Origin of the sequence: Leucobacter sp. 7(1) (assembly GCF_900163635.1) — a bacterium.
In the GTDB taxonomy this organism is placed as follows: Bacteria; Actinomycetota; Actinomycetes; order Actinomycetales; family Microbacteriaceae; genus Leucobacter.
On record NZ_FUID01000026.1, the window covers coordinates 57,672 to 173,014 of the forward strand.

Here is a 115,343-nt window from a genome sequence, read left to right on the forward strand (position 1 = left end):
TGGTCGTACATGTTTGATTCAAGCTGCGGCTCACTGATGCCCCCAGATTACTTGAGGGGCTCATCGCAAATGAGGGTGTAAAGATAGGCGGCGGAGTTCCCTGCGCCCCCCCCAACTAGGCCCACAGCCACGAGCTGCCCATCCCGCATCGAAACTCGAAACCCTTCGAGAGGTTCAGATCGTTCCTTACTGGAACGGCGCTACCCAACACAGGCGATCCGGAATCGCGAGTGTGGCCAGGAGCCAGAACCTCGAGAGAGAAGCTCGAAGACGGGCCACTTTGGTTGCGTGTTGCGCGGCAACACGCAACCAAAACGGCCCTTCACGAATTCATCTCGGATCACGGATCGCCGCTGGCGGCCACAACCAAGTGACCAGGCGCGCTGGCAAGAACCCACAGGCCCCCTGAGCGGCCTTCCTTGAGCTCCCGTGCAGCTCTACACCCTCAAATGCGAAGAGCCCGATTAACTCATCGCCGACCGCCACCTCCTGCCGAGGAGGAGCACCGCGGCACCGAGGAGGAGGACACCCACCCCGAGGACACCAATGCCAGAGCTCTCGGCACCCGTACGCGCGAGCTTGCCGCTGGTACCGGAACCACTCTGCTGCGTGGCGGGGCTGTTCCCGGCGCCCTCTTCCTCACCAGTGCCGATACCTGCAGAAGCCATTACGATTTCGACAGTGGTGGAGCTGGGCAGCAGGTCAAGCCTCTCGGGGGCGAAGACGAGTTCGATCTGGTGTGACCCGACGGAAAGCGCAGGAAGAGTGACCGAACCAGCACCGGCTTCAACGCCAAAGGGCAAGTCGAGGGGCTTACCATCTTCGAAGGCCTGCACGGAACCATCGACTCCTACCGACTCAAGGGCCGCGAACACTGGAACTTCGGCCACCTCGCCCGCTGCCACTGAGTAGCGGGTCTGACTGGCCCGCACGCTCGTTTCAAAGCCTCGTACCTCGAAGGTGACAGGTTCGCTCTCGGAAGGCGCGAAACCGGGTCCTGGCACAAACCGAGCCGTGATGGTGTGCCGGCCCACTGGCAACTCGCCGACCTCGAGCGAGAACGCCGACATGGCATTGTTCAGCCCCTCTTCCGCTGTCTCGCAGTCGAGATCGACCCCCTCAGTGTCACAATCCAGCCCGGCAGGGATCGTGAAAAGTTGCTCTTCCGGCTCGCCCTCGCTTGCGACAACCTCGATCGCGCCGCGCGGATCGGTTGTGTCGGTGTCGTCTGCGTTGGTGACGGTGCCCGCGAAGAGGATCGTACCGTCAGCGCTGATATCGAGGTTCGAGAGATTCAGGACCGTACCCGTGGCGATAGTCGCGACGCTGATGGGCAGCGGCACAGAATCTGACGGCAAGAAGTACGCGTCATCATCCCCGAGATACGAGACCGTCAAGGTTTGTGCCTCAGGCGGAATTACCGCGTCTGCGAATACCGCGAGTCCGCTGTCGTTGAGCTCGGTAAAAGCGACTGGCTGCCCATCAGATTCGAGCTCGGCAAAGCCGCCGACTGTGGCGCTTGAGGAAGTGACCTGCGCGGTGATCCTCGCCGGAGTGAACGCCTTCAGCGAATCGGGAACCGAGACAAATTCGGTCGCGGTCGCGGTCGGGGTGGGAAGCTCCGGGGGAGTCAGATCATCATCAGTGCTGAGATCATTTCCGGTGTCGACGCTATCGGTAGCACCGACGCCATTGGTGTCATCGGCACTATCGAGCTCATTGGTGACTTCGCCATCTTCGAACATGGCAGTGGGGCCGGGGAAGGTAACTCGCAGTGTGGAGGTCGAGCTCGTGAGCCCCGGCTGCTCTGGAGCAAATTTGATACGGAATTCGTGTTCGCCCGGGCTGAATCGCCCACTGGGATGCCGCAAAAAGAGGTTCGCGTGCCCGTTGGTCGCACCGGTGACGTTGTCGTTCGTGTTGCCCTCGGCGAGCTTCTGATCTCCCTCAGTGACGACGAAAGTGCCTCGTGTTCCGACATAGGAGGTGCGGGCCGTGCTGGCGAACACCTTCACCCCAATGCCGACGTCGCTCAGTGGGGTGCCCTCTGCGGTGAACGCGACGAGAGACTTGCCAGGCACCACGACGTATGAGGCGGTCGTCGATTCAAAAAAGTTGGAATTCATGCGCACGAGCCAGGTGGCAGTCTTATCGTAGGTAGAAGCGCGACCTTTTGCGTCACGCACGCCTGCCGCGGTCCAGGTCATGCCGGCGCCGCCGCCGCCGCCGCCGCTCGAACCCCAGAACTTCTGACCGCCGCCGCCGCCCAGACCACTCGCTGGCCAACCGCCACCGCCTGCGCCACCGCCACCGCCGTCGGTGTTGAGGCCCGCGGAGCTGCCCGCCTGACCCACCGATTTGTACCCCTTTGCCTGAGCGTTGTCAATGCCAGCGAGCCCACCGGCGCCGGGGTGCGCTCCGCCGCCGGACCTGCCGTTACCGGAAGTGGGTTCTGAGGGGGCGTAGGAAGTGCCGCCCATACCGCCGAGATTTGTGACGCTCACACTCTCGCAACGCCCGTCCCCAAAGGTTGAGCATTGCTTCTTGTTCTCGCTGTGTGTGGCACTGCCGCCCGCACCGCCTCCACCACCGGCCACCGCGACGAGTGTGCCGTTGAGCTTCACGGCTGCGGCTCCGCCTCCTCCTCCTGCGTGTTTGCCGGTGATGCTGCCCTTGCCGCCGGTGCCGCCGCTCACAAAACCCTTACCGCCGTCTCGTTCATCCTTCTTGCCGGTGGCGCTCGTCGAGGCGTAGACCGTGAGCACGTCGCCGGGCGCAACATCAAGCTCGACCGAGAAATCGGCACCCAGACCACCGGAAGACCCTTTTCCGGCCCCCTGGCCACCGGTGCCACCGCGCAGCGCGACCACGACAGTGCTGACTCCGTTCGGCACGCGCCAATCGGTGCCTGAAGGATCGGTGAAGCCGTAGATGGCATCGGTCGGATTGATGACGGCCTGTGCCGGGGCGGGCGCAACCAGAGTTACAACACTGATGGCGAGTGCCGCTGCGGTAGACAGTGCGGCCAGCACGCGCGAAGTGCGGCGAGGCGTGCGGTGAATGGAGGTGTCGGCGTCGTCACCGAAAAGGTTGGTCATCGTCCAAGTATAGACGCATGTAGGCATTCGGGGGCATAGTGGGAGTGCGGAGTTTGGTCAAGATCTCCCCAAGATGATGCTTCCTACACATCTATCCAAAAGACCTGGGTCTGGTGCACGACGGTCCTATACGGGGTGTGCTGAAGCTTTGGTTGAGTCCAGGGTCTCCGCCGCCAGTGCGACGACATCCTTCATTAGGGTCTCGAACTCGATGGGGGTCAGTTTCCCGAGTCTGCGTTGCCGCCTCTCGCGATGGTAGATCCCTTCAATCCACTGGACGATCGCGAGACGCAGCTCGAGCCTGGTGGCCCACCGGCGCTCGGGCAAGAACATAGCCGAGGTCGGCGATGTCGTCTGAGAGGACCCGGTACCCACCCTCGGGGTCGTCCTCGTGCAGTTCCCGGAGCACCCCGATCAGATGCGCCTCCTCCGCACCGCCGCGGCCATCTCGCGGCGCTCATCAGGATCGGTCGATGGGGTCATCCCATGCGAGCGGAACCGGTCGTCTCTCACCCACGTCTGCAGCGCGGTCTTCGAGATCCCCAGGTCCCTGCACGCCGTCTTCTGCGACGACCCCGCAGTGACCATCGCCACGGCGTCTCGTGTGAACTCATCGGAATTGATCTTCGGCACGACTGCCATACTTCCAGCGCACTCCATACCCAGGAAGTATGCGGTCATGGACTCAACCGAAACCTCAGCAGACCCCAATGCCTGGTGACCTTCGTCTGTCACCCCGCGAACGAGTCACCCCAAGAACTGATCTTTCCCTGCCCCTGAAGCGAACAAGATCAGGCTCGCGCGTTGGGGATCGTTCGTGTGCTTGCACAACGTTGGCTCTTCCATTCGGCCAAGTCAACTGTGGGCAAGGAAGGGTCAACTTTTCGTGCTGAAAGTGGCGAATTGGCTTGGGTGAATCGGAATCGTGAGGTCGCGGGATCGAGCCCCGCCTCAGCTACAGAGAGTCACGAAAATACCCACGGTCTTGGTCGGGGGTATTTTCGTTTGTCAGCGATGTGCCTGCTACCAGCTGCGCAGCCCACTCATGTTGCCGGAGAGCCATTCCTGTGACCAGCTCTCGCCGTTTCCGGGTGTGACGACCAGGCTGCTCGGTGTGACGCTATACAGCGTGTCGCCGTTTGTGGCGAAGGCGTATCGGCCGTCGCTTCCCTGCCGCCGCTCGGCGGGGAGCAGCATGTACCCGAGTGCGTCATTACCTCCGAGGTAGAAGTAGTCCCCGGCCTGCGCGCAGATCCGTACCACGAACTCTTTGGTGGTCCCGTAGAACACCTCGGAAGCGGGCGAAGGGCACAGGCCGTTGACCTCGGGTGCCACGACCGGAGCTTGGGTTGTTGGTCGCGGGGCCGCTGTGGTGGGCTTGGGCGCGGGGGCCTGAGGCGTCGCGGGAGCCTCCTGGGCGACCGGCGCGGGATCGGCCGCGGCGGGTGCCTCGGGGGCGACCGGTGCGGCAACCTCAGCTGGCTGAGTGGCTGCGGAGTTGTTCCCGTTCATGATCGCGTAGGTGATGCCGGCGCCGGCGCCGATCGCCAGGAGTCCGCCGAGCACCAGTATCGTGATTCTCTCCGCGGGCCGGGCGAAGAGTCCGGGCTGTGCGGGAGCGGGGCTCGCCGGGGGCGCGGTCGGGGTCGGGTCAGGGAGTTCCGTGCTCATGGCGTCCTTTCGAGGCTCACGCGGGCCGGGGAGATCGGGGGAGGCGTGTGGGTTGCGAGTCGTGAATGACGGCTGCCACGGCGACACACCTCTAAGTATGTGCGTTTTCTATCTGTTATCCATTCTAACTCAGTGCACTATCGCTGTGAGGAGAGCCGGGTATGAGGAAACAAATGCGCTCTGCGCTGAGGCCGAGGGGTCGCTCCAAGTGCGGGAGCCTGGGAGGACCGTGAGTGTGAGGCGGTTCTTTCCCACTGGAAGACACCCAACCCGTACTCAGGCAGGCCCGGTTACACTGGGGGACGCAGTTCGGGTTCGCTCCGATCGCTGCGTCCACGGGGCTCGGGGGACCGAACCTGGAGGTTCTCTTGCGCAAGGTTTCCTATCAGTCGCGCCCGCACTTAGTGCAGGTCCTGCGCCGGTATTTGCTGGCTGGGTACGACGTCGAATTGTTGTCGCCGAGAGGGAACGGCGGATCCCGGTTTCTCCGTGAGTTCCTCGCCGAGATCAGAGAGCACGGTCAGGCGGCCGTATTGCTTCCCGACGTGGGCGACGAACGCCCGGTGCCGAGCGTTTTGCTCGCTGCGCTGGCTGACCAGGGGCGTACGATTCCGAACACCACGGTGAGTTCGCCAACCGAACTCGCCGCGCACATGGAACGAGCCTTCGGGAGTCGTCCCCTGACGCTCGTTGTCGACGGTCCGCAAGCGCTCACTCCGCTGCTGCAAGCGGCAATCGCGCTGTATCGGGCCTCGGCGCAATTGCAGATCGTGCTGCTGTGCGATCGCGAAAATACGGCCCCGGAGCGAGCCCCGCAGGCGGTCACCGTGCCGCTGCCGACGCTCACCTTGGAAGAGCTCGGCGCTGTGCTCAATGGCGTGTGCGGCGCACCACTCGACGCGGGCACTTTGAGTCGGGTGTACGCGAAATCCGCGGGGCTTGTGAAGCTCGCGGTCGCCATCGCCGAAGTGGGAGTGATCGAGGGGAATCTGAAGCTTGTGGACGGGCTGTGGGTGGCAGCACGGGATCTCTGGAGTCCCCGTCTGCTCCCGATGGTGCGGAGTTACGCCCAGGGAGCGGGGCCGGAGGACGCGGATGCGCTTGAGGCGATTGCCGTCGCGGGGCTCGTGTCCGCCGCGGACGCGGTGTCTCTGATCGGGGCGGACCGTGTGGAACGCCTAGAGCGCCAACAGCTCATCGCCGTTGAGGCCACCGGGACCCGCCACTGGGTGACCGTGAACCCGCCGATCCTCGGCGAGATGTTTCGACACGGTCGGTCCCCCATGCGGCTGGCGCGGGTCGGCGCCCAGATCGAAGAGGTGACCGCGAAACCGGTTGAGGCGCTGACTCCCATTGACACGAGGGTTCGGATCGGGCGGATCGATCCGATGATGATCCGGCGAGTCTCTGAACAGAGGGCCGTCACGCTCAGGACCGCGCACCGCGCGTGGGAGGAGCACGGGAGCGCGGACGCGGGCCTCCGCTATATAGATGCGCTCGTGGCCAGCAGCGCACCGGCCGCGGAGGCACTTGCCGTCGTCGCACTGGTGTCGGGACTGCCACTCAGCTCGGAACAGCTTGCCCGTCTCCGAGTCTGGGAAGCGCGGGTGCTTGGATATCAGAAGGGAGACGTCCGGGCGGCGCTCGCGCTCCTCGACGATGCGGGGGACCGGGGGCGTGCGCTCGGCGAGTACCGCGGTCTTGTTGTCGCGGCGCGAATGCGGCTCGCCGCGGACCTCGACGTGATCCCGGTGGATGCGGAGACGCAACTCGCAGACGCGGTCGACTTGCCGCTGCTTGTGCGGCAGGAACTTCGCACCGAGTTGGTCGCGGTCCACTACGCTCGAGGCCATCTCGCGGCAGCAAGCGCTGGGATCGCAGAGCTGCGCCAGTGGAGCCAAGACCGGGTCGGGCACCGCGCACGCGTGTACGACGCGCTGGTGGATCTGGGGGCGGGCCGCGCGGAGGCCGCCACCCGCACCGTGAGTCAGGGTTTCGAAGACGCGAAGGATGAGCTCGACGGGACCATGATGCGGGCCTACACTTACGTGTTGTTCCTGCTTGTCTTGTCACGCGGGCAGAGCCTTGGCATTGCGCGGGTGAACGAGCTGTTTACGGCGCTCGGTACCGTGCCGGTCTTTCCTCAGAATGCTCACCTGGGCGTGCGGGTCTGTGGCCTCGTCAGCGTCAACGGATCAGTTGAAGAGATTCAGGGTCTCGTGCGCGAGTTGGGTTCGGTTCCGCTCTCAGCTGGCACGCTACCGGGAACCAGTCGTGCCTGGGCGGAAGCGAAGCTCGCCGCAACCACGGGGGAGGTCTCAGTCGCTGCCAAACTGTGCTGGGAGGACGCCCTCGACCTGCGCAGGCGCGGAGGTGCACTTGCGGCTGCACACAGCGCCGTGCGGTCACTGGAGTACCGCTATGACGAGACTCGGGCAGAGCAACTCTCGGGGTGGCTGGAGGGCATCGATAGTGAGCCGTTCAGGGCAATCTTGGACTACCTCCGTGCCCGGTCGCGCGGGCATGCGGCGGGGGTGCGCGAGGTGATCCAGCTGCTCGCAGCGGTGGGGCAGATCGGACACGCAATGCAGGCCTATCGTGATCTCAGCCGGCTGCAGGACGTCCGGAACGATCACCAGCTTGCTGCTGACATCTCAGCGGAGCGTGACGCGTTTAGCAGTGCGCTTGAAAGCAGCGGAATGGATCTTCTGCAGATGGTGGCCACAGAAGCGAAATTGACTCGAAGGGAAGAGGAGGTTGCGCGACTCATTGCGGCCGGACTGACGAACCGACAGATCCAGGAAGAGCTCGTGCTCAGTATTCGCACAGTCGAGAATCACGTGCACAGGCTCATGCGGAAGCTTCGGGTGTCCTCTCGGCAGGAAGTGGTTGATGCCGTGCGGGGCTGGGTAGGGGAAGCTGCAGGAGAGCCTGCGTAGGTGGCCGGACTGAGTACTCAGAACACCCACCTACCTCACTCGACTCGGGCTCTGGGGTACTCAGGTGCCGAGTAAACGCGGAAATCCAACCTATTGTCGTTTCTGAGAGGTACACAACGCACCACATACGCCCGGTTTCCGGGTGGCGGAGCGGAAAGGGAGGGGCAAGGCTTTGGTCATGTCTCTGTGTATGTCTCACCGCTGGTGGATTCTTCGCAACGACGGAGTTGATGAAGCTAGCACTTCGCTGTGGTCGACCGATACCCCCATCCCCCATCCCCTCGGTCGGCCACAGCGCCAGTCTTCTCGGCTTGACGGCCGAGCCCGTGTCGCCTCACGCGGAACTCGTGGGAAGCCGCTTTCGCGTCTCTGGCACTCGGAGCAGTTGCCACAGCCCGGTGCACAGACCTGCATTTCCTTGACAGAACCCAAGTTCAGACGTACTTTGCAGAGTGCAGGGCCTTGTCTCGGAAGCGCGCCATAATCCCCATCCAACCCCCGGCGCGATCCGGTCCCGGGCAGGGTCGGGTCTCCACGGAAGTCCACGCCGACTCCGGGAGGCCCTTGCACGTGTACCCGCCCCGCAAGGGGTGTATTACGCGCGAAGCCCGGCCCAGGGGGCACCGTGTGCTGGGGTCCGAGGCGGGGACCGAAACGCGCGTAGCTCGCGCTGAAAGTGACCGCAGAGCGCTGAGGCCTCAAACTCTGAGTCCGCGGTGCAGCGAATCATGTCGAGGACTTCAATGATCTGATCGCAACTGAGGCACCACGGTGGCGAAACTGTCTCGAGTGGGTGTTCGCAGAGTCCCCGGTACGCGCGGATCAGGGCACCGGCGACAGTGTTCAATCGCGCTCGCGGCTCCTCGTCCGCAGTCGCCTCGCTCACACGCCCTCCTCGATGAGGTCACAGCCCGTCCAGATGCTCACCACAGTCAAGTTGCCGGGGTCGCCCGTGTCAAGTGCTCGACGAAAACACTTGACGGATCCCGCGATTCGAACGAGAGTTGCTGTCAAGAGACGCGATTCTCGAATTCGTGGTGTTCACCGACGAACCCCACGGGCAGGTTTCCAGCCGGACTGTGTGGTGAAGGAGGCGTAAGCATGGGGCGATTCACTGACTCGGTGAAGTCACTGTTTGCGCGGCGAGAAAATCGGGTCTTCACGCCCGAGGACGCCGCCGAAATCGACGACTGGGTGGACGAGGGCGGAGCCGCGCACCCGTACGGACCGCCTCGCGTGAAGGACGATCCGGACGAAACGCCACCGGGGCGGTAGCCGGAATACCGAAACGGGCTCGGGGGAGTCCGGTGCGCAAGCACGAGGGGAACAGACATGGGTAACCGAACACGCAGTGCCTGGTGCGCCACGGGAGTCAGCGCGGTGCTGCTCGCCGCGATGCTGGGCCCGGTCTCGCCGGCGCTCGCCGCAGAGACCACCGTCGCAAATGTCGCGGAACTCCAATCCGCGGTGGAGGCGCTTCCAGCTGGAGCCGCGACTGTCACTCTGGCGAGTGGCTTTGCCCCGGTCGGTGCGCCGCCGGTCATTGTGCTTCCGGCGGGCGTGCAGCTCACCCTTGCGGGTGACGGCACCACGGTCACGAAGGTCGAGGGCACAACCGGGCGGCACCTTGATTTCCGTGGGGACGGAAGCCAGACTGTCACCGTAACGGGGATCGACTTCACGGGGTTCAACGACCCGGACCCCACGGGACAGGCGGGCGGTGTTCCCGGAGGCGGACTTGGCATCCAGAATGTCCCGGAGGTCGCGGTTACGCAGTCCACTTTTGCGGGCATCGATGGCTCCGCTGGTCTCGCTCTGGGTGGCGTGAAGACTCTGAACGTCTCCGACTCGAGCTTCCTCGGCAACCGGGCGGCTGCCGGTGCCGCGGTGGAGCTTCCGGTAGGCATCAACGCGACGTTCACGCGCGCCACCATGCACAAGAACTGGGGCACGCAGTCCGGCTACTCCGGGGGAGCGCTGCGCGCCGTTGGGAAAAGCACCCTGACGATTGAGAACTCGGTGTTCACCGGCAACGTCTCCTTGACCCGTGGCGGCGCGATCTCCTTCCACCAGATGGATGGTGCACTGACGGTGCGCGACAGCGTGTTCACGGGGAACAAGGTCCCGCTCGCTGCGAACAACACCACAGTGAACGACGGCGGTGCGATCGCGGTCAACGAGCGGCCGATCGCGGAGCCACAGACCGGCAAGACCCTCATCACCGGCAGCACATTCAGTGAGAACGTCGCAGCAGACGAGGGCGGTGCGCTGCTCATCCAGTCCGGGAACGGCTCCTCCGCGGTGATCCAGAACAGCACCTTCTATGCGAACCGTGCCGAGGGGAAACAAACTCCGCTTGACGATACGAGCGGCGGGGGCGCGATCGAGGCGTTCGGGACGCCACTGACGCTCGAACACAACACCTTCGTGAATAACCTCGTAATGCGTGGGACATCCTTCGCTTTTCAGCGGGGCGGGGCAGTTTCGGCCACGGGCGACAACGCGTATCTGAAAGCGCAGCCGCTGAAGCTCTCCCACAACCTGTTTGTCGGCAACGACTCGGTCAATAACGACGGGGCTTCTGCCGGGACGAGCAGCTACCGGCAAGTCTCGGCGCGGGGCGGAATCGAAGCGGTTGTGGGGGTCCCGGACACCGAAGCGGCAATCGACGAATCACCTGACGCCCCCAAGCTCGACCGTGACGGACTCGAGCTGAAGTACCCGGATTTGACTGAGGAAGAATCCAAGGCTGAGGGCGAGCCGCTCGCTCTTGACCTTGGGGGCACGACAAACATCGGGGTCGACAACGGGACGGCGATTGATCTCGCGGAGATCAACCGCATCGCCGTGCTCGGTGACGACGCTGCGGCGCCCGCGCCCAATGGCAGCACGATTGTCGCGGGTGATGCCCGGACGTCGAGCACGCAGACGCCCGGAACGATCCGGTTTCATCCCGGAGACGGGGATCTCCTGAAAGGAGTGGCCGACGGTGTTGGCCCCGCAGCTGCGGGCATCGTGACCGACCAGCGCGGGTTCCCCGTAGATGAGCCTGCGGACGCGGGCGCGCTGCAGCAGGCCTTCATCCGTTACGATCCGAACGGTGGCGATTGGGAAGCGTTGACGGAGCACGCGTTCGACGGGGCCCGGATCGTGCAACGCGATGGCACCGCGCTCGTGTGGTCAGTGGGGCCGGTAGGGTCCGAAGTGACAACGGAGCAAGCGCCCACGACGGCACCCACGGAGAAGACGTTCGCGGGGTGGAACACGGCAGCTGATGGATCGGGCGAGGCCTACCCGGCGGGGTCCATCACCATTCCTCCGGGGAACCTGCGACTCTACGCCCAGTGGCAGGAGGAGGAACCGCCCGTTGAGGACGGCACGGTCACCGTCGAGTACGTCGATGCCGACGGCGCTCCGCTCCGCGACCCGATCGTGCTCACCGGAAAAGTGGGAGATCCGTACACAACGGAGAAAGTTGTGTTTGAGGGCTACGATTTGCTTCGGATCGAGGGTGTGCCCAACGGCACCTTCGGGGCCGAAGCGGTGACCGTGCGCTACCACTACCGTGCGCAGGACATTACTCCGCCCACCGGGACGGGAACGGTCGTGTCTGCCTACGTCGACGATGCCGGTAAAGCGTTGCGCAGCCCCATTACGCAGACCGGGAAGGTCGGGGAGAAGTATCAGACCAAGCGGCTGAGTTTCTCGGGATACACCTTTGTACGCGTCGACGGCAAAGCGACAGGCAACTACGCGCAGACTCCGATTGCGGTGACCTACGTCTATCAGAAGGACGGTTCAGTGACGCCGCCGCCGGTTGTGGATCCGCCGGAGGGGAAGACGCCCCCCGCAGCCACAACCGGGCCCCTCGCGACCACAGGTCTGAACCTCGGGTGGCCGCTTGTTGCCGCAACGGGCGTCGCCATTCTCATCGCGGCTGGCGTGTTCCTCCTGGGCCGGCGCCGGCTCGGGGACGGCAACGCGCAGTAGGCGCGGATCCGGTGTCGGCCGCAGTACCGCTACGCGGCCGACACCGTGAAGCGTACTGACGCGAGCTGCTCTTCGCGGGTTGGCGCAGCGTGCACCGTGACGAGCTCGTCGACGTCGGCAAACTTTGCGAACGCTGCGAGCTCAGCCCGCACCCGCTCAGGACCGCCGATCGCGGTGTGCGTCAGCATGTTCCGGATCTCGATGCCCGCGGGTGTATCCAGCAGCGGTGCCGCCTCGTCTGCAGTGAGTTCCTGATCGCGACCACGGGAGAGGAACCGCCGCACCCGGTCCAACTCGGCACGGGCGAAGAGCCGCTCTGCCGCCTCATCGGTTTCCGCTGCCACCACATTGACGCCCGCGCTCACGTAGGGCGTCGGGTGCGCCGCGCTCGGCACGTAGTTTGCGCGGTAGTGCTGTACTGCTGTGGTGAGGAGCTGCGGGGCAAAGTGTGACGCGAAAGAATAGGGCAGCCCAAGCTGGGCGGCGAGCTGCGCGCCAAACAGCGAAGATCCGAGGATCGTGAGCGGGACACGGGTGCCCCGGCCGGGGTACGCGTTCACTGCAGCCCGCGGCAGGTCCTCCGAGAGATACTGCTGGAGTTCGAGCACATCGGAGGGGAAGCGCTCGGCAGCCTCGTGGGTGCGCCGGAGTGCGCGGAACGTGGCCCCGTCAGTGCCGGGTGCGCGTCCCAGGCCGAGGTGAATGCGTCCGGGATGCAACTCGGCGAGCGTGCCGAACTGCTCGGCAACGAGGAGCGGTGCGTGGTTCGGGAGCATCACGCCGCCCGCGCCGAGCCCAATGCGCTGTGTCTGCGACGCGATGTGGGCGATCAGCACTGCCGTCGCGCTTGAAGCGATCGACGGCATATTGTGATGCTCGGCGTACCAGATCCGCGTGTAGCAGTGCTGCTCCGCTGTCTGGGCAAGCGCAACAGAGTGCGCCAGGGCGTCTGCGATCGTGCCATCCGCCTCCACCGTCGCGAGATCCAGGACAGAGAGGGGCGGCAGCACAGTCATATGGAGTGTAACGCGCGAGCCGGGCCGACTATTCCGGGGCGCTGGAGATGCACATGGCGGCCGCCCCCAAGGGAACGGCCGCCATTCACGTCACGACGAGCTACTTGCCCGCGGGCGTCCAGTTCTGCCACTGGCCGCTGCGTTCGAAGTCGAGATCGAGTGGGATGTTGCTGCGATCCCGCAGCAGGATCGTCGCGAGCATACCGAGGGCGGTCATGAAGAGGAGGTACACGACGATTGCCCAGGTACTGCCGAAGGACTGCAGCAGGATCTGCGCGATTGTCGGGGCGAACGCGCCGCCGATCACGCCACCGAGGGCGTAACTGATCGAGATGCCCGAGTACCGCACGGAGGCGGGGAAGCTCTCCGCAAACCAGACTGCCGCGGGGCCATAGGTCAGGCCCAGGCCGATGGCGAGCAGGCAGGTGCCCAGGAGTACGCCCAGTACGCCGCCGTTGAACACAAACTGGAACAGCGGGATCACGCCAGCGGCCTGGACCACCCAGCCGATCGCCATGATTGGCTTGCGGCCGTAGCGGTCGGAGAGCGGGCCGGACAGGTACGTGAAGATCGCCCAGACGATTGCTGCGGTGAGGACCGCAAGCTGGACCTGCACAGGATCGTAGCCGAGACCGCCGTCAGCCTCAGGACGCGAGGCGAGGCCCTGAACGTAGCCTCCGGTCAGCATGTAGCCGACCGCGTTGTTCCCGGCGAACAGGAGAGCGCTCAGGATCACGAGGGGGAGGTGCTGCTTGAAGATCTGCACGATGGGCGCGGATTCCTGCTGCTTTGCCTCCGCGATCTCGCTGAACACAGGGGACTCGTTGACGGTGCGGCGGATCACGAAACCGACGATGATGAGCACCACGGAGAACAGGAACGGCACGCGCCAGCCCCACTCCTCGAAGGCGTCGCCGGGCGCGACAACGCGCATGAGTGCGAGCATGGCGGACGCGAGCAGCATGCCGAAGGGCACACCCAGCTGCGGGAAGATGCCAAACAGGCCGCGCTTCCCCTTGGGGGCGTGCTCGACCGACATGAGGACGGCACCGCCCCATTCGCCGCCGGCCGAGAGGCCCTGCAGGATGCGGAGTGCGATCAATAGGATCGGGGCGATGATCCCGATCGACTGGTATGTCGGGAGAATGCCGATGCCCACGGTGGCGACGCCCATGAGGAGCAGCGTGATGACAAGCATGGGCTGACGGCCGAGCTTGTCGCCGAAGTGCCCGGCGAGGAACGCGCCCAGCGGGCGGAAGAGGAAGGAGAGTCCGATCGTGACGAGCGAGAGGATCTGCATCATGCCCGGACCCGCGGGCTCGAAGAAGAGCTTCGCGAGTACGAGGTTCGCGGCGAACGCGTAGATGAAGAAGTCGTACCACTCGATGGTGGTGCCGATGATGGAGGCCGCGACAACTTTGCGGCGCTCCTGTGGCGTGCTCGCCACGGCAGGTGTGGTCTGTGTCATTATTTGACGCCCTTGTCCAACTATTGAAAACTTCGATGTCCGAGAGATATTTTACGCGTCAGCCCAAGCCGCGTCGAATCCGGTCGGAAATCTGGCTGGATTGTCCATCCCTGTGTGGGAATTCTCCGCAATACTGGGGGAATGCTTCCCGACGGCACGACTCTTGTCCCCCTCGACTCACCGGACCGACTCGAGGAGGTGCTGCGCTTCGACGCCTGGGCCTTCCCGGCGGAGGTCCCGCTGGCTGATCTGCTGCAGCTCCACAGTCCGATCCCGTGGGGACGCACCTGGGGAGTCGAAGATACCGACGGCGCGCTCGCCGCAATGTATGGCGCATATGCGCTCCCGAGCTTTCCGGTGCCCGGGGCGCAGGTCTCCGGTGCCTGGCTCACCTGGGTGGGGGTACACCCCGGGTTCCGCCGACGCGGGATCCTGCGCCACCTCATCACCCACCATTTTGCGGACGCACTCGCGCGCGGCGAGGCAATCTCGGGGCTCAACGCAGCGGAGGCGGCAATCTACGGGCGCTTCGGGTACGGTCTGGCCGCACCACAGGTGTCCTTGACGATTCCACGCGGCGCCCCACTGCGGCCGGTCCCCGGTGCGGACGAGCTGCGAATCGAGCTGCGTGAGTGGGATGCGGAACGTCACGGGCCTGAGATCGCGCGCCTGCATGCCGACTATGCGGCGCAGCCCGAAGGCGTCGGTCGGCCCGGCTGGGTGACTTGGGAGACCCCAGAGCTCCGCGCTGCCGCTGACGAAGACGCCCCGGCGTTGCGGCACGGACTCGAGGCGTTGCGTCTCCTGCTCGTCCGCGATGCGCAGGGGGCGGCGCTTGGTTACGCGCGTTTCCGGCGCAAACCCGGCTGGAACCGCAACATCGCGGACGGTACTGTGCAGGTGCGCGACATCGTGGCGCACACCGCTGCCGCGGCCCACCGTCTCTGGAGCGTGCTGCTCGATCTCGATCTCATGGCGCGCGTGGAAGTGGGGCCGTTGCCCGTCGACGACCCGATCCTCACGCTACTCGAGAGCGCGCGCTCCGCGATGCCCGTCACGGACGACCTGCAGTGGGTGCGCATCCTTGACCTGCCGCGTGCGCTCGCAGAGCGACGCTACGCCGCGCCCGTGGACGTCGTGATCGAGGTGACTGACGCGCTACTCCCCGCGAACGCCGGGCGGTGGCGGGTGGCTGCCGAGGCTTTCGGGCATGCGACGGTAACGCACAGCGAGGCGACGCCGGATCTGCGTCTCGATATCCGGGAACTCGGTGCCGCGCACCTGGGCACAACCTCGCTCTCCGCACTCGCGCAGGCGGGGCTCGTGCGGGGCGACGCCAGTACCGTTGCCCGCGCGGCGACCGCCTGGTCGTGGCCGGTCGCCGCGGGAGCGAGCTGGGTGTTCTAGCGGATCAGGCTACTCAGCGTCGGTGATCGACAGCAGCAGGTGTCCGCTCGGGACTGTCTGCCCGACCGGCGCGTCAATGCCGGTGACGACACCGGCGCGGTGCGCGTAGATCGACTGTTCCATCTTCATCGCCTCGAGGACCACCACCAGATCGCCCTCGGCGACGGTCTCGCCCTCGGCCGTGGCAAGCTTCACCACGGTGGCCTGCATCGGAGCGGTGATTCCGTTGCCGGCGGCCCCGGTGACGCCTGCGCCCTTCGCGCGGCGCGGCGCGGGACCACGGGTGACGTCCTGATCAACGAGCGGTACGAGTGTGGCTGGCATGGACACCTCGACGCGACGGCCATCGACCTCCACAACAACGGCGCGGCGCTTGGGATCCAGCGCCAGAGCCGGGACCTCGCCCTCCCACGGCTCGATGTCGTTGTTGAACTCCGTCTCGATCCACAGCGTGTAGATCCCGAAGGTGCCGTTCTCCGCGGTGAACGCGGGATCCCGCACGATCTTCCGGTGGAACGGGAGCACTGTCGGCAGGCCCTGCACCTCGAACTCGTCGAGAGCGCGGCGCGCGCGCTGCAGCGCTTCCTCGCGGGTTGCGCCAGTCACAATGAGCTTTCCGAGCATCGAATCGAACGCGCCGGAAACGACGTCTCCCGATGCGACGCCCGTGTCGACTCGCACGCCGGGTCCCGAGGCCGCCTTGAACAGTGTGACGGGGCCTGGGGCGGGGAGGAAGCCATTGCCCGGGTCTTCACCGTTCAGGCGGAATTCGAAGGAGTGTCCGTGCGGGACAGGGTCGGCGTAGTCGATGACGCCGCCCTCGGCGATCCGGAACTGCTCGCGAACGAGGTCGATGCCCGTGACCTCCTCGGTGACGGGGTGCTCGACCTGCAGGCGCGTGTTGACCTCGAGGAAGGACACGGTGCCGTCTTTTGCGACGAGGAACTCGCAGGTGCCGGCACCCACGTAGCCGACCTCTTTCAGGATCGCCTTCGAGGACGATACGAGCTGGGCGTTCTGCGCGTCCGTAAGGAACGGTGCGGGTGCCTCTTCAACAAGCTTCTGATGACGACGCTGCAACGAGCAGTCACGGGTCGACACAACCACCACGTTGCCGTGGCTATCGGCGAGGCACTGCGTTTCTACGTGACGGGGCTTTTCAAGGTACTTCTCCACGAAGCACTCGCCGCGGCCGAACGCGGCGACAGCCTCGCGGGTTGCCGAGTCGAAGAGCTCCGGGATTTCGTCGCGCTCGTACGCGACCTTGAGGCCGCGGCCACCGCCGCCGAAAGCTGCCTTGATGGCGATCGGGAGACCCACCTCGTCGGCGAAAGCGACGACCTCGGATGCGTCGGCGACCGGGTCGCTTGTGCCCGCGGCGAGGGGCGCGCCGACCTTCTCGGCGACGTGGCGGGCCGAGACCTTGTCTCCGAGGCGCTCGATCGCGTCAGGGCCCGGGCCGATCCATGTCAGTCCCGCGGCGATAACGGCGCGCGCGAAATCAGCGTTCTCCGCGAGGAAGCCGTACCCGGGGTGCACCGCGTCCGCACCGGATCGCCGGGCGATGCCCAAGATCTTGTCGATGACCAAGTAGGTGTCCGCGCTCGTGGTGCCGTTCAGCGCGTACGCCTCGTCCGCCAGCTGAGCGTGCAGGGCATCGCGATCCTGGTCGGCGAAGACGGCGACGGAGGCAATGCCGCTGTCTGCGGCGGCACGGATGATGCGGACGGCGATCTCACCGCGGTTGGCGATGAGGACTTTACGAATGCGCGACATGCGTCCCAGCCTATTGGAGGGGACCCGCCCAGCCTTGGATATACACAACAAACCTTTTCGGGAATCGTTGCGGAAATAGACAGGACGCGGCGTGTCTCGGAGTGGGGCCGGATCCTGGCGGAGCGACGGCGGTTGGCGTACACAGGTATTTCGCACAGAAGACGCAGCGAGTACGCTGAGACTGGGCGGCCGCGGGCCGATCCTCACCCCTCCCGACCGCACAGATGGAGCACACCATGGCACAGAACACTGATCTTGATTCCCTGCTGCAGAACATCCCTCTCGGAGAGCTTGCCGCGAAGTTTGGCGTCGACGAAGACACAATCGGTGCGGCCGTGCAGCAGGCGCTGCCGGGCCTGATCGGCGGCATGGCCGTCAACGCGAGCGACGCCGACGGTGCCTCGAAGCTCGAAAGCGCCGTGCAGAAGCACCAGCCCGCCAGCGGTGCCGTTTCGCTTGACAACATCGACACCGCCGACGGCGAGAAGATCGTGAAGCATGTTCTCGGCGACAAGAAGGACCAGGTTGCACAGGCGCTCGGCGAGCAGGCTGGCAACAACGCCATCGCGACGCTCGTACCGCAGCTGCTCCCGATGCTGGCGCCGCTTGTCATGCAGTTCCTCGCGGGCAAGATGGGTGGTGGCCAGGGCACCGTCGCCGCGTCGAACGATCAGGGTGGCCTCGGCGGCGTGCTCGGAAACCTGCTCGGCGGCCTCGTCGGCGGCGGCAAGCAGACGCAGCAGGCGTCAGCAGGCGGCGGTCTGGGCGATCTGCTGGGCGGCCTGCTCGGCGGTGGCGGCCAGCAGCAGTCCGCGGGTGGGGGCCTGGGCGATCTGCTCGGCGGCCTGCTCGGTGGCAAGAAGTAGCACCGCTTCCGGATCCCACCCCGCCGGGCCGCACAGTGACTCTGTACACTGGCGGGGTGGTGAATCCTGAAATCCAAGGCCGGGTCTACCCGCCGACCGCCCCCTATTTGGTGGGCCGTGAAAAGATCCGCGAGTTCGCTCGCGCCGTGCTGGCCGAGTCTGCGCTCCATATCGATTCGGAGGCCGCGCGCCAGGCCGGCTACGCCGATGTCGTTGCGCCGCCCACCTTCGCCGTTGTGGTGCAGGAGGCGACTCTCGCCCAGCTGCTCGCCGATCCCGAAGCCGGGGTCGACTTCTCCCGCGTGGTCCACGGCGACCAACGCTTCAGCTACACCCGCCCCATCGTGGCCGGTGATGAGCTGACGGCAACGCTGACGATTGCCGCCGTGAAGCAGCTCGGCGGACACTCAATGGTGACCGCCTCGAGCAGCATGACCGACGCGGCCGGGGAGCACGTCGTGACCGCGATCTCCACACTTGTGGTGCGCGCCCCTGAACCCGAGCAGGAAGAGGGGGTCACCGCATGAGCGCCGCACCCGTATTCGCCGATCTCGCTGTGGGCGACACGGTCGCTGAGCGCGAACTGACGCTCACTCGCGATCGGCTCGTTCGGTACGCCGGGGCGTCGGGCGACTTCAACCCGATCCACTACCGCGACGACATCGCACAGTCAGTGGGTCTCCCGGGGGTACTCGCACACGGCATGCTCACGATGGGGGCTGCGGGCGCGGTCGGTGCGGACTGGCTTGGCGTCTCCGGCTGGGTGCGCGACTTCCAGTCTCGCTTCACCCGCCCGGTACCCGTGGATGCGGCAGCGGGTGCTGTCGTCACGGTGACCGCGGTGATCGGTGCGATCGACGCCGAAGCCCGTACCGTTCGGCTTGATCTGAAGGTCGTGTTCGACGGCTCGACTGTGCTCGGCAAGGCCCAACTGCTGGCGGCATTCGCGTGACCCAGGCCGGCACCGCCGGGGAATTCCCGATCACGGATGACACGCCGCTGTCGCAGCTCACCACCATGCGGGTGGGAGGCCCGGGCAGCTGCGTGCGCTCGGCCCAATCTCGTGAGGAGCTGATCGCGCTCGCGACAGAACTGTGGCGCGACGGGGAGCCCTGGCTGCTCCTCGGCGGCGGATCCAACACCGTGGTGCACGACGACGGATACCCGGGGCCGGTGCTGCTTGTGCGAACCTCGGGCATCGACGAAATCGCAGACCCTGAGCTGCCGGCTGGGCAGGTGCGCGTGCGCGTCGCCGCAGGCGAGGACTGGGACGGGCTCGTCGCCACCGCGGTGTCGCGCGGCTGGGCCGGGATCGAAGCACTGTCGGGGATTCCCGGCCGTGTGGGAGCGGCGCCGGTGCAGAACATTGGAGCTTACGGGCAGGAACTCTCCGACGTGCTGCACTCGGTGGAATTCCTGGACGCCTACGCCGATTCTCCTCGCCGGCTGAGCGCCGCGGAGCTCGAGCTCGGGTACCGCGACTCCGTCATCAAGCAGGGGCGAGAAGGCGTTGTTCTCTCGGTTGATCTCGTGCTCGCAACCGCGACTGGTGCCGCTGTGCGTCGCGGACGACACGGGGCGAGCCCCGAGTCTGATGCGGATGCGCCCGTAGCTGCGCCGGTCGCCCCCGTACGCTATGGCCAACTCGCCACCGCGCTCGGGGTAGAGCCGGGCACCGAGATCCCCATCCAGGTCATGCGTGATGCCGTGCTACGGCTGCGCGCGGCCAAGGGAATGGTGCTCGATGCCGCTGACCACGACACTTGGAGCTGCGGTTCCTTCTTTACGAACCCGATCGTGACAGAGCGGTTCGCGAGCAGCCTCCCTGAAGACGCGCCCCGTTTCCCCGTGGCCAGCGTCGACCTCCCCGACACGGTTATCCCGCTCGACGAGCTTGCATTCGGAGCCGAAATTGCGGCCCCCCGCCCCGCCCCCGAGCGTATGGTCAAGCTCTCCGCCGCATGGCTCATTGATCACGCCGGGATCAGCACGGGCTTCCGTCTGCCCGGATCAGGTGCCGCGGTGTCCTCGAAGCACACCCTCGCGATCACCAACCGCGGCGGTGCCACCGCGGCGCAGGTCGCTGAGCTCGCACGCCTCATTGTGCAGCGGGTGCAACAGGAGTTCGGCGTCATCCTCGTCCCAGAGCCCAATCTGTACGGGCTCGAGCTCTAACGCCCGCGATGCGGATCCAGATTGTCGGCGGAGGCCGCATGGGGACGGCACTTCACGCGGCCCTGCGTGCCGCAGGATCCGACGTGCTGCCGCTCGCGGGGCGGGGCGCAGACGGCCGTGATCGCTCCGGATCCGCCGCCGATCTGGTACTCCTCGCCGTCCCCGACGCCGCGATCCCGGCAGCCGCGGCCGCGATCCTGCCGGGCCCGCTCGTCGGGCATCTCTCGGGCATGACCGGGCTCGGGGCGCTCGCGCCGCACGAAGCCTTCAGCATGCACCCGCTCCTGAGCGTGACCGGCGCGGGCACCCCTTTCGCCGGGGCGCACGCAGCCGTGGCCGGCAGCACCGACCGGGCGCACGCGGCAGCCGCGGAGCTCGCTACGCGCCTCGGGCTCACGACGTTCACCGTGGCCGATCCTGACCGTGCCGCCTACCACGCCGCCGCCAGTCTCGCCGCGAACGCGCTCGTGACCCTTGAAGATCTCGCGGAGCGCCTCGCCGCTACCGCCGGAGTGCCCCGCGCCGCGCTTGTCCCCCTCGCGCGCATGGCGCTCGAGAACTGGGCCGTGGACGGCCCCGCCGCTCTCACCGGGCCGATTGCTCGCGGTGACGAGGCGACAGTGACCCGACAGCGCGAAGCCGTGGCTGATCGACTGCCGGGGGAGCTCGCCCTGTTCGACGCCCTCGCTGACGCGACTCGCGCCCTTGCCGCGCGACGCTCAGTCCCCACCCCCGACTCGACCGAGGAATCGTTGTGAAGATTATCCGCACAATCGCCGAGCTGCATGCGGCGCGCTCAGAGGCCCGCGCCGCGGGTGCCACCCGGGTCGGGTTTGTGCCGACGATGGGGGCGCTCCACGAGGGGCACCTCTCCCTGCTGCGGACGGCCCGCGCCGAGAACGATCTCGTGGTGCTGTCCATCTTCGTGAACCCGACGCAGTTCACGGAGCCGAGCGATCTCGACGCCTACCCGCGGACGGAGGAGGCCGATGCGGCGCTCGCTGCCACGGCCGGGGTCGATCTCATCTTCGCGCCCGACGCAGCAGAACTGTATCCGTCGGGCCACGCGACAACAGTGCACGTTGCCGGGCGCCTGACCGAGACCCTTGAGGGCGCGGGGCGGGGCGAGGCGCACTTCGATGGCATGGCCACGATCGTCACGAAGCTGCTGCTCGCCGTCCTGCCCAGCACGGCCTACTTTGGCCAGAAGGACGCGCAGCAGTTGCTTGTCGTGCAACGCATGGTTGCAGACCTGGGGATCCCGACCCGGATCGCCGCGTGCCCCACCGCCCGCGCCGCAGACGGGCTCGCTCTGTCGAGCCGCAACGTTCGGCTGAACGCCGCCGAGCGATCCCGCGCGATTGCGATCCCGCGCGCCCTGGCCGCCGCCGACGCGCTCGTGACTGAGGGCGTGCGGGATGTCGGCGCACTGCGTGCTGCAGCGAGCGAGATCCTCGCCGCCGCAGACATCACCCCGGAGTACCTCGCGTTTGTGATCCCCGAGTCGCTTGCCCCAATCGACTCTGTGGACGGCCCAGTCCTCTGCGCCATCGCCGCGCGAGTGGGCGAGGTGCGGCTCATCGATAATGTGGTGTTGACCCCGACCCCCGAATCCACACAGGAGTGACCGGCATGGCACGAATCACGATTCCCCAGTTGCGCGACCGACGGACGGCGGGTGAGCCCATCGTGATGGTGACCGCCTACGACTACCCGGGGGCACGCGCCGCTGAGCGTGCGGGCGTTGACATGGTGCTCGTGGGCGACTCCGGCGCGCAGGTTGTACTCGGGCACGACTCCACGGTGGCGATCACCACCGACGAGTTGCTCGTGCTGGCGCAGGCCGTGCGGCGCGGCACCGAGACCGCGTTTGTAGTGTGCGACGTTGCGTTTGGCACCACCGAAACATCCGACGCGCAGGCCGTGGACACCGCGGTGCGATTCGTGAAGGAGGCCGGGGCCGATGCGGTCAAGCTCGAGGGCGGGGGCGAGGCGCGACTGAGCCGCATCCGCGCAATCGTCGCGGCAGGGATCCCCGTGGTGGGCCACATCGGCCTGACGCCGCAGACCGCGACCGCGCTGGGCGGATTGCGCGCGCAAGGGCGCACCGTGGAAAGCGCGACCCGGCTCGTCACGGAAGCGCTCGGCGTGCAGGCCGCCGGGGCGTTCTGCCTGGTCATCGAGGCCGTGCCGAGCGAGATCACCGAGGTGCTCCGTGACGTGCTCGACATCCCGATCATCGGAATCGGTGCCGGCCCGGCCGACGGGCAGGTGCTTGTACTGCACGATTTGCTCGGGATCACCGAGGGGCACACGGCGAAGTTCGTGAAGTCGTACGGCACGATTGGAGCGGACATGACCGCGGCGATCGCCGCCTACGCCGCCGAGGTGCGCACCGCGGCGTTCCCCGCTCCGGAGCACGGTTATGCGGCCACCCCGGAAGCGGTCGCCGCGGCCCGAGCTGCGCTCCCGAACGCCTAGCCGCAGCGCGCGTGCCGCGTGCCTGACGCGCCGCCCCGCCGCCCGATCCCTCGCCCAAACATAGGCAATTTATCCAACACGATGAATACTTGCCCCAAAAAGCATCGGGCTAGCGAAAATGCCTGGGTGTGGATGCCGGCGCTGGCCTGATCCTGTCAGACCTGGGCGGGGCGGACTCGAGCTGCCCAGGGCGGACTCGAGCCGACTCCGTCCGAGCCGACTCCGTCAGAGCCGAGCCCGCCCGAGCCGACCCCGTCCGAGCCGACCCGGGTCAGACGCGGTCGAGCGCGGCGCGCAGGTCCCGGATCAGGTCCTCCGCCGACTCCAGGCCGACGGAGAGTCGCAGCAGGCCGGGCGTGATGCCGAGCCGCTCGGTGATCTCCGGGGCAAAGGTCGCGTGCGTTGAGCTGAGCGGGTGGATCACCATCGAGCGGGTGTCGCCGATCCCGGTCATCCGCGAGAATACGCGCAGCCCGTCGACGAATGCCCGGGCACCGTCGATGCCGCCGCGCACGGTCACACCGAATACCGAGCCTGTGCGCCCGGCGTAGTCGCGTTCCGCGATCTCGAACAGCGGGTTCGACGGTAGTCCGGCGTAATCCACCAATTCGACCTCGGGCTGTTCTTCGAGCCACGCCGCGATCCGCTGCGACGACGCCACGTGACGGTCCATGCGCAGCGACAGCGTCTCCATCCCCTGGTGCAACAGGAAGCCCGTGAACGGGGAGAGCGCGGGGCCGATGTCGTTCACCACAGCTTCGCGCACAGCCCGTGAGTAGGCGACCGCTCCGAAACGATCCAGCAGCGAGCCGAGCCCGGGACGCGGGGCCGCGGTGATGAGCGGGAAGGACCGGCCGGCGCGCTCTGCAGCCTCCCAATCAAAGGTGCCGCCGTCGACGATGGCCCCGCCCACGGCCGCGCCGTGCCCGGTGAGGAACTTCGTGGTCGAGTGCACCACGATGTTCGCGCCGTGCTCGAACGGGCGGATCAGCGCGGGTGTGCCGACTGTGTTGTCGACAACGAGCGGCAGGTTGTGGCGGGCGGCGACCGCCGCGATCCGGCGCAGATCGGTGACGTCGTTGCGGGGGTTCGGGATCGTCTCGGTGTAGATCGCTTTTGTCGTGGGACGGATCGCCCGATCCCACGCAGCATCGTCGTCTGCGTCCCAAACGTAGTCGACCTCGATCCCGAAGCGCTTGAAGCTGCGGCCAAACAAGATCCGAGTGCCGCCGTAGATGGAAGCCGTGGAGACGATGTGATCGCCCTGGCCCGCGAGGGCAAACAGGGCCGAGGAGATTGCGGCCTGCCCGCTGGAGACCGCAACCGCGGCGGTGCCGCCCTCAAGCGAGGCGAGCCGGTCCTCGGCCACCGCGTTGGTGGGGTTGCCCTGGCGTGAATAGATCGGGGCCGGCTCACCCGGCGCGAGCTCGTCGACAACTCCTGGGACCGCGTCATCGCCGCGGGTGAGACCCACGCCCCCGCGCCACAGAGCCCGACCTGCAAAGCGGGCGACCTGATCGTCGAAGCTGTCGAACACATAGCCCGCGGAGAGCGCGATGGGGGGGATGCGCAGGCCCGCATTGCGGTCAACGTATTCTCCCGCGTGAACCTGACGGGTGTCGAAGTCGTAGCCGTCCCAGTCGGAGACGGGGGTCGCGGGACTCGGGGTGGCGGTCATCGGGAAACCTCCGCGGTTGTCGGGGAAGCGGTGGGAAGGATCGCGGCGATCCGCTCGACCGCCTCGTGGATTGTCTCGGGGGCGCAGGCGAGGTTGAGTCGCACGTGCCCGGCTCCGCCGAGCCCGAAATCGGCACCGTTGTTGAGCGCAACACGGGCTTCCGTGAGGATCCGGGCATGGGGGTCGGGGCCGAGTCCGGCACCACGGAAATCGAGCCAGGCCAGGTACCCGGACTGCGCGGGCGCGAGTCGCACGCCCGGCAGCCGCGTCGCCACAAGCTCAGTCAGGAGCGCAGTGTTCTTCTCGATCTGTGAGATTGCGCGGTCGAGCCAGTCGCGCCCATTGGTGAACGCGGCGACCCCGGCATGCAGGCCCAGGATGCTCGCTCGCGTGGTGGTCTCAGGTGGCAGCAACGCGAGTGCGGCGTTCGCGCGGGCATCGGCGGCGACGATGACGGAGCACTTCGCGCCGGCAATGTTCCACCCCTTGCTGGGGGATGTGGTGGTCACCGAGATCGCCCCCGCATCGGCGGCGAGGGGCGCGAAGGGTACGAATCGGGTCCCCGCGTGGGTGAGCGGCGCGTGGATCTCGTCCGCGACCACGAAGACATCGTGCTGGGCAGAGAGACGCGCCAGCTCTGTGAGTTCGTCCGCCGTGTGGACGGTGCCGTGCGGGTTGTGCGGACTGCAGAGCAGGAACGCCTCGGCACCGTGCTCGAATGCGCGGGCGATGGCGTCCAGATCGAGGCGAAACTCCTGCCCGGTGGGGGTTTCCCTCGTCGCCCGAAGCGGCACCTCCACGATGTCGTACGGGAGTTCCTCGAGCATTTCGAAGAAGCCGGGGTAGACCGGTGTGGGGAGGACAATCCGCTGCGGCCTCGCGAGCTCGGGGCCGGCCTGACGACGCAGCTCCCAGGCGACACGGAGCGACTCGACCACGCCGGTGGCGACGTCAGTGGCGAGGTGGACATTGTCGTGTGGCACGTCCCATCCCCACGCGGCCGCGGCGTAGTCAGCGAACGCGGGGGCGAGCGGACCTGCCGCATCGAGGTAGCCGATGTCAGAGGCGGTGACCCGATCGAGAATCGCCTGCTGCACTTCGGCAGCCACGGCGAAGTCCATTTCTGCAACGAACAGCGGCAGCACGTCCGCGGGGTACCGTGTCCACTTTAGGCTCGTACGCTGCGTGCGCAGGAGTGCGGGATCCAGAGCGGAAAATGGCACTCCTGACGGATCCGCGTCAGGGGCATTGCGACAGTCGGGCTCGGTCATGCCTCCATGCTCGCGGCTCGCGCCGAATCGCGCGAGCCGGGGAGTAAAACGGCGTCACACGGGAGAGCAGCGTGCGGCCGAGAGCTACGGTCGCACGGCGAGACGCACGACCCCAGAGACTGCGGCCTCGAGTGGTCCACGCTTCCCGGTCGCAGCGAGAATTGCCCCGATCACGAGCGCTCCGGCGAGCTGCAGCGCGTACGCTCCGACACCCGCCACCCACCAGGGGAATCCGGTGTCCCAGATCGCGGGATCCTGCAGCGCAGGCTCCAGGATGACTCCGGTCGCCACGATGTGGAGCGCGTAGATCGTGAGCGGCGCGGCCCCCGCTGCACGGACTGTCGCGAGCACGGGACCCAGTGGGCGATCAGGTGTGTGACCAGGTCCGTCCCCGCGCGCCACGTCGCAGACGAGAACGAGCAGCCCGATCACGGCGACCGCGATCCCCGCGGTCCGGATGATGTCGATGGGTGAGCCAGAATGGGGTGTTGCGATGAGCTGAGCCCACAGCTCCGGCGCAAGCGGTGCCCCCGACGCAGAGTGCGCAACGACCTCACGAATCGCTGCCGGATCGGTGCCGGGTGGCCACGGTCCGCCGAACGCGGCGAGGTTCGCGATCACCGCGGAGGAGAGGAACTGCGCGGCTGCGGCAGCGATCGCGCCGGCCCCGAAACACGCGAGCGACGCTCGGCCAAGCGTGCCCCGTGCGGTGGCCGCAACGAGTGCCCGGCCCACGAGGATGCCGAGCATGAGGTACACGGTCCAGGTCAGGGCCGGATACTCGCCAGTGATGAGGAGCGCCCGGAGTGCGCCTCCCCAGTCGATCCCGAAGTCCTCGAAGGTCACCGATGCTGTGGGGTCGCTGATCCCGAGATCCGACAGGGCCTCGCGCAATGCAGCGTTCACGGTTCCACCGACAAGCCCAAGCGCGCCGGCCAGCACCCCGAGAATCCACCCGCGCACCGCGATGAGCGGGGCCACAAGGATCATGGCAGTGCCGTAATACGCCAGGACGATCGCGACAGGAGTCTCGATGAGACCGAGCAATAGGCCGATCAGGATCAGCAGGGTGCCGCGGATCAGGGTGCCCCCGATCGCTGCACCCACGCGCCCTTCCCGGAGCGGCCGGCGAGTCGCGAATACCACGCTGACCCCGCCGAGCACCGCGAATAAGGGGGCGGCGATGCCTTCGGTCAGCATGTCGGTGAGCGCGCCGGCGGACTCCGCAAAAGACCCAGGTTCGGCGAGCAGCGCCCCGATGGTGACAAGGTGCGCCGCCATCATGCCGGCGATGGCGAGAAACCGGGCGACGTCGATGCCGAGATAACGTGCGGTCATGGGGTGGGTGCTCCAGGCGGAACCGCACGCTCGGCCTCGCCGCGGCGGATGTGGTCGCGGGCGTGCGCGAGTGCGGGTTCGAGCTCATCGAACAAGTGATGGGGGTGTCGAAGCGCGGTGATGACGCCGAGCTGTTCCAGGATGGGGCGGTGTTCGGGGCGGACACCTTTCAGCAGTACGGTGGCACCACGGCGTTCGAGTGCGGCGATCAGCTCGGAGAGGGCGTTGGCCCCGGTCGCATCGATGATCTGCACGTCGGAGAGACGCAGCACCACAACCTCGATGTCCGGGGTTTCCGAGATCTGATCGATGAGGCGGTCAGCTGCGCCAAAGAAGAGTGAGCCGCGCACCGTGAACAGTGCGATCCGCTCATCACCCGGTGCCGGGTGGCCGGGCAACTCGGCCCGCTCAGCATCGCTCATGTTGCTCAGCGCGCGCAGTGCGAAGAATGCGGCGGCAGCGAGGCCGATGCCCACCGCGATCACCAGGTCGAACGCCACGGTGACAACGAGGGTGACCGCGAAGATGGCTGCGCTGGATCGGCCCGAGCGCAGTACGCGCCCGATTGTCGCTGGCGCGACCATGCGCGCCGCCGTCATCATCAGGACCCCGGAAAGCGCTGCGAGTGGGATCGCGCCGACCACGGGTGCCGCGACGAGCACGACCAACAGCAGCGCGAGCGCGTGGATGACCGCCGCGAGCCGGGTGCGGGCCCCGCTCCGAACATTCACCGCGGTCCGGGCGATCGCGCCGGTTGCGGGCATCCCGCCGAAGAAACCCGAGGCGATTGACGCGAGCCCCTGGCCGAACAGCTCACGGTCGGCGTTGACCGGGCCGGTGTCGACGATCGTGGCGGCGACCCGGGCGGAGAGCAGCGACTCGATCGCTGCGAGCGCGGCGACCGCAACTGCGGGCCCCGCGAGCGCCGTCAGCGTCGCCGGATCGAAGGCAGGCAGCGCTGGCGCGGGGAGCGTGCTGGGGAGCTCGCCGATGACGGGAAGCGGAGATCCCGCGAGCGCGGTAACGATGGATACGGCGAGGATCGCGACGAAGGAGCCGGGGATGGCAGGGGCGAAACGGCCGAGCAAGAGCATGATCGCTGCGACGGCGAGCACGGCAGCGAGTGGCAGGAGCGCCTGCGGCCAGCTCGCCTTGGTGATAACCTGCCAGGCTGCAACCACGGCGTTGGAGGAGTGGCCCCCCGCAGAAACCCCGAGCGCAGCGGGAACCTGCTGCAGGAAAATGATGATGCCGATCCCCGCGGTGAAGCCCTCGATGACGGGCCAGGGGATGTAACTCACGGCGCGGCCGAGGCGCAGGACGCCCGCGGCAAGTACGAGAAGCCCCGCCATCAGGCTCACCACGGCGACCGCGCCGACGCCGTGCACGACAACGATGGGAGCGAGCACGACAACCATCGCGCCAGTTGGGCCCGACACCTGCACGTTTGAGCCGCCGAAGACCGCGGCGATAAGCCCCGCGACGATTGCGGTGACCAGGCCCGCTTCGGCTCCCACGCCGGAGCTCACCCCGAACGCAAGCGCGAGCGGTAGCGCCACGATACCCACGGTGAGCCCGGCGACGAGGTCCGCCCGCCAGCTTTCGCGCACACCGCGGTAGTCGTCTCGGGTGGGGAGCAACGCGCGGAGCCCCCGCAGGACTGCAGCCATGTTTTGCCTCCCTGGTTCCCACCCCATCTTGCCGTACTCTGACCGCACGGGAGAAGGAAGGCGACACGGCGTCCATATTGGTGCTGTGCGCGAGACGTTCCACGGGCTAATCTGTGACACAGAAGACTCAAGGGGGATCCTATGGACGTGTTGCTCTTTATCACGCAGTTGTTGGTGGTGCTCGGCTGTATCGTCATGGGCACGCGCTCGAGCGGCGTCGGTCTCGGCCTCTGGGGCGGTGCGGGCGTCGCGATCCTCGTGTTCGTGTTCGGCCTTGTCCCGGGTTCACCGCCCGTCGATGCACTGCTTATTGTGCTTGCCGTGGTGCTCGCGTCCTCCATGATGCAGTCCGCGGGTGGCATCGACTGGATGGTCTCGATCGCGGCAAAGCTGATCGCCCGCAGCCCGAAGCAGATCACGCTCGTTGCCCCGCTTGTGTCGTTCCTGTTTGCCGTCGGTGCCGGCACGTCAAACATTCTCTACCCGCTGCTCCCCGTGATCCAGGATCTGTCATACCGCAACGGCGTGCGCCCCTCGCGCCCCCTGTCGCTCTCAGTGGTTGCGACCGGCGTGGCCCTTGCCTGTAGCCCGGTGTCAGCGGCAATGGCGGCGATGGTGACGCTCACGGACACCGCCCCTTGGGACTTCGAACTCGTCGATATTCTGAAGGTCACGATTCCCGCGGCTGTCGTGGGCATCATCATCTCGGGCATCATCGTGAACAAGCTCGGCAAGGAAATTGCTGACGACCCTGAGATTCAGGAGCGCATTGCCTCCGGCAAGATCCCGGCCCCCTCCGCAAACGCCGCGGAGGTGCGCGCAGAGGTTTCCGTGACATCGGCCGGCCGCAACGCCGCCATCATCTTCCTGCTCGGCGTCGCCGCGATCGTCGCGTTTGGTCTGTTCAAGGGCATGCGCCCGCTCGATGCTGCGGGCGACCCCGTTGCCATGACTCCGATCATTGAGATCGTGATGTTCGTGGTTGGCACCCTGATCCTCGTGGTGTCCCGTCCGAAGGTCGCGGAGATCCCGACGATGACCGTGTTTAAGGCCGGTATGGTCTCGGCCATCGCACTCTTCGGCCTCGCCTGGCTCACGGACACCTTCCTGGGTGCTCATACGACGCTGATCGCTGAGGGCGTGGGCGGGCTCGTGACGGCCGCTCCGTGGATTTTTGCGCTCGGTATCTTCCTTGTCTGTGTGCTTACCACAAGCCAGTCGACGGCCACCCGAACGATCGTGCCAATCGGCCTTGCGGCGGGGATCCCGCTTGGGCTGCTCTCCGGCATGTGGGCGGGCGCATTTGCCGGCATCTACCTGCTGCCGACAAACGGCTCGCAGATCGCTGCGGCGAACTTCGATACCTCGGGCTCCACGAAGCTCGGCACGAAGCTCGTGGACCACTCCTTCTTCCTGCCGACGCTGATCCTCGCGGTCACCACGATCGCCGCCGGTGCCCTGTTCGGGGTGCTCTGGGGCGGCTAAGCGCACGCAGCACGACGAACGACGCCCCCGACGAGCAGAGCTCGTTGGGGGCGTCGTTCGTGAGGTCGAAGAGTTAGCCGCCGGCTGGACGCAGATAGCTCTGCACGACCGGCGAGCCCGGGATGTGAATCTGCTGCGCTGGTCGGTAGCCGAGCCGCTCGTAGCGCGCATCGTTTGCCGGGTTCGAAGATTCCAAGTACGTCTGGAGACCCGCAGCATCGGTACGCTCAAGCGCCGCTTGAACGAGCCGCATGCCGACCCCGAGGCCGCGCGCCTCGCGTGCCACCGCGAGCAGGGAGAGGTATGCGTGCGGCTCGCTCGGCCGCGCCGCCGCGAACAGCTCACCCTCCGCGAGAAGGGCCTCAGCCGCGGCGTCACCGATCGTGCCGCGCAGCATGGTCTCGTATGCGGGAACGTCGGACTCGTGGACCTCGTCCTGGCCGGGCGGGAACCAGGTGGAGACCGCTGCGACGGTGCCGTCCGGCAATTCCGCCACGAGAGGTTCGCCGTAGCGCACGGCCTGATCCGCCATGAACCGCCAGTGCGCGAGTGCGTGCGCCATGCGCTCCGGATGCGACGGGAACGCGGGCCCCCACACTGGATCGTGCCAGAACCCTTCCGCGAGCACGCGGGCGGTCACATCGAGGTCGGCAACGGTCAGTGGGCGGACGGTGAAATCGGTGGGGGTCATTGTGTTCCTCGGCGCGCTGGGCACCAATCGTCGTGTGGTGGATCGGGTGGAGCAGCGTGGCGGTGCCGCTACTGAGCGTCGCGGTACGCGTCCCAGGCGCGCTTGCACGCGTGCGCGATCGCGTCGATGTGCGCCGGATCCTCTGCCACCCAGTCGGTACCAGGTTCCTGCAGCTCGGCGGCTGCGTCCGGACCCAGGAGGTACTCGCGCAGGAATTCCGCCTGCACGGCCCCGAGTCGCAACCCCGCTGTGCCGGCCTCCGCTCGCATCGCCCCGAACCGGGCCCCCGCCGCGCGGATTTCTTCGCTTCCGAGGTACGGCTGGTTCAGGAGCACGGCCTCCGGGTGGGAGACCTCAAAGCCCTCGCGGTGCGCTTCGGCGAGTGCTCGGAGCGCAGCAGCGTCCATCGTGGGCCGGTCCGCCGGGTCGCGTTCTTCGCCCTGGTGGTCGCCACGGTTCGAGAGGGCGACAACATCGGGCAGCCTGTCGGCCTCGGCACGCGCCACGTTGACCGCGCCGTCGCGTGTGGTCGTGGTGTTCATTGTGTCGTGGAACGAGAGCCGCGTGAACGCGCCGCCGTGAGTGAGGCCGTGTTCGAGGAACATGTCGGTGAGTACCTCGCGGGTGCGCTCGTACACGCCGAGGCCCTGCTCCGCCGTGTCCGCGAACGCGTCGACGAGCCGCTGCAGTCCGGCTTCTGTTTCGGGGATCTCAAGGATCGGGAAGAAGGAGAACGTGACGGGGCGGATCGCGTCGACACCGGTGAGGTCGACCTTCTGCCACGCGCCGGCAGCTCGAACGCGCTCGATGGCAGCGGCGAGATCGGCGCGCACATCATCGGGCTTGCGGCGATTAGGATCGCGGATCAGGCGAGGGTGCGGGTTGATCACCGCGACGATGCGGGGATCGATCTCCGCCCAGCGGCGCACGATTGACGCGGTGGCAACATCGCTGAAGTCGTACTGCAGTCGGCGGGTGAGCTCGGGGGAGAGGAACTCGGCGACTTCCTCGGGGATCGCGGCCCCCGAGTGCGGGGTCGCGACAAGCAGGTCGGCGTCGGCGATGGCCTGCTCCAGCGTGCGGGTGTCCGAGTCGGCGTAGTGCGTGATCTGTTCGGGAGTGAACACGGTGCCGGTGGGAATGAGGTCGAGTGAGGTGCCCATGTGATCAGACTAGCCATCCGGTGAGCGGCTGACCAGAGCCTGCTATGACGTACTCGCCGGCCCGCTGCGACCGCGGTTGCGGCGGCGGATCGGCCGCGGAGGTTTCCCCCCGAGAAAGGACCCGGCCGCGTCGACAACGAAGCCCTGGCGCAGGGCCTCGCGCCCGATCAGCATGCGGAACAGCATCTCTTCGCGGTCCGTGAGGGTGAACTCTGCGGAGATCCGACGGCCCACCAAATCGACCTCAACAAGCACCACTGGGCGCTCCTGCGCGTGTCCAGAAGAGCTGCGCACCGTGCGTCGATCGTGCACCGGGAGCTCCACCTCTACGGCGTCCTCGTCGCTCAGCTGCCAAGGGTGCGCGGTGAACCGCACCCACGGCACGCCGTCGCGCTCAAACTCCGTGATCCCCGTCGCGTGCAGCGCTGAGGTCTGCGCTCCCGTGTCGATCTTGGCTTTGACCCACGGCAGTTCAATACTGGGGAGGGATACCCATTCGCGCCACCCGCAGAGAGTGCTTGAATAGTGGTGTCCGCTCACGGTTCTATCTTGGCAGGAAATACGGTGAAACTCGCGATCCTTTCGCGCGCCCCCCAGGCGTACTCGACACAGCGCCTGATGGCGGCGAGCGAGCAGCGTGGGCACCAGGCGCGTGTCCTCAACACCCTGCGCTTCGGAATTGATCTCGCTGGCGAGCAACCTGATCTGCTGTATCGGGGCAAACAGCTCAGCGACTACGATGCGATCCTGCCTCGGATCGGGAACTCAATCACCTACTTCGGCACCGCCGTGGTGCGCCAGTTCGAACAGATGGACGTGTACACGCCCAACACGGCAAACGGCATCTCAAACGCACGCGACAAGCTGCGCGCAATCCAGATCCTCTCGCGGCACAGCATCGATATGCCGGCGACCGCGTTTGTGCGCAATCGCGCGGATGTGCGCGCCGCGATCGAGAGCGTCGGCGGAGCGCCCGTCGTGATCAAGCTGCTCGAGGGAACCCAGGGGATCGGCGTGATCCTGGCCCCGCAGGTGAAGGTCGCCGAGGCGATCATCGAGACCCTGCACTCCACCCGGCAGAACGTGCTGATCCAACGCTTTATCGCGGAGAGCCGCGGCCGTGACATCCGCGCACTTGTGGTGGGTGACCGTGTGGTGGCGGCGATGCGGCGGATCGCGAGCGGAGACGAGTTCCGCTCGAACGTACACCGCGGCGGCACTGTCGAAGCCGTGGAGCTCGACGCCGCGTCCGAGCAGATTGCCGTGCGGGCCGCACAGATCATGGGCCTTCGCGTCGCCGGCGTCGACATGCTCGAGGGCGAGAATGGTCCGCTGGTGATGGAGGTGAACTCATCGCCGGGGTTGCAGGGGATCGAGGCCGCGACCGGGCTTGACGTCGCCGGCGCGATCATCGACTACATCGCCAACCAGGTGAACTTCCCCGAGATCGACGTTCGGCAGCGACTCAGCGTATCCACGGGGTACGGCGTGGCCGAGATCTCGATGCACGCGGGCTCTGAGCACCTGGGCAAACAGTTGGGCGACCTGGGGTTGTGGGACCGTGACATCACCGTGCTGACGCTGCACAGGGGTGTCCAGGTGATCCCGAACCCGCGCAAGCACGTGGTGCTGGAGGCCGAGGACCGGCTGCTCTGCTTTGGCAAGCTCGAGGAGATGCGCTCGATGATTCCCGAACGCCGCCGGCGCCGTGCCCGGGTGCGCAAGCTCCCGCAGGAGGCAAAGGACCTCGCCGAGGGATAGCGCGGCTCCCGCCCCCGCGGGACTCGTGCGCCAAAACCGACGCATTTTCTGCTGCCCGACCGTTTTTCCCGCGAAAACGACTACGACAGGAGAAAATGCCTCAGGTTGGGCGGGCACACCGGGTAGGCGGGTTCGGGGCGGGCCAGACTGGGCCCCTACGCCCCGTCGCGCTCCGCGACGAGCTGGAACTCGACGAGGCCCTCTGGCTCGACGGTGACGAAGCCGAGACTCGGGGCGGTGACCCCGTAATCGGCAAAGGTGACGGGGATCGAACCGACGATCTCGGCGCTGGATCCATCGCTGCGCAGCTGCACCTCAGCCGTCACGGTCTGGGGCACGCCAGCGAGCGTGAGTTCTCCAACGGCGCTTGTCCGCACGGTTTCTCCCGCGGCGGGAACGCTCTCGAGCGTGACAGGCTCGGAGAGCACAAACGTGGCCTCCGGATGCTCGGCGGTGCGAAGCGCCTGATCTCGGAAGTATGCGTCGCGCTGGTCACTGTCGGTACTGATCGAGGCAACATCAACGGTGAGGCTCGCCGCTTCGAGCGTGAGCCCGTCGGCGCTGATCTGGAACGTCCCCGCAACCTCGGGAGTACGTCCGGTGACGGTGACGTCGGTGCCGCTCAGCACCTCGTCGACCCGATACCCGGCCTCGGATTCCGCCGCCACCTCCCAGGTTCCCGCGAGTGCGGCGGGGTCGAGCGGTTCGTTCGAACCCTCGCCCATGATCTGCTCGCTTCCGCTGAGCGCGGGGGCCTCTGCAGCCGGCGGCGTCAGAAACTCGCGGTAGATAATAGGTCCCGCCACCGCGGCACCCGCGGCAAGCACCAGGACGCTCACCCCCGCACCCACCAGAACCTTCTGCGATTTCTTCACCGTACTGCCTCCCCGCCTGCTGCGTATGAGTTCCACTCTCGCAGTTGCGCCAATGAGGCGGCTCCACGGAACTCGGGAAAACCCTGTGCGCGCGGGAAAAAGATGACTACAGTGCCGCGAGCAGTCCCTTCCAGTGCGCGCGCCACGCTTCGATCTGCTCGCCATCCGCGAGCCCGTCCTGACTGACAGTCAGCACCGCGCGATCCGGATCCTTCGACGTTGCGGCCACCTCCACCTTGCCGGCGCCCTCCAGCGAAAACCGCCAGAACGTGCGCTTCTCCGTGCGGGACGGGCGCGGGACCCCCGGTTCGTGGCCCAAGTGCTCGGGCCGATCGCCATGCGCGGTCACCCACGCCTCAATGGCGGCGTCCCGATCCAGCGGCAGGGTGCGACTCGCGCTGACACGGAAATCTCCCGTGGACGACTGACCGGGCACACGCAGTCCCACGTGCTGCTCGAAGGCGATCGCGATGCCCTGCGCCCACCAGTCCGGGTTTTGGAGATCCTCGGGGACGTGTGTGCGCGCCACACGCGCGATCTCCGGGTGGCTCAGTGTGCGCGCCTGCGCCGCCTCGAAGATGCCGAGCCAGTCGTCCCAGCTCCGGCCGGTCGCACGTTCGATCGCGGGCACGCGCTCGCCGCGGGTCAGGTTTCCAGTCGGTGCTGCTTCGCTCACAAGATCCTCCTGCACGGGTGTGCGCTTAGTGTACCGAGGACGTGCGACATGCGCTGCCCGGAGGCGACCGAGCTGGGCGTGGGCTGCTTGAATGGGGGCATGAACGCGAGCGCCCCGGGAACACTGAGCGAATCTCGTCTGCACAGGCGGCACGTCGAACATGAATCCTCGCAGCACCGATCCGCCGGCACCGACGACGCGGACGTGCCCGCAGCACACATCCCCGCCGCGCAGGAGTTCCGGATCGACCTGGAGCGCATTCGCTTCTCTTCATACTTCGCCCGGCTCTCCGACGTCACCCAGGTCGTCCCGCAGTCCGGGGTGGGGCCGGTGATGCACAACCGCCTCACGCACTCGCTGAAGGTCAGCGCGGTCGCCCGCGTGATCGCGGCACAGCTTGCCGGGCAGGTGGCTGCACACAGCGCTTTCACTCGTGGGGAGAGCGACACCGATGACGCAGTGGGGGCGATCGTGACCCGGCTGGGCGGCTGCGACACCGTCGTCGCGCAATCCGCGGCGCACGCCCACGATCTCGGCCATCCGCCTTTCGGCCACCTGGGGGAGCGGGTGCTCGACCGGGTGGCGCGCGAGCAGCTCGGCCTCGCCGAGGGCTTCGAAGGGAACGCGCAGAGCTTCCGGATCCTGACCCAGCTCGACACACTCGGCCGTGACTTCCCGGGCCTGAATCTCACCGCCGCGACGCGCGCGGCCACCCTGAAGTATCCGTGGACGCGCGCCGCCTGGATCGGCGTCTCCACGGATGAGCAGCCCGTGGCCGAGCGGCCGCGCGGGGTGGGCGCAGACATGCGCGACGGTGCCGAGAAGTTTTCCGCCTACGCCCTCGACATCGCCGAGATGGAAACGGCGCTCGCCGCCTTCCCCGGTATCGCGCCGGGCGCGCAGACTGTGGAGTGCGCGGTGATGGACCTCGCCGACGACATCGCGTATGCCGTACACGATCTCGACGACTTCGCCCGTGCGGGGGTCCTGCAGCAATCGGCGGTCGCCGGGGAACTGCGGGCCTGGCTCGCTGGGGCAGACACCTTCGCGGTGCTCGAGTGGCCGGTTCTCGAGGCCAGCTGGCGGGCCCCGGGGCACTCGCTTGAGCTGCTCTGGCGGCGGATCCAACTGAAAGACGCGTGGATCGCGGATCGCGCCGCGTTCCGCGCAGCGGTGGCGCGAGTCGCGGAGGAGGTTGCCGAGTCGCTCCTCGCCACGCCCTACGACGGCGGGATCGATAGTGAGCGCGCAGTGTCGGGCTTTACCCGCCGCTGGATCGACCACCTCCGGACCTCGATCGTTGTCGAGGAGCGGCCGCACGTCCGCAGCGGACACGTGCGGCTCGATCAGCGCGCCTGGCACGAGGTGATGGTCCTCAAGTTTGTGCACGCCCACTTCGTGCTTGAGCGACCTGAACTCGGCCAGACGCAACGCGGACAGGCGCGAATCGTGGCCGATCTCGCGCTCGGTTTTGAAGCCTGGCTTACCGACGACGTCGATGCGGGCCGCGCCCCGCGCCGACTGCTCGAGTGGGTCGATGAGGCCACCGCCGCCACCTTCGCGTTGCGCCGCGACCGGCCCGAACTCGTGATCGGTGCTGCCGACGATGCGGCGCTGCGACGCCAGGGTCGGGCGCGCGCGATCCTCGACTACGTGGCCGCGCTGAGCGACCAGCAGGCGATCACGACCCATCGGGATCTGATGGGGCGGTAGCATCCGCAGACTTGCCCCCGCACGGGGCGCCTGAACAGCCGGGCGGCGGCGGGGTAGGGTTCCGCGGTCATCGGGGTAGGGTTTTCGCTTCCGCCCGCCGTGAGCGCACATCCGCTGTTAGCGTGTGAAGCAGGTGGAAACACCGGAGTTGCTGTGCTTGCGTGAGCGAGAACGGCACTCGTGACAGGGCGCGTCGCGCCGGATCCGTGGGGACGGATTCGGGGTTATCCGACGCACCTGCACTCGTGCGCGTCAGAACGAACTCGACTCGCAGCGAGCATTGACGCGCCCGTGGGGGTGCGTCTCTCAGACGTGCCCGCACGCCCGATTTGGCGTGCGCGCACGGGTAGGAGTGTGGCCGGGGACGCCCCGGCGCGCAACACGGGGGAAGGCCGCGGGAAGCCGCGGTTGGGGGAAGCATGCAGAACCGTTCAACGCTGCGCCGCGCGCTGCGCACACCGCGCCGCCGTCTCGCGAGCATGTGTGTCGCTGCTGCGGTGCTCGCCGGTGCGATCATGCCGTTGACGGTGCTGACGCCCGCGTTTGCCGAGGACGTCGCCGCGGAAGTTGCGCCTGAGCCGGGTCCCGCGGTGCCCGAGGATCGCGCTGATGAAGCGATCGCCCCAGAGCATTCCGGTGACGCCGAAAGCGTTGTGCCGGCAGAAGAACCCGTCGACGCCGCGGACTCTGACGCCTTGCCAGCCGCCCCTACCAACCCTGACGCTCCTGCAGCCGAGACACCGGCGGATCAGGCGGCAGCCGCTCCGCTCGCCGCGGCTCCGTTCGCTGCCGCGCCCGTGTGCGTGCCGAACAGCGGCGTCGGCACCGTGCACCCCGCGAACCCCAGCAAGCCCATGCCGGCTGACGGCAACGCCAGCGTGTATGTGGGCGGCAACTACACCCGCACCGCGGGTGCGGAGCTCGAGGGCCAGCTCGTGGTGCGCGGCAATGCAACGTTTGCGCCGGGGTCGAAGTACAACATCGGCTGGGTCGGTGCCGGATCAGGTCTGATCCCCGCCGAGGGCGGCACCGCGCTGCGCGTGGGCGGAAACGTCTCCATCGGTTCCGGTGCCGAGCTCATCACGGGCACTGTGGACGCGGCGACCGGTGCTCCGAAGCCTGTCCACGTGCGTGTCGGCGGCGCCGTCTCGGGCTCGGGCAGTATCGCTCTGCAGCACACCGGCAGCACCACGCAGACCGCGCTCGGCCGGGACGCCGCCCTCGGACGCCCCGCCTTCAGCAACTGGGCGGACGGCGGTCACGCCGCGCTGCGCCAGTCGGTCGAGCGTAACCAGAACACCGGTGTGCAGGGAACCGTCACCACGGAGGCCGGCGGCTACCTGACGCTTACGGGCGCTCCGGGTGCCACGCGGCACCAGTTCGTGATCGATGCGAGCCTGCTGAGTCTGCAGGGCACACAGGGTTGGGCGCTGAACCTGGGCGCAAACATCGCGCCGAACCACCCCATCGTGATCACCGTCACTGGTGCCAGCCCCACGGTCAACATCTCGGGCGTCTGGGCGAACAAACAGCAGCTCAGTATGGGCGACGTCCGGTTCGGGCAGGCAGCCTCGCAGATCCTGTGGACGTTTCCGGCCGCCACAAAGGTCACCGTCGCTGGCGCGCAGTTCCCCGGCTCGGTGATCGTGCCGACACCCGGATCCGCCACCACCGTCACGGCAGCGGGCGCAAACGGTCGCTACTGGGTCGCGGGCGACCTCACCCACAACGGTGCGGGATCCGAGTTCCACGCGTTCCCCTTCATCGGCGACCCGGAGACAGGCTGCGAGAATCCGGTCGACCCAGAGCCGCCCGTCGTGGTCGAGCCGGAGGCTCCCGCAACGTGCGATGCGAACACGTTCTACGCCCTCGATCAGGGCCAGGGAACGAACATCAAGCTGCACCGGTACACCGTCAACAATGGCACCAATCGGATCACTCGGCATGACGCTGACGTATTGCTCGGACAGTCCAGCCTGTTGCAGGGCTGGAACACTAACGCCCTGGGAATGAGCTCGCCTGATGACTTCATGTTCACCGGGCAGAAATCCAAGGATTCAGAGGTACGGGTATTCCGTGCGACGCAAGTGCAGAACGGAAAACTGAACGTTAGTCGTGTCGGAACGAAGAAGCTGACGATTGACAGTGGAAAGACAGTAGTCGCCGGTGCAGTTGAACCAAAGTCCGGTGACTTCTACTTCGGCTACTACAGCGTTGCAACGGGTCAGAAGCAGGCCACCCTGCACGTCTACCGCACTCCGGGATCGGGAACGACAGAAACCACCAAACTGCTGACGGCGACGATTGAGACTTCCGTTGCGATGACCGACTATTGGGGGAACGGCGACTTCGCGTTTGATACGAACGGCAACCTGCACTTTGTGCTGAGCAGCAGCACAAAGGGCGCAAGTGGGTGGCAGCCCGCGGTCCCCGGTCAAGCGGTTGTGGGTAGCCTCACGGCGAAACAGCTGGAGACCGGCAAAAGCGTTCGAGTCTCGAGCAGCACCCCGCAGCGCAACCCCCTGAATGAAACGGGCGGGTTCAACGGCCTTGCGTACCTCGGCAGCGGCAAGATGGTCGCGGAACAAGGGAGCTCGCAGACCATTGCCGAGCCGGGCACGCTGAAGCCCATCGGAACACCTCAGCAAAACTCTGACTTCGCACTCGTCGACCTCGCCTCCTGCGCCTCCCCGCCCACGCTGACCCTGCAAAAGAACGTGATCGACCGCGTCGAGAACGCCGATCAGTTCCAGCTCGAGTTACTCCGCGGCGGCACTGTGCTGAACGAGGCCCTAACAGCCGGGACGAAGGCCGGCATCCAGGCCGAGAAGATCGAGAACGTGCCCGTCGAGGCGGGCGCAAAGTACCGCATCCGCGAGTCCTTCCCGGCCGCGGACTCCGCCAAGATGTACCAGAGCGCGCTCGTGTGCGTGCAGGATCCTGCCGGCTCGAAAAAGCCGCTCACGGTCACACCGGCGCAGAACCACGAGTGGGACGTCACGATCCCGACGTCGGCCGGCGCGAGCGGTGCCGAGGTGCTGTGCACGATTACGAATGACCCGCTGCACCCCAACCTCGCGATCACCAAGACTGCGAACCCTGCATCCGGCACCGCGGTGCAGGCGGGGCAGCAGGTCACGTACACGGTGACGTTCGAGAACACCGGCCGCGGTGAGGCGCGCGTCAAGCACGTCGACCACCTCGCGGACGTGCTCGACGACGCGACGCTGGATGTGAAGAGCCTGCGCTACGGCGACGGTGCCCGCGTCACCGGCCAAACCGCCCCGCTCAGCCCCGTGGGGATCACGGGGAAACTCACTCCGGAGAACAGCCAGCTCGCGATCACGGGTGCCGTGCCGCCCGGGGCGAAGCGCACGATCTCGTACACCGTGACGGTGCTCGCGGCTGATGCCAATACGAAGTCGCGTCAGGCGCAGGCGAACGACGGCGAGCCGCACGGCTACCTGCTGCGCAACTTCGTGACCCCCGCGGGCAAGACCCCGCCGGCCGAGTGCGCGCCGAAGCCCGGCGAGAACGTGCTGTGCACTGAACACCCGATCCCAGCCTGGGACATCGTGAAATCGGCGCAGCCACCGAACGATGCCTCGCTGCACACCGGCGGCAACGTGTACTACACCGTCGCGATCCGGAATTTCTCGGGTTCCCCACTTGCGGGCGTGCACCTCTCTGACGACATCACCGAGGTGATGCGCGTCGCCACGTGGGCCCCCGAAGCACCGCGAGTGGTCCCCAAGGTGCAGGGCGTGCGGTTCCTGAACGCCGCCGGCGAACAAGTGGATCAAGACGGCAATGTCATGCCACTTGCCGGTCGCCCGGGTTTCGCAGGCCAGGACGGCCCCGACTCGCTGCCGTACGAGGTGGTGACCACACCGGTGCACCAGAATCCAAGTGGCCGCGTTGCTACAGAGGATCCGCGACGCGGTTCGTGGACCCTTGACACCGAGGCGTTTGACATCCCGCAGGGCGTCGTGCGCGCCGAGGTCAGCTACGCCGTGCAGGTGGGCTACCCGGCCGATCCGGTCGATCCGACGCAGCCGTGGCAGCGTGACGGGGCAAAGGTCCCCGCTGCCCCGATGGCGCTGTTTGATAACTTCGTCGCGGGAACCTCGACTTCGCTGCCGCCGCTGAGCTGCGAGCTCGGCACGGACGTGACGCAAGACGAGCGGTGTCAGACCCGCCACCAGCTGGGCGATGGGTACTTCCACATCCAGAAGAACTCGACCGCGGCCGACCCGAACAAGCCCGGCTCGGTGCAGTGGAACCTGCAGGGTGTCGAATTCGAGATCCGGGACACCCCGAACGGTGGCCCGACGCAGGCGATCTGCGATGTGGCTCAGAACGCAGAGTGCGCGGAGTTCTTCAAGCACACCGACGCTTCCGACGGGCAGGCTGCTGGGTCCTGGCACGCAAGCAACCTGCCCGAGGGTGACTACTACCTCGTGGAGACGAAAGCGGCGGAGGGGCACCAGCTGCTCGCCGAGCCGATCCGGTTCCACGTCGGGCCCGTCCCAGCGGGGCAGCCGCTCGGCCAAGGGCAGCTCGGGATCTATCAACCAGGCATCCCCGCAGACCGCTCGTTCAACGGTGCGGCGGGGGACCGGGTCGACGACTTCTTCCTGCCCCGTTGCGACGCGCCCACGAAGCTGCCGAGTGGCGGCGGGCCGGCGTGTGTCATGCCGACGGGCTGGCTTATGCAGGTGTACGACCCGAAGCTCCTGCCGCTCCCGATGGCCGGCGGGGTCCCCCCGCTGACGCTGCTCGCGGGTGGCGCGCTCCTGGCGCTCGGTGCGGGGCTCTGGATCCGGCGCTCACTGCGCACCCGGGCCGCGGCCTAACACCGCCTCACAGATTTTCGACGTTTCACCGTTCACGAAAGGAACACCCATGAATCGACAGCGAGGCATTCTCGCCAGCATCGGTGCGGCTACGGCCGCCATCGTGCTCGCACTGGGCGGCGCATCCGCCGCTCAGGCAGCGCCCAACAGCCTTCCGGACGCCGGGGCCACGGGCAGCATCAACATCCACAAGTTTGAGCAGCCCGCGACCGCGGGTGACGAGTCCACCGGTGCGGCGCGAGACACGACCGGGCTTACGGCGATCAAGGATGTGACCTTCACGGTCACCCCGATCGCGGGCCTTGATCTCACGAAGAACACCGGCTGGCAGGCCGCGAGCCAGCTGGCGCTGGATCCGGCGACCGGACTCGTCTCCGGGAAGGACGCCGCGGGCAACCCCGTCGCGCTTGGCACGCCGCTCCCGCCGCAGACCACGAATGCAACGGGCGACGCGACGTTCGCGAACCTGCCGCTCGGTATGTACCTCGTGCAGGAGACCCAGGCGCCCGCGGGCGTGACGAAGGCCGCGCCGTTCCTCGTGACGGTTCCGCTGACGGATCCGGACACGCGTGACGCGTGGATCTATGACGTGCACGTGTACCCGAAGAACTCGACAGTGAAGGCCCAGAAGTCGGTCCAGGACGAGGGTGCGACGAAGGTCGGCGACGCGATCAGCTGGACCATCACCGGCGATCTGCCGCGCACGGCGAACGTCGACGGGAGCTTCGCGGCACCGACCGGGTACCGCGTGGTTGACGAGCTGGATGCGCGCCTGGCGCTCACGAAGACCGAGGTCTCGCTCACCGCGGGCCCCGCGCTCGTCGAGGGCGAGGACTACTTTGTCGACACCGTCGGCAACACCGTCACGATCGACTTCCAGGCCCCGGGCCTCGCGAAGCTCGGCACCGCCGCCGCGGATCCCCAGGCAAAGGTGCGCGTGGTCCTGACCACGACGGTCGTCTCGCTTGCGGACGGCACCATCGGCGACGGCAAGATCACGAATACCGCCGTCGTGTTCCCCAACAAGGACTCGTTCGACGTGAAGCCCGGCGAGCCGGGCGGCCCGGTCGTTACTCCCGAGGTTGAGAGCCGTTGGGGCGACGTGCTGATCAGCAAGGTCTCCACGAAGGACGCCGCCGCGAAGCTTGCCGGAGCAAAGTTCCAGGTGTTCACCTCCGAGGCCGACGCGAAGCAGGCCGGTACTGCTGCGGCGAAGCCGATTGTGATCAATGGCGAGAACACCTTCGAGACTGCTGCCGATGGCACGGTTCGGATCTCCGGCCTGCACGTTAGCGACTTCGTGAACGGTGCGGAGATCGCCGAAAAGGACAACTACCGGTACTACTGGATCGTCGAGGTCGAGGCACCGAAGGGCTACGAGCTGCTCGCCGAGCCGATCCGCACGACTGTCACCGCAGGTGGCACCGCTGTCGAGGCATTGACCGTCGAGAACGCCCCGAAGAACGCCGGATTTGAGCTGCCGCTCACCGGTGCTGCTGGCACCTGGATGTTCACCATCGCCGGTCTGCTTGTCATCGGTGGTGGCATCGCGATGATGCTGCGTCGCCGGAAGGCGGATCGCGCCGCGTAAGCGCGATCCTCGGTTCCTTTCGTGACGACGTCGACCGCGCCCGCGCCTCCTGCCGCTCCAGTGAGCGGTCGGAAGCGTGGGCGCGGCGACGCCGTGATCGTGGTCCTGGTGATCACGATCGGTATCGCGATCCTGCTCTACCCGGTTGCCGCGGACTGGTTTTCGTCCCGCAACCACAACTCGGAGATCACCGGCTACCGCCAGGATGTCACCGAGATCGACCCGGCCATCCGGGCAGAGGAACTCCAGTTGGCCGATGCGTATAACGCACACATGCCCCAGGGTCTCCTCCGCGACCCGTACTCCAGCGCTCCGGTCGCGCCCGAGGAAGAAGACGAGGCGTATTCTGCCTACGAGCAGATTCTCCGAGTCAGCGACCGCGGTGTGATCGGTGCGGTCAGCTACCCGTCGCTTGGCATTACCCTGCCGCTCTCGCACGGGACGTCGGATGAGGTGATCTCAAAGGGTGCTGGCCATCTGTACGGGTCTTCGCTGCCCGTGGGCGGGCCCTCCACACACTCGGTGCTCACAGCGCACTCGGGGCTCGCCAACGCACGACTGTTCACCCCGCTGGTGGCTGGCGCGCGGGTGGGGGATAGCTTCTCCGTCGAAGTGCTCGGGGAGAAGCACTACTACGAGGTGCGTTCGGTGCGCAACGTGCTTCCCGACAACACCGAGTCTCTCCGCATTGAAGCGGGGAAGGACGTCGTGACGCTGATCACTTGCTCGCCGATCGGTGTGAATAGCCACCGCCTCCTCGTTCGGGGTGAACGGGTTCCAGGGCCTGATGCTGACTCGGGTGCTCTGCACAGCGACGAACTGAGCGCCGGTTTCCCCTGGTGGATCCTGGTGCTGATTGGCGGTGCCGGGGCGACCGCCGGGGCGCTCACGCTCCAGCACCGAGCTCGGCAGCGGCGCCGAATTGCGGCACGTGCGGTAACGCCTGTAGCCGATGCCGCTCAGCGAGGGTTCGTCTCCGAATAACGCTGTGGGTTATCCTGAAGGCCGAGACTTCGGGGGATGGTCTATGGCAAGCGAACACACAGGGGAAACATTGCTACCGGCTGGGGCGGCGGCGATAAGTCTCGTGCCCCCGCAACCCGGCACCGCGATCCCGCAACAGCGTTTCACTGCGATTGAGCGTGAGCGATTGTTTCCTCACGGGATCGCCCCGATCACGCTGTTTTCCGGGCCCGCGGGGATGGGGAAGACCGTGCTCGCGAGCCAGTGGGTCAGAAGCGCTGATCTTGCGCACATGCGCGTGTGCTGGGTGCGAGTGTCCGAAGCCGGCAGTGGGCCGGGGGATCTCTGGCGAGCAGTGCGCGAGGCGCTCACCGGCGAAGAAGTGTGCGAGGAGCGCGGCTCAGCGCTGGGTAGCGCGGCTCGGATCGTTGTCGCGCAAGAACGCACCGCGGCGCACCGCGCCGTGACGCGCCTCACCGGGCCAACGATGCTTGTCATCGACGATTATCAGCGCCTCACGCGGTCGGCGCTCGACCTGGAGCTTGCTGAGCTCCCGGAATTGAGCGCCCAGCTGCACCTCACCGTGCTTTCTCGCCGATTCGCCGCGCTTGATGGCCCGCTGGTTGCCGCGCGCAGCATCGTTCAGGTGCTGCGCGGCGATCACTTCGCGTTCACCGCCGACGATTCGCGGGACCTCGGACGCCGGCTCGGGATTGCGAGTGCAGCGGTAGCGGATCGCATCCACGTGGGTGCGGGAGGGTGGCCCTATGCGGTGCGCCTCTTGCTAAAGGCGATTTCCGACGGCGCGACTGTGGACGATCTCGATGCGATCAGCGAACGATTCGTGACCGACTATACCGAGCGCTCGCTGTCTGCGCTCGGGCAGCGAGCGCTCTACGTCACTGCCGTGTGCGATCGCGCCAGTATCGAACTGCTGAGCGAAACGATCGGGCTGGCCTACGCCGAAACGGCGTCGATCGTGGACCGCATCTGCGAACTCGGACTGGGGACACTGCACTGGTATCCGGGCGGCGCTCGGCTCCGCTGCCACCCGGGCTTCGCCACCGCGCTGCGACGTCGTGCCCGGCGCGAGCTCGGCGCAACCGAGACCCGGCAGCTCCAGCACCAGCACGCGATTGAGCTCAGCCACGACGAGCCCGAGCAGGGCATCCGAGCGCTCCTCGCACTGCGGGAGTACACGGACGCGAGCCGGGCCCTGTCGACAGTCTTCCCGGAACGCATCGGGGCAACTGGGCAGGTCTTCGAGCCACTGCACGGTGTTCCGCTCGAAGACCTGGCGGAGCACCCATTTCTCCTCGGCGCATTCCTGCTCTCCGAAATCTGGAGCGCAAACTGCACAGTGGACGAGGCCGCAGAAATGCGTGCGGCGCTTCGCCTGGCCGTCGCCCAGTACGCGGACCCGGCGGAGCCGGAACGGTACTTCCCGATGCGCGCCATACTCGTGGCCGTGGAACGGCTCGATGATGACGTGTGCGCGCTCGAACTTGCCCGAGAACTCGAGCGTGAACTCGTTGCCGGCTACGCAGCGAACGCATCGGGGGTGAGCTTCACCCCGCTGCACCTTGCCACCCCGTTCATCTTCTCGACAATTGCGGAGACCGGGCAGACTTCCGGAGACCTCCGGCTCGCGGCCCGATGCTTCCAACGCGCCGCCGAGTGGGCCGAGCTGCTCGATGCAGAGGCGAAGCAGTACCGGGCCTACACCGGGATCGCTGTGGTCGCAGCGATCAACGGCGAAATCACCCGAGCCCGCAGCGTGCTTGCCGCGGCGGACGAGCTCACGGAATTGCTGCCCGAGGGGCACAGCGCGCGAGGCAGTCTCAACGTCACGGTCGCCCAGTTACTCATCGCGGCGGAGGTCGGGGACCGCGTCGCACTGCCTGAGATCCTTGCCACCGTGACGCATCCGCACGCGACACTGATCGAGTGGCCGTACCTTGCGCTCGGCGAAGCGGAGGTCGCACGCGGCCGGGATGGCAACCTCGCCGCAATTGCGGGGCTGGACGCCCGGATCCGGAGTGCTGAGCGCTTCTACCCGCATCGGAACGATCCGCAGCACGTCCTGGAAGCTTACGCCGCACAGGTACTGGCGACCCACGGAAACTACCGCGAATCCGAAAGCCGCCTGGCGGCACTCCCCGAGCGGCTTCCCGACGGTGTCCTTGGCCGCGCGCGGCTCGCATTGCTCCACGGGGACACCGAGACGGCACTCACCCTCAGTTCAGCGCTGCTCAGTGGTCGGGTCAGCACGTGGCTGCGGATCGCGGCGCGGCTGGTGCGCGCGTCCGCTCACTGGGCGCTGGGGGATTCGCGGGCCGCCTTGACTGACTTCGAAGCGGCGGCCGAGGCGATGGCGAAACACGGCAGCTACAGCGGACTGGAACTTGTTCCGTTCGACAGTCTGCGCGAGCTCGCCATACATTCCCAGCACCCGCAGGCCGCCGCACTTCTCACCGTGGTCGAGGCGTTGCCCCTATCGAACAGATGCACCCCCTATCCCGCCCTCACCGATGCCGAACTCCGGATCCTCGAGGCTGTCGCGGAGTCCTCAGCCTCGCTCCCCGCGATTGCGGAAACGCTGTTCGTCACCCCTCACACAGTGAAGTTCCACCTCCGAAGCGTGTACCGCAAACTGCGCGTGCAGGGGCGTGAAGCGGCAGCGACGCGTGCCCGCGAGATCGGGCTCGTCGATCCGGCGCCCGTGTCCTGAACTCCGCGGGTTTCGGGTTTCGGGTCGCGGGCCTGCGACGCGAGCGGTTACGGGATGACCGGAAATTCGCGATTCGCGTTCCACGGCTCGGCCCAGCCGAGTTCGTCAAAGATCGTGGCGAGCAGGATTCCCGTGAAGCCCCACACTGTGTGTGCGCCGAACTGAGGGCCGAGCTTGAACGCGGCACCGCGGTGGCTGAAACCCGACCGTGTGAGCACTGACGTGCCGCGGGCCAGGGGGCTCAGGAGCTCGGCGACCGGAGTGCGGAACACCTCCACAGATTCGGAATGATCCGCCGCTACGGCGCTCGGGAGCCGCCACCAACCGACAACCGGGGTCACCAGGTTGTTGCTCACCGGGATGTGGATTTCGGGCAATGACCCGAGCACCTCGACACCCGCGGGGTCCAGTCCGGTCTCCTCGTGAGCCTCACGGAGTGCGGTCGCCGCGGCATCAGCGTCGCCGTCCTCGACACCGCCACCGGGGAACGCGATCTGGCCGGCATGGTGCCGCATCCGATCCGCGCGCCGTGTGAGCAGAACATCGAGCTCCGGTGGCACACTCGTGGCCCCGCCGACCGCGGGCATCCGATCCAGCGCTCCAAATAGGATGAGCACCGCGGATCGGCGCAGCGGGGTGTCTGCCAGCGCACCCTGAGGCGGGAACTGCAGTCGCAGGTCGCCCCCCATGAGCGCACGCAGCTCGCGCTGTGCCTCCGCGACTGACCGGTCCATAGGCGCCAGCCTAGCGGGCGCCGGGTAGGTTAGCACCACACTGCAAGACAGGGCGACCGACGGCTCAAAGGAGAGTTCATGTCTACGAAACCGCACGCGTTCACGCTTGTGCAGATTCAATATTTTCTCGCGGTCGCCAAAGTCGAGAGCATGACGCTCGCCGCCGAGATCCTGAGCGTCACGCAGCCCACCCTCTCATCAGCGATGAAGCAGTTGGAACGTGCGCTGGGTGCGAAACTCTTTGTTCGGACCGAACAGAACCGGCTGCGACTCACCGGTGTGGGCCGAGCCCTCATGGGCGACGCAGAACAGCTCACCCGTGCGGCAGAGCTGGTGGCGGAGAACGTTGAGAGTACGCAGCGAGATCTCACCGGAGAGCTTGTGGTGGGGGTCTTTTCTCCTATGGCCCCGTTTCGGATTCCCCGCATCCTGCAGGAGTTTGGACAGCTGCACCCCCGGGTAACCCTCAGCTTCGTCGATGGGAACCAATCAACGCTCCAGCGGATGCTGTTGGACGGGCGGTGCGACGTGGTTATTATGTACAGGCTCGACCTGGACCGTCGGATACAGACCACGGTTCTCGACCGGATCAGTCCCTACGCGTTGCTGCCAGCCAACCATCGGCTCGCTGTTGAGCGGGGAGAGATTCACATGCGGGAACTCCAGGATGAGCCATACGTCATGCTCGATCTGCCGCACACCCGCGAATACTACCTCGGGCTGTTCGAGTGGGCCGGCATTGCGCCGAACATCCGATACCGACTCGACAGCTTCGAGTCCGTTCGGTCCTTTGTCGGCGCTGAACACGGATACACGATCTTGCATCAGGGCTTTGGGCTGACGCACACCTACTCCGGGGGCACAGTAGAGGCGCGGAGAATTCAGGGTGGACCCCCGCGGCTTGAGATCGTTCTCGGGGCGATGGAAGGGACGCTACAGACTCGCCGGGCGCGGGCCTTTTCCCGTATCGCCCGCTCAGTCTTTGCTGCAAACCCCAATTGATCAACTGTTATCGAGGCGCTCTATAGGGGTGAGTTGAAACCGTAATTGGAAGAGTCCGAACCGTCCGAGCACTATAGGTCCCACACCGGAACACAGGAGTTCTCGAAGGCGGGTACACGGTTGGACAATGACGTTTGCTTCATGAGTGCAACAGCGCTCATCCCAGAGTTTCGCGCAGGCACTCTGTCGCCAGTTGAGGTGCTTGAATCCCAGATTGCTCGGGACTTGGCACATGGCGCGGTGATCAACGCATTCACCGAACGACTGCACGATGAAGCACGAGAACATGCCCGTGCGGCAGAGCTCCGGTACCGCCGTGCGGAACCGGGCGAACCGCTTCCTCAGTTGCTCGGAGTTACCGTTGCGACCAAAGAGAAACACCAGATTGCGGGGCACCGAATCGAGCTGGGTCTCCTCGGGCATTCACGGGTCATCGCGGAGCATAATCACCCGGTCGTGGATCGGCTCCGAAACGCTGGTGCGATCATACATGCACGCACCACAACGCCGGAGTACAGTTGCGCGACCGTCACCCACAGCCTGCTTTGGGGGACAACCCGGAATCCTTGGAACTTGGAGTTTTCCCCCGGGGGGTCTTCGGGCGGGGCCGGAGCTGCACTGGCGGCGGGGTTCACTACACTCGCTACAGCATCCGATATCGCGGGGTCGACGAGACTGCCTGCGGCTTTCACCGGGACGGTGGGGTACAAAGCGCCAGCTGGCCGGATCCCAGGAGATGGCCCGCTGGCGGCAGACTGGTATCGAGGAGACGGTCCCATGGGGCGGACGGTGGCCGATGTCGCTCTACTGACGAACGTATTGAGTGGCCTCCACGCAGGTGATGCGGCTTCGATCCCGGGCGGTCCGCACATCCGAACAGACTCCGAGGCGACGCCCAGACTTCGTGTGGCACTTAGCGTGGATCTTGGCGGGTACGCTGTGGACGCGGACGTTGCTCGGCATACCCGTCGCATTGCGGAGCTACTGGCCGCGGCGGGGCACACCGTTGAAGAAGTCAACCTGCAGATTCGGCACGATGACGTCCACCGAACAGCGTTTACTCACTTCGGAAACATCCTCGGCCCTGCCATGCAGGAGCCGGTATCGAGAGCCGGAGATGTGTCCGCCTATACACGGCGATTCCTCGAAGATGCAGCGACGCAGGCGCGGCGGAATACGTTGTATGACTCGATAGAGGGGGAGCACCGTATCCAGCAGCTGCTGGCAGACGTCTTTACCCGTTTCGACCTTCTGATCTGCCCAACATCCGCGGTGGCCGCTCTCGATGCCGCGGGCGATTACCTAGATGGCGTCTCCGTCGATGGCACGCATCTCGAACACTATTGGCAGGCGCATATGACCCTGCCCTTCAATATCGCGAATCGGCTTCCCGTCCTTGCGGTACCCAGTGGCATATCGCGTTTCGGTATCCCCACGGGGGTGCAACTCATCGGGTCACCGTTCGCTGAACAGCTCGTCTTCTCTGTCGGGTTGGAGATCGAGCGTGCCGAGCGATGGGACCTCAAACACCCCGGCACTGAACTCGGCAACACCTCACAACCGGAATCGTCAGAAGGAGTTACAAAATGAAGCAGTTCAAAGCGCTCATGTTCGAAGGTGGCACCAGCGAACCATACATCGGAGACGCAGTGGTTCGAGAGCCCAAGGGCACCGAGGTTCTGGTGCGTCTTCTGGCAGCTGGGATCTGCCATTCTGACTTGCACGTGTTGCATGGCGACAATCCGGCAACCGAGAGGATCGTCCTTGGGCATGAGGGGGCTGGGATCGTTGAAGCGATCGGCCCTGACGTCACAGCAGTGGGTCTCGGCGACCAAGTTGTCATGTCGTGGTGGGCCCCGTGTGGGATCTGCGCCAACTGCAAGAATGCGCGGGAATGGTTGTGCCAGGACACGAAGGCGCTGCAGAACACGCTTCCCGACGGGACTTCTCCTCTGGTTGGGGCTGATGGTGAGTCCCTCAAGCCCTTCCTGGGCGTAGGAGCGTACGCGGAATACACGCTTGTGCCCCAGGCTGCAGTTGTGAAAGTGCCGCACAGCGTACCCTCCAGCGTTGCAGCACTGATCGGATGCTCAGTGACCACCGGGATCGGTGCGGTGCTCAACACGGCTGAATTCCGCGCGGGCCAGACTGCAGTGGTAGTTGGCTGCGGTGGCGTGGGGCAGTCGGTGATTATGGGCCTCAAACTCGCGGGAGCCGCGGAGATCATTGCGGTCGATCTATCCGAAGATCGCCTGGACCAAGCTCGCTTAGTGGGTGCTACGCACGTGGTGAATCCAGGGGCAGTCGACTCAGTAGAGGCGGTGCTTGCCCGAGTTCCCAATGGTGTCGATTTCGCATTTGACGCGATCGGTCGGCCCCAGACGATTCCGACACTTCTTCCGATGGTCAGATCTGGTGGTGCAGGAGTTGTTGTAGGACTGCCTCCGCGGGAGGAAGAGATCGGGATCAAAGTGTGGGAAATGGTGGTCACCGGGAAACGGCTGCTCGGGTGCTACTACGGGAGCTCACGACCCCAAGTCGATTTCCCGAAGATGATCGACCTCTACCTCGCGGGAATGCTTGATATTGAGTCGCTGATTGGCGAGGAAGTCCCGCTTGAGCAGGCGGCTGCGGGCGTGAAAGGCCTCGAACGCGCCATTGGGAAGCGGAAAATCGTCCGCTTTGGAATCTAGGAGGACCCGGAAATGACACGATACGTATCTCTGAATCCTGCGACCGGCCAAGAGCGGGCCCGGTTCCCTGAAGCAACCCAGGCTCAGATCGATGAGACGCTTGTCCGGTCCGCAGCCTCACGCACCGCTCTCTTGGACATGGGAGTCGCCGGACGCGCGGCAGCACTTATGCGGGTGGCGGCTATGTACCGCGACCGTAGCCAGGAACTTGGCGAACTCATCGCTTTGGAGATGGGGAAACCTATTGGCCAAGCAGTCTGGGAGGCGGAGCATTGCGCTGATATCTACAGCTACTACGCATCCGAGGGGCCATCGTACATCGCCGATGAACCGATGCAGCGACCATACGGAGGAGGGAGTGGTGTCATTCGCACCGAGGCGATCGGCCCGCTGCTGGGGATCATGCCGTGGAATTTCCCGTACTACCAGGTCGCTCGGTTTGCTGGCCCCAATCTGCTCATCGGAAACCCGATCTTGCTGAAGCACTCGCTCATCTGCGGAGGCTCGGCGGCGGTGATGGAAGAGATTTTTCAGGCTGCAGGATTTCCCGAGTTTGCGTATCAAAATCTGTACGCAACACATGACCAAGTAGGACAGATGATTCACGATGAGCGCGTACGAGGAATCTCGCTCACAGGGTCGGAGCGTGCTGGTGCTCGCGTCGCGGCGCAGGCGGGGCAGGCCCTCAAGAAGGTAGTGCTTGAACTGGGTGGCTCGGACGCATTTGTCGTGCTGGAAGACGCGGATGTCACCGCCGCGGCAGCTGCCGCGGCTCGTGGAAGGTTTGGGAACGCCGGCCAATCGTGTACCTCGTCAAAGCGCATCATCGTTGTCGACGAGATTTACGATGCATTTGTCGCTGCACTCGAGGGCGAGATTCGGGAGCTCCAAGTTGGAGACCCACTGGATCCGGCCAACGGGGTGGGGCCGCTTTCCTCGGCAAGCGCTCGCGCTGAAATCGCAGAACAGGTTTCTGACGCTCGGGAGCGCGGGGCTCACGTGCGTATCGGGGGAGAAGAGCTGCCGGGCGGAGGATTCTTCTACGCACCGACACTGATTACGGATGTCCCGGAAGACGCCCGCATCTTTCGTGAAGAAGTCTTCGGTCCGGTTGCCGTTGTGTACCGAGCTCAGTCCGAGGCGGACGCCATCCGCCGTGCAAATGACAGTGACTTTGGGCTCGGCGGATCCGTGTTTTCCACCGACGCTGTGCGTGCGCATCGGGTCGCCGAGCAGCTCGAAACCGGAATGGTATGGATCAACTCCGAACCCGCGTCGGCAATCGATGGCCCGTTCGGCGGGGTGAAGCGGTCCGGGACTGGCCGCGAGCTTGGCCGCTTCGGCCTAGCGGAGTTTTCTGTCAAGAAGCTCATCCGGAACCTCTCCGATTTCTCGCCAGCCTGAATTGGCTCTCAGACAGAATCCATCGATAGGAAAACTATGACCGGGCAACATCCGATCCTTGAGATCAAGCACATGCACAAAGCGTTTCTCGTTCACGGGGAACCGAGTGTGGTGCTGCGTGACGTCACGCTGAACGTTCATGAGGGCGAGTTTGTGTCGCTGATCGGCCCAAGCGGGTGCGGGAAGACCACGGTCCTCCGAACAGTCGCCGGGTTTGCACCTGAGAGCAGCGGAGAAGTTCGTTTGAATGGCGAACCGATTCACAAGAATCGCGGGAACGTGGGAGTCGTATTCCAAGCTCCCAACCTACTCCCGTGGCTCACCGCCTCACAGAACGTGGAGCTGGCGCTGAGGCAATTTGGCATCAGGAGCAAGGCCGAACGCCGCGAGCGTGCAGCAAGCGCGCTCGCGGAAGTGGGGCTGGGCCAAGCGCTCGGAAAGTACCCAGCTGAGTTGTCTGGAGGAATGCAACAGCGCGTGGGGATCGCCCGCGCCCTCGCGCATGATCCAGAGGTGCTCCTGATGGATGAGCCATTTGGGGCACTCGATGCCATCACCCGAGAACAATTGGACTTTCAGCTCCTGGACTTCTGGGAAGCGCAACGCAGGACCGTGTTGTTCGTGACCCACTCGATTGAAGAAGCAGTCCTGCTTTCCGACAGGGTGATCTGCATGAAGCCGAATCCGGGCGAGATTGTCGCGGATCACCGGGTTTCGTTTTCCCGACCGCGCACCCTGGCGCAGTTGGGCGATCCCGCTTTCATCGATGAGGTTCGTGAGGTTCGCAGTCACATCGAGCAGTACTACGAGCAAAGGAACGAGAAGTGAACGCGCAACAGCTCACCGCCGAGCGGGAGACCCGCTATGAGGAAGCGATCGCAAGCGTCCAAGCTGAGTCGCGGAAAACGAGAGCCTCTCGACGTCGAGGGACACTCCTTGCCGCGATCATCTTCGTGGGCGTCGTCGGGCTCATTGAGGTTGTCTTGGCCGTCGCACGGGTCCCCGAATGGACAATCCCTCGACCCACGAGAATCGCGGAAGCTTGGTGGCAGAATCTCGGGAACGTCATCTTGCCGAACGCCGGAATTACTCTGCTCGAGGTCTTGATCGGGTTTGTCTGCGGTGCCGTGATCGGCGTGGTCCTCGGGGGAGTAATCGGTGAGTACCAGATCCTCGATAAGATCCTTTCGCCGTTCATCTTGATCCTCATCACGACTCCGGTTGTCGCGCTGGTGCCATTGCTCATGCTTTGGTTCGGGTACGGGCTTGAGACAAAGATCATTGCCGCGGCTATCGCGTCATTTCCTCCCATCATGATGAACACGGTGGCGGGGCTGACGAAGACGCCAGCTATGCACCTAGACCTGATGAAGTACCTGGGGGCGAGCCGCTGGGAAGTGTTCACTCGAGTGAAATTCCTGAACGCGCTGCCGTCAATTTTTACCGGCCTCACGATCGGCTCGATCTTCGCACTGATCACAACGGTCGCGGCAGAATTTGTGGGTGGCTCGACAGGGCTGGGAAATCGCCTTATCTACTACGCGAGCACGGTTCAAACTCCGCTCATGTTCGCGATCATTCTCTCGCTGGCGGTCATCGGGATCATTATCTACGTCTCGGTCGCGGCCCTGGCGCGCCGAGTCGTCACTTGGCAGAACTAGTTCACCCGGGACTTTGCTGCATCAGTTGTGAAACGGAAAGGAAATGACAATGAGGTCAATCAGAATGAAACGAACTCTCTTCGGTCTGGGGAGCGTTGTTGCCGCTGGAGCACTGTTGCTCGGGTGCGCCGCAGCTCCAAGTGGAGGCACGTCACCTGGCGGAGAGGACGCCGCATCGGATGGTGTGCGCGATGTCAGAGTCGTGCTCGCGGTGAACAAAGAACTCGCTGGTGAGAACGCCAATCTTCATGTGGCAAATGAACTTGGCTACGCAGAAGAGAACGGGATCCGATTTGTCTTGGAAAGCGCGCTCGGAAGCACCGACGGAACGAAACTTGTCTCAACTGGGCAGGCAGAAGTGGCATACCCCTCACCGTTTGTCGCATTGACCGCCCGGGCCTCCGGAGTCCCAATCGTTTCGGTATTCGATAATCTCCAGACCAACATCTTCGGATTCGCGGTGAAACCGAACAGCCCGATTGCTTCCATCGCCGATCTGAAAGGAAAGAAGGTGGCATTGGGAGACGGAGGATGGACAGTGATTGCGGCACCACTGCTCGCGAGTGCCGGCCTCACTATTGACGACGTGGAGTGGGTGGTGGCCGGAGAACGTCGGCAGCTCGCAGTGGAGCAGGGCGACGTCGACGCGGTCCTCACCTGGGAAATGGAGTACCAGAATTGGGCGGACCAAGGACTTGAGTTCCGGGTGTTTGGCCAGGACTCGGTCCCCTATCAGTCCAATACGCTCGTGATGAGCGAGGAGCTGGTGAAATCGGATCCGGATCTTGTCAAGGCGATCGCCCGGGCGTCGGCCATGGGTGCGGAGTTTATCCAGCACAACCCCGAAGCAGGGGCGCAGATTGCTACGCAAACCTATGAGGGGACAACTCCGCAGTCGCTGGAAGGTATGACAGCGGTGGTCACCAAGCTGGCCGAGTTGATGGCCGGAGGCGAAGGCGGAACTGATCGGTACGGTGCGCATCGGGCCGACGACTGGCAAGGTCTTGCGGACTCGCTCTTTGCAGATGGCGTCATCGGCGCCGAGGTAGACGTTTCCACGATGCTCTCCGACGATTTCATCGACTATGCGAATGATTTTGATCGAGATCGTGTTCGTCAGGACGCTGAGGGCTACAAGCCGTAGCGCAGGGAACGCGCGAGGGCTGGCTGACTCTGTGCAGACCAGCCCTCGCGTACGTGGAGATTACCCCTCTGCGAGCAGGTCCGAGATGCCCTCGGGCACGCGCTGCGACCGGGCCCAGGGCTCACGGTCGCGGCGCGCCACACGTTTCATCTGCTGAGATTCTTCGGAGCGTACCTGCGTCAGCACGGCAATCACGGCGGCGCGCTCCTCCGCGCTCACCTGACGCGTCACGAAGTGAATGTCCTCGCCGTGGATCGCGTCATCCTGCGGGCCCAGCTCTTCGCGCTTGGCCGCGTCGCGGGCGGCCGCGTCGGGCGGCAGTTGGCCGTCGGTGAGGTCGTCACTGTTGGGATCGCCGCGGAGCTCGGCGGCGATCCCCTCAGCGCTTGTTGGGGTCTGCACGGCGCTCACAGGGGGATGTTGCCGTGCTTCTTGGCGGGCTGCTCGGTGCGCTTGCCGCGCAGGCCGCGCAGCGACTTGATTACGGCGAGGCGCGTGCCCGCTGGCTCGAGCACGTTGTCGAGCTCGCCGCGCTCGGCAGCGAGGAATGGGCTCGTCACATCGGCCGTGTACTTCGCGGTCAGCTCGGCGCGCAGCGCCTCAACGTCCTCGCCGCGCTCGGCGGCGGCCGCGAGCTCCTTGCGGTACAGGATGTTGACGGCACCGGAACCACCCATGACGGCGATTTCGGCCGTGGGCCAGGCGATGTTGAAATCGGCACCCATCTGCTTCGAGCCCATGACGATGTACGCCCCACCGTAGGCCTTGCGCGTGATGATCGTGACGAGCGGCACAGTTGCCTCAGCGTAGGCGTAGAGCAGCTTCGCGCCGCGGCGGATCACGCCCTGCAGCTCCTGGTCGGTGCCGGGCAGGTACCCGGGCACATCGACGAGGGTAAGGATCGGGATCGAGAACGCGTCACAGAACCGCACGAAGCGTGCAGCCTTCTCGCTCGCGTCGATGTTCAGGGTGCCCGCCATCTGGTTCGGCTGGTTCGCAACGATACCGACCGTGCGGCCTTCGACGCGGCCGAAGCCGATGAGCATGTTGGGGGCGAACAGCGGCTGCACCTCGAGGAAGTCGCCGGAGTCGAGGATTCCCTCGATGACAACCTTCATGTCGTAGGGCTGGTTCGGGCTGTCCGGGATCAGGGTGTTGAGGCGGCGATCCGCATCCGTGATTTCGAGCGCAGTGTCACTGTCGTAGACGGGAGCCTCTGCCAGATTGTTGTCTGGAAGGTAGCTGATCAGGGCGCGCGCGTAGTCAAGCGCATCGTGCTCGTCGCTCGCGAGGTAGTGGGAGACGCCGCTCGTCTTGTTGTGCGTGAGTGCGCCGCCGAGCTCCTCGAAGCCGACCTCCTCGCCCGTGACAGTCTTGATGACGTCGGGGCCGGTAACGAACATGTGGCTTGTCTTGTCGACCATGATGACGAAGTCAGTGAGGGCGGGGGAGTACACCGCGCCGCCGGCCGAGGGGCCCATCACGATGGAGATCTGCGGGATGACACCCGAGCACATCGTGTTCAGGCGGAAGATGTTGGCATATTTGGAGAGCGAAACGACACCCTCCTGGATGCGCGCTCCGCCCGAGTCCAGGATTCCGAAGACGGGAGCGCCGGTCTTCAGCGCGAACTCCATCGCCTTCACGATCTTCTCGCCGGCGACTTCGCCGAGCGAGCCACCGAAGGTTGTGAAGTCCTGCGAGTACACCACGACCTGTCGGCCGTGGATCGTGCCCGCACCGGTGACCACCGAGTCGCCGAACGGGTGGCTCTTTTCCATGCCGAAGCCCACGCTGCGGTGCTTCACGTACTTGTCGAACTCAACAAACGAGCCCGGGTCTAGCAGCGCGGTGATGCGCTCGCGCGCAGTCATCTTGCCGCGCGGGTGCTGCTTGGCCGCGGCCGCAGCATCGCGATCGCCCACGGCTTCCTGGTACTTGCGGCGATGGTCGGCGATGCGCCCCGCGGTGGTGGCCGGGGTCGCTGGAGTGGCGTTTTCTGCAGTCACGGATGCCAGCCTAGCGCGGAGCCCATGCCTGTACCCTCCGAACCTCTCCAATGGAATCCCGGATCCTTCGTCACTTCTCTACCAAAAGTGGCCCTCACGCGTCTGCCGCGCCCACCTCCCGCTCGCTCATCGGCACGGAGATTCTGCGGTACTGCGGAGATTTTTCGTGGATATCGGTACCTCGCCCGAGAATCTCCGACCCGCTCGTTTGTCGTGACTGGACCCGTGCTTCACGACGAGCGTGTGCGTGGCCTGAGGAACGGCAGATTGAGCGCCTTCCGGTATACCGTGGAGGCATGGAACTGACGCGCACCGCCGAACTTCTGCCCAGAGTGATCTGGCGGGAGAGCTCGCCTTCCACGAACGCGGAGCTGCGGGACCTCGCGCAACGCGCGGAAACCCCGCTGGCTGACGGCACGATGCTGCTGACCTCGGACCAAACTGCCGGTCGTGGTCGCTTGGATCGCGGTTGGGTCACGCCGCCCGGGCAGTCGCTCGCGGTGTCGGTACTTGTGCGACACCCTGGTACGAGCACGGGCTTGGGCCTGAGCTGGGTGCCCCTGCTTGTCGGCTCTGCGATGACCACCGCACTGCAGCGACGGTTTGGTGAGGGGAAGCGCGTCGGCGTGAAGTGGCCAAACGATGTACACGTGCGCGATGAAGAAGACGCGATCGCTGGGCGACCGGGGCAGAAGCTCTGCGGGATCCTGTGCGAGCTGCTGCCGGATGGTGGCGTAGTTGTGGGGACAGGGCTGAACCTCTTGATTCCCGAGGAGGAGCTGCCCACAGACCGAGCTTCCTCGCTTCTCGCGGCAGGTGCTGACGTGAACTGTGCGATGAATCTGTTCGAGCCCGCCGGCATCGAGCTCGCCGATCGCATTCTGGTCGACTACGTTACCGCGCTGCGGGAATTGCTCACGCTTGCGACAGCGCGGCCGGATGCTGCGCGTGCACGGGTCGCACGTCACTCACTCACGCTCGGCACTGAGGTGCGGGTACACCTTCCCGGCGATGAGATCGTCGACGGACGTGCGCGAGCCCTCGCTGAGGACGGGGCGCTCATCGTGGACTTGCCGACCGGTGGGGTCCTCACGGTCTCCGCCGGCGATGTTGAACACCTGCGTGTGCCCTAACCCGGCACAGCGCGCCCGGCCGGGGCGGGCGGCTCCTGGGGCAGTCCGCGGCCTCCACGTGAATCTCCAAGGTGGGTTGCGATCGCGTACAAGCGATCGTCGAAGCGAGAGAAGTCCGACCTGAGTTCGACTCGGAGGGCCTGGGACTCCGTGGAGATTCGGGAGCCGAGGCTGTCGATTCGCGTCGTGAGTTTGGCATCGACTCCATCCATCCGGGAGGTGAGATTGGCGTCGATGCTGTCGATCCGGGCGGTGAGGTTGTCGATTCGCGTCGTGAGTTTGGTATCGACGCTGTCGATTCTGGCGGTGAGGCTGGCGTCAAGCTTGTCGATTTGTGAGGTGAGTCTCGTATCGAGTTCGCTGATTTGCGAGGTGAGTCTCATGTCGAGTTCGCTGATTTGCGACGTCTGTCGGGTGTCGAGTTCGCCGATTTGCGAGGTGAGCCGAGTATCGAGTTCGCCGATCTGCGAGGTGAGCCGAGTGTCGAGTTCGCCGATCTGCGAGGTGAGCCGAGTATCGAGTTCGCCGATCTGCGAGGTGAGCCGAGTGTCGAGTTCGCCGATTTGCGAGGTGAGCCGAGTATCGAGTTCGCCGATCTGCGAGGTGAGCCGTGTGTCGAGTTCGCCGATTTGCGAGGTGAGCCGAGTATCGAGTTCGCCGATCTGCGAGGTGAGCCGAGTGTCGAGTCCCTGAATCTGTTCCGTGTGTGCGTCCGCCCGCTGGTCGGCCTGCCTGGAGATTGTGCGGAGACCCACCAGGGTTGTTGCCATGACCGCGGCCACTGCTGAGATCAGCGGGATGAGTGCTGGTGCGTCCACGGTGCCCTCCGATCGTTGCGTGGCTGCTCGAATGTGCCCCACGATACGTGCTCACCACGGATCGTGAAAGCACGAGGTTCTCGGAGGCCACGAACTGTGGATAGGTCGTTGAAACCGATGATTGTGAGCGACGCAAGAGTGGGCCCCGAAAAATGATTCTCGGGGCCCACCCGTGTGCGGCGGAACAGGGGAGTCAGCGGGCTAGCGCGTGCCCTCGAGTGGGTACTCCTCGCCCAGTGCGTCGATCTGCTGAGTCGTGGGGTCGCCCTCGGAGAAGTCCATCATCGGGACCGGACGCTTGAAGCCACGGGTCACGAAGCCGATGATCACGACGCCGACGAGTAGCCAGATCCCACCCACAAGCCAGGTTTCGGGCTGCAGGGAGGTCCAAAGCCAGATCGTCAGTGCGAAGCCGATCAGCGGCGCAACGCCGTGCACCAGGATGGCCCGGGCCGTCATCGGCTCGCGTCGCCCGCCCTTCGGGAATAGGTAGGTCCGGATCACGGAGAGGTTCACCATCGCAAAGGCGGCGAGTGCCCCGAAGCTGATCATAAACGCCACGGTGTCGAGCGAGAGGAACAGGCTGGACAGCGCGAACACAGAGACGACCACAGCGGCGACGACGGGGGTGCCGAAGCGCTGGTGCAGACGGGAGAGCGGGCGCGGAAGCATGCCGTCGCGGCCCATCGCGTAGAGAATTCGGGAGACCGAGACCTGGCCGGTCATGCCGGATCCGAACGCGCCGACAACGTACACGGCTACGAAGAACGCGGTGAACCCTTCTCCGCCGATGTTATTCATGACGGTCACACCGGCTGCCTCGATCTCGGTGTCGCTCAGCGAGGCCCAGTCCGGGGCGTAGGCGACAGCGCCAGCCCACGACACGAGGATGAAGAACAGGCCGCCGAGCAGCGTCGCGAACACAATCGCGCGGGGGATGTCCTTGCGCGGGCGCTTGGCCTCCTCGGAGAGCGTGGAGACCGCGTCGAAACCGAGGAACGATAGGGCGAGGATCGCGGCACCCGACGCGACCGCACCGATGCCGCCTTCACCAAAGGTGAATGGCTCGATCAGGCTGATCTCGGTGTTGCCGCCCAGGGCGTGCTTAAAAGCGAGCACCATGAAGATGACAACCAGCACCACGGAAAGCGCGATGATCGCCATGTTTACCTTGTTCACCAGGTTGATCCCGAGGATGTTGAACAGGAGTACAAGGAGGAGCGCGACGAGCGTGAACACCCACACCGGAATGGCGGGGAACTGGGTGTTGAGGTAGATCCCGATCAGCATGAAGTTGATCATCGGAATAAAGAGGTAGTCGAGCAGCATCACCCAGCCGGTGAGGAAGCCCGCCGCGCCCCCGAAGGACTGCTGCGTATAGGTGTATGCGGATCCTGCGACCGGATAGCGGCGCACCATGGCACCGTAGCTGGCCGCGGTGAACAGCATCGTCACGACCGCGACGATGTACGCCGCCGGGAGGTGCCCGTCGGTGACCTGGTTCACGATCCCGTAGGTTGTGAACACGGTGATCACGGTCATGTAGGTCACCCCGAACAGGGTGAGCCCGACGAGGCCGAGTGACCGTTTCATCTGCGGTTGGGTGGATGTGCTCACGATGTCTCCCTTGACTCTGTGCAGCAGTGTTACTGGAATTATGCGGTAAAGGTGCGTTCTCCGGCCAACCAGGTGCCGCGTACGGCGAGTCCTGTGATGGCCTCGGGGGCGATGGCGAGCGGGTTGTCGGCGAGCCACACGGCGTCGGCATCCTGGCCGACAGCGAGGGTGCCACGACGATCAGCCGCGAGGGCCTGCCGTGCAATCCCCGTTGTGTAGGCCCCGTACGCGGTCGCAGCGTCCACACGCTCCTCGGGGAGCCATGCGGTGGCCGCGGGATCCGTCGGGTCGTGTCGGGTGATCGCGGTGGCTACCGCGGGGCGCCAGTCGATCGTGGTTACCGGCCAGTCGCTGCCAAACGAAACCGTGGCCCCGCTGCGGTGCACCGAGCCGATGAGGTACTGCCACTCGTCGCGCGGCTGCCCCAGGTGCGGGATCGTGAGATCGCGCATCACGGCGTCGCACTGCGCCCAGTAGGGCTCAAAGTTTGCGATGACGCCGAGCTTCGCGAAACGGTCGACGTCCGCGGGATCGAGGACGGCGACGTGTGCGATGACGTGGTGCCGTTCGTGTTCAGGGCCGGTCAGAGTGGCGGCCTCGAGCGCGTTCAGGGCGCTCCGGTTCGCGGCGTCCCCGATCGCGTGGAGGTGGAGCTGGAAGCCGAGCGCGTCAAACGCGGCGGTCGCCGCATTCAGCTCCACAGTCTCCCAGTTCGGGAGCCCGGAGTCTTCGGGGCGATCCGCGTAGGGGACCAGAAGTGCGGCCGTGTGGCTCTCCACCACGCCATCCAGGAAGAACTTGACGGTTTCGCCGGAGAGCCGATCAGCGCCGAGACCTCGCACACTCGCGCGTGCTGCTTCAAACTCGGCGAGCTGCTCACGCCACCGCACGGGGTCCGCGCGGAATGCGAGATTGATGCGGGTGTGCAGACGGTCTGTCTGCGCCGCGGTGCGGTACACCTCGATGTCGCCGGGCTCCACCCAGGCGTCCTGCACCCAGGTCATGCCGAGCTCGGCATAGTTTCGCGTGGCGCGCTCGATCGCGTCGAGACGCTGGGCGAGTGGGAACGCCGGCACGACATCCGCGAGGAAGTTATTCGCGGCTGACTCCTGCAGCGTGCCGAGCGGGCTGCCGTCCTCGCGGCGTACGATCCGGCCGAGGTGGGGATCCGGGGTGTCTGCAGTGATCCCGCCCGCGGCGAGGGCCGCGGAGTTGACCCACGCGGTGTGGTAGTCCCAGGCACGCAGGATCGTGGGGGTGTCGCCGGTGACCTCGTCGAGCCACCGCGCGTCGAAGAGCCCGCCCTCGGCGAAGGTGGCGTCGTAGCTTGCGCCGATGATCCACTCGGCCTCGGGGTGCTCCGCCTTCCACGCGGCGACCGCATCGAGGATCCCCTGCAGATCGGTTGCCTGGCGCACGGCCGGGCCGAGCGCTTCGACACCGCCGAGCATCGGATGGGCGTGGCCGTCGCCCGGTGCTGGGGCGAGGGTACCACCCGCGAGATCAACGACGTCGGTGCCGGGCTCGCCCGCGAGCGCGGCGGCCGCGTCGCCAAGCGCGGCCACACGGCCGTCGCGGAACGCGATCGCGTCGCTGGTGCGAGCCGCGTCTGCGGCGGTCGGGTCGACGAGGATGGTGCCGCCGGTGAATACGGTGATGCTCATATGTCTGCGTCCTTCGCTACTCGGTGGTTGTGCCGCGCTAGGGCGGCCAACAGTGAATCGGGCGGGGCCGCGAGCGGCTCCCGTCAGGTTACTTGAAGGGGGTCGCCTCGCCCATGGCGTCGACCACCGAGGTTTCTGGCCCCTCGGAGAAGTCCATCCGGGGGACGGGCTTGCGGAAGAAGTTTGTCTTCACAACGAGGATGATCAGTCCGATCGCGAACCAGATCCCGCCCACGATCCAGGTCATCGCCTCGAGTGAGGTCCAGAGCCAGATCGTGAGTGCAAAGCCGATGAGCGGGAAGAGGCCGCGCAGGATCAGCTCCTTCGGTGAGCGTTGCGCAGCTTCCCCGCGCCGCGGGAACAGGTACACGCGAATCACGGCAAGGTTCACCATTGCGAACGCGGCGAGCGCGCCGAAGCTAATCATGAATGCGGCCTGTTCCAGCGTGAGGAAGAGGCTGGCGAGCGCAAAGACAGACACCGTTGCCGCGGCGACGACGGGGGTACCGAAGCGCTTCCAGAGGATCCCGAGCGGCTTCGGGAGCGTGCCGTCTCGGCCCATCGAGTACAGGATGCGTGAGACCGACACTTGGCCGGCGAGGCCGGATCCGAAGCAGCCCGCAACTGTGAAGACCACAAAGAGGATGCCGAGCCACTCGCCGGCAACGTGGTGGGCGAGGACCACGCCCGCTGCGTCGAGCAGCTCGCGCGGGGCCTGGCTCCAATCGTCCAGGTGGTACGCGCGGGCACCGACCCAGGATACGAAGATGAAGAGCGCCCCGCCGATCAGGGCGGTCAGGATGATGGCGCGCGGGATGTCGCGGCGGGGGTGCTTCGCTTCTTCGGAGAGCGTGGAGACCGCGTCGAAGCCGAGGAACGAGAGCGCGAGAATCCCGGCACCGGTGAAGATCGGGCTAAAGCCTTCGCTCCCGGGGATGAAGGGATCGATCAGGCCGGGGGCGCTCGGGTCCGCTACCGCCGTCTTGACTGCGAACACCGCGAAGAGGATCACGGCCGCACCTGAGATGCTGACGATGACGATGTTGAGTTTGTTCACGAGGGTGATGCCGAGCACGTTGAAGACGAACACCGCGATGAGCGTGATGAGCGAGACGATCCATGCGGGCACGCTGGGGAATTGGGTGCTGACGTAGAGCCCCAGAATCATGAAGTTGATCATGGGGATAAAGAGGTAGTCGAGTAGAAGCACCCAGCCGGTGAGGAAGCCCGCGCCGCCGCCGAACGCCTGTTGCGTGTACGTGTAGGCCGACCCCGCGACCGGATACTTCCGGACCATTGCGGCGTAGCTGTTCGCGGTGAAGAGCATCGTGAGCAGCGCGACGACATAGGCGAGGGGAAGCTTGCCCTCGGTGATCTGGTTCACGATGCCGTAGGTCGTGAACACGGTGGCCACCGCCATGTACGCGAGGCCAAAGAGGATCAGGCCTCCGAGGCCCAATTCTCGTTTGAGGCCGTTTCGTGTGGCTGCTTGACTCACTGGATCTCCTTTGATGCGGATCTACCGGCTGTAAATGAACAGGGTTCTTTTACGACCGAGTTGAGAATAGTACGAAACTCGCCCGAGCGCGACTTCGAAACCCACGCGCCGTCAGAATCGTGCCAAGCTGGGCGCGGAGGAACACATGTCGACACCGGCGAAGACGCCCAGACCCCAGAGCTCGCGAGGCGGCGAGACCGGGGCGGAGACACCGAAACGCCGCGTCGGGCGACCCCGCACGAGCGTGCTGTCGCGCCAACTCATCCTCGAAACTGGCCTGCGGCTAATCGTGGAGCACGGAGCCCATAGCGTCGGGATGCGCGCGATCGCGAGCGAACTCGGCGTGCGGCCCTCCGCGCTCTACAACCATGTCGCGGGGCAGGCAGAGCTGATCGCCGGCGTCCGCGAACTCATCAGCGACCGGATCGCCACCGACATGTTTGTGGACGAGCCGTGGGACGTCGCCCTCGCTGGCTGGGCGCGGCACTACCGAGACACCTTCGCCGCCCACCCGCCGACGATTGCTCTACTCGCAGTGCTGCCGCTCACGCCCGACTCGGTGACCTCGCTTATGTACGAGACCGTGATCTCCGCCCTCGTGCGTGCCGGTTGGCCGGGGGACCGGGCGCTGACGCTCATGGTGTCACTCGAATCGTTCATTTTGGGGTCGGCGCTGGATCTTGCGGCGACCGACGAGATGCTGGACCCTGGACCACGCTCTGACGTTCCCGCGTTCTCGGCTGCCTACCTACGACGCGAAGCCGCGCTCGCCGCAACTGGGACGAGCACAGCGGATGCGGCGTTCGAGTTCGGTCTGCGGGCGATTCTCGCGGGGTACCGGGCCGAGTATGCGGCCCTGGGCCTGACTCAGCGACCCGCTCCGGTAACTCCCGAAACAGCTGCCGGGGCCGGGGCCGAGTAGCCCCCGGCCCCGCGCGCACCTCAACTATTTCGCGTCGCCCGCTGCGGACGCCTTCTGCGAGAAATACACGGGGATCAACGACAGCAGGATCATGACTGTCGCGACAACGTTGACCTGGTTGACCTCGTTGGGGCGTGCCATCTGGTTCATGATCCAGAGCGGAAGGGTCTCGACCCCGGGTGGGGCCGTAAAGATCGTGACCACAATCTCATCGAAGGACAGTGCGAAAGCGAGCAGGCCACCGGCAATGAAGGCGCTGCGGAACTGCGGGAACGTGACGAGCCGGAACGTCTGCGCGATCCCGGCACCGAGATCCATCGATGCTTCTTCGAGGTTTGGATTCATGCGGCGGAGCCGGGCGATCACGTTATTGAACACCATCACCACGCAAAAGGTTGCGTGAGCGATGATCATGCCCCAGTAGCCCACGTTGATCCCCATGGGTTTGAGTACCTGGTGGAAGGTGTTCGAGAGCGCGACACCAGTGACGATGCCCGGGAGCGTGATCGGCAGCACGATTAGGAGATTCACGGTCTGCTGCCCGAAGAACCTAAAGCGCTGCAGCGCAAAGGCCGCCAGCGTGCCGAGTACGAGCGCGATCGCGGTTGCGATGAGGGCGACAACGACGGAGTTGAGCAGCGCGGCGTGCACCGCAGGATTCACGAGGGCCTTGTGCCACCACTCGAGCGAGAATCCAGGAATGGGCCAACCGGGCACACGGCCCGCGTTGAACGAGTTCATGACGATCACGAACAGAGGGATGTACATGAACCCGAGGGCGACCACAGTGATGAGGCCGAGCACGATCTTCGTGCCGCGAGTGAGGCGAAGCATGGGGTCTCCTTTGCGAGCCGGCCGGGCTACAGGTTGTTGAGTGCGCCGGTGCGGCGCACAGCGGTGAGGTACAACACCACGAGCACGATGGGCACCACGGAGAACGCGGCCGCCAGCGGTGGGTTCAGGTTGATGTTCTGCGCGATGATGCTGCCGATCATCTGCGTGGAGCCGCCGACGTACATTGCGGCGATGTAGTCACCGAGGCTCAGGGAAAACGTGAAGATTGATCCGGCAATCAGCGAGGGGAGGAGGAGTGGGGCCACGACCGTGCGGATCGTGCGGCCGCCGCGCGCTCCCAGATCCGACGACGCATCGAAGAGATTCGCTGGGATCTGTGACACCGCCGCGTACACAGGGATCGCCATATACGGGAACCACAGGTACACGAGGGTCAGGATCACCGTCAGAATGCCGAAGCCCGGCCCGTCGATCCCGAGGGGAGAGAGCGCCCAATTAAAGAACCCGGTTTCGGTCCAGACGAGCCGCATGGCGATGATCTTCACGAGGTAGCCAGCCCACAGCGGGAGCGTCACCAGGACGGCGAGCGCCGCGCGGAGCCTGGGGCCCGCGACCTTCGCCATAAACACGGCGAGCGGGATCGCCACGGCCGCGCAGATCGCGGTCACCGCGAGCGCGATTCCGAGGGTGCGCAACGCGGTACTGAGGTATGCAGGCACCGTGAAGATCTGCTGGAAATTCTCGAGTGTGAAGCCTGGCTTGACGCGTGAAGTGAACGGATCTGTTGTCCAGAACGCCGTGATCAGTAGGAGCGCGAGCGACAGGATATACACGCCCACGAGCCAGGTCATCGGCAAAGTCAACAATGATGCGAGCCGTGCCCGTGGGTGCCGGGCGAGCGCGGTGGAGAGGGGTTTGGGGCGGCGTTCGAGAACGGGCTGGTGACTCACGGTGCTTCCTCGCTGCGAGAGTGGTGACGGGGCGGGAATATCGGGCGGCGTCGCGCGTTATCTTCCCGTGGGGATGGGCGCTGTGCGCCCGGATGGGAAACGATGGGTGCCCGCGGCGCGACCGCGAAGCGGGCACCCATCGTCATGTGTGGGCGAGGGTCAGCCCTTGACGGTGGCCCAGGCCTTGGTCCAGTCCTGGTAGTTCGTGCACTGCACGTCGGTGCGGCCGTCGAGGCACTGATCAATCGGGGTAGTCCAGAACCACACCTGCTTGAAGTACTCCTCGTCGGTGGCATTGAAGTAGTCGCAGTGCGCCTTTGCCTCGTCGCTTGTCTCGCAGAAGGCGGCGTTCGCCGGGGCCATACCGAAGTTCATCGCGATCTGCCCGTTGACGTCCGGTGCGCTCGTGTAATCCATCCACGCATAGGCACAGTTCGGGTTTTTCGATTCGGAGGCAAGCATCCACGCGTCTGACCAGCCGGTCGACCCTTCCTCGGGCAGCACACTCTTGAACTTGTCGTCCTGGGTGGCCTTGCGCAGCACCTCCCAGGAGGTGCCGACAACCGAGTTGCCGCCGGTGAATGACGTGACGTTGGTCGCGGGCGACCAATACTCGGAAACCATGCCGTTTTGCTGCTTCATGAGGTCGGTCGCGGCCTGAAGCTGCGCCTCGTCCAGCGCATAGGGGTTCGTGATCCCGAGATCCGGCTCATGCTCCATCAGATAGATGGCGGCGTCCGCGAGGTAAATCGGGCTGTCGTACGCGGCGATCTTGCCCGCGTAGGGGCTGTCCTTCTCCCACACGATGTCCCAGCTCGTGGGCTCCTCGGTGACGACCGTCGAGTCGTACTGCAGGATGTTCGCGCCGCGGCCGATCGGGATTCCGTAGACGTTCCCGTTCAGGGTGTCGTACATCTGCCCCTTCATGCCTGCAACGATGTCGTCGCCGAAGTTCGGGATCAGCTCAGTATTGATGGGCTGCACGTTGCCGTCGACGATGAGGCGGAGACTTGCGTCGCCTGACGCGGAGACGAGATCGTACTCGCCAGTGCGCATGAGCTGCACCATCTCATCGCTCGTTGCGGCGACCTTGCGGTTGACTGTGCATCCTGTGGCGTCTTCGAAGGGCTTGGCCCAGGCGTCCTCGACGAAGCCGGACCAGGCCACAATGTTGACCTCCTGTTCCGTGTCACCGAGTGTGTCCATCGTGGGGATCTCGGGGACATCGATTGCGATCTCGCCGGGCGCAGCGTCGCCGCCGCTGGACGAGGCGCAGCCTGAGAGGGCAAGGCCCGCCGCGGCGATCAATGCCGCTGGAATGAGCAGTTGTTTCTTCATTGGAACTCCTTGGGTGGATAGGGCGGATCGGAGGGATAGAGGGATTAGGCCGCAGTGCGGGTCGCTGCTCGCGCAGGATCGGGCACGGAGACCGCGTGGTCTCGGGCGAAGCGCACGCTCACGGCGTCGCCGCGCGAGATCGTGGGCGCGGCGTGAGGTGTTGTCGAATTCTGCTGCTCGGCGATAAACCGGAACCCGCCGGCCGTCTCGACGAGGGTGCGGGTGTGAGCGCCGGCGTACACGGTCTCGACAACGGTGCCGGGAAGCGCGATCTCGCCGTTCTCGGCGGGTGCGCTCGGATCTCGCAGTGTGACGCGTTCAGGGCGCACACTGTGGGGTGCTGCCGTGCCAAGCACCCGCTGTGCATCGGCCCCAGCGAGGAAATTCGTGACGCCGAGGAAACGGGCCACGAACTCGGTTTGCGGAAACTCGTATACCTCGCGCGGGCTCCCGACCTGCTCGATCTTGCCGCCGTTGAAGACCGCGACGCGATCGGAAAGCGTGAGAGCTTCCTCTTGATCGTGGGTCACGAACACGAAGGTGATGCCCACCTCGCGCTGGATCTGCTTGAGCTCAAACTGCATCTGCTCGCGCAGTTGCTTATCGAGGGCTCCCAGTGGCTCGTCGAGCAGGAGCACTTGGGGGCGCAGGATCAAAGCTCGGGCGAGGGCGATGCGCTGGCGCTGGCCTCCGGAGAGCTGTGATGGGCGACGTTCTGCGAGGTGGCTGAGCTGTACTTGCTCGAGGGACTCGCCAACGCGGGCGGCGCGTTCCGCTTTGCCCATTCCGCGCACCTTCAGACCGTAGGCGACATTCTCGGCGATGGTGAGGTGGGGGAAGAGCGCGTAGTCCTGGAACACGGTATTGACAGCGCGGTCAAACGGGGCCGACTTCGTGACGTCGTGACCGTGGAGCAGGATCTTGCCCGCAGTGGGCTCTTCAAAGCCCGCGATCATACGAAGCACAGTGGTTTTTCCTGAACCGGAGGGGCCAAGCATCGAGAAGAACTCGCCCGCGCGGATGTCGATGTCGAGCTCGTTGACTGCCACGAGATCGCCAAACTGCTTGCGCACGCCCTGGACCGAGACCGCGATCTCGGTGGCGTGGGGGGTGGGATGGGGCATGGTGCGCTGCTCCTCAACGTCGTTGTCGAACCAATGTTGTGAACTCTAACATATGGTTTTATAGGTTTTGTAGCGCGAGTGAATCTTCAGATCACGATTCGATGACGGAGCGGCACAGCGCATCTCCATGCAACGCGTGACAGACTCGACTGGGGTTCGGCACGCACCGGACACCACTCGACGCACACCGGCCGCGAAGGGAGCACGCGCATGGGCGAATCAGCGATACTCTCCCCGCCGAGTCGCCTTCGGGTTGCCGCGTTCGCGCCGATCGGTGAGGAGGGCCGCACCGAGCTCGTCGAGTCCAGGATCGTGCAAGCAATTTCGGTGGGTGCCTTCATCGAGGGGGAGCGGCTCCCGAGCGAAACTGAGCTCTCTGCGCTGCTCGGCGTCGCGGTGGTCACGGTGCGCGAAGCTCTCGGCACGCTGCGGCACCGGGGTCTCATCGAGACGCGTCGCGGACGAAATGGGGGCAGCTTCGTGCGCCCCAGTCACGGGGCCGTTGAAGAGGTGAATGCGCGTGCGCTGATGGATATGCCGCGCGTTGCGCTCGCGGATCTCGGCGTGCACTATGAGGTCGTTTCCGCGGCCTGTGCCGAGTACGCGTGCCAGCGCGCCACCCCAGAAGAACTCCAGGTCGTAGCTCAGATTCTCGACGAGTCTCGCGGACTCGAACGCGCGCCGTGGCGGCGTCGGATCGCGGAGGTGCAGTTAGAACTCGCTGCGCTGAGCCAGTCGGTGCGGCTCACCAATGAGCATGTCCGCGTGCAGACAGAATTCACGCCGCTGCTGGCACTGCAGGATCTTGACCGTGAAGCCCGGCTCGGAACCCATGACACGCTCGTCGCCCAGCTCGACGCGACGCGTGCCGGAGACGTGCCTAGCGCCCGCGCCGCGGTCCGTGAAGGGGTGCGTGCGTCGGTGCGCTGGCTCGTTGCGTTTCGCGCAGAACTCCTTGCCGATCCCCGCCCGGAGCATCTTCGTGCCACACTAGAGGCTCGAAGTCAGGGCGAGTGATCCTGACACAGCCTCAGTGGAGAGGGGGACGCCATGCCACAGCAGACCGTACGTGACCGGGAGTTGGGTGCCGCGCTTGCGCGGGTTGAGGAGTTCTTCGACGGCGTATTTGCCCCGCTCGAGGAGTGGCTTCCCCGGCTGCAGGCGCAACTCGCGACAGTTCTTGCTGAAGGACGCGTGACGGGTCCGCATCTTGCCAGTCTTGTCGAGGCCGATGCGCACGCGATTCTCGACAGTAGTAACCGGCCGCTCTACGGGGCTGGGTACTGCGCGAGCGACGCCGTTGTCTCCGAGGGGAACCCGCTGGCCTGGTGGCAGGGAGTGCACCGGAGCCTGCTCGCAGCCTCCACCTTCGGCCCGGGTCAAGCCGCGATCGACCTGGTGCGACTCGAGTGGTATCGCGTCCCCGAAGCAACGGGCGCCCGCCACGTTGCAGGCCCGTTCGTGGACTACCTGTGCTCGAACGAGATCACCTTGACATCCACGATCCCCGTCTTTCTGGATGGCGAATTTGCGGGTGTTGTCTGCGCTGATGTCCTGGTGTCATCCCTTGAGGGTGCGCTGCAGGCAGAGCTCGCCGGGGGTGCGACGCTGATCAACGCCAGCGGGCGCGTGATCCTTTCAGCAGATCCCGATCGCGAGACCGGCGATCGCTGTATGGGTGCCGAGCCGGAGCAGGAACTTGCCGCCCTGGTTGCCGCGGGGGGCGCTGTCCGCTCAGTCCGCTACCCCTTCGCGCTCGTCGCCTGAGATAAGCCAGGCATTGGGCATCGTGAGACGCCTGCGCGCTCACTGATTTCCATGGGCGGAACTTCCGCCCGCGGCTCTCCGCCTTGGGGTCGTGGCCGCACCCTGGATGACCGGGTGACGTACGCAGTCAGCCTGCATGCGTTCGACGAGGGCGCAAATTCGCAGCTTCTCTGGCGCAATAGGGTGCGATGTTGCACTGCTTGTGGAGTGTCGTGCGGGAACTCGGGGGTATGCCGATCCGGCCTCTGGTTCGTGGTGACCGGGGTCTGCCGCTGCGCGCTGTGCGGGAGAACGGTGGGTTTCTCGGATGGAATGAGGGTCCGCTGAACTTGTGGGTTGACGACCCCGGGCGCCGGCCCCTATATTTCTTTATGTCCATGGTTGTCCACGTACAAAGAAGTTCGGTGTGAATCAATGAAGATTGCGGTGGTCGGAAGCTACGGCGTCGGTTTGACGATGCGCGTGCCGCGGTTTCCCGCGGCGGGTGAAACTGTGAGCGGAGGGACGTTTGCAAGTGAGCACGGTGGCAAAGGGTCGAATCAGGCCATTGGTGCTGCGCGGCTGGGTGCCAGTGTTTCTCTCCTGACAGCGATTGGTCACGACGCCAACGGTGCGGCAGCTCGCAAATTGTGGAACGACGAGGGCGTGGCAGACGCGCACGTATCGGTCGTGGACCTCCCCACAATGGTGGGGTTCATTGAAGTGGATCCCTCGGGTGAAAACCGGATCGTGATCGCTCCAGGAGCCCTGGACACGCTCGACGGCGACTCCATTGAAGGTTTTCGCAGCGAAATTGCATCCGCCGACATTCTCGTGGTCTCCATGGAGATCCCCAGGTCGGCCGTCGCTGCGGCGTTACGAATCGCCAGAGAGTCCGCGACTCGAACCCTCCTGAACCCCGCGCCCGCGAGGCAGCTTCCCGATGACATGTGGGGTGATATTGATGTCATCACTCCAAACCAAACCGAGGCACCTGTGCTTCTGGGGCTCAGCGTGGACCACGGCCTTGACGACGTCGCGCTTGCTGCGGCGCTTCAGGAGCGCACCGGCGGTGCAGTAATTCTGACGCGTGGGGGGCACGGAGCGCTCATCGCGGACGCGGACGGTACGCGTCCGGTGCCTCCCAATGCAGTGGCAAACGTCGTGGATACGACCGGAGCTGGAGATGCGTTCACCGCGGCGCTCGCGGTGGGCCTTGCTCAGGGCGCGTCGCTCGATCGGGCGGCGGAGTACGCGGCCAAAGCTGGGGCACACGCGGTGACAATCGCGGGTGTGGTCCCCTCACTGCCCACCCCGGCAGACCTTCAGAACCCCGCAGATACCCAGACCGGAGCCACCCGATGAGCGCCACAATCTCCGTACCCCAGCAGCGCTTCAACCTACGCGCGGCACTGCATGCCCGAGAAGCCGGTGTGCTGGCAGCGCTTGTATTGCTGTTCATTCTCGGAGCGGTACTCTCCCCGAGCTTTGTGCAAGCCGACAACCTGCTCTCTGTCGGGCAGCAGATCGCTCAAATCGGGATCATGGCCGTTGGGGCAACCTTTGTGATCGTCAACGGTGAGATTGATCTCTCGGTCGGCTCCACCTATGCGCTCGCAGCAATTAGCACGGGCATGGCAATCGCTGCTGGCGTCGCGTGGCCGGTTGCTATCTTGATCGGACTTGGTGTCGGAGTTCTTGCGGGGCTTCTCAATGGACTTGCCGTTGTCGTATTGGGCGTTCCCTCGTTTATCGTGACGCTCGGCACCCTGAGCGTGTTCCGCGGCGTCGCACTGCTCATCTCGGGAGGCGCACCCATCTCCCTCAGCTCGTCGCAACCAGGGGTTGCTGAATTCACGCTACTTGGACAGGGGCGCTTGTTTGGCGTGATCCCCATGCAGCTCATCATCTTTGCGGTGGTTGCTGCAGTGGGTGTGGTGCTGCTCTCCCGATCGCGGTTTGGCTTCAACACCTATGCGGTCGGCGGGAACCCCGAGGCCGCACGGCTCGTTGGAATCCAGGTGAAGCGCGTGAAAGTGGGGGCGTTTGTCCTGTCCGGGCTGACCGCGGCTCTCGCGGGTGTGCTGGGGCTCTCCTTCCTCTCGTATGTGCAGGGAGTCACAGGCTCTGGCCTTGAACTCACAGTTATCTCCGCCGTCATCATTGGCGGTGCTGCCCTCTTCGGCGGCAGCGGGACCATGCTCGGCACTGTCATCGGAGTCGCATTCATCGGACTGCTGCAGAACATCCTCAACATCAACGGCATTTCTTCCTTCTGGCAGACAGTCGTGACCGGCCTCGTCATCATCGCTGCGGTCGCGGCTGATACCTGGCAGCGGAAACGCAAAACACGGGCGTAGTGCAGAGGCGAAAAACAGCCTCACCAGTCTTACCCATCCGGACAGTACAAAGGAGTCAACATGTCCATTGCGTCACTTACCCAGCGGATTGCGATCACGGGTGCCGCGATCGCCGCACTTGCAGTCGGCCTTTCTGGCTGCGGAGCCATCACCACGGGGTCAGCCCCAGCTGGGGACGGCGGCTTCCAGCTCGCGGATTACATCCAAGAGCGCGTAGACAATGGCGATGATCTCCGCGTCAAGCTCAGCTACCATGACCCGTCACTCGCATTTGCTACGCCAATTACGGCGGGCATGGAACGCGCGGGGGCTGAACTCGGCGTTGATGTGCAGCTCATCGGTCCGACCGGGGGTGATGCCGCGAAGCAGGTCGCCGAGCTGCAGACCGCGATTCAGCAGAAGTCAGTTGATGCGCTGGCAGTATCTTCCGCGTCAAGTGACGCCCTGAAGCCCGTCATCGAGCAGGCGTACAACGCGGGCATTCCCATCATCTCCTTCAACACGGACAACCCCGATTCCCAGCAGATGGGGTTCGTCGGTCAGGACCTCGAAGCATCCGGGAAAGCTGAGGCCGAGGAGTTGTTGTCGGAGCTGGGGGCGGACGCCACGGGCAAGGTCGTTGTGTTTTCCCTTGATACGGGGGCTGGATGGTCACACGATCGCTTCGGAGGCTTTGAAGCAGGGCTGGCCGGAAGCGCACTGGAAATCGTGGGGCCTGTAAACGTTGGCAACGAGCCGAGCGCTGCGTACAACACCGTGGAGTCCACGATGGCCGGGCAGTCAGACGTGGTCGCGATCGCCGGACTCGATTGCTGCTCGACTACCGCGGCTGCGCAGTGGATCGCGCAGTCCGGGAACACAGGAAAGATCACGATGGTGGGCTTCGACTTGCTGCCGCAGACGGCGGAATTCATTGAACAGGGTGTCGTCACCTTCACGATCAGCCAGAACCCCGAGGAGCAGGGATATCAGGCGGTCTCCACGCTCGCCAACTACCTGAGCAACGGAACCGAGATCACAGGCGTCGATACGGGTGCCCAGTTCATTACGCGAGAGAACCTGGCAGAGGCGACGGTCGAAGGCTAGAGACCTGATCTGTACACAGCCGACAATGAAAGAGGGAGCTACAGTGGCAGTCGCTGATCCCGCGGTACGAGTTCGCGGATTGAGTCGGTCGTTCGGGCCAGTACGCGCGCTCGAAGACGTGAGTTTTGATATCCCCGCGGGGGAGATCACCGCGCTGCTTGGGGAAAACGGTGCGGGCAAATCAACGCTGCTCAAGATCCTCGCGGGGCTTCAACCCCCGAGCGCTGGGACTGTCGAGGTGTTCGGTGAGACCGTTGAATCCTTCGACCCGAACACCGTACTCACCAGGCACAGTGTTGCAATCGTCCCGCAAGAGCTCTCGCTCTTGTTGGATCGAAGTGTCGCCGAGAACGTCCTGGCGGGGATCGAGCCCGGTCATCGCTGGTTCCCGTCCGCGGCGGCCATGCGGCAACGCACGGCCGAGTTGCTCTCTGAACTCGACCTCGATATCTCGCCCGACACGACGGTCCGAGATCTCGATATGGCCATGCAGCAGCTCGTGGTCGTTGCACGATCGATCGCGCGCGGGTGTCGTGTGTTGATTCTCGACGAGCCAACGGCGATGCTGACACCGGCAGAGGCCCAGAGGCTCTTCGCACTGATGGGACGTTTGAAGGCATCCGGGACGACAATGATCTATGTCTCCCACCGGATGCCTGAGGTCTTCGAATTAAGCGACCAGATTGAGGTCCTCAGAGACGGAGCGCACGTGGCGTCATGGCGGCGTGCGGAGACGACCCCAGAGCAAGCTGTAGCGGCCATGGTCGGCCGAGAGCTCGGGCAGTTTGCCTCGCGTGCTGAACAGGGAGGCACGGAGCGGCACGGAGACGCTCCAGTGCTGCGTGTGCGAGATCTTTCCGGACGGCGGCACAGCGAAGTCACCCTCGAAGTTCGGCCGGGAGAGATCCTGGGCGTCGCGGGTTTGCCAGATTCCGGCCGGGTTGAGCTCCTGCAGAACATCTTCGGAGGTGAAGCTGGTGCGGGCGGCACTGTGGAAGTGCTCGGAACAGAGTATCTGCATCGGTCTCCCCTTGCGAGTGTGGAGCGAAAGCTCGCGTTTGTGCCAGGAGAGCGCCGTGCGCAGGGTCTGCTCACAACCATGAGTGTTGCGGAAAACATCGGCGTGCTCACTGCGCGCTCGATGACCAAGCTCGGCTTAGTGCAGCGCCGTGCCTTTGCTCAGCAAGCGCGAGAACAAGCCACCCGGTTGCGGGTGAAAACCGCGACGATGGGGCAGCCCATCACCGCACTGTCAGGCGGTAACCAACAAAAGGTCATGCTCGGGCGTTGGCTCGCAATCCATCCGGGAATTCTCATGCTTGACGAGCCGACGCGCGGCGTCGACGTCGGAGCGAAAGCGGAGATCTACGAGATCCTGTTCGACCTCGCAGCGCAGGGAGTCGGAATCTTGTGCTCATCTTCTGACCTGCCAGAACTTCTGACGATTACCGACCGGATCGCGGTGATGCGAGAGGGAAAGCTCGTCTCAGTCGTTGAAAGCAACGTTGCGACTGAGGAAACCATCATGTCGCTCGCCACAGGTGCAACTGACCACGCCGGGCACCCCGGCTGAAAGGAACAGAGACGTGAAAAAGACAGGAATTCTTAACGACCGCTTGAGTGCCGCGATCGCAACCATGGGCCATACGGACCTGATCATGGTGGTGGACGCCGGGTTCCCGATTCCGAGACATGCCGACCGGATCGACTTGGCGATCGCCGAAAACCTCCCGGACCTGCGCACCGTGCTGCAACTCATCGCGACGGAACTTGTTGTTGAAGGTGTGGTGCGCGCGGAGGACGTTGTCACACACAACCCTCGCCTTGATGAGTGGCTCCACGATACCTTTCCGACCGCGGAATTCTCGACGCGCAGCCACGCCGATGTTCTCGGTGACCTCGCACACCGGGCGAAGGTAATTGTGCGAACTGGGGCGTATGAACCCTGGGGGAACATCGGCCTGGTGTGCGGCGTCGACGTGCCCAAATGGTTCGGCGGAGACGGCGTCGTCGCGCCCGAATACTACGCCGACAAACTCTAACGTCTCGCGAAGCAACGCGAGCCCAGCAAGGAAGAAAAAGAAGGAGACTTACAGTGTCTAGTGCAGAGCAACTCTCGCTCTCCCCAGCGGAGATGGCACCATACATCCAGCACACACGAATCGAGGCTGGTGCCACCCGCGAGGACATGATCGCGCACGCTCGCGAGGCTGTCGAACACGGGTTCAACGCGGCCATGGTGTCTGCGTCCTGGGTTCCGCTGGTCGCGTCGGAACTGGCTGGAACTGGAATTGAGATCGCCTCGGCACTCGATTTCCCCACGGTCGGAGTCATGACAAGCGCGGGCAAGGCGGCCGAGGCTGAACAGATCGCGAAGGCTGGTGCTACCCAGCTCGATATCGGAGTGCAGGTCGGATGGCTCAAGAGCGGAATGTACGCCGAATTCCGCGAAGATATTGCAGGGGTAGTGCGGGCGAGCGGGCTCCCCGTGAAAGTGATGCTTGAGCTTCCGCTGCTGACCCCGGCGGAGCGTGAAGCCGCGGTCGAGCTTGCGCAGGAGGCTGGCGTGGCATTCCTGAAGAATGCGAGCAGCGGCCAAATTGAGACCGCAAATGCGGAGAGCGTTCGTTTCTTGGTTGAACGTGCCCAGGAAGGCGTGCAGGTGAAGGCGTCAGGATCGATCAAGACCTATGAGCAAGGTCTGTCGCTACTCCGTGCAGGAGCCGTGCTCCTGGGAACCAGTGCCGGGCTTGAGATCATCACGGACACGGGCGACGAGAACACCGTCAGCTACTAGTGCAGTGTGCAAGTGGTGCTGCCCCGCTTCGTGAGCGCACGGGGCGGCACCACTTAGAGGGTGTGCGCGGAGCGTACACTGCAGGAGAAGAATAGAGGTGAGTGTGCCGACGATTGATCGTGAAGCACCAGTGGCGATTCACGTGCAGATATCAGACCTTTTCCGACGCAATATTTTGCAGGGTATCTGGCCGCCGCACTACCGACTCAAAAGTGAACCGGATTTGGCCCTCGAATACGGGGTCAGCCGGGGGACGCTCCGCAGGGCACTTCATACCCTGATTGGCGAGGGACTGCTCAGGCAAGTCCGGGGCCGGGGAACTTTCGTCACCTCGACGGTCATCGAGCCCGCGATTGCGCAGAAGCTCTCCACGCTGAGCGAAGACTTCGCCCGTGAGGGGGTCATCACCCAGACTGAGGTGTTGGCCTGCGAACTCATCGATCCTCCGGGGCCCGTTGCTGCGCTGCTCGACGTTGGCGTGGGTGGCCGCGTGCTGCGCCTCGTCCGAATGAGGCGGACCGAGCAAGGGCCTGTTGCCCTGCTGTACAACTATGTGCGCGGTGACATTGCTCCTGGAATCGAACAGCAGGATTTCTCCCAGCTCAGCCTCTTTGGGGTGCTTGAAGATACGTATCAGCTCCGCATAGGCTCAGCGAGGCGAACTTTTAGCGCAGAGGCAGCATCGGGCGAAGTTGCGACCGGGTTGGATCTTGCGGTTGGCTCGCCTGTCCAATACCTGCAGCAAGTCACGTATCTTGCGGACGATCGCCCCATCGAATACTCAGACGTCTGGATTCATAGCGGGCGGTTGCAGGTCACCTCGCTACTTTCCCGTCGATAGGTATGGCCTGCGGCGACACGGCAAGCGATCACTGCAGGGGCAACTCACTGCAGTACTCGTACCCTCCTAGAGCAGATGCCCGCCACCGGAGACCTTCATCCGGTTGACGAGGTTCTTCACGTCCTGCGCTCTGCGTTTTGAGGTGACGAGGAGGACGTCCGCGGTGTCCACCACGACGACGTCCTCGACGCCGACGAGCGCGACTAAGCGGTTGCTCTCCGAGACCACGATGCCGCTCGACGCATCAGACAGGACCTGCGCGCCATCGCCCAGGACGGCAAGGTCGCTGCCCCGGCCACGTGTCAGGAGGTTTGCAACTGAGGCGAAGTCGCCCACGTCATCCCAGTCGAAGTGGGCTGCGACGCACACCATTTTTCCTGCGGCCGCGGCGGGCTCCGCGACGGTGTAGTCGATCGCGATCTTTGGGAGAGTGGGCCAGAGCCGGTCGCGGGTCGCGGCACCCTGCTCGGTGCCCCAGGTCGCTGCGATCTCGCGCAGCGCGCGCACCATTTCGGGTTCCGCGAGCGCCATCTGGTCGAGGAGGACACTCGCCCGGGCGATGAACATTCCCGCGTTCCAGAGGTAGCCGCCGTCTGCCAAATACTGCTCGGCTTGGGCAGCATCAGGCTTCTCGACGAACTCGGTGACGTCGTAGACATCGAACGGGGCAAGGTCGCCGCGGGCCGTACCGCACGAGATGTACCCGAATCCGGTTGCCGGGTGGGAGGGATGGATGCCGATCGTCGCGATGTATCCCTGGTCGGCGGCCTGCACTGCCGTGGTCACGGCGCGCTGGAAGAGTACGTCGCCGCGGATCACATGGTCGGCGGCGAAAGAACCGAGGATCGCGTCGGGATCACGCAGCTCGAGGATCGCGGCCGCAAGGCCAATCGCGGCCGAGGAGTCCTTGGGCTCGCTTTCAGTGACGAGGTTCTCCGCGAGCAACTCCGGGAGTTGATCCGCCACCGAGTTGCGATGGGAGTTGCCCGTCACCACCATCACGCGCTCCGGGGGCGCGATCGGCGCGAGCCGCACCCAGGTGGCGCGGAGCAACGAGTCGCCAGATCCCGTGAGGTCGAGCAGGAACTTCGGTGCGTTGGCGCGAGAGAGCGGCCAGAGCCGGGATCCCACCCCGCCAGCGGGGATCACACAGGTGAGCCGGTCGATGGCGGAGCGGGGCTCAGAAGCGTCGGTCATGGACTCCAGACTAGCCGGGTGCGCTGAGGTTGCGCCGGGGATCGCGGGGGAGGGCTGCGACCGAAAATCAGGTGCCGCGGCGCGGGTTCGGGGCCACCTCAGAATGGTGTCATAATGGAAAGCGCAGTGGATTCTCAGCCTGGTGCGGTTTGGGGTGTGCAAAGCGCGCCTGGACTGCCATGAGAACACGATGTCAGCTGCCGGCTCCTGTCCGGCGAAGCAAGACCAAGGAGGAAGCTCGTGTCAGCCCAAACGGCAGAGGCCGCGCCCGCGGCGAAGCAAAAGAGTCGCCCGGGTGGCACGCTCTACCGCGGCTACGAGGGAATGTGGTCGTGGGTTCTGCACCGCATTACCGGTGTCGCGATTTTCTTCTTCCTGCTCGTGCACGTGCTGGATACAGCACTCATCCGTGTGAGCCCTGAGGCTTACAACGCGGTGATGAGCACGTACAAGACGCCCATCATGGGGCTTGGCGAAGCTGCGCTTGTCGCCGCCATCGTCTTCCACGCGTTCAACGGCATCCGGATCATCCTCGTTGACTACTGGAGCAAGGGCGCGAAGTACCAGCGCGTCATGTTCTGGGTTGTCATCGCCGCCTGGGTCATCACGATGGCCGGCTTCCTGCCGCGCCACCTGATGAACGTGTTCGGTCACTAAGGCGAGGAGAGAAACATGACGATGACGATTGACGCTCCGCGCTCACAGACCCCCGCGAAAAAACGCACAAACTGGGAAAAGTGGGGCTGGATCTACATGCGTGTCTCGGGCGTTCTGCTCGTGGTGCTCGTGTTCGGCCACCTGGCCTCCAACCTGCTCCTCACCGAGGGTGGCGTCCACGCGATCAACTTCGGCTTTGTGGCCGGCAAGCTCGCGAGCCCGTTCTGGCAGATCTGGGACACCCTGCTCCTGATCCTCGCGCTCATTCACGGCGCGAACGGCATGCGCACGATTGTGAACGACTACGTGTCGCGTCCCGCACTTGCTAAGGCCTTCAAGGTTGCTCTGTTCCTGTCGGCAGCACTGCTGATCCTCCTGGGCACCTTCGTGATTTACACGCTGGATCCCTGCCCCGCCGGCGCAGACCCGTCGCTTGTTGCGTCGTTCTGCAAGGCATAACCCGGTATCCGGCACAGAATTTCTGAAGCGAGAATAGGACCCACGTGGCTACAGATACCCATCAGGGCGAAGAAGTTACCGTCAAGGACGGCGTTACGTACCATCAGTTCGACGTTGTGATCGTGGGTGCCGGCGGTGCCGGCATGCGCGCAGCAATCGAGGCTGGACCGAAGGCGAAGACCGCGGTCATCACAAAGCTGTACCCCACCCGTTCGCACACGGGCGCAGCGCAGGGCGGCATGGCCGCGGCGCTCGCCAACGTCGAGGACGACAACTGGGAATGGCACACCTTTGACACAGTCAAGGGCGGCGACTACCTCGTCGACCAGGACGCGGCAGAGATCCTCGCGAAGGAAGCCATCGACGCGGTCATCGACCTCGAGAACATGGGCCTGCCCTTCAACCGCACGCCCGAGGGCAAGATCGATCAGCGCCGCTTCGGTGGTCACACCCGTGACCACGGCAAGGCTGCGGTGCGCCGTGCCTGCTACGCCGCGGACCGTACCGGTCACATGATCCTGCAGACGCTGTTCCAGAACTGCGTCAAGCTTGGCGTGAACTTCTTCAACGAGTACTACGTGCTCGATCTCGTCATGACCGAGGTTGACGGAGTGCAGAAGCCCTCCGGCGTCGTGGCATACGAGCTCTCGACCGGCGCACTCCACGTCTTCCAGGCGAAGTCCATCGTCTTCGCCACGGGTGGCTTCGGCAAGATCTTCAAGACGACCTCCAACGCGCACACCCTCACGGGTGACGGCGTCGGCATCATCTGGCGCAAGGGCCTGCCGCTCGAGGACATCGAGTTCTACCAGTTCCACCCGACCGGCCTGGCTGGCCTGGGAATCCTCCTGACGGAGGGCGCACGCGGCGAAGGTGCGATCCTGCGAAACGCCTCCGGTGAGCGCTTCATGGAGCGCTACGCACCGACAATTAAGGACCTCGCACCGCGTGACATCGTGGCGCGCTCCATGGTGCAGGAAGTGCTTGACGGCCGCGGTGCCGGCCCGCACAAGGACTACGTCTACCTCGACTGCACGCACCTCGGTGCGGAGGTTCTCGAGACGAAGCTTCCGGACATCACCGAGTTCGCGCGTACCTACCTGGGCGTTGACCCCGTGACCGAGCCTGTCCCGGTCTTCCCGACCGCTCACTACGCAATGGGTGGCATCCCGACGAACGTTGACGCCGAGGTGCTCTCGGACAACACCACCGTCGTGCCCGGCCTCTACGCTGCTGGCGAGTGCGCCTGCGTATCGGTGCACGGCTCAAACCGTCTCGGCACGAACTCGCTGCTCGACATCAACGTTTTCGGCAAGCGCTCGGGCAACAATGCCGCGGACTACGCGCAGACTGTGGACTTCACCCCGCTGCCCGAGGATCCGGCCAAGTTCGTACGTGAGCTTGTGGACGGCTTCCGCAACGGATCCGGCACCGAGCGTGTCGCCGATATCCGCAAGGAACTCCAGGAGTCGATGGACCGTGGGGCTCAGGTGTTCCGTACCGATGAGTCGCTCACCGAGGTCCTCGGGGTGATTCACGGCCTGCGTCTGCGTTACAACAACGTGGGTGTGCAGGATCGCGGCATGCGGTACAACACCGACCTCCTCGAGGCGATCGAGCTGGGCTTCCTGCTTGATCTCGCCGAGGTGCTCGTGTTCGCAGCTCGGAACCGAAAGGAAAGCCGTGGCGGTCACATGCGCGACGACTACCCTGAGCGTGACGACGTGAACTACATGCAGCACACGATGGCATACCTGACGGGTGACCCCCACTCGGCGAACCCCGAGGATCACATCCGTCTGGACTGGAAGCCGGTCACCGTGACGAAGAACGAGCAGGGCGAGTTGCGCTACCCGCCGCTGGAGAGGAAGTACTAGGTCATGAGCACCGTTACCACCGAGGCTCCCGCACAGGTTGAGGACGCCCCCAAGCCCTTCACCGTGACGCTGCTGGTTCGTCGCTACCTCCCCGAGTCGGGGCGCGAGGCGTACTGGGAAGACTTCGACGTCGAGATGTACCCGACGGATCGAATCCTTGACGCCCTGCACCGCATCAAGTGGGATCAGGACGGCACGCTGTCCTTCCGTCGCTCCTGCGCGCACGGCATTTGTGGTTCTGACGCGATGCGGATCAACGGCCGCAACCGTCTCGCCTGCAAGACGCTGATCAAGGACCTCGATATTTCGAAGCCGATCTACGTTGAGGCGATCAAGGGCCTGCCGCTCGAGAAGGACCTCATCGTTGACATGGAGCCGTTCTTCGCGTCGTTCCGCGAGGTGCAGCCGTTCCTCGTTGCGGGCTCCAAGCCCGAGGGTGGCAAGGAGCGTATCCAGTCCATCGAGGATCGCGAGCGCTTCGACGACACGACTAAGTGCATCCTGTGCGCGGCGTGCACAACCTCCTGCCCCGTGTTCTGGACTGACGGCCAGTACTTCGGTCCCGCAGCGATCGTGAACGCGCACCGATTCATCTTCGATTCGCGTGACGAGAACGCCGAGGTCCGCCTCGACATCCTCAACGACACCGAGGGCGTGTGGCGCTGCCGCACAACTTTCAACTGCACGGACGCCTGCCCGCGCGGTATCCAGGTGACCAAGGCCATCGCCGAGGTCAAGGCTGCGATCCGCACCGGCAAGACCTCCTAAGTCCCGGTAGCGGGCCCGCGGCCCGCTAGCATGGCAGCATGACGACGCCTCACGATTCTTCTCCGGCCAACACCGAAGAAGAACGTGGGGCGTCTCGTGTTTCTGAGGTTGTGCAGCGGGGCATGACTGTGTGGCAGCGTATTCAACGAACCCATCCGTGGCGCACCTTCTCGCACTTCACGAATGTGGGTGGCAGTGTTCTGTCTGGCGGGATGAGCTACCAGGCGCTGTTTGCGGTATTCGCGGGCCTGTACGTCGGCTTCGGGACGTTCGGTATCTTTCTCCGTGGGCGCCCCGAGTTGCTGCAAACGCTGATCGATCAGCTCAACCTCCTCGTGCCCGGCCTCCTGGGAGAGGGGAGCGGCAGCGCCGTGGACATCTCCACGCTACTGGCGGCGCGCGCCCTCGACTGGACGAGCATCCTTGCCGGTGCCTCGCTCGTGTGGGTGGCGATCAACTGGTTCACCGGCACACGGCGCTCGATCCGGATCATCTTTGGTCTCGAAGTGAAGGAGTATCGGAACGCGGTGCTCCTGAAGCTCCGCGACCTCCTGCTGGCCGTGGGGTTTTTCGCGGCAATCCTTGTATCCGCGGCCCTGACCGTGTTCAGCTCTGGGATCGTGGACTGGTTTTTCTCTGTGATTGGGGTGAACTCCGACGGCTGGTTCTTTGGCTGGGTGGGCACCCTCGTGCGGTACGGAGCAATGTACGTGTTCGACGTGCTTGTGCTGATCGCCGTGCATCGTCTCTTGGCTGAGGTCTACGTGCCGCGCTGGCCGCTCATCACCGGCTGTGCCCTCGGCGGAATCGCATTGCTGGGCCTCAAGATCCTCGGCAGCGCACTGCTCGGTGGGGCCTCAAGCAACCCGCTGCTGGCGACCTTCGCGGTATTCATCGGCCTGTTGCTCTGGTTCAACTTCATCTGCCGCACGCTGCTCCTCACCGCCTCCTGGATCGCGACCGGCCAGGACCGCGAACTCGGCCTGCCCGAGCCGGTGGCAGCCAGCGCATAGCGTCCGGATCGCGCGCTACGCGCTGTTCACTGGCCCTCGGTATCCGGTGACGCCTAGGCTGTCAGTATGCAGGATCGCCGCGCTCCGGAGCCCCACGACGTTGTCGATTTGATCGGGGCGAAGCGCCACGCCCGTGAATTGAGCACGGCGGAGATCGCGTGGGTCGTGGATGCCTTCACCCGCGGTGTGGTTGCGCCGGAACAGATGAGCGCCCTCTTGATGGCGATCGTGATTCAGGGCATGGAGCGGCGCGAGATCCGTGACCTGACGGCCGCGATGATCGCGAGCGGTGAACGGTTGAGTTTCTCCGGCCTCGGGCGTCCCGCGATCGATAAACACTCGACCGGGGGCGTCGGCGACAAGATCACGCTGCCGCTGGTGCCGCTCCTCGCATCGCTCGGGGTCGCCGTGCCACAACTCTCTGGACGGGGGCTCGGGCACACTGGGGGTACGCTCGACAAGCTCGAGTCGATTCCAGGCTGGCGAGCGGCGCTCTCCACCGAGGAGATGACCGCAGTGCTGCGGGACACCGGCGGTGTGATCTGCGCGGCGGGCCCGGGGCTCGCTCCGGCGGACCGTGCCATGTACGCGCTCCGTGACGTGACGGGAACCGTCGCCGCGGTACCGCTCATCGCTTCTTCGATCATGAGCAAGAAGATCGCTGAGGGTGCGGACGGTCTTGTGCTCGACGTGAAGTTCGGATCTGGTGCTTTTCTCCCCGCACTCGATGACGCTCAGGAACTCGCCACGACAATGGTGCAGCTTGGCGCAGACTCAGGGCTTCGCACGGTCGCCCTGCTCACCGACATGGATGCACCGCTGGGGCGCGCTGTTGGAAACGCGAATGAGGTCCGCGAATCGATCGAGGTGCTGCAGGGTGAGGGGCCGACGGACGTCGTGGAGCTGACACTCGCGCTCGCGCGGGAGATGCTGGATCTTGCGGGGATGCCGGATGTGGATCCGGCACCCGCGCTCCGTGATGGCCGGGCTTGGGACGCGTGGCGGCGAATCATCGCGGCGCAGGGCGGGGATCCCGACGCCGCGTTGCCGGTTGCACGTGAAACGGAGCTTGTGCGCGCAGGGGCCGACGGGATTGTGCAGCGCGTCGACGCGAGAGCCGTCGGCATTGGTGCCTGGCGGCTCGGGGCCGGGCGAGCGCGTCCGGGCGACCCTGTGGACCATGCAGCGGGCGTCGAGGTGCTGGTGCGCCCCGGAGACACGGTGCGCGCGGGGGATCCGCTATTCGAGGCCCGGTGCGATGACGTGGGCCGTATGGCGCGCGGCCTGGAATCTCTCAGCGGTGCCGTCGAACTCGGGGCTGAGGTGCCGAAGCCCCGCCCGCTCGTCGCAGGCCGCGTTACCGCGTAAGCCGGGTCGTGGGCTCTGGCTCGCCCGGGGAAGCGAGCTGCGCAAACGCCGCAGGGATCGCCTCGGCCACGTCGAGCGCAGTGACGGGGCGGCCAAGCCTTCCCGCGTGTTGCGGCGACGATTCGGGAGGTTCTCCCGCCGCGATCCGGGCAGCCCGATCGTGCAGCAGCGCGCCCGCGATCCCCAACTCCGCGAGCACCGTCGAATCCTCGCGAACCGTGTGGGCGTGTGTAGCGAGGAGGGCGCCGAGGATCCCGGCGAGTACGTCGCCGGTCCCGGCCGAGGCGAGCCACGGGGTCGCCGGTCCGGCGTACCGCGCCGGGGCGTCGGGGCTTGCGCACACGGTGATCGAACCCTTCAGGAGGACTGTGCTGCCGAGGGCTGAGGCCAGCCGCTCGGTTGCCGCCGCACGCTCGACCACTGCCGTTGGATCCCGCAGATCCGGCGGCACGGGTCCGAGGCCGGCCGCATCCCACAGCCGAGCAAACTCTCCGGCGTGCGGCGTCAGCAGGAGGGGTGCGCTTGTCGTGCCCACCAGATCCAGTGCCCCGGCATCCACCACCACCGGAGCGGAGCCGTCGATCAGTTCCCTGAGTTGTGCCGTCTCCTGGGGTGTCCGGGTGACGGGGTCCGTGCCCGATCCGATGAGCCAGGCATCGTTCGCCCGCTCAGAAGCCCCGAACACCGTTTCGGGTCGTGCCGCGAGCACCGCCGCCGCGGACGTGGGAAGGCCGAGGTCGCGGGGCGCGGTGGATGCCGGCGGGACATAGCGAAGCACACCCACTCCGGTGCGCCAGGCAGCGGTCACGCTGAGGACCGCGGCCCCCGGGTACTCTGGTGCGCCTGTTCGGACGCCGAGCACGCCCCGCCGGTACTTGTCGTCGTCCGCGCCGGGCTGCCGCAGCCAGCTGGCGACGGATGCGGGGGCGCGGTGGGTGGTCATCAGCCCTCGGATGGGTCCTGAAGCTGGGCGAGCACGGCTTGCACCGCGGCGGTGAGATCGACGAGCGCGGATTCCGCGGCGCTCCGGCTGCTGGCCGCGTCCCCCTCGTTCGCATAGGTGTCGAGGTATAGCTTGAGCTTCGGTTCGGTTCCGCTCGGACGAATCATGACCCGCGACCCGTCCGCGAGGTCGAAGCGCAGTACGTCGGCGGGGACCTCTGCTGCGCCAGGGAGCAGTAGATCCTGGAGTCGTTCCACTGCGACCCCGCCAAAACTCTCGGGCGGCGCGTGTCGGATCCGGGCCGCGAGCGCCGAGGCCGCCGACATCGAGTCGAGTCGGAGCGTGATCTGACCGCTCGCGAAGTGGCCAAAGCGCTCGCTCGCCTCGTCGAGGAGATCCCAGACTGTGCGCCCCTCCGCGGCGAGCTCGCGGGCCATCGCGACGGCGTCGACGCTTGCGGAGATCCCATCCTTGTCCCGGACAATCTCGGGGTGTGTCAGGTATCCGAGCGCTTCTTCGAACCCGAAAATGAGGCCCGGTGTCCGCGACACCCATTTGAATCCGGAGAGTGTCTCGGCGTAGTCGAGCTCATACTCGGCGGCGACCGCGCGTAGTGCCGGTGAGGACACGATTGTGCAGGCCAGCGTCCCCGTCGGGCAACCGTCGGTTTCTGCGGCACGCGCCCAGGCGCGCTCGGCCGCGCGCCAGCCCAGGAGCAGGCCGAGCTCGTTCCCCGTGAGTCGGCGATAGCACGTGGGATCTGCGGGATCCGGCGCGGCGAGGGCAAGTCGGTCCGCGTCCGGATCGTGCGCGACGATAAGTTCCGCGCCGTGGTGCTGCCCGACGCGGTACGCGAGATCGAGCGCGCCTGGCTCCTCCGGGTTCGGGAAGTCAACGGTCGGGAAGGCGCCGTCGGGCTGATCCTGCTCCGGGACCGGGATCACCGCGGGGAGCCCCGCGGCGGAGAAGACGCGCTTCGCGAGTTCGGATCCGACTCCGTGCATGGCCGTGTAGACGATCCGCAGGGACGCGTCTGAGCCCTTCGCGATGCCGGAGCCGTCCGGGCGTTGGGGGAGCCCCGCGAGCACCGCGGCCGCCGTCTCGGACACATAGGCGTTTGCCACTGACGTATCGAGCACTGTGTAGTCGCCGGAGCGAGGGAGGTCCGCGAGAGGCCGCGCCGCGACCTCGTTGATGTGCGCGGCAATCGTGGCATCGACCGGGGGGACGATCTGCGAGCCCGAGTCGGCGTCGCCGAGGTACACCTTGTACCCGTTGTCGCGCGGCGGGTTGTGACTCGCAGTGATCATGACGCCTGCCGAGGCACTGAGGTGGCGTACCGCAAACGCGGTCAACGGGGTGGGCCCCGCCGCGGGGAAGAGCATGACGCGCACGCCGGCACCGGCCATGATCTCCGCGGCATCTCGAGCGAATACCTCGGAGTTCACGCGACCATCGAAGCCGATCACCACGGACGGTGGCTCGGATGTTTCGCCGCGCGCGGCCCGTTGGTGCAGGTACGCAGCGAAGCCCGCGCTCGTCTGAGCCACCACAACTCGGTTCATGCGAGCCGGGCCTGCGCCCAGGGGGCCGCGGAGCCCCGCCGTCCCAAACGCGAGCCGCCCGGAGAACGCGTCCCCCAAGGACGCCCGGGCTGCCTGATCGCCGGAGGTGGCCTGTGCGATCCACTCCACGGCTTCTTGCCGGGTCTCGGGATCGGGATCTTGGGCCGCCCACGCGGTCGCTGCCGCAATCACACTGTCGTCAGCGACCACCGGTGCATCCCCCGTACGCAATCCCATCGCGTGTTCTCCCTCCCACGGCACGCGCCGAAGTCTTTTCACGCTACCACCCACACATGCAACCCGCCCGGAGCGCGAGTAGGCTATCTGCGGGTGTCGGATCCGGCACCTCACCGACTGTTGAGAGGACCGCCCATGTGCGCTTCCGTGCGCTGCGAAAACTGCAGCAAGATGACCTGGGCTGGCTGTGGCGAGCACATCGAAGAGGCGCTCGCGGGTGTCCCCGCAGCCGAGCGCTGCAGCTGCGCCCGCTAATTCCCTGCCGAGCCGCAGATCCGGCCCCGCCCGAGTCGCACAGTTTCACCAGGGCATCGGAGATTCACGAGCGTGCAGGAGATGTTCCTCAATTCACGCGCTGAAGTCGTGAATCTCCGTGTCTTTGGTGCAAGCGGGCGGGTGCGGGACGAGGGTTAGTCGAATTCCACAGCCCGGAGCCGCTGCGCGTTCGCCGCGGTCTCCAGTGGCTCCAGTGCGGCCATCGCCTCCCGGAAATGCGGAGTGCGCGTGTGCGCCTCGAGGTCGGCCTCTGAACGCCAACACTCGGCGAGCACAAATGCCGCCGGGTCCTCCACATCCGCGAGGAGTTCGTAACTGAGGCAGCCCGCTTCTTCGCGCGTGGCCCGGATCAGTTCGGCGTAGACGGCGAGCGCCTCGGCGCGGTGTTCAGTCTCGATCCGGCAGGGGACAAGAATACGCAGCACGGGGCCTCCTCGGGATCAGTGTCCCAGCCTATCGGCGGAAACTCCGGCGTTACTCTGCCTCGGGTGGTGGATCGTTGGGGGCGAGGTCACCGCAGCCGATCGCTGCCTGCACCGCAAGCCAGCACTCCGCGGTGTCCTCCATCGAGGAGAGATCGCGCCCAATGATTTTCTCGATGCGCGAGATCCGTGCGATCAGAGTCTGCCGATGCACAAACAGGCGTTCGGACGCGCGCACCCAACTGCGGTTCTCCTCCAGGAAAATCCGCAGCGTGTGGGTGAGCGACGTCCCGCGCTGCTCGTCGTAGATACGGAGCGGGCCGAGCACTTGCCGGGCGATGCCGCGCAGCTGTTCGGGATCATTGGGCAGGAAAAGGGAGGTTGCTTCCTGCTCATCGAACCGCATCACCTGACCGGATTGGTGTGCGCGGATCAGGGCGCTCCGCGCCTGCCGCAGCGCGTTCGGAATTGTCGCGAGATCGGTGAACGTCGCGCTCACCCCGATGCCGGAACGGGTATCGGCGAGTGCTCCCAGCAGTGGCTCGATCGGGTCGCCCGACCCCATGAGGACGAGCACCTGGCCATCTTTGAGGGTGGCAAGGGCGGGAACCCGACTGGTGCCGAAGGCCGCATGCACCTGATCGAGCGTTGCTCTGGCGTCCGGGTGGTGAGAAACGGCGAGCAGGTATGGCGGGTGCACCCCGTAGGCCTCGACCAAGTGCTCAGAGGGGGCGGATGCCACCGACTCGTCGCACAGATCACCGAGCAGGAGAGAGCCGTGCAGCCAATCGCTGCGACGCGCGGCAACCTTCACCGCGAGCGCGTTGTCAACGATGCCAGCGGCGTGCTGCAGAATCGCACGGTCAATCGGCCCCGCGTGAGAGATTTGGAGCTCAGGTTCGCCGGGAGACAGTAGCGGGACCGCCCACAGTCCCGCATCCAACTGGCGGAACGCCCCGGGCCCGGCACCGCGCTCGTGCGGGTGCAGGCTCAGGTCAGCGCTGAGGATCCGCCCCAGCTCGTCGAGGAGTGCGTCGATCGCGTCGTCGACATCGTGTTCGCCGAGCGCCGCGTAGAGCTGCTCGGTCTGCTGCACCCGGGCGGCACGTTCCTGCTGCCCCGCTTCAGCAACGGCCATCGCGAGCGCCACGAACCGAACCTGATACTCGGTTTGCAGCACCGGGAACCCGAGCTGCGTGGCGTGGGCCAGCGCCTCGGGAGTGAACGGGTGCGCCGGCATCTCGGCATCGATGGTGATCGCCGCGATTCCGGCGTCGTGCATGCCCGTCAGGTAGGCGCACTGCGCGGCTGTTCCCTCGGGAACGCCGATTCCCGTCGTCATGACAAGCGCATGCTTCCCGAGCCACTGCCAGGGCGCCGGCTGCTCGCAGACATGCGCCCACTCAATTTGTCGGTCCTCCCCGATCCCGGGTGTCAGCGACGTGGTGCCGGCACCGGCCAGATCGAGCAGCGACCTCACCGTGAAGGTCATGGCTTCAGCATACGCGGGCCGGGCGTATCAACCCGCCACCGCCCGTTCGAGGGCGGCGGCCGCGCGGTACCCGGAGTCCACGGCCCCGGATAGCGACTGTGCGAGGCCCGTGTGCTCGCCGGCGATTGCCACACGGCCTGCAGCCTGGGTGAAAGCCGCAGCGTCTGCGGCTTCCCAGCCGAGAGAGGGCGCAGAGTAGGCGCCGCGCGCCCAAGGGTCGTCTTCCCAGGTAGTGAGCAGCACGTCCCCGTCGATTTCGAGTTCGGGGCGCATCGCCTGCAGTGCCTGTACCCATCCCTCGGGTCCCTGGCTCACCCCGAGCGCGTCGAGCGCGAACGGTCCGCCCGCGAATGAGGAGAGGGCATCGATGCGGTGTTCCCCGTCAACGCTGAGTGAGCGCCAAGACCACCAGGTATGGTCCGGATTTTGCAGGGCGATATCGCCGTCGACTCGGGAGAGCGGCACCCCGAGCTTCGCCGCAACACCCATGAATCGATTGTCGAGGGCCCGCTGCTGCGCCTCGGGCAGCACGAACCCCAGTGACAGTTCCCGCAAGAGCGGAAGCGGCACCGCGATCACCGCTGCGTCTGCATCGAGCCGGGTGCCGTCGCGCAGCGTGACCTGCACGCCAGTCTCGGACTGCTCGACAGCGGCAACGGGGGACTCCAGCCGCACCCGATCGTCCAGACGCCGCGCGAGTTCGATCGAGAGCGCCTGGTTGCCGCCGACGAAGCGGCCGCCGTCTTCAACGTAGCCGTTCACAGTCGAGGACTCGTGCAGCAGCACGGCCTCGGCACTGACCAGTGCGGGATCGGCCGCGGCGGAGGTCGTGGTGCGCCGGTAGACGGGATCGAGGCGATAGGCCGCCCCGAGCGACGTGGCGAAAGCCTGCTCAAGTGATACGTTGCGCTCGCCGTCCGCAAGCATCTGGGCGAGCGTCTGACGCACGCGCTCGCTCGTCTGTCCGAGTTCCGCGAAGGAGATCACCCTGCCGTTCACGGTACGCCGGCCGTAACGCACATTGTGCGACATGATCGGCACCCCGACCTCAGCGGAGAGCCGTCGGATGGGGAACTCAGTCGGAAACACGTACTCGCCGCCGCGCTCGGTGATCTCGCCGTTGCCGAGCTGTTCTGACCAGGTGCGGCCACCCACGCGGTCCCGCGCTTCGAGCACAGTGCAGTGGTGCCCGGCCTTGCCGAGTTCCCAAGCCGCGGTGAGTCCCGCGAGTCCGGCTCCGATGACAACAACGTCCATGCGTGTTCCTCCTTGAACAGCCCGCTCCAACGCTCCCATCGTAGGGCCGCCCTCGGAAACCCTGCGCCGAAACTGGGGCTGAGCACGCGAAACCTTATGTTTGTACACCCCACGCAGGGTCAGCCGTACAAAGCTATGAAACTTGGCCGGGGCGGTAACGAAGAGGTAACACGGCGGGGTCAGCCGAGGGTGTTCGCTGCTACCTTCAGGTCGTGCCGGGGTCCGAGACACCGCCAGATGCGGGATCGCGCCGGCACCGATCATGACCACAGCGGACCACGATCACAACGAAGTGAGGAACACATGTCCAGTCTGAGAACCCTCCCGTCACGCCGCGGCGTGACCGCGCGGCGCGGGCTTACGCTCGCCGCGGGCACCGCAGCGCTCGCCCTCGCGCTTGTCGGCTGCAGCGGCGGCGGTCCCGCCGAACCCGCGCCCGAGCGCGACCTCGGTACCCCCGTCGCCGGTGAAATCAAGGCTGGCGCACTCGACGGTGTCACGCTGACGTTTGCCGGATCCGGTGGTGTATTCCAGGACGGCCAAAAGGCCGCGCTCTGGGATCCCTTCGCTGAAGCATCCGGAGCGACGTTCAACCAGGACGCCTTCGACGCAGGCAAACTCAAGGCGATGGTCGACAGCGGCAACGTCAGCTGGGATGTCGTCAACACGACCCAGTTCGACACTGCCCGCGGTTGCGGCACACTCTTCGAGAAGTACGACTACTCGCAGATCGACATCTCGAAAATCCCCGAGGGCACGATCACCGATGACTGCATGGTGCCCCAGATTATGTACGGCCTTGTCGTGGCCTACAACACCGAAGCGTTTGGCGACAACCCGCCGACAAGCGCCGCAGACTTCTTCGACACCGAGAAGTTCCCCGGCAAGCGCACGGTGAGCCAGTCCACCTACGTCGACCCGCAGACCGTCGAGTTCGCGCTCACCGCGCAGGGCAAGGACCTGAAGAATCTGAAGCCCGAGGACATCGAGGGCGCCTTCGACATGTACAAGGACCTCGGCGACGACGTCATCGGCTGGACCACAGGTGCCGCAGCACAGCAGCAGCTCGAGTCGGGTGAGGCCGTCATGGGGCTCGTCTGGTCGGGTCGCGGTTACGGTGCCGCGCAGGCCGGTGCCCCCATCGCTCCAATGTGGGACGAGTGGATGATCATGGTCGACTCGAATGGCATCCCGAAGGGCGTGAAGGACAAGCAGGCGGCATTCGCTGCGGTGAACTTCTCGCTCGGCGCGGAGCAGCAGGCGAAGATGACCGAGGAGACATCCTACGGCGGGGTCAACGTCGACGCGAAGCCGAACATGGACGAGCAGCTCACCACGTGGATGACCACGGAGCACCTCGATACGGGCATCGCCCCGAACGTCGACTTCTGGGTCGACAACTACGACGCTCTCGCTGCGGCGTGGGCTGGCTGGGCGACCGGTAACTGATCGCCATGACTGAGTTCACCGTCACCGAGGGCGACGCGTCGACGCGCGCGATCGCCCTCGGTGCGGACCCCGGGGCCGCGAAGAAGCGAGGGCCGAAGAACTGGCGCCCGCTCCTGCTCCTGATCCCGGCGTTCGTCATCGTCTCCCTGTTTTTCCTGGCACCGCTCATCGACGTGTTTATCCGTTCGGTGACGGACCCGCAGCCCGGCATGCAGAACTATGTGTGGCTGTTTACGACCGAGGCGAATCTCACGGTGGTGCTGCGGACCTTCGGGACCGCGATCATTGTCACGATTGTGTGCCTCCTGCTCGCCTACCCGTATGCGTACCTCATGACAATCGTGTCGGATCGCACGCGGAACATGATGCAGCTGTTCATTATGATGCCGCTGTGGACCTCGATTCTGGTTCGCACCCTCGCCTGGATGGTGCTGCTGCAGGACACTGGCCCGATCAACGGCATCCTCGCTGCATGGTTCGGGATCGGACCGATTCCGCTGATCCGCACGACGTTTGGTGTCGCGCTTGGCATGAGTCAGGTGCTGTTGCCGTTCATGGTGCTGCCGCTGTACTCGTCAATGTCGAAGATCGATAAGCGGCTCCTGCCGGCAGCCTCGAACCTGGGGGCAAACCCGATCACCGCGTTCTTCACGGTCTACCTGCCGCTGTCGAAGCCCGGCATCTTCTCGGGTGGCGTCACGGTCTTCATCCTCGGTCTCGGTTTCTACATCATTCCCGCGCTGCTCGGATCGTCGAAGGAGATCATGATCTCGGCAATGATCCAGCAGCAGATCAGTGTGTTCCTCATGTGGGGCCAGGGCACCGCGCTCGGCATATTCCTCCTTGTGTGCACGATCCTGATTCTGGTTGTCGTGTCTCGCATGAATAAGGGCGGCAGTCTGTTCCCGGGGGTGAACCGCTAATGACGTTCAAACGAGTGCTCGGCGCCTTTGCCGTGCTGATCGTGCTGTGGCTGATCCTGCCCACGCTCGTGATCATCCCCATGTCTTTCAACGAGGCACCGTCCTTCAACTTCCCGCCGAAGGGCTTCTCGCTGCGCTGGTACGAGAACTTCTTCACGGACGTGACATGGATGAAGTCGCTGTTTTCCTCGCTGCAGGTCGCGGTGCTCACAATGATCGTGGCAACCGCCGTGGGCGTGCTCGCTGCGCTGGGGCTGTCGAAAGTGAAGTTCCGGGGCAAGGGGCTGCTGGAGGGATACTTCCTGCTCCCGCTGATTGTTCCGGGCATCGTGCTCGCGGTGGGTCTGTACTCACTGTTCCTCCGGATGAACCTGCTGGGCACGCTTCCCGGCTTCATTCTGGCGCACACGATTGTGGCGATGCCGCTCGTGATCACGAACGTGATGGCGTCGCTGCAGGGCCTGGACCCGCGGCTCGAACAGGCCTCGGCCTCACTCGGTGCTGGCCGGGTCCGCACCTTCTTCAGCATCACCCTGCCGCTCATTGCGCCGGGTGTGACCGCGGGTGCCCTGTTCGCGTTCGTCACTTCGTTTGACGAGGTGATCCTGTCGCTGTTCATTCAGAGTCCTTCACTGCAGACCCTGCCCGTGAAGATCTTCAACAGCGTCACCCAAACCAATGACCCCACGGTGGCAGCGGTGGCGGTGATCACGATGTTCACCTCAGTCGTCGTGATGCTGGTTGCCCAGTTTGCCACGCGGAAGAGAAAGCGACCGGTAGCGTGAACGCTATGACTCACAACGACATCCCCGTGCCCGCCGGGCACGAGCAGGAGCTGCGCTCTGAGGGCCTGAACACGCAGGCGATCCACGCGATCGGCGATGCGGGCATCAGCCTGAACCAGGTCACCAAGCGCTACGGTGACAAGGCCGTGGTCGACGAGATCGACCTGGTGATCGAGCCGGGCGAGTTCATGACCTTCCTGGGCCCGTCGGGCTCGGGAAAAACCACAACGCTCAACATGATCGCGGGCTTCACCTCGGTGACCGAGGGAATGCTGCACATCTACGGCAAACCGGTGGCGAAGCTACCGCCGCACAAGCGCGACATCGGCATGGTGTTCCAGAACTACGCACTGTTCCCACACAAGACCGTTGCGGAGAACATCGCCTACCCGCTGCAGCGCCGCAAGATGAGCAAGGCGGAGCAGCAGCAAAAGGTTGCGACCGCCCTCGATATGGTGCGGATGGGGGAGTTTGGTGATCGCTTCCCGTCGGAACTCTCCGGCGGCCAGCAACAGCGCGTCGCCCTCGCCCGGGCGCTCGTCTACGAACCCCGCGTGCTGCTCATGGACGAGCCGCTGGGTGCACTCGACAAGAAGCTGCGCGAGTGGCTGCAGACCGAGATCAAGCGCATCCACCGCGAGGTCGGCTCGACGTTTGTCTACGTCACGCACGATCAGGAAGAGGCGCTGTCGATGTCTGACCGCATTGCGGTCTTCAATAACGGACGCATCGAGCAGGTCGGCACCTCGGAGGATCTCTACGAGGCACCGCAGACGCTGTTCGTGGGGCGCTTCCTTGGGGAGTCCACGGTGTTGCTCGGGAAGGGCGCAGCCGACGGAGATCGCCGCACCGCGATCGATGTTGCCGGGCACCGCGTGGTGGCCGACGGCTTGAGTAGCCACGAAGATCTCGCGATCTTGATCCGGCCCGAGAATCTGCGGCTCGAGCCCGCCGGCACCGCGCCGTCGGAGTCGCAGAACGCGATCCCGGTGACGATCCTGGACGTCACCTACCTCGGTGCGTCGCGCCGTTACACTGTGCGACTGCCCGATGGTAGTGAGGGCGCAGTGCGCCTGGGCCAGGACGCGCGGATCCACAACCGCGGCGACGAGGTCGCGATGATGTGGGACATCGCATCCGGCGTGCTGCTTGTGGATACCGGTGAAGCCGGGGAATCCGCCACGTAGGAGGGGCGCCCTCACGCCAGGGGCGGTGCCGGATCGTGTGATCCGGCACCGCCCCTGGCGTGTCACGGCAAGGCTATGCGTCCATGTCCACGTGCTTGGTTTCGGGGGTCAGGATCAGCGCGACGAGCGTCAGCACTGCGGCGCCGGTGAGGTACAGTCCGACATAGACCGGGATGCCCTCCGCGAGCCCCCACAGCCACACCGCGATGATCGGTGCGAGCGCGGCACCGAGGATGGAGGACACGTTGTACGCGATCGCCGATCCCGTGTAGCGCACGTTGGTGGGGAACATCTCGGGCAGGAACGCGCCCATCGGACCGAAAGTGAGACCCATCAGGGTAAAGCCGAGCGCGAGGAAGAACATCACGAGCGCGGTGCCGCCCCCCAGCAGCGGAACGAAGGTGAAGCCGAAAGCCGCGATGGCAATGGTCACCCAGATCAGGGTGCGGCGGCGGCCGAAGCGATCCGCGAGCGGGCCGGAGACGAGCGTAAAGATGCCAAAGAACACGACGCCGAACACAAGCATCAGGATGAAGTCGTTGTATGCGTACCCGAGACCGGGCACGTACGCATCCGCATTGAAGCCCGTGCCCGCCGCGGCCGCGGCCTGCTCTGCGGCTTCGAGGCCGGGGCGCGTGCCGAACGTCAGCGTGTACGAGGTCATCAGGTAGAACAGCACATAGGTGGCGAGCATGGCAAAGGTGCCAAGGATCAGCGCCTTCCAGTGATCGCGGAAGGCAACGGCCACGGGGAGGCGCTTGACCTGGCCAGCCTCCTTGGTGCGCTCGAACGCGTTCGACTCCACAAGCTTCAGGCGTACCCAGAGGCCCACGATGACCATCACCGCGGAGAACAGGAACGGGATCCGCCAGCCCCACTCGAGGAACGCCTCGGAGGCGATGCCGGGCTTCGTCGGATCGGCAAGCGCGTTGTTGATCACGAAGAACAGCATGTTCGCGATGATGAACCCGAGCGGTGCTCCGAGCTGCGGGAACGTGCCGTACCAGGCGCGTTTGCCCGCCGGCGCGTTTTCGGTGGCCACGAGCGCGGCACCCGACCATTCCCCGCCAATCGCGAAGCCTTGCACGAGCCGCATGAGGAGCAAGAGCACCGCGGCCCATGCACCGATTTGCGCGTGCGTCGGAAGCACGCCGATCAGGAATGTCGCGATGCCCATGGTGAGGAGGGACGCGACCAGTGTTGTCTTCCGGCCAAGACGGTCACCAAGGTGGCCGAAGAAGACGGCACCGACCGGGCGTGCGAGCATCGCGGCACCGAACGTCGCGAAGGACGCGAGGAGCGCAGTGGTCTCATTGCCCGTGGGGAAGAACAAATGGGGGAAGACGAGCACGGCGGCGGTCGCGTAGACATAGAAGTCGTAGAACTCGATCGTGGTCCCAATGAGGCTCGCAAGAATAACCCTTGATCGGGAATTTCTAGGCGCGGATGGTGCTGTTTCTGGTGCTGCTGAGGTGCTCAAGATCGGCTTTCGTGTGGGGATGAAACGCGGACCCCGCAACGCCGATGTGGTGAGATGGCTCGCGCCAGTGAACTCGGGCTCTTCGTGGGAGCCTCCGCTCTAGGGTACGCCCGTCGCCGGGGTCCGCCTCGCGCGGCCGACATATTGCGTCACCGAGGTGTGGCCGGGCAGTGGCAAACGCTAGCTTTAGCGTGTGCTCCGACGGCGACGCAGTGTGAGTGCCAGTCCGCCGAGCGCGGCCGCACCACCGAGCATGCCGAGCGCCGTCGCCGGGGAGGCACCGGTCTGCGCGAGCCCACCAGCCGGCGGCTTCACCGGGGTGACGCCGGGCTTCACTGGCGGATCGACTGGTGGGTCGACTGGCGGGTCAACTGGCGGTTGCACGGGTGGATCGACGGGTGGGTCGACGGGTGGGTCGACCGGTGGGCTCACCGCCTTCGTGATGGTGATGGTCAGGGTGCCGGTGATTGTGTTTCCGAGGCGGTCGGCGACGCTGAATGTCACGGGGAACGTCCCGGCTGTCGGCGGTGTTCCGGAGAGCTCACCCGTTGTGGGGTCGAGGATCAGCCACTCGGGGGCGTCTTCGCCGAGTGCATACGATGTGGCGGGGAAACCCTCGGTGACGGTGATCACGTGGGCGAGAGGGGCCTTCGCCCGGCCTGTGGCGGTGTCCTCGCTCGTCACGTCGGCGCGCACGATGGGCATGGATACCCCGCCGCTGAACGTGTTGAACCGGCTGAATTCCTCGCGGAAGGTGTACTGCAGCTGCGTCGTCGAATCGATCAGGTTCAGGCTTACGATGGGGGCTTCGGGGGCACCCGGTGGAACGATCGCGCCACCCAGAGACGCGGTTGTTGTTCCGTCGTGGAGGGCGGTATGCCCGGTGACATCGAACACGATCCGGGTCGCGCCGACTGGCACGTACAGGGTCGGTCCCTGCACTGACTGGAAGTTGATGACGTGGCTTGCGCTTGGATTGGCGACGAGCCCCTCCAAGCTGCGGATCCTGTTGGTGTTCGCTTGGAACGTGGTGAGATGTGTTGAATCCGCGAGTGGGGTGAGATCGCTCGTGCCAGTGTTTGTGATCCGGAGGGAGACCAGGGCGGGTTTCCCTGCCAGTGCTCCGATCTGGCCCTCCAGGGTGGGATTCTCGTCAACGGTGACCTCGGACAACTGTGAGAGGTTCTCGAGCCCGTCGAGCGAGGTGAGCTTGTTCGTAGTGGCGCTGAGCACGCTGAGCTGAGCCATGTCTTTCAGCGGCACGAGGCTTGATATCTGGTTCCCTGTGAGGCCCAGGTGCGTCATGGTGGTGAGTCCGGCGATCGGCGTCAGATCGGTGATCGCGTTGTGCTGCACAAAGATGCGCTTCACCTGGGTCGCGTGCTGCAATCCGGCGAGCGAGACGATGCCACGGCCGTTGCAGTTGATTTCCGGGGAGATTGTGCCAAGCTCTGGGGCCGTGATTGCCTGGTCCGCGGGCCGCCCGCCCCCAAGCTGCTCGTTGAGGCAGGCCGCGAGCCCGGCATCCTCGATTTCGCCAAACGCGGCGGCTGAAGCGGGGGTTGCGATACCGAGGAGCCCGGTCGATCCGAGGAGCAGGGCCAGTGCGCCACCGGTGGCGAGAACGCCCCGCCGATTCCGGCGCCGTGTGCGTCGCTCAGAACGTATTTCCCCCATGTGCGTTCCTCTCGGTCAGTGCGTCGTCGCACTCCCTGTGGGCGCATCCCCGCCCCATCCCTAAGGCTGAACCTATGTGGGCCCCGTGTGTCTGTCAAGAGGGATGGGGCGGGATGGGGTTACTGGCCGACGACCATGATCTCGTGGGGCAGCTGCGAGAGGAGGCTCGTCTTGTCATCTTCAATGATGAACGTGTCGAGCACCCCGATGCCACACATGCTCTCGAAGTTCGCGACCATGCCTGACTCGAAGACACGATCGTCGTCCTCGCCGCCCACCACCGTGAATTTCCACTCGCCGACCCAATCGGGTGGGAAGGCGATCCCCATTTCGTATCCCCCGATCCACACGCTCGAGTTGAGCTCAAAGACCCCAGCGTCCCGGTAGTAGGCGTAGAGCTCGGCGTTGACGTCGCCGATGCGCACCCCGGGGCGGGCGCGTTCGAGCAGGATGTCGAAGCCTCCTGCGAGGAGTTTGAGCAAATCCACGGCTGCCTGGGGCGGTTCGCGGAATGTGTACATCTGCGATCGGTTTGAGTGGTAGCGCTTGAATACTCCGCACGGATCGACATCGAGAAAGTCGCTTTCCGTGATCACGCGACGGCCGGAGATCTCGTGGTACACGCCCAGGGCGGCGAGTCCGACGAACGCGACCTGGTGCAGTCCGGCGGGTTCACCGCCCGCCGCAGAGAGACCGCGGATGAGCTCACCGTGTGCATCCAGCTCGGTCATGCCGGGGCGGAGCACGTCGGCCAGGTGGAGGAGGCCGGAGTCGCAGATCGCGGCCGCCTGCTTGACGGCGACGATCTCGTCCGCGGACTTGATCATGCGGACACGGCGTGCGGTGAGGGTCGCGTCAACGACGCGCGCGCCGGCATCGAGGAGCGCACCCTCCATCATCTTTGACACTGCCGGGTTGGGGATCGCCGAGAAGAGTTCGATCCCCACGCGGGAGCCCGACACCCAGCCCTCCTGGACGAGTTCCCGCACGATGAATCGGAGCATCCCGTCGCGCTCGTAGCGGGGGAGGAGCCGTACGTCCTGCGCCACCGAAGTGCGGCGGATCATTTCTGTGTGTTCGATGCCTTCGAAGAGTACATACCCAGCGTCTACTCTGACGACCGTGCACGTGAGCGGGCGCCAGTCGCGTGGCCCGTTCGCCTTGTACCAGCGAAGCGTCAGGCCGTGGAGCCAGTTCTGCGCCTCGGGCGACGACAGTACGAGTGTGTCCACGCCGTCCTCGGCCATCGCCTGCTGTAGTCGCGTGAGTCGACGTGCGTACTCCTCTGGAGAGAAGGCAATGTGCGGTTCAGTGCCGGAAATCTGCTCTTGCTGTTCGGCAAGGAAACGGGTAATTGCGGGATCGAGCATGCTCACCTCTGAGTGTCTCTGGGTCGTTGGAGCAGGTCGACAAGGCGACGCTGCATTCTCATAATAACATATTATTACAAGATCGCAGGTGGGTTCTCGGGGCTGCGGAGCGCCGACTCCGGGCTACGTTGCAGTCTGGAATGACGTGGTGGAGTGAGGGGTCCGGAGCGCCTCGGCGACGACGTCGGGGGTGAGGGGGCGTGGCGCGGTTGGGTGGGTGGTGTGCGAGAGCGCCGCAACGTGTCGTGCGGCCACCTCGGGAGGAACGCCGAGCTGTGTGGATACCCAGTCATTGAGCACCTGCAGCATGAACTCCGCACTGATGCCCTCGGGGTCCGCGAGTGTGCGGATTGAGAGACCATCCATGAGCGCGAGGACGCCAGTTGCGATGCGATGAGGGTCGGCCCCGGAAGGGAGGCGGTCCGTTGTTGACAGGACCTCGAGGGCTTCCTCGAGCGGGTGAGCCCAGAGTTGATACACCTGCGTTGACACGCCGCGGAGGTGTTCGGAGCGGCCGGCTGCGGCCCAGAGCTCGCTCCAGAAGCCCCAGCGCTCGGGGAAGCCAATCGTCCCGTGCACGTGGAGGGCGTTCATGGCGTAAATGAGCTCCAGTGGATCTTCGATGCCCTGCAGGCGTCGCTGCGCCTCCTGGGAGATTGCGCGCATCATTACCGTGAAGGTCTCGTCCACAAGCTTGTCGCGGGTATCGAAATAATGCTGCACGAGGCCGAGACTCACCCCCGACTCGCGAGCGATATCTTTCAGCTTCGCGGCAACCACGCCGTCACGGGCGATGACTCGAATTGATCCCGTGAGGATCTCAGCGCGGCGCCGAGTGGCGAGATCTGGCTCTGTCCGGGGGATTGAAAGTTCTGAGGAATTCGCCACGCGAGGTCCATTCTGTTCGATGTGCGGAAGCCGCCATGCACTCGCCGCTGGTGTAGATCACTCTATGGGGCGGGGTCTGGGGTGCACAGCGACGGGCGGTCTTGCGAAATTGCAATAATGCGTTATTATAATACTTCACACCCGCTGACGAAGGAGTCACGAACATGAGCCATCTCTCCCGCACGCTGCTTCCCGTAGCTGCCCTGGCTGCCCTCTCGCTCGCTGCCTGCTCCGCGGGAGGTTCCCCAGGCGACTCGAACGCCGACGGCGGCACGCTTGTCTTCGCGAGTTACGGAAGCGCGTATCAGGACGCACAGAACGAAGCCTTTTTGACCCCCTGGGCCGCCGAAGCAGGGGTCACCGTGCAGAACGATGGACCGACCTCGTACCCAAAGATCCAGCAGATGGTGGAGTCGGGGAACGCGATTTGGGACGTCGTCGACACTGAGCCGTATTTCCCCGTCGCGAATTGCGACACTCTTGTCGAAAAGATCGACTTCGCGAACATCGACACCTCGCAGTACCCCGAGGGCACGTGGTCCGACTGCTCAATCCCGATCGCCCAGTACTCCACGATGATGATCTATAGCACCGACACCTTTACCGGGTCCGCGGTACCCACGACACCCGCTGACTTCTTCGATCTTGAGAAGTTCCCCGGGACGCGGATGGTGCCGGGGTGGGCTGGAGCCGGGGCGCTTGAGTTCGCGTTGCTCGCGGATGGAGTTCCCGCAGAGAAGCTCTACCCACTCGATACTGAGCGCGCGTACGCGAAGCTCGACACAATCCGTGACTCCCTGACGTTCTGGAATACGAGTTCGGAATCCCAGCAGGCGATGGAGGACGGCTCCGCCGACCTCTGGCTCGCTTGGTCGGGCCGCGGCTACGAGGCGGAGAACAACGGCGCGAAGATCGCGCCGGTGTGGGAGGACAATCTTCTCTCCTGGGCGAGCCTGAGCATCGTCAAGGGAAGCCCAAATCTCGAGCAGGCGCAGAGCTTTGTCGAGTACGCCGCGCAGGCGGCGCCGCAAGCGCGCTTCGCGGAGCTCCAGCCCTACTCGCCCGCGGACCTATCCGCTAAGCCGGAGCTGAATGATCTCCAGGAGAAGTGGAACGTCGCGAAGCCAGAGGTGCAGGATCAGTCGATCGTGACCAACGTGCAGTGGTGGGCGGACAACTCTGCCGAGGCGGAAACCGAGTGGACCGCTTGGTCGACGAGCTAAGCCGTTGATCGACGTACCGGCCGGCAACACCACGACCCGGCCGGTACTCTCCTTGCCCGCTCATCTCACCGGAGTTCCCATGCGTCAATCGCGCCTCTTCAGTAGCGTCGCCGTCATCCCGGCGCTCGTCGTGATCCTCATCTTTTTCCTCCTCCCGATCGCCGTCATCCTCGTGCGTTCGTTCACCGATCCCGAGCCGGGGCTCGGACAGTACGCCGCCGCTCTCGCGGATCCCACGACCCTCCGTGTCCTCGGTCGCACTTTTGCCACCGCGCTCATCGCGGTCCTCGCCTGCATCGCGCTCGGCTACCCGTTCGCGTATCTGATGACCCTTGTAGGCCCCACGGCCCGCGCCCTACTCATGGTGTTGGTGCTCGTCCCGTTCTGGACGTCTTTGATGGCCCGAACTTTTGCTTGGATCTCGCTCTTGCAGCGTGACGGCCCCGTCTCGGCGATCCTCGCCTTCTTTGGTGCGGAAAACGTCACGTTGCGCGGCACCCTCGCGGGTGTCGTGATCGCGATCGTCCAGATCCTGCTGCCGTACATGATCCTCACGCTGTACACAGCGCTTGCCGCGATCGACCGGCGCCAGCTCGCCGCGGCCCAGAGCCTCGGAGCGAATCGGTTCCGTGCCTTCTGGCAGGTGTATTTGCCGCAGTCGCTCCCTGGGCTTTTCGCCGCGAGTTCCCTCGTGTTTATCTTGGCGCTCGGCTTCTACATCACCCCGCAGCTCATCGGAAGTCCGAAAGAAGCGATGATCGCGCAGGTGATCGGCCAGCGTGTCGAGAAGATCGTCGATTTCGCAGGCGCTGGTGCGCTCTCCGGAATCCTCCTCATTGCCACGATCGGGCTCTTCTGTATTGCCATTCTCGCGGTGGGCCCGCTCCGCCGCGGGATCGCCCAAATCGTCCCGGGAGGATCCCGATGAACGAACGCACTCGGATCCGACTTCCGCTCCGGCTCTGGGCCGGTGTCGCGGCGCTGCTGCTTGTTGCCCCGACCCTCGTGGTGATTCCGCTCTCGCTGACGGACAAGCGAAGTTTCGCGTTTCCGATCGAGGGCTGGTCGCTCCAGTGGTACGAGAACTTTTTCACCGACCCGCGGTGGTTGAACTCGCTGGGCACCAGTCTTGCGTTGGCGTGTGTCGTCGGCGTTGTGGCGACAGTCATGGGAACCCTGGCCGCGCTCGGGCTGCGCGGGCTGCGGGCCAGACTCGCCTCGGCCGCCCAGATCACGATGATGCTCCCCATACTGATCCCGGGGATCGTGGCTGCGATCGCGATCTTCGGGATGTATCTTCGGTGGGGGCTGAACGGTTCGCCGCTCGGTATTGCGCTCGCGCACATCGCTTTGGCGATCCCCTTTGTATTGATACCGGTGACCACGGCGCTGCGCGGGCTCGACGAGACACAGATCCGAGCGGCCGCCGTTCTGGGAGCGGGACCCGTCGCGCGCTTCACTCAGGTTCAGCTCCCGGTACTCCTGCCGGGCATCATGACGGGGTTCATCTTCGCGTTCGTGACCAGCCTCGACGAGGTCGTTGTGGCGTACTTCCTGCAGTCACCGACTGTGCGCACGCTCCCCGTGCAGATGTATAGCTCAGTCACTGTCGAAACAGACCCCAGCATCGCGGCGGCTTCGACGTTGCTGCTCGTGCTGTCCACCCTCATCATCTTGATTCCCCGCCTCGTGCAAGTTGTGCACGAGCGCCGTAGCGCACAACGACTTGGAGACGCGGTATGACTCTCACTCCCTCCACTGGATCCGAGCTGCTCCTGCGCGGGCTCGTCAAACGGTACGCTGGCACGGCTGCTGTTGCGAACGTCGACTTGGACGTTGCGTCTGGCGAATTCCTCACCCTCTTGGGGCCGAGTGGCTCCGGGAAAACAACAACCCTCTCGATGGTGGCCGGGTTCACCGAACCGACAAGCGGCAGCGTGATCTGCGACGGGTCTGAAATTACGGCAATCCCGCCCCACAAACGCGGGCTCGGCATGGTGTTTCAAAACTACTCACTCTTTCCGCACCTGACAGTCCGGGAAAACGTGGAGTTCCCCCTGCGCCAGCGAGGCGTCCCCAAGGGGGAGCGTGCGCGGCGCGCGCTGGAGGCGCTCGATCTTGTCGAACTGGGCGGACGGGCCAACGCCAAGCCGAGCCAGCTCAGCGGAGGGCAGCAGCAGCGGGTGGCGATCGCGCGGGCGCTCGTGTTTGAGCCCCGCTTGCTCCTCATGGACGAACCGTTCGGTGCGCTGGATCGCGCGCTGCGCGAACGGCTGCAGTTGGAGCTGCGCTCGCTTCACAAGGAACTCGGGATTACCGTCATTTTCGTGACGCACGATCAGGAAGAAGCACTGACGCTCTCCGACCGGATCGCGGTGTTCAACGAGGGTCGTATCGAGCAGGTCGGCACGCCGCAGGACCTCTACGAGCGGCCGGAAACGCTGTTTGTGGCCCGCTTCATCGGCGAATCGAACGCGTTCCCCGGCGACGTCGTGGGCGGCACCTTCACCACGCCGCAGGGACTGCGCCTTCCCGCGGCGGACGTGCCCGCCGGGCCGGCGGTCGCGATCGTGCGCCCCGAGCGCTTCCGCTTCGCGTCCGAACGCGACACGACGTCTGAGCGCGAGGTTTCCGGCGTGGTGCGCGACGTCACGTATCTCGGGGCGCAGCGCCGCGTCGAGATCTCGTCCGCGAGCGGCCCGCTGATCGTCCGTGCGGGCGTTGACGCCGCCGTCCCGGAACCCGGTGCCGACGTGCGGCTCACCTGGGCTGCCGAGCACTCTCGAATCTTTGCCACCCCACACACCACGATCGAAACGAGAACACCATGGACCGAAACCCTCGCCCCGTCCACGTCAAGCTCGCTGAGCTGACCCCCGTCGATGCCGCGAACGCCCCGACGCGCGTGCGCATCAACCGGGTGATCACCCGCGAGGAACACCAGAGCGAGCTGACCCAGGGCGTGTGCTGGATGGAGCCGGGGGAGCAAACGAACCGGTGGTCGAGCCGCGAGGTGTTCGACCCGGCCGAGGCCGACCACTGGTACGGGTCGGTCGACGAGACCTACTACATCATCCGCGGTCAGCTGCGGCTGACCTGGGACGAGGGCGTGTTCGAGCTGGGGCCCGACGACACTGTCTACCTCGCCCCGGGGTGGACCTACCACCTGGAAAACGTCGGGTCGGAACCCGCGTTTTTCGTCTACAACATGACGCCGGCGCAGGAGTGAAGCTGCAAGCCACGGCGTGAGCGCAGAAGGGCACACGATGACACCGCACGAACCGATCGCGTTTCACTTTGATGCGCGAGTACTCGAACACGACACCGGCCTGGCGTTGCACGAAGCAGCGGAGAGCCCCTGGTTTGTCGCGAACGAGCCGCACACCGAGGGGCGGCTTCGGATCGAACGCATGCACGACATCTTGGAACGGGGCCCGCTTGCGGATCGTATCCGGTTTGCACCCGGACGTCTTGCCGCAGAGGACGAGCTGGCGCGGGTCCACGATGAGGACTATATCGCCGCGATTCGGCGGGCTACTGAACGTGGCGGCGGCTGGGTGACAGGCACCACGAGACTCGGATCGACCTCCTACGAGCCGCTGCTCGCCGGGGCCGGCACGGCGCTCGCAGCAGCGGAAACAGTGATGAGCGGGGCAGCTCCGATGGCGTACGCGTTGACGCGCCCCCCGGGTCACCATGCCCAGCGAGCCCAGGCCGACGGCTACTGCTTCTTCAACGGGGCGGCACTCGCGGCGGATGCCGCGCGGCGCGCCGGTGCGGAGCGTGTCCTGGTGATCGACTGGGACGTACATCACGGCAACGGGACACAAGACATTTTCTATGAGCGCGACGATGTGCTGACGGTCAGCGTGCACATGAACCACGGTGCCTGGGGGGCCAGCCACCCGCAGACCGGGCAACTTGACGAGGTTGGGGCAGGGGCGGGGATCGGCTACAACCAGAACATCCCGCTGCCTTTGGGGGCCGGGAACGCCGGGTATCTCCGGTCATTTGACGAGGTGATCGCGCCGCTTGCCGAGCGCTTCGCTCCGGACATGATTGTGTGTGCGAGCGGGCAGGATGCAAGCGCGTACGACCCGAATGGGCGGCACAACGTTTCGATGCCTGGCTTCTTCGGTATCGGCCAGCGGGTGCGTGCGCTTGCAGATCGCTATAGCGAAGGCCGCGCGGTGCTCGTGCAGGAGGGAGGGTACAACCCTTCATATGCGCCCTATTGCCTGTTGGCGACGGTTGAAGGGCTTCTCGGTGCGACCCCGACACCGGATCCACTCGCGTACGTTCCTGACCAAACCCTCGGGCTCGACACGCTCTTTGCGGCAATACGGTCACCGCGAGACGAATAGATGGGCGTGCGAGAGAACTGCTTGCGGCGAGCCCGTGTCGAATGTACGGTGGGGGAAACGATACTGAACGCTTTGTTCAGTACAGATGTCGCCCCGGCGACCGCCCCATTCGAGGAGGAATGGTGACTGGAGAGGACTTGGTGCCCGAGCGGGAGCTGGGACATCGCGTCGCTGCGTTCCGGGAGCTACGGGGCATGAGCCTCCGCGCGCTCGCCGCAGCCGCTGGCGTGAGCTCGAGTTTCCTCAGCCAGCTTGAGAACGGCCACACCAACGCCAGCGTCGCGTCACTCAGGAAAGTTGCGGCCGCACTTGGCGTCTCTCCCGCGCAACTGCTGGATGACAGCGCAGTGCACACCAGAGGAGTGCTCCGTGCAGTAGACAGGCCAACGCTCCCGCTTGACGGAGCCGAGAAATACGTTGTGGCTCTGCCGCCGCTCCGAAACCTCGAGGTCTATGCCGGGCGCTTCGCTCCGGGGGGTTCGACCGGAGCAGAAACGTACGCGCACGGAAACGCGCAGGAGATCCTCGTTGTCACAGCGGGCACGGTGACCCTGGAGCTCGGGACGGAACGATTTTCGCTTCGCGAGGACGACTCCATCGAGTTTGTGAGCTCGATCCCGCATCGCGTGATCAACGAGTCGGCAGAGCCAGCAGCGGTGCTCTGGATCAATAGTCCACCCACCCCCGATGAGGTCCCTCATCGGCCCGAGGAATCTCCCCTCACACCCTGACCCGCAACGTCGTCGGTCACTACCCAAGAGAAAGAAAAGGACCCCTTCTGATGATCAATGGCAATGTGTCGCACTGGTGGGAGCAGATTGGTGCACCCCAGCCGCGACCGGAGCTCCCGGGCGACCTCACTGCCGACGTGGCGATCGTGGGCGGCGGCTACACCGGGCTGTGGACTGCCTACTACCTGAAGCAGGCGAAGCCGGAGCTGCGCGTCGTGATCATCGAGGAGCGGCACGTCGGCTACGGGGCTTCCGGCCGCAACGGTGGCTGGCTCACCGCGGCGATTACGGGCGGACGCGAGCAGTACGTGAAGAGCCACGGGCGCGACGCTGCGGAGCGGTTCCAACGGGCGATGAACGAGACCGTCGACGAGGTGATCAGAGTCGCCGCGGCGGAGGGGATCGACGCCGATATCAAGAAGGGTGGCGAGTTCAACGTCGCCTACACGCCCGCTCAGGAGGCGCGGATCCGAGCCTTCGCTGCCGCCGAGCAGCAGTGGAAGTATGCGGACCTCAGCCTGCTTGAGGCCCCCGAAGCGATAGCGAAGATCAACGTCGCACACACCCGGGCTGCCGTGTGGCACCCGCACGCTGCTCGGATCCAGCCTGCGAAGCTCGCAGCCGGCCTCGCCGCCGCGGTTGAGCGTATGGGTGTCGAGATCTACGAGCGCACCCGCGCCGTCGAGATATCTCCGCGGAGCGTCCGCACCACCCACGGCACCGTCTCCGCCCAGTATGTGGTGCGTGCCACGGAGGGCTTCACCGCAAACCTCAAGGGGCTGCACCGGCTCTGGCTCCCGATGAACTCCTCACTGATCGCCACCGAGCCGTTGTCGGCCGCCGTGTGGGACGAGCTGAACTGGAACCAGGGCGAGGTGCTTGGCGACTTCGCGCACGTCTATATGTACGCGCAGCGCACGGCCGACAACCGCATTGCGATCGGCGGGCGTGGCGTCCCCTACAAGTATGGCTCGAAGACCGATACCGACGGTGAGACTGCGCCGTCCACGGTGGACACGCTCAGCGAGATCCTGCACCGCTTCTTCCCGGCCACGCAGGGGGCGGCGGTCGATCATGTCTGGTCGGGCGTGCTGGGCGTACCGCGTGACTGGGCCGCGACCGTCGGCCTGGACCGCGAGACCGGCATCGCCTGGGGTGGCGGCTATGTTGGCACGGGCGTCACCTCCACAAACCTGGCGGGACGTACAATCACCGACCTGATTCTCGGCAACGACTCCGAGATCGCGGGCCTGCCCTGGGTCAACCACCGGGTCCGCAAGTGGGAGCCGGAGCCGCTGCGCTGGGTCGCCACGAAGGGGCTCTACGCGGCGTACGGAATGGCCGACCGCACGGAGCTCGCTGGCCGTCAGAAGACCTCCCCGATCGCTCACATCGCCGATGTGATTACCGGCCGCGGCTAGGCCGAGCCGAACTGAACCCACACACCACGCACAACACAGGAGAACCCGATGACGACTATCCCCACGCACGGTGCGCACCAGACCGGTGCAGCCGATCTCGGTGAGCACGCAGCAAAGCCGACGGCGACCACCCCCGGCATGACCGAGGTCGGAGTATCGATCTGGTCCGGCGGTTCGAGCGACCGCATCGATACCGGCCTGTGGGAATGCACGCCCGGAACATTCACCGCGGAACGCAACGGCTACACGGAAATTTGCACAATCCTGTCGGGCCGCGTCACGCTCGAGGTGGCGGGTGCGGAACCCGAGGAGTTCGGCCCCGGCGACGTCATGGTGATGCCGTCAGGCTGGGCCGGGACGTGGCACGTGCACGAGCCGCTCCGCAAGCACTACACGACAATCCAGGACTAAGGAGCACCAATGACGCAGCTCGGGGGCGATCTCGCCCTGATCGGGGCGCGACTGCGCACGAACACCGAGTCGGACGGGGACGCAACCGCGCTCCTCATCCGAGACGGCAGGATCACGCAGCTGGGCACGGACGCTGACATCAGCGCTGCCGCCAGGGAAGCGGAAATCCCTGTCCGCGACCTCGGCGGAGCCACGGTCACCCCGGGCTTCTTCGACTCGCACACCCACCCACACTGGGCCGCCGACGTGACCGCCGGGGTAGATCTCGGCGGGCTCGGCACCCTCGAAGAGATCCGGGCAGCGCTCGCCGCGGAACATGCGCGACTCCCCCAGAACGCGTGGCTGCGCGGCTGGAACCTCGAGTACGAACCGTTCGAGGAGACCGGCCTGCGCGGTGACGTGCTCGCCGACGCGGCCCCGGGTCGTCCGGTGGCGCTGATCTGTTACGACTTGCACACCGGGCTTGGGACCCCCGCGGCCCTCGCTGCCGCCGGCATCACGGGTGCCCGCGAGTTCGAGGACGCGAGCGAGATCGTGGTGGATCCGGACGGCGCCCCCACGGGAGAGCTGCGCGAACCCACCGCCTACCAGATCCTCTTTGACGCGGCGCCGGCACCCTCGCACGAGGCCGAGCGCGACGCACTGCGCGACATGTTCCGGCGGCTCGCCGCGGTGGGGCTCACGGGCGGCGCGATCATGGATGGCAAAGATCGAACTGTCGATCTGCTTGGCGAACTGGAATCCCGCGGGGAACTGGATCATCGGGTGACGGTGCACCACTGGCATGCCGTCGCGGACACTGACGAGGACGTCGCGCGAGTGATCGATGCACAGGATCGGGCTGGCCGCCTGTGGCAGACCGGCGCGATCAAACTCTTTAGCGACGGGGTGATCGATACGGGTACCGCGTGGCTGCACACTGCCGACGCGTGTGGCGACGGACGGGTTCCCTTCTGGCCGTCCTGGGAGCGTTACGGCGAGGTTGTCCGCGCCTACCACGATGCCGGGATGCTGATCGCGACGCACGCCGTCGGCGATTACGCCGTGAGCCGTGTGCTCGACGTCTACGCGACGCTCCCTAAACGCCCAGGACTGCCATTCCACTCGATCGAGCACCTCGAAGTGCTCTCCGACGCGGACGTCGCGCAGCTGCGCGGATCCGGCATCACCGCGTCGATGCAGCCACTTCACATGCAGTGGCGCGCGGCAGACCACAGCGATAACTGGGCCGTGCGCCTCGGGGAGCGTGACGCGACCGGGTACCGGGTGCGCGACGTGCTCGACGCCGGGGTGCGCGTGACGCTCGGTTCGGACTGGCCGGTGGCGCAGTATGACCCACGGCTCGGCATGGCGTGGGCGCGGGGTCGGCACACACCGGGCGACGCCTCGGCGCACGTGTTCGAGCCTGCGCAACAGCTCACGGGTGAGGAAGCGGTGCTCGCGTACACGCTCTGGCCCGCGCAGGCCCGCGGTCACGCGGATCGTGGCATGCTCTCAGTGGGTGCCGTCGGCGACCTGACAGTGTGGGGCAGCGACCCTGTGGCCGCGACCCCGGACGAGCTGCCGGAGTTGCCGATTCGGCTCACTGTAGTTGACGGGCGCGTGATCCACGAGGCGTAGCCGGGGCCGCCGGATCGTGGACGCGCTACGCGAGCGCGTCCAGGATCCGGCGCGCCTCGCGCAGCCCGCTCTCGATGGCCCCGTCGATGAAGCCGCCCCAGAGATTGGCGTTGTCGGTCGTGGCGAAGTGGATCGCGCCGGCTGGCTCGCGCAGCTCTGCGAGGTCACGAGTGAGCTGGCCGGGGCGGTGCGTCATCCAGGTGTTGCGGGCGAGGGGGTCCGTCATCCAATCGTGCGCGGTGGCATCGGTGATCTCGAGCCCGGGCCGCACCGCGTCCACGGCAGCCTGCAGACCCGGGAGATCCTCGGGATCAATCCGCGCGTGCTCCGGGCCGAAGCCGACAAGCAGCGTGTAGTCGCCCTGCTCATCGGAGAGATAAAACTCCGCTTTCAGCACCGAGAGCGCGTCATGCTGACTCCCGTATGCGAAAAACCGCGGCACATGCCCCTGGGCGCGCAGCCACACCTTGGTGCCCTGTGAAGCGACGGTTTCGGTGCTCTGTCGCTGCCAGACCGCGGGGAGGGTGGGTTCGAAACGGATCCCGGCAATCGCGTTCACGGGCAGCGTGCTGACAACGCGGCGAGCCCTGATCTGGGTCCCATCCGAGGTTTCGACGATCGCGCCGTCGCCGTCGCCGTCTGCCGTAACGGCGGTAACGGTTGTGTTGAACCGGATCTCCCCGGGTACATCTGCGGCCATCAGATCCGTGAAACCGCGCATGCCGTCAACAACGCGGTAGGTCGATGACGCCTCGTGCATCAACTGCCAGTGCCCGCCAGTCGCCGCCACCCAGCGCAGGGCGCTCGAGAGCCCGACCTGATCCAGCGGGGCGTTGACGTGTCCCACCCACACCGACTCGTTCGCGGCGCGCGCCTCGGGATCGAGGCCGAGTGCGTCGAAGCGGTCCTGGATGCTGAGGCGATCAAGGTCCTGGATCGCCCCAACCGTGGGATCGGAGCCGCGCGGGATCGCCGTGCGCACGTCGTCGATGACAAGCTGCTGCCCCGCGTCGATGAGCGCCATGAATTCGTCCAGAGTACCCGCTCGTGCTGAGCCGTCAGCGCCGCGCCAGTACGCCTCGTCGGCGCGGGGGCTGCGGATCATCTCGCGGCCGTACCGGGTCATCTCGGCCCACACGTGCGGCTGCACCCAGTGGATCCAGTTGGCACCAAGCTCGAGATCATGTCCGAGCCGATGCTCGGTCCAGGTCCGCCCGCCCACGCGATCCCGCGCTTCGAGCGTGAGTACATCCAGGCCCGCATGGCCGAGCTCGCGCGCGGCGGTGAGCCCCGCGAATCCGGCTCCGATGACGACGACGTCGACCGACTGCATATCTACTCCTTCGTTGGGCTCCTTTGCCCCCATGCACTCAGCCTATTGCGCGGAACGAGGGCCCGGCAGCAGACGATCTGAGTGCATTGCCGATTCGGCTCGTACGAACATACGAGCTGCCGACGCCGGATCTCTACAGCGCCGCGACGATGTCGGCCAACAGCCGGGCCAGGCGTGGCGCGGCGGCGCGGCCAGCCTCAAGCACCTCGGTGTGGTTGAGCGGCTCGTCGCCCATGCCCGCGGCGGGATTCGTGATGAGGGAGAGTCCCAAAACCTCCATGCCGGCCTCGCGGGCGGCGATGGCCTCAAGTGCGGTGGACATACCGACGATCTGCCCGCCGATTGTGCGGAGATAGCGGATCTCTGCGGGGGTTTCGTAGTGCGGGCCGGGGAGCTGGACGTAGACGCCCTCCTGCAGCTCCGGCGCGATGCCGCGGGCGATCTCGCGCAGTCGTGGAGCATACAGATCGGTGAGGTCTACGAAGTGGGCCCCCTCGATGGGGGACTGTGCGGTGAGGTTGAGGTGGTCGCTGAGCAGCACGGCCTCGCCAGCGGCGAACGCAGGATCGACCCCGCCGGCTCCGTTGGTGAGGACCATGATCCGCGCTCCCGCGGCGGCGGCCGTCCGGACGCCGTGCACCACCGTGCGTACGCCGCGGCCCTCGTAGAGGTGCGTGCGCGCACCGATCACCAGTGCGTGTGACCCGTTCGGGAGCCGAATCGAGCGGAGCGTTCCAGAGTGTCCCGCGACACCGGAGGCATGGAAGCCGGGGACCTGATCCGCCGGCACCTCCGCGATGGTCTCGCCGAGCGTCGTAATCGCTTCTCCCCAGCCGCTCCCGAGCGTGAGCGCAATATCGTGCTGAGCGATGCCTGTCAGGCGGGCCAGCGTGTCGGCAGCCTCAGCGGCAAGGTGTGCGGGATCCGGGGTGGCGGGGCTGGCTTCCGTGCTCATAGTCACAGCCTACGGGGCGCGGTCTCCCGGGGCGTTTCACCCGCGCTTCATTTGGTACGCGATGAGCAGGATCGTCACCCAGATCGGCCCCACGATCACCGCCGTCCTGTAGCCCGGGTGGAATGCCATGAGTACCACGAGCACTGCGAAGAATCCGAGCACGATCCAGGGGGAGACCCGCGCCCACGGCAGTCGGTATTTCAGATTTGCAACTCCCTCTGGGCCGATGCGCTTTCGGAACTTGAGTTGCGTGATCATGATCATCGACCAGTTGATGATCGCCGCGATCGTGGCAACTGACATTAGGTATTGGAATGCGAACGCGGGCCACAGGAACACGACGAGCACGGCGAGTACTGTCACCGCGGAGGACGTGAGGATCCCTGCGACGGGGACGCCGTTGCGGGATACCGTCCGGAGGTAACGGGGTGCGTTGCCCTGCTCCGCAAGGGAACGCAGCATACGCCCGTTCGCGTAGAGTCCCGAGTTGTACACCGAGATTACCGCGGTCAGTACCACCAGGTTGAGGATGTGTGCGGCCCCGGGGATCCCGATCCGGTCAAAAATCTGTACAAACGGGCTTGTTTCGCCGTCGAGGCTATCCCAAGGCACCACGGCCATGATGACCGCGAGCGCGCCAATGTAGAAGATCAGGATCCGCAGCACGATCTGGTTGATCGCCCGGGGGATCGTGCGTTCCGGGTTCTCTGCCTCGCCCGCGGTGATGCCGACGAGCTCTGCCCCGCCGAATGAAAACATGACGACGACAAGCGCGAACAGCATGCCACTGACGCCGAGTGGGAAGAAACCGCCCTGGTCCCAGAGATGCGCGAAACTCGGATCCGGCAGATCCGCGCTGTTGTTGATTCCGGCGACAACGACGATGGCTCCGAGCACGATCATTCCGATCACCGCGGCGACCTTGATGAGGGCGAGCCAGAACTCAAACTCACCAAACACCCGGACCCCGACGAGATTCATGAGCGTGATCAGCACCAGGAAAAACGCCGCGGACACCCACGTCGGGATGCCCGGCAGCCAGTAGTTGACAAACGACCCGACAACTGCGAGTTCGACCATAGAAACGGCGATGTAATTGAACCAGTAGTTCCATCCGGACACGAAGCCGGCGCGGGCGCTCCAGTTCTGATTTGCATAGTGACTGAAGGCACCGGACACCGGCTCGTCCACTGACATCTCACCCAGCGCTCGGACCACGAGAAAGATCATGAGCCCGCCGATGGCGTAGGTGAGGAGCACCGAGGGCCCTGCGAGCCCGATCGACTCCGACGAACCGTAGAACAGTCCAG

At 65.4% G+C, this 115,343-nt stretch carries 97 protein-coding genes and 1 pseudogene (2 of these 98 cut by a window edge); 56 read left to right on the top strand and 42 right to left on the bottom strand.

The genetic code is table 11. From position 1 onward, the window contains the following. The 5 genes and pseudogenes from FM113_RS18600 to FM113_RS18070 all read right to left on the bottom strand — a co-directional run. Positions 1-11 carry the beginning of a helix-turn-helix transcriptional regulator gene (locus FM113_RS18600; RefSeq protein ID WP_087012410.1) on the bottom strand. The gene continues 268 nt to the left of window position 1, outside the view, so 11 of the gene's 279 nt are visible here — the first part of the coding sequence; its start codon is at positions 9-11; its stop codon lies beyond the left edge, outside the window. Positions 12-464: 453 nt separating this feature from the next. Further along, complete coding sequence (locus FM113_RS18550) at positions 465-3,098, bottom strand: hypothetical protein (protein ID WP_176387090.1); 2,634 nt, start codon at positions 3,096-3,098, stop codon at positions 465-467. A 126-nt stretch (positions 3,099-3,224) separates the two neighbouring features. Further along, a pseudogene (locus FM113_RS18420) lies at positions 3,225-3,416 on the bottom strand (hypothetical protein); the annotation flags it as partial. 96 nt (positions 3,417-3,512) lie between these two features. Next, positions 3,513-3,779, bottom strand: coding sequence for a transposase (locus FM113_RS18425; protein ID WP_254908891.1), 267 nt, complete (start codon positions 3,777-3,779; stop codon positions 3,513-3,515). Positions 3,780-4,121: 342 nt separating this feature from the next. Continuing rightward, the gene (locus tag FM113_RS18070; protein ID WP_087012417.1) at positions 4,122-4,769 is read right to left on the bottom strand and encodes a hypothetical protein; all 648 of its coding nucleotides are present in this window, start codon (positions 4,767-4,769) and stop codon (positions 4,122-4,124) included. Between the two features lie 368 nt (positions 4,770-5,137). Between FM113_RS18070 and FM113_RS05735 the strand changes: the two genes are divergently transcribed. Further along, positions 5,138-7,708 carry a helix-turn-helix transcriptional regulator gene (locus FM113_RS05735; RefSeq protein WP_087012419.1) on the top strand — a complete coding sequence of 857 codons (2,571 nt, stop codon included), beginning with the start codon at positions 5,138-5,140 and terminating at the stop codon, positions 7,706-7,708. 595 nt (positions 7,709-8,303) lie between these two features. Here the strand turns inward: FM113_RS05735 and FM113_RS05740 are convergent. Next, positions 8,304-8,594, bottom strand: coding sequence for a hypothetical protein (locus tag FM113_RS05740; RefSeq protein ID WP_087012421.1), 291 nt, complete (start codon positions 8,592-8,594; stop codon positions 8,304-8,306). A gap of 215 nt (positions 8,595-8,809) precedes the next feature. Here FM113_RS05740 and FM113_RS18075 point away from each other — a divergent pair, with 215 nt between their 5' ends. Beyond that, on the top strand, positions 8,810-8,983 hold the full coding sequence (locus tag FM113_RS18075; protein WP_176387091.1) for a hypothetical protein: 174 nt from the start codon (positions 8,810-8,812) through the stop codon (positions 8,981-8,983). Between the two features lie 57 nt (positions 8,984-9,040). Next, on the top strand, positions 9,041-11,698 hold the full coding sequence (locus FM113_RS05745) for a MucBP domain-containing protein (protein WP_087012423.1): 2,658 nt from the start codon (positions 9,041-9,043) through the stop codon (positions 11,696-11,698). Positions 11,699-11,727: 29 nt separating this feature from the next. On the opposite strand, the gene FM113_RS05750 is transcribed toward FM113_RS05745, so the two are convergent. Then, on the bottom strand, positions 11,728-12,714 hold the full coding sequence (locus tag FM113_RS05750) for an LLM class flavin-dependent oxidoreductase (RefSeq protein ID WP_087012425.1): 987 nt from the start codon (positions 12,712-12,714) through the stop codon (positions 11,728-11,730). A 100-nt stretch (positions 12,715-12,814) separates the two neighbouring features. Beyond that, a complete protein-coding gene (locus FM113_RS05755) occupies positions 12,815-14,182 on the bottom strand; it encodes an MFS transporter (RefSeq protein WP_087012427.1) in 1,368 nt (455 codons plus the stop codon). Between the two features lie 141 nt (positions 14,183-14,323). Between FM113_RS05755 and eis the strand changes: the two genes are divergently transcribed. Further along, positions 14,324-15,589, top strand: a complete 1,266-nt coding sequence (gene eis / locus FM113_RS05760; protein WP_087012429.1) for an enhanced intracellular survival protein Eis — start codon at positions 14,324-14,326, stop codon at positions 15,587-15,589. Between the two features lie 9 nt (positions 15,590-15,598). Here eis and FM113_RS05765 read toward each other — a convergent pair whose 3' ends face one another. Then, positions 15,599-17,365 (bottom strand): biotin carboxylase N-terminal domain-containing protein, encoded by a 1,767-nt coding sequence (locus FM113_RS05765; RefSeq protein WP_087012431.1) that lies wholly within the window; start codon positions 17,363-17,365, stop codon positions 15,599-15,601. 236 nt (positions 17,366-17,601) lie between these two features. Here FM113_RS05765 and FM113_RS05770 point away from each other — a divergent pair, with 236 nt between their 5' ends. The 7 genes from FM113_RS05770 (at position 17,602) to panB (ending at position 22,887) form a co-directional block, all read left to right on the top strand. Beyond that, positions 17,602-18,231 (top strand): DUF937 domain-containing protein, encoded by a 630-nt coding sequence (locus FM113_RS05770; RefSeq protein ID WP_087012433.1) that lies wholly within the window; start codon positions 17,602-17,604, stop codon positions 18,229-18,231. Positions 18,232-18,287: 56 nt separating this feature from the next. Next, complete coding sequence (locus tag FM113_RS05775; RefSeq protein ID WP_087012672.1) at positions 18,288-18,758, top strand: MaoC family dehydratase N-terminal domain-containing protein; 471 nt, start codon at positions 18,288-18,290, stop codon at positions 18,756-18,758. Continuing rightward, entirely contained in the window at positions 18,755-19,183 is a 429-nt protein-coding gene (locus FM113_RS05780) for a MaoC/PaaZ C-terminal domain-containing protein (RefSeq protein WP_087012435.1), read from the top strand. The genes FM113_RS05775 and FM113_RS05780 overlap by 4 nt, the downstream gene beginning before the upstream one ends. Positions 19,184-19,248: 65 nt before the next feature. Continuing rightward, positions 19,249-20,406, top strand: coding sequence for a UDP-N-acetylmuramate dehydrogenase (locus FM113_RS05785; RefSeq protein ID WP_254908902.1), 1,158 nt, complete (start codon positions 19,249-19,251; stop codon positions 20,404-20,406). Between the two features lie 38 nt (positions 20,407-20,444). Continuing rightward, the gene (locus FM113_RS05790; protein ID WP_254908892.1) at positions 20,445-21,164 is read left to right on the top strand and encodes a DUF2520 domain-containing protein; all 720 of its coding nucleotides are present in this window, start codon (positions 20,445-20,447) and stop codon (positions 21,162-21,164) included. Continuing rightward, on the top strand, positions 21,161-22,033 hold the full coding sequence (gene panC, locus FM113_RS05795; protein WP_087012439.1) for a pantoate--beta-alanine ligase: 873 nt from the start codon (positions 21,161-21,163) through the stop codon (positions 22,031-22,033). The genes FM113_RS05790 and panC overlap by 4 nt, the downstream gene beginning before the upstream one ends. 5 nt (positions 22,034-22,038) lie before the next feature. Beyond that, on the top strand, positions 22,039-22,887 hold the full coding sequence (gene panB / locus FM113_RS05800; RefSeq protein WP_087012441.1) for a 3-methyl-2-oxobutanoate hydroxymethyltransferase: 849 nt from the start codon (positions 22,039-22,041) through the stop codon (positions 22,885-22,887). 271 nt (positions 22,888-23,158) lie between these two features. Here the strand turns inward: panB and FM113_RS05805 are convergent, their stop codons facing one another. The 4 genes from FM113_RS05805 to FM113_RS05820 form a co-directional block, all read right to left on the bottom strand. Further along, entirely contained in the window at positions 23,159-24,565 is a 1,407-nt protein-coding gene (locus tag FM113_RS05805; RefSeq protein WP_087012443.1) for an O-acetylhomoserine aminocarboxypropyltransferase/cysteine synthase family protein, read from the bottom strand. Further along, positions 24,562-25,836 carry a MalY/PatB family protein gene (locus FM113_RS05810; RefSeq protein WP_087012445.1) on the bottom strand — a complete coding sequence of 425 codons (1,275 nt, stop codon included), beginning with the start codon at positions 25,834-25,836 and terminating at the stop codon, positions 24,562-24,564. The genes FM113_RS05805 and FM113_RS05810 overlap by 4 nt, the downstream gene beginning before the upstream one ends. A gap of 84 nt (positions 25,837-25,920) precedes the next feature. After that, a complete protein-coding gene (locus FM113_RS05815) occupies positions 25,921-27,174 on the bottom strand; it encodes a heparan-alpha-glucosaminide N-acetyltransferase domain-containing protein (protein ID WP_087012446.1) in 1,254 nt (417 codons plus the stop codon). Continuing rightward, a complete protein-coding gene (locus FM113_RS05820; protein ID WP_087012448.1) occupies positions 27,171-28,844 on the bottom strand; it encodes a SulP family inorganic anion transporter in 1,674 nt (557 codons plus the stop codon). Before FM113_RS05820 ends, FM113_RS05815 begins: the two co-directional genes overlap by 4 nt. 141 nt (positions 28,845-28,985) lie before the next feature. Between FM113_RS05820 and FM113_RS05825 the strand changes: the two genes are divergently transcribed. Next, positions 28,986-30,329 (top strand): anaerobic C4-dicarboxylate transporter, encoded by a 1,344-nt coding sequence (locus tag FM113_RS05825; protein WP_087012450.1) that lies wholly within the window; start codon positions 28,986-28,988, stop codon positions 30,327-30,329. 73 nt (positions 30,330-30,402) lie between these two features. On the opposite strand, the gene FM113_RS05830 is transcribed toward FM113_RS05825, so the two are convergent. From FM113_RS05830 to FM113_RS05840, 3 genes are all read right to left on the bottom strand, one after another. Then, positions 30,403-31,020, bottom strand: coding sequence for a GNAT family N-acetyltransferase (locus tag FM113_RS05830; protein WP_087012452.1), 618 nt, complete (start codon positions 31,018-31,020; stop codon positions 30,403-30,405). A 68-nt stretch (positions 31,021-31,088) separates the two neighbouring features. Further along, positions 31,089-32,183 (bottom strand): N-formylglutamate amidohydrolase, encoded by a 1,095-nt coding sequence (locus tag FM113_RS05835; protein WP_087012454.1) that lies wholly within the window; start codon positions 32,181-32,183, stop codon positions 31,089-31,091. 42 nt (positions 32,184-32,225) lie between these two features. Beyond that, positions 32,226-32,723 (bottom strand): ATP-dependent zinc protease, encoded by a 498-nt coding sequence (locus FM113_RS05840; RefSeq protein ID WP_087012456.1) that lies wholly within the window; start codon positions 32,721-32,723, stop codon positions 32,226-32,228. A 24-nt stretch (positions 32,724-32,747) separates the two neighbouring features. Here FM113_RS05840 and FM113_RS05845 point away from each other — a divergent pair, with 24 nt between their 5' ends. Next, a complete protein-coding gene (locus FM113_RS05845) occupies positions 32,748-33,944 on the top strand; it encodes a RimK family alpha-L-glutamate ligase (protein WP_087012458.1) in 1,197 nt (398 codons plus the stop codon). Positions 33,945-34,099: 155 nt separating this feature from the next. Here the strand turns inward: FM113_RS05845 and FM113_RS05850 are convergent, their stop codons facing one another. Both FM113_RS05850 and FM113_RS05855 read right to left on the bottom strand, forming a co-directional pair. Next, positions 34,100-34,819 (bottom strand): YceI family protein, encoded by a 720-nt coding sequence (locus tag FM113_RS05850; RefSeq protein ID WP_087012459.1) that lies wholly within the window; start codon positions 34,817-34,819, stop codon positions 34,100-34,102. Positions 34,820-34,925: 106 nt separating this feature from the next. Then, positions 34,926-35,495, bottom strand: coding sequence for a hypothetical protein (locus FM113_RS05855; RefSeq protein ID WP_087012461.1), 570 nt, complete (start codon positions 35,493-35,495; stop codon positions 34,926-34,928). A gap of 99 nt (positions 35,496-35,594) precedes the next feature. Between FM113_RS05855 and FM113_RS05860 the strand changes: the two genes are divergently transcribed. The 5 genes from FM113_RS05860 to FM113_RS05880 all read left to right on the top strand — a co-directional run bounded on the left by FM113_RS05860 (position 35,595) and on the right by FM113_RS05880 (position 47,349). Then, the gene (locus FM113_RS05860; RefSeq protein ID WP_087012676.1) at positions 35,595-37,208 is read left to right on the top strand and encodes a deoxyguanosinetriphosphate triphosphohydrolase family protein; all 1,614 of its coding nucleotides are present in this window, start codon (positions 35,595-35,597) and stop codon (positions 37,206-37,208) included. A gap of 419 nt (positions 37,209-37,627) precedes the next feature. Next, the gene (locus tag FM113_RS05865) at positions 37,628-42,064 is read left to right on the top strand and encodes a choice-of-anchor A family protein (RefSeq protein ID WP_087012463.1); all 4,437 of its coding nucleotides are present in this window, start codon (positions 37,628-37,630) and stop codon (positions 42,062-42,064) included. A 49-nt stretch (positions 42,065-42,113) separates the two neighbouring features. Further along, positions 42,114-43,655: a SpaH/EbpB family LPXTG-anchored major pilin gene (locus tag FM113_RS05870; protein ID WP_087012465.1), complete on the top strand. Its 1,542-nt coding sequence runs from the start codon at positions 42,114-42,116 to the stop codon at positions 43,653-43,655. A gap of 21 nt (positions 43,656-43,676) precedes the next feature. Continuing rightward, positions 43,677-44,639 carry a class C sortase gene (locus FM113_RS05875; RefSeq protein WP_254908893.1) on the top strand — a complete coding sequence of 321 codons (963 nt, stop codon included), beginning with the start codon at positions 43,677-43,679 and terminating at the stop codon, positions 44,637-44,639. 103 nt (positions 44,640-44,742) lie between these two features. Beyond that, a complete protein-coding gene (locus FM113_RS05880) occupies positions 44,743-47,349 on the top strand; it encodes a LuxR C-terminal-related transcriptional regulator (protein WP_176387092.1) in 2,607 nt (868 codons plus the stop codon). Positions 47,350-47,396: 47 nt separating this feature from the next. Here the strand turns inward: FM113_RS05880 and FM113_RS05885 are convergent, their stop codons facing one another. Further along, positions 47,397-48,083: a CoA pyrophosphatase gene (locus FM113_RS05885; protein ID WP_087012469.1), complete on the bottom strand. Its 687-nt coding sequence runs from the start codon at positions 48,081-48,083 to the stop codon at positions 47,397-47,399. Between the two features lie 78 nt (positions 48,084-48,161). Here FM113_RS05885 and FM113_RS05890 point away from each other — a divergent pair, with 78 nt between their 5' ends. From FM113_RS05890 to FM113_RS05920, 7 genes are all read left to right on the top strand, one after another. Continuing rightward, positions 48,162-49,085: a LysR family transcriptional regulator gene (locus FM113_RS05890; RefSeq protein ID WP_087012471.1), complete on the top strand. Its 924-nt coding sequence runs from the start codon at positions 48,162-48,164 to the stop codon at positions 49,083-49,085. A 141-nt stretch (positions 49,086-49,226) separates the two neighbouring features. Next, positions 49,227-50,675: an amidase gene (locus FM113_RS05895; RefSeq protein ID WP_087012473.1), complete on the top strand. Its 1,449-nt coding sequence runs from the start codon at positions 49,227-49,229 to the stop codon at positions 50,673-50,675. After that, the gene (locus tag FM113_RS05900; RefSeq protein ID WP_087012475.1) at positions 50,672-51,778 is read left to right on the top strand and encodes an alcohol dehydrogenase catalytic domain-containing protein; all 1,107 of its coding nucleotides are present in this window, start codon (positions 50,672-50,674) and stop codon (positions 51,776-51,778) included. Before FM113_RS05895 ends, FM113_RS05900 begins: the two co-directional genes overlap by 4 nt. 12 nt (positions 51,779-51,790) lie before the next feature. After that, on the top strand, positions 51,791-53,182 hold the full coding sequence (locus FM113_RS05905; RefSeq protein ID WP_087012477.1) for an NAD-dependent succinate-semialdehyde dehydrogenase: 1,392 nt from the start codon (positions 51,791-51,793) through the stop codon (positions 53,180-53,182). 36 nt (positions 53,183-53,218) lie between these two features. Beyond that, entirely contained in the window at positions 53,219-54,010 is a 792-nt protein-coding gene (locus FM113_RS05910; protein WP_087012479.1) for an ABC transporter ATP-binding protein, read from the top strand. Next, positions 54,007-54,843: an ABC transporter permease gene (locus FM113_RS05915; RefSeq protein WP_087012481.1), complete on the top strand. Its 837-nt coding sequence runs from the start codon at positions 54,007-54,009 to the stop codon at positions 54,841-54,843. The genes FM113_RS05910 and FM113_RS05915 overlap by 4 nt, the downstream gene beginning before the upstream one ends. Positions 54,844-55,054: 211 nt before the next feature. Continuing rightward, entirely contained in the window at positions 55,055-55,987 is a 933-nt protein-coding gene (locus FM113_RS05920) for an ABC transporter substrate-binding protein (protein WP_176387093.1), read from the top strand. Positions 55,988-56,047: 60 nt separating this feature from the next. On the opposite strand, the gene FM113_RS05925 is transcribed toward FM113_RS05920, so the two are convergent. Next, complete coding sequence (locus FM113_RS05925) at positions 56,048-56,398, bottom strand: hypothetical protein (RefSeq protein ID WP_254908894.1); 351 nt, start codon at positions 56,396-56,398, stop codon at positions 56,048-56,050. Continuing rightward, positions 56,395-57,996 (bottom strand): acyl-CoA carboxylase subunit beta, encoded by a 1,602-nt coding sequence (locus FM113_RS05930; protein WP_087012485.1) that lies wholly within the window; start codon positions 57,994-57,996, stop codon positions 56,395-56,397. The genes FM113_RS05925 and FM113_RS05930 overlap by 4 nt, the downstream gene beginning before the upstream one ends. A 296-nt stretch (positions 57,997-58,292) precedes the next feature. On the opposite strand from FM113_RS05930, the gene FM113_RS05935 reads away from it, so the two are divergent. After that, positions 58,293-59,129 (top strand): biotin--[acetyl-CoA-carboxylase] ligase, encoded by an 837-nt coding sequence (locus FM113_RS05935; protein ID WP_087012487.1) that lies wholly within the window; start codon positions 58,293-58,295, stop codon positions 59,127-59,129. Here the strand turns inward: FM113_RS05935 and FM113_RS05940 are convergent. The 4 genes from FM113_RS05940 to FM113_RS05955 form a co-directional block, all read right to left on the bottom strand. After that, positions 59,126-59,947: a hypothetical protein gene (locus FM113_RS05940; RefSeq protein WP_087012489.1), complete on the bottom strand. Its 822-nt coding sequence runs from the start codon at positions 59,945-59,947 to the stop codon at positions 59,126-59,128. The two genes, FM113_RS05935 and FM113_RS05940, sit on opposite strands and share 4 nt — an antisense overlap. Before the next feature lie 201 nt (positions 59,948-60,148). Then, complete coding sequence (locus tag FM113_RS05945) at positions 60,149-61,564, bottom strand: APC family permease (RefSeq protein ID WP_254908895.1); 1,416 nt, start codon at positions 61,562-61,564, stop codon at positions 60,149-60,151. A 38-nt stretch (positions 61,565-61,602) separates the two neighbouring features. Beyond that, complete coding sequence (locus FM113_RS05950) at positions 61,603-63,228, bottom strand: amidohydrolase (protein WP_087012491.1); 1,626 nt, start codon at positions 63,226-63,228, stop codon at positions 61,603-61,605. 88 nt (positions 63,229-63,316) lie between these two features. Then, the gene (locus FM113_RS05955) at positions 63,317-64,726 is read right to left on the bottom strand and encodes an APC family permease (RefSeq protein ID WP_087012493.1); all 1,410 of its coding nucleotides are present in this window, start codon (positions 64,724-64,726) and stop codon (positions 63,317-63,319) included. A gap of 145 nt (positions 64,727-64,871) precedes the next feature. Between FM113_RS05955 and FM113_RS05960 the strand changes: the two genes are divergently transcribed. Beyond that, positions 64,872-65,648: a TetR/AcrR family transcriptional regulator gene (locus FM113_RS05960; RefSeq protein WP_087012495.1), complete on the top strand. Its 777-nt coding sequence runs from the start codon at positions 64,872-64,874 to the stop codon at positions 65,646-65,648. Positions 65,649-65,672: 24 nt separating this feature from the next. Here the strand turns inward: FM113_RS05960 and FM113_RS05965 are convergent, their stop codons facing one another. From FM113_RS05965 to FM113_RS05980, 4 genes are all read right to left on the bottom strand, one after another. Beyond that, complete coding sequence (locus FM113_RS05965) at positions 65,673-66,482, bottom strand: ABC transporter permease (protein ID WP_087012497.1); 810 nt, start codon at positions 66,480-66,482, stop codon at positions 65,673-65,675. 26 nt (positions 66,483-66,508) lie between these two features. Beyond that, the gene (locus tag FM113_RS05970) at positions 66,509-67,294 is read right to left on the bottom strand and encodes an ABC transporter permease (protein WP_254908896.1); all 786 of its coding nucleotides are present in this window, start codon (positions 67,292-67,294) and stop codon (positions 66,509-66,511) included. A gap of 258 nt (positions 67,295-67,552) precedes the next feature. Continuing rightward, positions 67,553-68,731 carry an ABC transporter substrate-binding protein gene (locus FM113_RS05975; protein WP_087012501.1) on the bottom strand — a complete coding sequence of 393 codons (1,179 nt, stop codon included), beginning with the start codon at positions 68,729-68,731 and terminating at the stop codon, positions 67,553-67,555. Positions 68,732-68,775: 44 nt separating this feature from the next. Further along, positions 68,776-69,855 (bottom strand): ABC transporter ATP-binding protein, encoded by a 1,080-nt coding sequence (locus tag FM113_RS05980; protein WP_087012503.1) that lies wholly within the window; start codon positions 69,853-69,855, stop codon positions 68,776-68,778. A gap of 210 nt (positions 69,856-70,065) precedes the next feature. Between FM113_RS05980 and FM113_RS05985 the strand changes: the two genes are divergently transcribed. The 9 genes from FM113_RS05985 (at position 70,066) to FM113_RS06025 (ending at position 78,685) form a co-directional block, all read left to right on the top strand. Then, positions 70,066-70,872 carry a FadR/GntR family transcriptional regulator gene (locus tag FM113_RS05985; protein WP_087012505.1) on the top strand — a complete coding sequence of 269 codons (807 nt, stop codon included), beginning with the start codon at positions 70,066-70,068 and terminating at the stop codon, positions 70,870-70,872. 33 nt (positions 70,873-70,905) lie between these two features. Next, positions 70,906-71,622 carry a hypothetical protein gene (locus FM113_RS05990; protein WP_087012508.1) on the top strand — a complete coding sequence of 239 codons (717 nt, stop codon included), beginning with the start codon at positions 70,906-70,908 and terminating at the stop codon, positions 71,620-71,622. Between the two features lie 414 nt (positions 71,623-72,036). Beyond that, positions 72,037-72,966, top strand: a complete 930-nt coding sequence (locus FM113_RS05995) for a ribokinase (protein WP_087012510.1) — start codon at positions 72,037-72,039, stop codon at positions 72,964-72,966. Continuing rightward, entirely contained in the window at positions 72,963-73,961 is a 999-nt protein-coding gene (locus tag FM113_RS06000) for an ABC transporter permease (protein WP_087012512.1), read from the top strand. Before FM113_RS05995 ends, FM113_RS06000 begins: the two co-directional genes overlap by 4 nt. 60 nt (positions 73,962-74,021) lie before the next feature. Next, positions 74,022-75,047, top strand: a complete 1,026-nt coding sequence (locus FM113_RS06005) for a substrate-binding domain-containing protein (protein WP_087012514.1) — start codon at positions 74,022-74,024, stop codon at positions 75,045-75,047. Positions 75,048-75,072: 25 nt separating this feature from the next. Beyond that, positions 75,073-76,620 carry a sugar ABC transporter ATP-binding protein gene (locus tag FM113_RS06010; protein ID WP_087012516.1) on the top strand — a complete coding sequence of 516 codons (1,548 nt, stop codon included), beginning with the start codon at positions 75,073-75,075 and terminating at the stop codon, positions 76,618-76,620. Positions 76,621-76,633: 13 nt separating this feature from the next. Then, the gene (gene rbsD / locus FM113_RS06015) at positions 76,634-77,089 is read left to right on the top strand and encodes a D-ribose pyranase (RefSeq protein WP_087012518.1); all 456 of its coding nucleotides are present in this window, start codon (positions 76,634-76,636) and stop codon (positions 77,087-77,089) included. 53 nt (positions 77,090-77,142) lie between these two features. Beyond that, complete coding sequence (gene deoC / locus FM113_RS06020) at positions 77,143-77,844, top strand: deoxyribose-phosphate aldolase (RefSeq protein WP_217895963.1); 702 nt, start codon at positions 77,143-77,145, stop codon at positions 77,842-77,844. 142 nt (positions 77,845-77,986) lie between these two features. After that, positions 77,987-78,685 (top strand): GntR family transcriptional regulator, encoded by a 699-nt coding sequence (locus FM113_RS06025; RefSeq protein WP_254908897.1) that lies wholly within the window; start codon positions 77,987-77,989, stop codon positions 78,683-78,685. A gap of 66 nt (positions 78,686-78,751) precedes the next feature. Here FM113_RS06025 and FM113_RS06030 read toward each other — a convergent pair whose 3' ends face one another. After that, on the bottom strand, positions 78,752-79,882 hold the full coding sequence (locus FM113_RS06030; RefSeq protein WP_087012526.1) for a mannose-1-phosphate guanylyltransferase: 1,131 nt from the start codon (positions 79,880-79,882) through the stop codon (positions 78,752-78,754). A 240-nt stretch (positions 79,883-80,122) separates the two neighbouring features. On the opposite strand from FM113_RS06030, the gene sdhC reads away from it, so the two are divergent. The 6 genes from sdhC to FM113_RS06060 all read left to right on the top strand — a co-directional run bounded on the left by sdhC (position 80,123) and on the right by FM113_RS06060 (position 86,024). Beyond that, positions 80,123-80,539, top strand: coding sequence for a succinate dehydrogenase, cytochrome b556 subunit (gene sdhC, locus FM113_RS06035; protein WP_087012528.1), 417 nt, complete (start codon positions 80,123-80,125; stop codon positions 80,537-80,539). Between the two features lie 15 nt (positions 80,540-80,554). After that, positions 80,555-80,998, top strand: a complete 444-nt coding sequence (locus FM113_RS06040; RefSeq protein ID WP_087012530.1) for a succinate dehydrogenase hydrophobic membrane anchor subunit — start codon at positions 80,555-80,557, stop codon at positions 80,996-80,998. Between the two features lie 44 nt (positions 80,999-81,042). After that, positions 81,043-82,875, top strand: coding sequence for a succinate dehydrogenase flavoprotein subunit (sdhA, locus tag FM113_RS06045; RefSeq protein WP_087012532.1), 1,833 nt, complete (start codon positions 81,043-81,045; stop codon positions 82,873-82,875). Positions 82,876-82,878: 3 nt separating this feature from the next. Further along, the gene (locus FM113_RS06050) at positions 82,879-83,643 is read left to right on the top strand and encodes a succinate dehydrogenase iron-sulfur subunit (RefSeq protein WP_087012534.1); all 765 of its coding nucleotides are present in this window, start codon (positions 82,879-82,881) and stop codon (positions 83,641-83,643) included. Between the two features lie 38 nt (positions 83,644-83,681). Further along, on the top strand, positions 83,682-84,656 hold the full coding sequence (locus FM113_RS06055) for a YihY/virulence factor BrkB family protein (RefSeq protein WP_087012536.1): 975 nt from the start codon (positions 83,682-83,684) through the stop codon (positions 84,654-84,656). Positions 84,657-84,722: 66 nt separating this feature from the next. Next, a complete protein-coding gene (locus FM113_RS06060) occupies positions 84,723-86,024 on the top strand; it encodes a thymidine phosphorylase (RefSeq protein WP_087012538.1) in 1,302 nt (433 codons plus the stop codon). Here the strand turns inward: FM113_RS06060 and FM113_RS06065 are convergent. The 5 genes from FM113_RS06065 to FM113_RS06085 all read right to left on the bottom strand — a co-directional run bounded on the left by FM113_RS06065 (position 86,014) and on the right by FM113_RS06085 (position 92,216). Beyond that, the gene (locus FM113_RS06065; protein ID WP_087012540.1) at positions 86,014-86,967 is read right to left on the bottom strand and encodes an ADP/ATP-dependent (S)-NAD(P)H-hydrate dehydratase; all 954 of its coding nucleotides are present in this window, start codon (positions 86,965-86,967) and stop codon (positions 86,014-86,016) included. The genes FM113_RS06060 and FM113_RS06065 overlap by 11 nt on opposite strands. Beyond that, positions 86,967-88,769: a phospho-sugar mutase gene (locus FM113_RS06070; RefSeq protein ID WP_087012542.1), complete on the bottom strand. Its 1,803-nt coding sequence runs from the start codon at positions 88,767-88,769 to the stop codon at positions 86,967-86,969. The genes FM113_RS06065 and FM113_RS06070 overlap by 1 nt, the downstream gene beginning before the upstream one ends. A 410-nt stretch (positions 88,770-89,179) precedes the next feature. Continuing rightward, positions 89,180-89,470, bottom strand: a complete 291-nt coding sequence (locus tag FM113_RS06075; protein ID WP_087012544.1) for a putative quinol monooxygenase — start codon at positions 89,468-89,470, stop codon at positions 89,180-89,182. Positions 89,471-89,519: 49 nt separating this feature from the next. After that, positions 89,520-90,959 (bottom strand): PucR family transcriptional regulator ligand-binding domain-containing protein, encoded by a 1,440-nt coding sequence (locus FM113_RS06080; RefSeq protein WP_087012546.1) that lies wholly within the window; start codon positions 90,957-90,959, stop codon positions 89,520-89,522. A 27-nt stretch (positions 90,960-90,986) separates the two neighbouring features. Then, the gene (locus FM113_RS06085; RefSeq protein ID WP_087012549.1) at positions 90,987-92,216 is read right to left on the bottom strand and encodes an NAD(P)/FAD-dependent oxidoreductase; all 1,230 of its coding nucleotides are present in this window, start codon (positions 92,214-92,216) and stop codon (positions 90,987-90,989) included. Positions 92,217-92,519: 303 nt separating this feature from the next. Here FM113_RS06085 and FM113_RS06090 point away from each other — a divergent pair, with 303 nt between their 5' ends. From FM113_RS06090 to FM113_RS06105, 4 genes are read left to right on the top strand one after another with little or no spacing between them, the layout of a single operon-like run. Beyond that, complete coding sequence (locus FM113_RS06090) at positions 92,520-93,665, top strand: extracellular solute-binding protein (RefSeq protein WP_254908898.1); 1,146 nt, start codon at positions 92,520-92,522, stop codon at positions 93,663-93,665. A gap of 5 nt (positions 93,666-93,670) precedes the next feature. Beyond that, positions 93,671-94,588 (top strand): ABC transporter permease, encoded by a 918-nt coding sequence (locus tag FM113_RS06095; RefSeq protein ID WP_087012551.1) that lies wholly within the window; start codon positions 93,671-93,673, stop codon positions 94,586-94,588. Then, positions 94,588-95,373, top strand: coding sequence for an ABC transporter permease (locus tag FM113_RS06100; protein ID WP_087012553.1), 786 nt, complete (start codon positions 94,588-94,590; stop codon positions 95,371-95,373). Before FM113_RS06095 ends, FM113_RS06100 begins: the two co-directional genes overlap by 1 nt. A gap of 5 nt (positions 95,374-95,378) precedes the next feature. After that, positions 95,379-96,560: an ABC transporter ATP-binding protein gene (locus FM113_RS06105; protein ID WP_087012555.1), complete on the top strand. Its 1,182-nt coding sequence runs from the start codon at positions 95,379-95,381 to the stop codon at positions 96,558-96,560. Between the two features lie 73 nt (positions 96,561-96,633). On the opposite strand, the gene FM113_RS06110 is transcribed toward FM113_RS06105, so the two are convergent. From FM113_RS06110 to FM113_RS06125, 4 genes are all read right to left on the bottom strand, one after another. Next, positions 96,634-98,040, bottom strand: coding sequence for an MFS transporter (locus tag FM113_RS06110; protein WP_087012557.1), 1,407 nt, complete (start codon positions 98,038-98,040; stop codon positions 96,634-96,636). 186 nt (positions 98,041-98,226) lie between these two features. Continuing rightward, positions 98,227-99,717, bottom strand: a complete 1,491-nt coding sequence (locus FM113_RS17880) for a putative Ig domain-containing protein (RefSeq protein ID WP_140393294.1) — start codon at positions 99,715-99,717, stop codon at positions 98,227-98,229. 119 nt (positions 99,718-99,836) lie between these two features. After that, entirely contained in the window at positions 99,837-101,087 is a 1,251-nt protein-coding gene (locus tag FM113_RS06120; RefSeq protein ID WP_087012560.1) for a Xaa-Pro peptidase family protein, read from the bottom strand. Positions 101,088-101,210: 123 nt separating this feature from the next. Continuing rightward, positions 101,211-101,975, bottom strand: a complete 765-nt coding sequence (locus FM113_RS06125) for a TetR/AcrR family transcriptional regulator (RefSeq protein ID WP_087012562.1) — start codon at positions 101,973-101,975, stop codon at positions 101,211-101,213. A gap of 164 nt (positions 101,976-102,139) precedes the next feature. On the opposite strand from FM113_RS06125, the gene FM113_RS06130 reads away from it, so the two are divergent. The 10 genes from FM113_RS06130 (at position 102,140) to FM113_RS06175 (ending at position 111,745) form a co-directional block, all read left to right on the top strand. Beyond that, on the top strand, positions 102,140-103,198 hold the full coding sequence (locus tag FM113_RS06130; RefSeq protein ID WP_087012564.1) for an ABC transporter substrate-binding protein: 1,059 nt from the start codon (positions 102,140-102,142) through the stop codon (positions 103,196-103,198). Positions 103,199-103,277: 79 nt separating this feature from the next. After that, positions 103,278-104,126, top strand: a complete 849-nt coding sequence (locus FM113_RS06135; RefSeq protein ID WP_087012566.1) for an ABC transporter permease — start codon at positions 103,278-103,280, stop codon at positions 104,124-104,126. Further along, positions 104,123-104,941, top strand: a complete 819-nt coding sequence (locus tag FM113_RS06140) for an ABC transporter permease (protein WP_087012568.1) — start codon at positions 104,123-104,125, stop codon at positions 104,939-104,941. Before FM113_RS06135 ends, FM113_RS06140 begins: the two co-directional genes overlap by 4 nt. Continuing rightward, on the top strand, positions 104,938-106,071 hold the full coding sequence (locus FM113_RS06145) for an ABC transporter ATP-binding protein (RefSeq protein WP_087012570.1): 1,134 nt from the start codon (positions 104,938-104,940) through the stop codon (positions 106,069-106,071). Before FM113_RS06140 ends, FM113_RS06145 begins: the two co-directional genes overlap by 4 nt. Then, positions 106,026-106,427 carry a cupin domain-containing protein gene (locus FM113_RS06150; RefSeq protein ID WP_087012688.1) on the top strand — a complete coding sequence of 134 codons (402 nt, stop codon included), beginning with the start codon at positions 106,026-106,028 and terminating at the stop codon, positions 106,425-106,427. The genes FM113_RS06145 and FM113_RS06150 overlap by 46 nt, the downstream gene beginning before the upstream one ends. Positions 106,428-106,464: 37 nt before the next feature. After that, a complete protein-coding gene (locus tag FM113_RS06155; RefSeq protein ID WP_087012690.1) occupies positions 106,465-107,562 on the top strand; it encodes a hypothetical protein in 1,098 nt (365 codons plus the stop codon). Between the two features lie 119 nt (positions 107,563-107,681). Beyond that, positions 107,682-108,293 (top strand): cupin domain-containing protein, encoded by a 612-nt coding sequence (locus FM113_RS06160; protein ID WP_087012572.1) that lies wholly within the window; start codon positions 107,682-107,684, stop codon positions 108,291-108,293. Between the two features lie 50 nt (positions 108,294-108,343). Next, a complete protein-coding gene (locus tag FM113_RS06165; protein ID WP_087012574.1) occupies positions 108,344-109,714 on the top strand; it encodes an FAD-binding oxidoreductase in 1,371 nt (456 codons plus the stop codon). A gap of 48 nt (positions 109,715-109,762) precedes the next feature. Continuing rightward, positions 109,763-110,125 carry a cupin domain-containing protein gene (locus tag FM113_RS06170; protein ID WP_087012575.1) on the top strand — a complete coding sequence of 121 codons (363 nt, stop codon included), beginning with the start codon at positions 109,763-109,765 and terminating at the stop codon, positions 110,123-110,125. Positions 110,126-110,134: 9 nt separating this feature from the next. After that, on the top strand, positions 110,135-111,745 hold the full coding sequence (locus tag FM113_RS06175) for an amidohydrolase (protein WP_087012577.1): 1,611 nt from the start codon (positions 110,135-110,137) through the stop codon (positions 111,743-111,745). Positions 111,746-111,770: 25 nt separating this feature from the next. Here FM113_RS06175 and FM113_RS06180 read toward each other — a convergent pair whose 3' ends face one another. From FM113_RS06180 to FM113_RS06190, 3 genes are all read right to left on the bottom strand, one after another. Further along, positions 111,771-113,078, bottom strand: a complete 1,308-nt coding sequence (locus FM113_RS06180; RefSeq protein WP_087012579.1) for an NAD(P)/FAD-dependent oxidoreductase — start codon at positions 113,076-113,078, stop codon at positions 111,771-111,773. A gap of 133 nt (positions 113,079-113,211) precedes the next feature. Further along, positions 113,212-114,033 (bottom strand): purine-nucleoside phosphorylase, encoded by an 822-nt coding sequence (locus tag FM113_RS06185; protein ID WP_087012581.1) that lies wholly within the window; start codon positions 114,031-114,033, stop codon positions 113,212-113,214. Between the two features lie 36 nt (positions 114,034-114,069). Further along, on the bottom strand, positions 114,070-115,343 hold the 3' portion of the coding sequence (locus tag FM113_RS06190) for an amino acid permease (RefSeq protein ID WP_217895964.1). Its footprint extends 115 nt past the window's final position; 1,274 of the gene's 1,389 nt are visible here — the last part of the coding sequence; its start codon lies beyond the right edge, outside the window — the gene reads right to left on this strand; the stop codon is at positions 114,070-114,072.

What these genes read in the sequence shown, in the direction of transcription:
- FM113_RS05755 (WP_087012427.1), bottom strand. Translation starts at nt 14,182, where the DNA reads ATGACACAGACCACACCTGCCGTGGCGAGCACGCCACAGGAGCGCCGC.
- FM113_RS18550 (WP_176387090.1), bottom strand. Translation starts at nt 3,098, where the DNA reads ATGACCAACCTTTTCGGTGACGACGCCGACACCTCCATTCACCGCACG.
- FM113_RS05835 (WP_087012454.1), bottom strand. Translation starts at nt 32,183, where the DNA reads ATGGGCACCTCACTCGACCTCATTCCCACCGGCACCGTGTTCACTCCC.
- FM113_RS06040 (WP_087012530.1), top strand. Translation starts at nt 80,555, where the DNA reads ATGACGATGACGATTGACGCTCCGCGCTCACAGACCCCCGCGAAAAAA.
- FM113_RS06010 (WP_087012516.1), top strand. Translation starts at nt 75,073, where the DNA reads ATGAAAGAGGGAGCTACAGTGGCAGTCGCTGATCCCGCGGTACGAGTT.
- FM113_RS05960 (WP_087012495.1), top strand. Translation starts at nt 64,872, where the DNA reads ATGTCGACACCGGCGAAGACGCCCAGACCCCAGAGCTCGCGAGGCGGC.
- FM113_RS05975 (WP_087012501.1), bottom strand. Translation starts at nt 68,731, where the DNA reads ATGAAGAAACAACTGCTCATTCCAGCGGCATTGATCGCCGCGGCGGGC.
- FM113_RS06095 (WP_087012551.1), top strand. Translation starts at nt 93,671, where the DNA reads ATGACTGAGTTCACCGTCACCGAGGGCGACGCGTCGACGCGCGCGATC.
- FM113_RS05905 (WP_087012477.1), top strand. Translation starts at nt 51,791, where the DNA reads ATGACACGATACGTATCTCTGAATCCTGCGACCGGCCAAGAGCGGGCC.
- FM113_RS06170 (WP_087012575.1), top strand. Translation starts at nt 109,763, where the DNA reads ATGACGACTATCCCCACGCACGGTGCGCACCAGACCGGTGCAGCCGAT.
- FM113_RS06180 (WP_087012579.1), bottom strand. Translation starts at nt 113,078, where the DNA reads ATGCAGTCGGTCGACGTCGTCGTCATCGGAGCCGGATTCGCGGGGCTC.
- FM113_RS06085 (WP_087012549.1), bottom strand. Translation starts at nt 92,216, where the DNA reads ATGGACGTTGTTGTCATCGGAGCCGGACTCGCGGGACTCACCGCGGCT.
- FM113_RS06050 (WP_087012534.1), top strand. Translation starts at nt 82,879, where the DNA reads ATGAGCACCGTTACCACCGAGGCTCCCGCACAGGTTGAGGACGCCCCC.
- FM113_RS06165 (WP_087012574.1), top strand. Translation starts at nt 108,344, where the DNA reads ATGATCAATGGCAATGTGTCGCACTGGTGGGAGCAGATTGGTGCACCC.
- FM113_RS18070 (WP_087012417.1), bottom strand. Translation starts at nt 4,769, where the DNA reads ATGAGCACGGAACTCCCTGACCCGACCCCGACCGCGCCCCCGGCGAGC.
- FM113_RS06055 (WP_087012536.1), top strand. Translation starts at nt 83,682, where the DNA reads ATGACGACGCCTCACGATTCTTCTCCGGCCAACACCGAAGAAGAACGT.
- FM113_RS05765 (WP_087012431.1), bottom strand. Translation starts at nt 17,365, where the DNA reads ATGTCGCGCATTCGTAAAGTCCTCATCGCCAACCGCGGTGAGATCGCC.
- FM113_RS05745 (WP_087012423.1), top strand. Translation starts at nt 9,041, where the DNA reads ATGGGTAACCGAACACGCAGTGCCTGGTGCGCCACGGGAGTCAGCGCG.
- FM113_RS05870 (WP_087012465.1), top strand. Translation starts at nt 42,114, where the DNA reads ATGAATCGACAGCGAGGCATTCTCGCCAGCATCGGTGCGGCTACGGCC.
- FM113_RS18425 (WP_254908891.1), bottom strand. Translation starts at nt 3,779, where the DNA reads ATGACCGCATACTTCCTGGGTATGGAGTGCGCTGGAAGTATGGCAGTC.
- FM113_RS05950 (WP_087012491.1), bottom strand. Translation starts at nt 63,228, where the DNA reads ATGAGCATCACCGTATTCACCGGCGGCACCATCCTCGTCGACCCGACC.
- FM113_RS05965 (WP_087012497.1), bottom strand. Translation starts at nt 66,482, where the DNA reads ATGCTTCGCCTCACTCGCGGCACGAAGATCGTGCTCGGCCTCATCACT.
- FM113_RS05895 (WP_087012473.1), top strand. Translation starts at nt 49,227, where the DNA reads ATGAGTGCAACAGCGCTCATCCCAGAGTTTCGCGCAGGCACTCTGTCG.
- FM113_RS17880 (WP_140393294.1), bottom strand. Translation starts at nt 99,717, where the DNA reads ATGGGGGAAATACGTTCTGAGCGACGCACACGGCGCCGGAATCGGCGG.
- FM113_RS06105 (WP_087012555.1), top strand. Translation starts at nt 95,379, where the DNA reads ATGACTCACAACGACATCCCCGTGCCCGCCGGGCACGAGCAGGAGCTG.
- FM113_RS06140 (WP_087012568.1), top strand. Translation starts at nt 104,123, where the DNA reads ATGAACGAACGCACTCGGATCCGACTTCCGCTCCGGCTCTGGGCCGGT.
- FM113_RS05985 (WP_087012505.1), top strand. Translation starts at nt 70,066, where the DNA reads ATGGGCGAATCAGCGATACTCTCCCCGCCGAGTCGCCTTCGGGTTGCC.
- FM113_RS05890 (WP_087012471.1), top strand. Translation starts at nt 48,162, where the DNA reads ATGTCTACGAAACCGCACGCGTTCACGCTTGTGCAGATTCAATATTTT.
- FM113_RS05810 (WP_087012445.1), bottom strand. Translation starts at nt 25,836, where the DNA reads ATGACCGAGCCCGACTGTCGCAATGCCCCTGACGCGGATCCGTCAGGA.
- FM113_RS06185 (WP_087012581.1), bottom strand. Translation starts at nt 114,033, where the DNA reads ATGAGCACGGAAGCCAGCCCCGCCACCCCGGATCCCGCACACCTTGCC.
- FM113_RS05970 (WP_254908896.1), bottom strand. Translation starts at nt 67,294, where the DNA reads ATGACCTGGCTCGTGGGCGTGTATATCCTGTCGCTCGCGCTCCTACTG.
- FM113_RS05825 (WP_087012450.1), top strand. Translation starts at nt 28,986, where the DNA reads ATGGACGTGTTGCTCTTTATCACGCAGTTGTTGGTGGTGCTCGGCTGT.
- FM113_RS05995 (WP_087012510.1), top strand. Translation starts at nt 72,037, where the DNA reads ATGAAGATTGCGGTGGTCGGAAGCTACGGCGTCGGTTTGACGATGCGC.
- FM113_RS06150 (WP_087012688.1), top strand. Translation starts at nt 106,026, where the DNA reads ATGGACCGAAACCCTCGCCCCGTCCACGTCAAGCTCGCTGAGCTGACC.
- FM113_RS05780 (WP_087012435.1), top strand. Translation starts at nt 18,755, where the DNA reads ATGAGCGCCGCACCCGTATTCGCCGATCTCGCTGTGGGCGACACGGTC.
- FM113_RS06070 (WP_087012542.1), bottom strand. Translation starts at nt 88,769, where the DNA reads ATGGGATTGCGTACGGGGGATGCACCGGTGGTCGCTGACGACAGTGTG.
- FM113_RS05815 (WP_087012446.1), bottom strand. Translation starts at nt 27,174, where the DNA reads ATGACCGCACGTTATCTCGGCATCGACGTCGCCCGGTTTCTCGCCATC.
- FM113_RS06100 (WP_087012553.1), top strand. Translation starts at nt 94,588, where the DNA reads ATGACGTTCAAACGAGTGCTCGGCGCCTTTGCCGTGCTGATCGTGCTG.
- FM113_RS05805 (WP_087012443.1), bottom strand. Translation starts at nt 24,565, where the DNA reads ATGACCGCCACCCCGAGTCCCGCGACCCCCGTCTCCGACTGGGACGGC.
- FM113_RS06000 (WP_087012512.1), top strand. Translation starts at nt 72,963, where the DNA reads ATGAGCGCCACAATCTCCGTACCCCAGCAGCGCTTCAACCTACGCGCG.
- FM113_RS06005 (WP_087012514.1), top strand. Translation starts at nt 74,022, where the DNA reads ATGTCCATTGCGTCACTTACCCAGCGGATTGCGATCACGGGTGCCGCG.
- FM113_RS06135 (WP_087012566.1), top strand. Translation starts at nt 103,278, where the DNA reads ATGCGTCAATCGCGCCTCTTCAGTAGCGTCGCCGTCATCCCGGCGCTC.
- FM113_RS05820 (WP_087012448.1), bottom strand. Translation starts at nt 28,844, where the DNA reads ATGGCTGCAGTCCTGCGGGGGCTCCGCGCGTTGCTCCCCACCCGAGAC.
- FM113_RS18075 (WP_176387091.1), top strand. Translation starts at nt 8,810, where the DNA reads ATGGGGCGATTCACTGACTCGGTGAAGTCACTGTTTGCGCGGCGAGAA.
- FM113_RS06175 (WP_087012577.1), top strand. Translation starts at nt 110,135, where the DNA reads ATGACGCAGCTCGGGGGCGATCTCGCCCTGATCGGGGCGCGACTGCGC.
- FM113_RS05790 (WP_254908892.1), top strand. Translation starts at nt 20,445, where the DNA reads ATGGGGACGGCACTTCACGCGGCCCTGCGTGCCGCAGGATCCGACGTG.
- FM113_RS05980 (WP_087012503.1), bottom strand. Translation starts at nt 69,855, where the DNA reads ATGCCCCATCCCACCCCCCACGCCACCGAGATCGCGGTCTCGGTCCAG.
- panB (WP_087012441.1), top strand. Translation starts at nt 22,039, where the DNA reads ATGGCACGAATCACGATTCCCCAGTTGCGCGACCGACGGACGGCGGGT.
- FM113_RS06145 (WP_087012570.1), top strand. Translation starts at nt 104,938, where the DNA reads ATGACTCTCACTCCCTCCACTGGATCCGAGCTGCTCCTGCGCGGGCTC.
- FM113_RS05770 (WP_087012433.1), top strand. Translation starts at nt 17,602, where the DNA reads ATGGCACAGAACACTGATCTTGATTCCCTGCTGCAGAACATCCCTCTC.
- FM113_RS06155 (WP_087012690.1), top strand. Translation starts at nt 106,465, where the DNA reads ATGACACCGCACGAACCGATCGCGTTTCACTTTGATGCGCGAGTACTC.
- FM113_RS06065 (WP_087012540.1), bottom strand. Translation starts at nt 86,967, where the DNA reads ATGACCACCCACCGCGCCCCCGCATCCGTCGCCAGCTGGCTGCGGCAG.
- FM113_RS05860 (WP_087012676.1), top strand. Translation starts at nt 35,595, where the DNA reads ATGAACGCGAGCGCCCCGGGAACACTGAGCGAATCTCGTCTGCACAGG.
- FM113_RS05830 (WP_087012452.1), bottom strand. Translation starts at nt 31,020, where the DNA reads ATGACCCCCACCGATTTCACCGTCCGCCCACTGACCGTTGCCGACCTC.
- FM113_RS06030 (WP_087012526.1), bottom strand. Translation starts at nt 79,882, where the DNA reads ATGACCGACGCTTCTGAGCCCCGCTCCGCCATCGACCGGCTCACCTGT.
- FM113_RS06120 (WP_087012560.1), bottom strand. Translation starts at nt 101,087, where the DNA reads ATGCTCGATCCCGCAATTACCCGTTTCCTTGCCGAACAGCAAGAGCAG.
- eis (WP_087012429.1), top strand. Translation starts at nt 14,324, where the DNA reads ATGCTTCCCGACGGCACGACTCTTGTCCCCCTCGACTCACCGGACCGA.
- FM113_RS06060 (WP_087012538.1), top strand. Translation starts at nt 84,723, where the DNA reads ATGCAGGATCGCCGCGCTCCGGAGCCCCACGACGTTGTCGATTTGATC.
- FM113_RS05865 (WP_087012463.1), top strand. Translation starts at nt 37,628, where the DNA reads ATGCAGAACCGTTCAACGCTGCGCCGCGCGCTGCGCACACCGCGCCGC.
- FM113_RS05910 (WP_087012479.1), top strand. Translation starts at nt 53,219, where the DNA reads ATGACCGGGCAACATCCGATCCTTGAGATCAAGCACATGCACAAAGCG.
- FM113_RS06160 (WP_087012572.1), top strand. Translation starts at nt 107,682, where the DNA reads ATGGTGACTGGAGAGGACTTGGTGCCCGAGCGGGAGCTGGGACATCGC.
- FM113_RS05885 (WP_087012469.1), bottom strand. Translation starts at nt 48,083, where the DNA reads ATGGACCGGTCAGTCGCGGAGGCACAGCGCGAGCTGCGTGCGCTCATG.
- FM113_RS05900 (WP_087012475.1), top strand. Translation starts at nt 50,672, where the DNA reads ATGAAGCAGTTCAAAGCGCTCATGTTCGAAGGTGGCACCAGCGAACCA.
- FM113_RS05750 (WP_087012425.1), bottom strand. Translation starts at nt 12,714, where the DNA reads ATGACTGTGCTGCCGCCCCTCTCTGTCCTGGATCTCGCGACGGTGGAG.
- FM113_RS05990 (WP_087012508.1), top strand. Translation starts at nt 70,906, where the DNA reads ATGCCACAGCAGACCGTACGTGACCGGGAGTTGGGTGCCGCGCTTGCG.
- FM113_RS06090 (WP_254908898.1), top strand. Translation starts at nt 92,520, where the DNA reads ATGTCCAGTCTGAGAACCCTCCCGTCACGCCGCGGCGTGACCGCGCGG.
- FM113_RS05785 (WP_254908902.1), top strand. Translation starts at nt 19,249, where the DNA reads ATGCGGGTGGGAGGCCCGGGCAGCTGCGTGCGCTCGGCCCAATCTCGT.
- FM113_RS06080 (WP_087012546.1), bottom strand. Translation starts at nt 90,959, where the DNA reads ATGACCTTCACGGTGAGGTCGCTGCTCGATCTGGCCGGTGCCGGCACC.
- FM113_RS05935 (WP_087012487.1), top strand. Translation starts at nt 58,293, where the DNA reads ATGGAACTGACGCGCACCGCCGAACTTCTGCCCAGAGTGATCTGGCGG.
- FM113_RS06130 (WP_087012564.1), top strand. Translation starts at nt 102,140, where the DNA reads ATGAGCCATCTCTCCCGCACGCTGCTTCCCGTAGCTGCCCTGGCTGCC.